This is a genomic window from Novosphingobium hassiacum, assembly GCF_014196055.1.
Classification (GTDB): domain Bacteria; phylum Pseudomonadota; class Alphaproteobacteria; order Sphingomonadales; family Sphingomonadaceae; genus Novosphingobium; species Novosphingobium hassiacum.
This window is the reverse complement of record NZ_JACICY010000004.1, coordinates 62,065-177,407: the sequence shown is the minus strand read 5'-3', so window position 1 is coordinate 177,407 and position 115,343 is coordinate 62,065. Positions and strand designations below refer to the sequence as shown.

General features: G+C 63.0%; 103 protein-coding genes and 1 tRNA gene (1 of these 104 running past the window's edge). 74 read left to right on the top strand and 30 right to left on the bottom strand.

Annotation, left to right across the window (positions count from 1 at the left end; genetic code table 11):
- From GGQ88_RS10260 to GGQ88_RS10245, 4 genes are all read left to right on the top strand, one after another.
- Window positions 1-303, top strand: the end of a protein-coding gene (locus GGQ88_RS10260; RefSeq protein ID WP_183613068.1) for a TonB-dependent receptor domain-containing protein. It extends 1,596 nt beyond the left edge of the window; the window shows 303 of its 1,899 coding nt (coding positions 1,597-1,899); its start codon lies off the left edge, out of view; its stop codon occupies window positions 301-303.
- 65 nt (window positions 304-368) lie between these two features.
- On the top strand, window positions 369-1,265 hold the full coding sequence (locus GGQ88_RS10255) for an ABC transporter substrate-binding protein (RefSeq protein WP_343057166.1): 897 nt from the start codon (window positions 369-371) through the stop codon (window positions 1,263-1,265).
- On the top strand, window positions 1,262-2,248 hold the full coding sequence (locus GGQ88_RS10250; protein WP_183613066.1) for a FecCD family ABC transporter permease: 987 nt from the start codon (window positions 1,262-1,264) through the stop codon (window positions 2,246-2,248). The genes GGQ88_RS10255 and GGQ88_RS10250 overlap by 4 nt, the downstream gene beginning before the upstream one ends.
- Window positions 2,248-2,979 carry an ABC transporter ATP-binding protein gene (locus GGQ88_RS10245; protein ID WP_183613065.1) on the top strand — a complete coding sequence of 244 codons (732 nt, stop codon included), beginning with the start codon at window positions 2,248-2,250 and terminating at the stop codon, window positions 2,977-2,979. The genes GGQ88_RS10250 and GGQ88_RS10245 overlap by 1 nt, the downstream gene beginning before the upstream one ends.
- A 21-nt stretch (window positions 2,980-3,000) precedes the next feature.
- Here GGQ88_RS10245 and GGQ88_RS10240 read toward each other — a convergent pair whose 3' ends face one another.
- Together GGQ88_RS10240 and GGQ88_RS10235 are read right to left on the bottom strand one after the other, a co-directional pair.
- Window positions 3,001-3,210, bottom strand: coding sequence for a hypothetical protein (locus tag GGQ88_RS10240; RefSeq protein WP_183613064.1), 210 nt, complete (start codon window positions 3,208-3,210; stop codon window positions 3,001-3,003).
- 145 nt (window positions 3,211-3,355) lie between these two features.
- The gene (locus GGQ88_RS10235) at window positions 3,356-4,891 is read right to left on the bottom strand and encodes a DHA2 family efflux MFS transporter permease subunit (protein ID WP_183613063.1); all 1,536 of its coding nucleotides are present in this window, start codon (window positions 4,889-4,891) and stop codon (window positions 3,356-3,358) included.
- 136 nt (window positions 4,892-5,027) lie between these two features.
- Here GGQ88_RS10235 and GGQ88_RS10230 point away from each other — a divergent pair, with 136 nt between their 5' ends.
- Entirely contained in the window at window positions 5,028-6,080 is a 1,053-nt protein-coding gene (locus tag GGQ88_RS10230; protein WP_183613062.1) for a type III polyketide synthase, read from the top strand.
- Window positions 6,077-6,586, top strand: coding sequence for an isoprenylcysteine carboxyl methyltransferase family protein (locus tag GGQ88_RS10225; RefSeq protein ID WP_183613061.1), 510 nt, complete (start codon window positions 6,077-6,079; stop codon window positions 6,584-6,586). The genes GGQ88_RS10230 and GGQ88_RS10225 overlap by 4 nt, the downstream gene beginning before the upstream one ends.
- Here GGQ88_RS10225 and GGQ88_RS10220 read toward each other — a convergent pair.
- A complete protein-coding gene (locus tag GGQ88_RS10220) occupies window positions 6,583-6,852 on the bottom strand; it encodes a hypothetical protein (RefSeq protein WP_343057165.1) in 270 nt (89 codons plus the stop codon). The two genes, GGQ88_RS10225 and GGQ88_RS10220, sit on opposite strands and share 4 nt — an antisense overlap.
- Window positions 6,853-7,050: 198 nt before the next feature.
- Between GGQ88_RS10220 and GGQ88_RS10215 the strand changes: the two genes are divergently transcribed.
- The 8 genes from GGQ88_RS10215 (at window position 7,051) to GGQ88_RS10180 (ending at window position 16,896) form a co-directional block, all read left to right on the top strand.
- Window positions 7,051-7,368, top strand: a complete 318-nt coding sequence (locus GGQ88_RS10215; RefSeq protein ID WP_183613060.1) for an ArsR/SmtB family transcription factor — start codon at window positions 7,051-7,053, stop codon at window positions 7,366-7,368.
- Between the two features lie 4 nt (window positions 7,369-7,372).
- Window positions 7,373-7,879, top strand: a complete 507-nt coding sequence (locus tag GGQ88_RS10210; RefSeq protein WP_183613059.1) for an arsenate reductase ArsC — start codon at window positions 7,373-7,375, stop codon at window positions 7,877-7,879.
- Window positions 7,879-8,946 carry an ACR3 family arsenite efflux transporter gene (arsB, locus tag GGQ88_RS10205; protein WP_183613058.1) on the top strand — a complete coding sequence of 356 codons (1,068 nt, stop codon included), beginning with the start codon at window positions 7,879-7,881 and terminating at the stop codon, window positions 8,944-8,946. The genes GGQ88_RS10210 and arsB overlap by 1 nt, the downstream gene beginning before the upstream one ends.
- Before the next feature lie 117 nt (window positions 8,947-9,063).
- Complete coding sequence (gene uvrA, locus GGQ88_RS10200; RefSeq protein ID WP_183613057.1) at window positions 9,064-12,051, top strand: excinuclease ABC subunit UvrA; 2,988 nt, start codon at window positions 9,064-9,066, stop codon at window positions 12,049-12,051.
- An 871-nt stretch (window positions 12,052-12,922) separates the two neighbouring features.
- On the top strand, window positions 12,923-13,702 hold the full coding sequence (locus GGQ88_RS10195; RefSeq protein WP_183613056.1) for a hypothetical protein: 780 nt from the start codon (window positions 12,923-12,925) through the stop codon (window positions 13,700-13,702).
- Window positions 13,703-13,728: 26 nt separating this feature from the next.
- Window positions 13,729-14,841, top strand: coding sequence for a hypothetical protein (locus GGQ88_RS10190; protein WP_183613055.1), 1,113 nt, complete (start codon window positions 13,729-13,731; stop codon window positions 14,839-14,841).
- A gap of 1,155 nt (window positions 14,842-15,996) precedes the next feature.
- Window positions 15,997-16,233 (top strand): DUF6894 family protein, encoded by a 237-nt coding sequence (locus GGQ88_RS10185; RefSeq protein ID WP_183613054.1) that lies wholly within the window; start codon window positions 15,997-15,999, stop codon window positions 16,231-16,233.
- A gap of 240 nt (window positions 16,234-16,473) precedes the next feature.
- On the top strand, window positions 16,474-16,896 hold the full coding sequence (locus GGQ88_RS10180; RefSeq protein ID WP_183613053.1) for a CHRD domain-containing protein: 423 nt from the start codon (window positions 16,474-16,476) through the stop codon (window positions 16,894-16,896).
- Window positions 16,897-17,683: 787 nt separating this feature from the next.
- Here the strand turns inward: GGQ88_RS10180 and GGQ88_RS10175 are convergent.
- A complete protein-coding gene (locus tag GGQ88_RS10175; RefSeq protein WP_183613052.1) occupies window positions 17,684-18,898 on the bottom strand; it encodes an argininosuccinate synthase in 1,215 nt (404 codons plus the stop codon).
- A 105-nt stretch (window positions 18,899-19,003) separates the two neighbouring features.
- Here GGQ88_RS10175 and GGQ88_RS10170 point away from each other — a divergent pair, with 105 nt between their 5' ends.
- Window positions 19,004-19,465 (top strand): hypothetical protein, encoded by a 462-nt coding sequence (locus GGQ88_RS10170; protein ID WP_183613051.1) that lies wholly within the window; start codon window positions 19,004-19,006, stop codon window positions 19,463-19,465.
- Window positions 19,466-19,512: 47 nt separating this feature from the next.
- On the opposite strand, the gene GGQ88_RS10165 is transcribed toward GGQ88_RS10170, so the two are convergent.
- Both GGQ88_RS10165 and GGQ88_RS10160 read right to left on the bottom strand, forming a co-directional pair.
- The gene (locus GGQ88_RS10165; protein ID WP_183613050.1) at window positions 19,513-20,814 is read right to left on the bottom strand and encodes an SAM-dependent methyltransferase; all 1,302 of its coding nucleotides are present in this window, start codon (window positions 20,812-20,814) and stop codon (window positions 19,513-19,515) included.
- 109 nt (window positions 20,815-20,923) lie between these two features.
- On the bottom strand, window positions 20,924-21,298 hold the full coding sequence (locus GGQ88_RS10160; RefSeq protein ID WP_183613049.1) for a glycine zipper 2TM domain-containing protein: 375 nt from the start codon (window positions 21,296-21,298) through the stop codon (window positions 20,924-20,926).
- Between the two features lie 246 nt (window positions 21,299-21,544).
- Between GGQ88_RS10160 and GGQ88_RS10155 the strand changes: the two genes are divergently transcribed.
- Window positions 21,545-22,561 (top strand): hypothetical protein, encoded by a 1,017-nt coding sequence (locus tag GGQ88_RS10155; protein WP_183613048.1) that lies wholly within the window; start codon window positions 21,545-21,547, stop codon window positions 22,559-22,561.
- Window positions 22,562-22,571: 10 nt separating this feature from the next.
- On the opposite strand, the gene GGQ88_RS10150 is transcribed toward GGQ88_RS10155, so the two are convergent.
- Window positions 22,572-24,014, bottom strand: coding sequence for a porin (locus GGQ88_RS10150; RefSeq protein ID WP_183613047.1), 1,443 nt, complete (start codon window positions 24,012-24,014; stop codon window positions 22,572-22,574).
- A 271-nt stretch (window positions 24,015-24,285) separates the two neighbouring features.
- Between GGQ88_RS10150 and lepA the strand changes: the two genes are divergently transcribed.
- Window positions 24,286-26,103 (top strand): translation elongation factor 4, encoded by a 1,818-nt coding sequence (lepA, locus tag GGQ88_RS10145; RefSeq protein WP_183613046.1) that lies wholly within the window; start codon window positions 24,286-24,288, stop codon window positions 26,101-26,103.
- Window positions 26,104-26,119: 16 nt separating this feature from the next.
- Here the strand turns inward: lepA and GGQ88_RS10140 are convergent, their stop codons facing one another.
- Both GGQ88_RS10140 and GGQ88_RS21075 read right to left on the bottom strand, forming a co-directional pair.
- A complete protein-coding gene (locus GGQ88_RS10140) occupies window positions 26,120-30,469 on the bottom strand; it encodes an SIR2 family protein (protein WP_183613045.1) in 4,350 nt (1,449 codons plus the stop codon).
- A 145-nt stretch (window positions 30,470-30,614) separates the two neighbouring features.
- Window positions 30,615-30,959 carry a hypothetical protein gene (locus tag GGQ88_RS21075; RefSeq protein WP_221214611.1) on the bottom strand — a complete coding sequence of 115 codons (345 nt, stop codon included), beginning with the start codon at window positions 30,957-30,959 and terminating at the stop codon, window positions 30,615-30,617.
- 37 nt (window positions 30,960-30,996) lie between these two features.
- Here GGQ88_RS21075 and infA point away from each other — a divergent pair, with 37 nt between their 5' ends.
- Window positions 30,997-31,257, top strand: coding sequence for a translation initiation factor IF-1 (infA, locus tag GGQ88_RS10135; RefSeq protein WP_183613044.1), 261 nt, complete (start codon window positions 30,997-30,999; stop codon window positions 31,255-31,257).
- 243 nt (window positions 31,258-31,500) lie between these two features.
- Here the strand turns inward: infA and GGQ88_RS10130 are convergent, their stop codons facing one another.
- The gene (locus GGQ88_RS10130; protein ID WP_183613224.1) at window positions 31,501-33,267 is read right to left on the bottom strand and encodes a DEAD/DEAH box helicase; all 1,767 of its coding nucleotides are present in this window, start codon (window positions 33,265-33,267) and stop codon (window positions 31,501-31,503) included.
- Window positions 33,268-33,593: 326 nt separating this feature from the next.
- On the opposite strand from GGQ88_RS10130, the gene GGQ88_RS10125 reads away from it, so the two are divergent.
- Window positions 33,594-34,082, top strand: coding sequence for a flavin reductase family protein (locus GGQ88_RS10125; RefSeq protein WP_183613043.1), 489 nt, complete (start codon window positions 33,594-33,596; stop codon window positions 34,080-34,082).
- A 268-nt stretch (window positions 34,083-34,350) separates the two neighbouring features.
- Window positions 34,351-35,046: a Crp/Fnr family transcriptional regulator gene (locus GGQ88_RS10120; RefSeq protein ID WP_183613042.1), complete on the top strand. Its 696-nt coding sequence runs from the start codon at window positions 34,351-34,353 to the stop codon at window positions 35,044-35,046.
- Window positions 35,047-35,185: 139 nt separating this feature from the next.
- Here GGQ88_RS10120 and GGQ88_RS10115 read toward each other — a convergent pair whose 3' ends face one another.
- Entirely contained in the window at window positions 35,186-35,869 is a 684-nt protein-coding gene (locus GGQ88_RS10115) for an OmpW/AlkL family protein (RefSeq protein ID WP_183613041.1), read from the bottom strand.
- 237 nt (window positions 35,870-36,106) lie between these two features.
- On the opposite strand from GGQ88_RS10115, the gene ccoN reads away from it, so the two are divergent.
- From ccoN to GGQ88_RS10055, 12 genes are all read left to right on the top strand, one after another.
- Window positions 36,107-37,747 (top strand): cytochrome-c oxidase, cbb3-type subunit I, encoded by a 1,641-nt coding sequence (ccoN, locus tag GGQ88_RS10110; protein WP_183613040.1) that lies wholly within the window; start codon window positions 36,107-36,109, stop codon window positions 37,745-37,747.
- A 24-nt stretch (window positions 37,748-37,771) separates the two neighbouring features.
- Window positions 37,772-38,521 (top strand): cytochrome-c oxidase, cbb3-type subunit II, encoded by a 750-nt coding sequence (ccoO, locus tag GGQ88_RS10105; protein ID WP_183613039.1) that lies wholly within the window; start codon window positions 37,772-37,774, stop codon window positions 38,519-38,521.
- Window positions 38,518-38,688, top strand: coding sequence for a cbb3-type cytochrome c oxidase subunit 3 (locus tag GGQ88_RS10100; RefSeq protein WP_183613038.1), 171 nt, complete (start codon window positions 38,518-38,520; stop codon window positions 38,686-38,688). Before ccoO ends, GGQ88_RS10100 begins: the two co-directional genes overlap by 4 nt.
- Complete coding sequence (gene ccoP, locus GGQ88_RS10095; RefSeq protein WP_183613037.1) at window positions 38,681-39,592, top strand: cytochrome-c oxidase, cbb3-type subunit III; 912 nt, start codon at window positions 38,681-38,683, stop codon at window positions 39,590-39,592. The genes GGQ88_RS10100 and ccoP overlap by 8 nt, the downstream gene beginning before the upstream one ends.
- Before the next feature lie 14 nt (window positions 39,593-39,606).
- On the top strand, window positions 39,607-41,076 hold the full coding sequence (gene ccoG, locus GGQ88_RS10090; protein WP_183613036.1) for a cytochrome c oxidase accessory protein CcoG: 1,470 nt from the start codon (window positions 39,607-39,609) through the stop codon (window positions 41,074-41,076).
- A complete protein-coding gene (locus GGQ88_RS10085; RefSeq protein ID WP_343057162.1) occupies window positions 41,073-41,555 on the top strand; it encodes a FixH family protein in 483 nt (160 codons plus the stop codon). Before ccoG ends, GGQ88_RS10085 begins: the two co-directional genes overlap by 4 nt.
- Window positions 41,552-43,675 carry a heavy metal translocating P-type ATPase gene (locus tag GGQ88_RS10080; RefSeq protein ID WP_343057161.1) on the top strand — a complete coding sequence of 708 codons (2,124 nt, stop codon included), beginning with the start codon at window positions 41,552-41,554 and terminating at the stop codon, window positions 43,673-43,675. Before GGQ88_RS10085 ends, GGQ88_RS10080 begins: the two co-directional genes overlap by 4 nt.
- On the top strand, window positions 43,672-43,821 hold the full coding sequence (gene ccoS, locus GGQ88_RS10075; protein WP_183613034.1) for a cbb3-type cytochrome oxidase assembly protein CcoS: 150 nt from the start codon (window positions 43,672-43,674) through the stop codon (window positions 43,819-43,821). Before GGQ88_RS10080 ends, ccoS begins: the two co-directional genes overlap by 4 nt.
- The gene (locus GGQ88_RS10070) at window positions 43,818-44,066 is read left to right on the top strand and encodes a hypothetical protein (RefSeq protein ID WP_183613033.1); all 249 of its coding nucleotides are present in this window, start codon (window positions 43,818-43,820) and stop codon (window positions 44,064-44,066) included. The genes ccoS and GGQ88_RS10070 overlap by 4 nt, the downstream gene beginning before the upstream one ends.
- On the top strand, window positions 44,056-45,405 hold the full coding sequence (hemN, locus tag GGQ88_RS10065) for an oxygen-independent coproporphyrinogen III oxidase (protein WP_183613032.1): 1,350 nt from the start codon (window positions 44,056-44,058) through the stop codon (window positions 45,403-45,405). The genes GGQ88_RS10070 and hemN overlap by 11 nt, the downstream gene beginning before the upstream one ends.
- Before the next feature lie 96 nt (window positions 45,406-45,501).
- On the top strand, window positions 45,502-46,116 hold the full coding sequence (gene eda, locus GGQ88_RS10060; RefSeq protein ID WP_183613031.1) for a bifunctional 4-hydroxy-2-oxoglutarate aldolase/2-dehydro-3-deoxy-phosphogluconate aldolase: 615 nt from the start codon (window positions 45,502-45,504) through the stop codon (window positions 46,114-46,116).
- Window positions 46,117-46,138: 22 nt separating this feature from the next.
- Window positions 46,139-48,922, top strand: a complete 2,784-nt coding sequence (locus tag GGQ88_RS10055; RefSeq protein WP_183613030.1) for a phosphoenolpyruvate carboxylase — start codon at window positions 46,139-46,141, stop codon at window positions 48,920-48,922.
- On the opposite strand, the gene GGQ88_RS10050 is transcribed toward GGQ88_RS10055, so the two are convergent.
- The 11 genes from GGQ88_RS10050 to pdeM all read right to left on the bottom strand — a co-directional run bounded on the left by GGQ88_RS10050 (window position 48,919) and on the right by pdeM (window position 58,489).
- Complete coding sequence (locus tag GGQ88_RS10050; protein WP_183613029.1) at window positions 48,919-49,179, bottom strand: hypothetical protein; 261 nt, start codon at window positions 49,177-49,179, stop codon at window positions 48,919-48,921. The two genes, GGQ88_RS10055 and GGQ88_RS10050, sit on opposite strands and share 4 nt — an antisense overlap.
- A gap of 34 nt (window positions 49,180-49,213) precedes the next feature.
- The gene (locus GGQ88_RS10045) at window positions 49,214-50,323 is read right to left on the bottom strand and encodes a potassium channel family protein (RefSeq protein ID WP_183613028.1); all 1,110 of its coding nucleotides are present in this window, start codon (window positions 50,321-50,323) and stop codon (window positions 49,214-49,216) included.
- Window positions 50,324-50,378: 55 nt separating this feature from the next.
- On the bottom strand, window positions 50,379-51,485 hold the full coding sequence (locus GGQ88_RS10040) for a HupE/UreJ family protein (RefSeq protein ID WP_183613027.1): 1,107 nt from the start codon (window positions 51,483-51,485) through the stop codon (window positions 50,379-50,381).
- 4 nt (window positions 51,486-51,489) lie between these two features.
- Entirely contained in the window at window positions 51,490-52,842 is a 1,353-nt protein-coding gene (locus GGQ88_RS10035; protein WP_183613026.1) for a tetratricopeptide repeat protein, read from the bottom strand.
- 20 nt (window positions 52,843-52,862) lie between these two features.
- Window positions 52,863-53,597: a KH domain-containing protein gene (locus tag GGQ88_RS10030; RefSeq protein ID WP_183613025.1), complete on the bottom strand. Its 735-nt coding sequence runs from the start codon at window positions 53,595-53,597 to the stop codon at window positions 52,863-52,865.
- The gene (locus tag GGQ88_RS10025; protein ID WP_183613024.1) at window positions 53,597-54,268 is read right to left on the bottom strand and encodes a hypothetical protein; all 672 of its coding nucleotides are present in this window, start codon (window positions 54,266-54,268) and stop codon (window positions 53,597-53,599) included. Before GGQ88_RS10025 ends, GGQ88_RS10030 begins: the two co-directional genes overlap by 1 nt.
- Window positions 54,269-54,428: 160 nt before the next feature.
- Entirely contained in the window at window positions 54,429-55,832 is a 1,404-nt protein-coding gene (locus GGQ88_RS10020; protein WP_183613222.1) for a DASS family sodium-coupled anion symporter, read from the bottom strand.
- Between the two features lie 76 nt (window positions 55,833-55,908).
- Window positions 55,909-56,574, bottom strand: a complete 666-nt coding sequence (locus GGQ88_RS10015; RefSeq protein WP_183613023.1) for a hypothetical protein — start codon at window positions 56,572-56,574, stop codon at window positions 55,909-55,911.
- An 88-nt stretch (window positions 56,575-56,662) separates the two neighbouring features.
- Window positions 56,663-56,962: a hypothetical protein gene (locus GGQ88_RS10010; RefSeq protein WP_183613022.1), complete on the bottom strand. Its 300-nt coding sequence runs from the start codon at window positions 56,960-56,962 to the stop codon at window positions 56,663-56,665.
- Between the two features lie 206 nt (window positions 56,963-57,168).
- Window positions 57,169-57,687 carry a translation initiation factor IF-3 gene (gene infC, locus GGQ88_RS10005; RefSeq protein ID WP_183613021.1) on the bottom strand — a complete coding sequence of 173 codons (519 nt, stop codon included), beginning with the start codon at window positions 57,685-57,687 and terminating at the stop codon, window positions 57,169-57,171.
- 127 nt (window positions 57,688-57,814) lie between these two features.
- Entirely contained in the window at window positions 57,815-58,489 is a 675-nt protein-coding gene (gene pdeM / locus GGQ88_RS10000) for a ligase-associated DNA damage response endonuclease PdeM (RefSeq protein WP_183613020.1), read from the bottom strand.
- A 59-nt stretch (window positions 58,490-58,548) separates the two neighbouring features.
- Here pdeM and hemF point away from each other — a divergent pair, with 59 nt between their 5' ends.
- From hemF to GGQ88_RS09985, 3 genes are all read left to right on the top strand, one after another.
- On the top strand, window positions 58,549-59,412 hold the full coding sequence (gene hemF, locus GGQ88_RS09995) for an oxygen-dependent coproporphyrinogen oxidase (RefSeq protein ID WP_183613221.1): 864 nt from the start codon (window positions 58,549-58,551) through the stop codon (window positions 59,410-59,412).
- An 88-nt stretch (window positions 59,413-59,500) separates the two neighbouring features.
- Window positions 59,501-60,040, top strand: coding sequence for a GNAT family N-acetyltransferase (locus GGQ88_RS09990; RefSeq protein WP_183613220.1), 540 nt, complete (start codon window positions 59,501-59,503; stop codon window positions 60,038-60,040).
- 75 nt (window positions 60,041-60,115) lie between these two features.
- Complete coding sequence (locus GGQ88_RS09985; RefSeq protein ID WP_183613019.1) at window positions 60,116-62,203, top strand: RelA/SpoT family protein; 2,088 nt, start codon at window positions 60,116-60,118, stop codon at window positions 62,201-62,203.
- Here the strand turns inward: GGQ88_RS09985 and GGQ88_RS09980 are convergent.
- A complete protein-coding gene (locus GGQ88_RS09980; protein ID WP_183613018.1) occupies window positions 62,200-62,991 on the bottom strand; it encodes a transglutaminase-like domain-containing protein in 792 nt (263 codons plus the stop codon). The two genes, GGQ88_RS09985 and GGQ88_RS09980, sit on opposite strands and share 4 nt — an antisense overlap.
- A gap of 409 nt (window positions 62,992-63,400) precedes the next feature.
- Here GGQ88_RS09980 and rpsM point away from each other — a divergent pair, with 409 nt between their 5' ends.
- From rpsM to GGQ88_RS09905, 15 genes are all read left to right on the top strand, one after another.
- Window positions 63,401-63,769 carry a 30S ribosomal protein S13 gene (rpsM, locus tag GGQ88_RS09975; RefSeq protein WP_183613017.1) on the top strand — a complete coding sequence of 123 codons (369 nt, stop codon included), beginning with the start codon at window positions 63,401-63,403 and terminating at the stop codon, window positions 63,767-63,769.
- A 48-nt stretch (window positions 63,770-63,817) separates the two neighbouring features.
- Complete coding sequence (gene rpsK, locus GGQ88_RS09970; protein ID WP_183613016.1) at window positions 63,818-64,207, top strand: 30S ribosomal protein S11; 390 nt, start codon at window positions 63,818-63,820, stop codon at window positions 64,205-64,207.
- 118 nt (window positions 64,208-64,325) lie between these two features.
- Entirely contained in the window at window positions 64,326-65,387 is a 1,062-nt protein-coding gene (locus GGQ88_RS09965; RefSeq protein ID WP_183613015.1) for a DNA-directed RNA polymerase subunit alpha, read from the top strand.
- 197 nt (window positions 65,388-65,584) lie between these two features.
- Complete coding sequence (gene rplQ, locus GGQ88_RS09960; protein ID WP_183613014.1) at window positions 65,585-66,010, top strand: 50S ribosomal protein L17; 426 nt, start codon at window positions 65,585-65,587, stop codon at window positions 66,008-66,010.
- A gap of 333 nt (window positions 66,011-66,343) precedes the next feature.
- Window positions 66,344-68,482: a prolyl oligopeptidase family serine peptidase gene (locus tag GGQ88_RS09955; protein WP_183613013.1), complete on the top strand. Its 2,139-nt coding sequence runs from the start codon at window positions 66,344-66,346 to the stop codon at window positions 68,480-68,482.
- A 54-nt stretch (window positions 68,483-68,536) separates the two neighbouring features.
- Window positions 68,537-70,795: a prolyl oligopeptidase family serine peptidase gene (locus GGQ88_RS09950; protein WP_183613012.1), complete on the top strand. Its 2,259-nt coding sequence runs from the start codon at window positions 68,537-68,539 to the stop codon at window positions 70,793-70,795.
- 127 nt (window positions 70,796-70,922) lie between these two features.
- On the top strand, window positions 70,923-71,501 hold the full coding sequence (locus GGQ88_RS09945) for a hypothetical protein (protein ID WP_183613011.1): 579 nt from the start codon (window positions 70,923-70,925) through the stop codon (window positions 71,499-71,501).
- Between the two features lie 129 nt (window positions 71,502-71,630).
- Window positions 71,631-72,191 (top strand): hypothetical protein, encoded by a 561-nt coding sequence (locus GGQ88_RS09940; protein ID WP_183613236.1) that lies wholly within the window; start codon window positions 71,631-71,633, stop codon window positions 72,189-72,191.
- Window positions 72,192-72,298: 107 nt separating this feature from the next.
- Window positions 72,299-72,622: a DUF1476 domain-containing protein gene (locus GGQ88_RS09935; RefSeq protein ID WP_183613010.1), complete on the top strand. Its 324-nt coding sequence runs from the start codon at window positions 72,299-72,301 to the stop codon at window positions 72,620-72,622.
- The gene (locus GGQ88_RS09930) at window positions 72,622-72,855 is read left to right on the top strand and encodes a BolA/IbaG family iron-sulfur metabolism protein (protein ID WP_183613009.1); all 234 of its coding nucleotides are present in this window, start codon (window positions 72,622-72,624) and stop codon (window positions 72,853-72,855) included. Before GGQ88_RS09935 ends, GGQ88_RS09930 begins: the two co-directional genes overlap by 1 nt.
- A 28-nt stretch (window positions 72,856-72,883) precedes the next feature.
- Window positions 72,884-73,213, top strand: coding sequence for a Grx4 family monothiol glutaredoxin (gene grxD, locus GGQ88_RS09925; protein ID WP_183613008.1), 330 nt, complete (start codon window positions 72,884-72,886; stop codon window positions 73,211-73,213).
- 330 nt (window positions 73,214-73,543) lie between these two features.
- Entirely contained in the window at window positions 73,544-74,341 is a 798-nt protein-coding gene (locus GGQ88_RS09920) for an NUDIX hydrolase (protein WP_183613007.1), read from the top strand.
- Window positions 74,342-74,410: 69 nt separating this feature from the next.
- Window positions 74,411-74,707 (top strand): hypothetical protein, encoded by a 297-nt coding sequence (locus GGQ88_RS09915; protein ID WP_183613006.1) that lies wholly within the window; start codon window positions 74,411-74,413, stop codon window positions 74,705-74,707.
- Window positions 74,708-74,755: 48 nt separating this feature from the next.
- Complete coding sequence (locus GGQ88_RS09910; RefSeq protein ID WP_183613005.1) at window positions 74,756-75,238, top strand: hypothetical protein; 483 nt, start codon at window positions 74,756-74,758, stop codon at window positions 75,236-75,238.
- Window positions 75,239-75,301: 63 nt separating this feature from the next.
- Window positions 75,302-76,591, top strand: a complete 1,290-nt coding sequence (locus GGQ88_RS09905; RefSeq protein WP_183613004.1) for a metal-dependent hydrolase family protein — start codon at window positions 75,302-75,304, stop codon at window positions 76,589-76,591.
- Here the strand turns inward: GGQ88_RS09905 and GGQ88_RS09900 are convergent.
- Window positions 76,588-76,962 (bottom strand): winged helix-turn-helix domain-containing protein, encoded by a 375-nt coding sequence (locus GGQ88_RS09900; RefSeq protein ID WP_183613003.1) that lies wholly within the window; start codon window positions 76,960-76,962, stop codon window positions 76,588-76,590. The two genes, GGQ88_RS09905 and GGQ88_RS09900, sit on opposite strands and share 4 nt — an antisense overlap.
- A 65-nt stretch (window positions 76,963-77,027) precedes the next feature.
- Here GGQ88_RS09900 and GGQ88_RS09895 point away from each other — a divergent pair, with 65 nt between their 5' ends.
- From GGQ88_RS09895 to GGQ88_RS09880, 4 genes are all read left to right on the top strand, one after another.
- Window positions 77,028-78,173, top strand: a complete 1,146-nt coding sequence (locus GGQ88_RS09895; RefSeq protein WP_183613002.1) for an aminotransferase class I/II-fold pyridoxal phosphate-dependent enzyme — start codon at window positions 77,028-77,030, stop codon at window positions 78,171-78,173.
- A gap of 179 nt (window positions 78,174-78,352) precedes the next feature.
- Window positions 78,353-80,302, top strand: coding sequence for a pilus assembly protein TadG-related protein (locus tag GGQ88_RS09890; protein ID WP_183613001.1), 1,950 nt, complete (start codon window positions 78,353-78,355; stop codon window positions 80,300-80,302).
- The gene (locus GGQ88_RS09885; protein WP_343057158.1) at window positions 80,299-80,907 is read left to right on the top strand and encodes a TadE/TadG family type IV pilus assembly protein; all 609 of its coding nucleotides are present in this window, start codon (window positions 80,299-80,301) and stop codon (window positions 80,905-80,907) included. Before GGQ88_RS09890 ends, GGQ88_RS09885 begins: the two co-directional genes overlap by 4 nt.
- Complete coding sequence (locus tag GGQ88_RS09880; protein WP_183612999.1) at window positions 80,901-81,572, top strand: TadE/TadG family type IV pilus assembly protein; 672 nt, start codon at window positions 80,901-80,903, stop codon at window positions 81,570-81,572. The genes GGQ88_RS09885 and GGQ88_RS09880 overlap by 7 nt, the downstream gene beginning before the upstream one ends.
- Window positions 81,573-81,580: 8 nt before the next feature.
- Here GGQ88_RS09880 and GGQ88_RS09875 read toward each other — a convergent pair whose 3' ends face one another.
- Entirely contained in the window at window positions 81,581-82,039 is a 459-nt protein-coding gene (locus GGQ88_RS09875) for a GreA/GreB family elongation factor (protein ID WP_183612998.1), read from the bottom strand.
- Window positions 82,036-83,358, bottom strand: a complete 1,323-nt coding sequence (locus GGQ88_RS09870) for an Hsp70 family protein (RefSeq protein ID WP_183612997.1) — start codon at window positions 83,356-83,358, stop codon at window positions 82,036-82,038. The genes GGQ88_RS09875 and GGQ88_RS09870 overlap by 4 nt, the downstream gene beginning before the upstream one ends.
- A 254-nt stretch (window positions 83,359-83,612) precedes the next feature.
- Here GGQ88_RS09870 and GGQ88_RS09865 point away from each other — a divergent pair, with 254 nt between their 5' ends.
- The 4 genes from GGQ88_RS09865 to GGQ88_RS09850 are packed head-to-tail and all read left to right on the top strand — an operon-like array spanning window position 83,613 to window position 97,907.
- Window positions 83,613-85,379: a ShlB/FhaC/HecB family hemolysin secretion/activation protein gene (locus GGQ88_RS09865; RefSeq protein WP_183612996.1), complete on the top strand. Its 1,767-nt coding sequence runs from the start codon at window positions 83,613-83,615 to the stop codon at window positions 85,377-85,379.
- Window positions 85,379-93,760 carry a beta strand repeat-containing protein gene (locus tag GGQ88_RS09860; RefSeq protein ID WP_183612995.1) on the top strand — a complete coding sequence of 2,794 codons (8,382 nt, stop codon included), beginning with the start codon at window positions 85,379-85,381 and terminating at the stop codon, window positions 93,758-93,760. The genes GGQ88_RS09865 and GGQ88_RS09860 overlap by 1 nt, the downstream gene beginning before the upstream one ends.
- Window positions 93,757-96,846 carry a CHAT domain-containing protein gene (locus GGQ88_RS09855; RefSeq protein ID WP_183612994.1) on the top strand — a complete coding sequence of 1,030 codons (3,090 nt, stop codon included), beginning with the start codon at window positions 93,757-93,759 and terminating at the stop codon, window positions 96,844-96,846. Before GGQ88_RS09860 ends, GGQ88_RS09855 begins: the two co-directional genes overlap by 4 nt.
- 56 nt (window positions 96,847-96,902) lie before the next feature.
- Window positions 96,903-97,907 (top strand): LacI family DNA-binding transcriptional regulator, encoded by a 1,005-nt coding sequence (locus GGQ88_RS09850; protein ID WP_183612993.1) that lies wholly within the window; start codon window positions 96,903-96,905, stop codon window positions 97,905-97,907.
- A gap of 3 nt (window positions 97,908-97,910) precedes the next feature.
- Here the strand turns inward: GGQ88_RS09850 and GGQ88_RS09845 are convergent, their stop codons facing one another.
- The gene (locus GGQ88_RS09845; protein ID WP_246385820.1) at window positions 97,911-99,242 is read right to left on the bottom strand and encodes an MFS transporter; all 1,332 of its coding nucleotides are present in this window, start codon (window positions 99,240-99,242) and stop codon (window positions 97,911-97,913) included.
- A 149-nt stretch (window positions 99,243-99,391) separates the two neighbouring features.
- Between GGQ88_RS09845 and GGQ88_RS09840 the strand changes: the two genes are divergently transcribed.
- Genes GGQ88_RS09840 through GGQ88_RS09820 form a run of 5 tightly spaced genes read left to right on the top strand, consistent with a single transcriptional unit; the run spans window position 99,392 to window position 104,533 of the window.
- Complete coding sequence (locus GGQ88_RS09840) at window positions 99,392-101,833, top strand: TonB-dependent receptor domain-containing protein (protein ID WP_183612992.1); 2,442 nt, start codon at window positions 99,392-99,394, stop codon at window positions 101,831-101,833.
- Between the two features lie 56 nt (window positions 101,834-101,889).
- Complete coding sequence (locus GGQ88_RS09835; RefSeq protein ID WP_183612991.1) at window positions 101,890-103,002, top strand: glycoside hydrolase family 68 protein; 1,113 nt, start codon at window positions 101,890-101,892, stop codon at window positions 103,000-103,002.
- Window positions 102,999-103,901, top strand: a complete 903-nt coding sequence (locus GGQ88_RS09830; protein WP_183612990.1) for an ROK family protein — start codon at window positions 102,999-103,001, stop codon at window positions 103,899-103,901. Before GGQ88_RS09835 ends, GGQ88_RS09830 begins: the two co-directional genes overlap by 4 nt.
- The gene (locus tag GGQ88_RS09825) at window positions 103,898-104,260 is read left to right on the top strand and encodes a hypothetical protein (protein ID WP_183612989.1); all 363 of its coding nucleotides are present in this window, start codon (window positions 103,898-103,900) and stop codon (window positions 104,258-104,260) included. Before GGQ88_RS09830 ends, GGQ88_RS09825 begins: the two co-directional genes overlap by 4 nt.
- A gap of 45 nt (window positions 104,261-104,305) precedes the next feature.
- Entirely contained in the window at window positions 104,306-104,533 is a 228-nt protein-coding gene (locus tag GGQ88_RS09820) for a DUF3072 domain-containing protein (RefSeq protein ID WP_183612988.1), read from the top strand.
- 25 nt (window positions 104,534-104,558) lie between these two features.
- Here the strand turns inward: GGQ88_RS09820 and GGQ88_RS09815 are convergent.
- Window positions 104,559-104,635: transfer RNA gene (locus tag GGQ88_RS09815), tRNA-Arg, on the bottom strand.
- Between the two features lie 60 nt (window positions 104,636-104,695).
- On the opposite strand from GGQ88_RS09815, the gene GGQ88_RS09810 reads away from it, so the two are divergent.
- Window positions 104,696-105,415 carry a queuosine precursor transporter gene (locus tag GGQ88_RS09810; protein WP_183612987.1) on the top strand — a complete coding sequence of 240 codons (720 nt, stop codon included), beginning with the start codon at window positions 104,696-104,698 and terminating at the stop codon, window positions 105,413-105,415.
- Window positions 105,416-105,562: 147 nt separating this feature from the next.
- Here GGQ88_RS09810 and GGQ88_RS09805 read toward each other — a convergent pair whose 3' ends face one another.
- Complete coding sequence (locus GGQ88_RS09805; protein WP_183612986.1) at window positions 105,563-105,787, bottom strand: PspC domain-containing protein; 225 nt, start codon at window positions 105,785-105,787, stop codon at window positions 105,563-105,565.
- Entirely contained in the window at window positions 105,787-105,915 is a 129-nt protein-coding gene (locus GGQ88_RS21545; RefSeq protein ID WP_281372438.1) for a hypothetical protein, read from the bottom strand. The genes GGQ88_RS09805 and GGQ88_RS21545 overlap by 1 nt, the downstream gene beginning before the upstream one ends.
- A 331-nt stretch (window positions 105,916-106,246) precedes the next feature.
- Between GGQ88_RS21545 and rimP the strand changes: the two genes are divergently transcribed.
- From rimP to truB, 10 genes are all read left to right on the top strand, one after another.
- The gene (rimP, locus tag GGQ88_RS09800) at window positions 106,247-106,828 is read left to right on the top strand and encodes a ribosome maturation protein RimP (protein WP_183612985.1); all 582 of its coding nucleotides are present in this window, start codon (window positions 106,247-106,249) and stop codon (window positions 106,826-106,828) included.
- 2 nt (window positions 106,829-106,830) lie between these two features.
- The gene (nusA, locus tag GGQ88_RS09795) at window positions 106,831-108,465 is read left to right on the top strand and encodes a transcription termination factor NusA (RefSeq protein WP_183612984.1); all 1,635 of its coding nucleotides are present in this window, start codon (window positions 106,831-106,833) and stop codon (window positions 108,463-108,465) included.
- The gene (locus tag GGQ88_RS09790; protein WP_183612983.1) at window positions 108,446-109,183 is read left to right on the top strand and encodes a DUF448 domain-containing protein; all 738 of its coding nucleotides are present in this window, start codon (window positions 108,446-108,448) and stop codon (window positions 109,181-109,183) included. The genes nusA and GGQ88_RS09790 overlap by 20 nt, the downstream gene beginning before the upstream one ends.
- Before the next feature lie 5 nt (window positions 109,184-109,188).
- A complete protein-coding gene (gene infB / locus GGQ88_RS09785) occupies window positions 109,189-111,768 on the top strand; it encodes a translation initiation factor IF-2 (RefSeq protein WP_183612982.1) in 2,580 nt (859 codons plus the stop codon).
- Window positions 111,769-111,941: 173 nt separating this feature from the next.
- A complete protein-coding gene (locus tag GGQ88_RS09780) occupies window positions 111,942-112,478 on the top strand; it encodes a DUF1697 domain-containing protein (RefSeq protein WP_183612981.1) in 537 nt (178 codons plus the stop codon).
- Between the two features lie 2 nt (window positions 112,479-112,480).
- The gene (gene rbfA / locus GGQ88_RS09775; RefSeq protein WP_183612980.1) at window positions 112,481-112,888 is read left to right on the top strand and encodes a 30S ribosome-binding factor RbfA; all 408 of its coding nucleotides are present in this window, start codon (window positions 112,481-112,483) and stop codon (window positions 112,886-112,888) included.
- 12 nt (window positions 112,889-112,900) lie between these two features.
- A complete protein-coding gene (locus GGQ88_RS09770; RefSeq protein ID WP_183612979.1) occupies window positions 112,901-113,488 on the top strand; it encodes a thymidine kinase in 588 nt (195 codons plus the stop codon).
- A complete protein-coding gene (locus GGQ88_RS09765) occupies window positions 113,485-114,042 on the top strand; it encodes a GNAT family N-acetyltransferase (RefSeq protein ID WP_183612978.1) in 558 nt (185 codons plus the stop codon). The genes GGQ88_RS09770 and GGQ88_RS09765 overlap by 4 nt, the downstream gene beginning before the upstream one ends.
- 1 nt (window position 114,043) lies before the next feature.
- Window positions 114,044-114,751 (top strand): site-2 protease family protein, encoded by a 708-nt coding sequence (locus GGQ88_RS09760; protein ID WP_183612977.1) that lies wholly within the window; start codon window positions 114,044-114,046, stop codon window positions 114,749-114,751.
- A 3-nt stretch (window positions 114,752-114,754) separates the two neighbouring features.
- The coding region (gene truB / locus GGQ88_RS09755) for a tRNA pseudouridine(55) synthase TruB (protein ID WP_183613218.1) at window positions 114,755-115,343 on the top strand (589 nt) is incomplete at its 3' end.

Genomic DNA, 115,343 nt, shown 5'->3' with positions numbered 1-115,343 from the left:
GGCAGGGACCTCGCCCGCCGCCCGCGCCACGCACTGACCGTGTCGGGCGACTGGACAAGCCCGCTCGCTGGCCTCACCCTTGGTGCGGACTTGCGCATGGTCGGGGACAGCTATGACAATGCATCGAACACCCGCCGCCTCGACGGTTACCCGCTGACCACCGTGCGCGCCAGCTTCCCCGTCACCGAAAAGGTCGAACTGTTCGGTCGCGTCGAAAACGTGTTCGATCAGTCCTACCAGACCGTCGCCGACTACGGCACATGGGGCCGCTCGGCGTTCGTCGGCATCCGGGCACGCTATTGATCCAGCGCCGCGCCTGCAAAGCGCAACGCAAAAAGCCCCCCTCCCGCTTGCGGGAGGGGTTGGGGGTGGGCCTGTCGCTGGCGACGATCCTCCTCGCTGGCTGCATCCCCCAATCCAACGCCAGCCCCCAACCGCCCGCAATCGCCCGCCCGACCATCGTCAGCCTCAACCCGTGCACCGACGCGATCCTCGCCGAAGTTGCCGATCCCGCGCAGATCCTCGCCATCTCTCACTACAGCAAGGACCCACGCTCCTCGTCGATGGACGCGAGCGTCGCGCAAGGCTTGCCGTCCACGCGCGGCACGGTCGAGGAAGTGCTCGCGCTTCGCCCCGACATCGTGCTGGGCAGTACTTTCATCGATCCCGCCACCGCCAGCGCCTATCACCGCCTGGGGCTGCGCTTCGAAGCCATCGGCATGACCGCAACCATCGCCGACAGTCGCGCCCAGATCCGCCATGTCGCAGCGCTCACCGGCCATCCGGCACGCGGCGAAGCCCTCGTCGCGCGCATCGACTCCGCGCTCAAAGCCACCGCCCCGCGTGACACCCGGTCAATCCCCACCGTCGTCTGGCAATCGGGTGGCATGGTCCCGGGCGAGGGCACGCTGATCGCCGACCTCCTGCGCCACACCGGTTTCACCAACTTCGCCGCCGCGCGCGGCCTTGGCCAGGCCGACTTCCTGCCGCTCGAAAAGATGCTTGCCGATCCCCCCGCGCTGATCCTCGTTGCGGGCCAGACGGCAGAAACGGGCAGGGGCGACGACCGCGTCCTCGATCACCCTGCGCTGACATCGCTCACCGCAAAACGCGCCAAACTCGATCCCAAACTCCTCTACTGCGGCGGCCCCACCATCATCGCCGCCGCACAACGTCTGGCCCAAGTCCGCCGCCAACTTGCTCGCCTCCCGCCTGCGGGAGGGGCTGGGGGAGGGCCTGTTCGCCCCATCGGGCAAAACCCATGACCGGCCCAAAACCCCCGCTCACCCTGAGTCTGTCGAAGGGCCTCGCGCTGGCCCTCGCAATCACCCTCCCGCTCTCGCTCCTCGCAGGCCAGGTCTGGATCGACCCATTCGGCCCCCCGGTCCCCAACGCCACCGCAATCCTGATCGAACTGCGCCTCCCGCGCGCCATCCTCGCCCTGATCCTTGGTGCAGGCCTCGGCGCGGCTGGCGCAGCGATGCAAGGCTACTTGCGCAACCCGCTCGCCGATCCCGGCCTGTTCGGCATCGCACCCGCCGCCGCGCTGGGCGCGGTCCTGTCGTTCTACTCCGGCTATCAGGCGCAAGCGATCCTGCTCCCGCTGTTCGCGCTGATCGGCGCGGGCGGGGCGATGGCGCTGCTCGCCCTGATCGCCGGACGCAGCGGCGGCATCGCGCTGTTCACGCTGGCCGGCATGATGATCGCCAGTCTGGCAGGCGCGCTTACCAGCCTTGCCATCAGCCTTTCGCCCAACCCCTTCGCACTGTCCGAGATCGTGACCTGGCTGATGGGTGCACTGGCTGACCGCAGCTGGCACGAAGTCCGCCTCGTCGCCCCGCTCACCGCAATCGGCATGGTCGCGCTGTGGCGCGCCGCGCCCGGCCTCGACGCGCTGAGCCTGGGTGAGGACGCTGCCCGCTCACTCGGGTTCGAGCCATCGCGCCTGTTGTGGCTGATGATCGCAGGCGTCGGCCTGATCGTCGGCAGCGGCGTCGCGGTCGCAGGCATGATCGGCTTCGTCGGCCTGATGGTCCCGCATTTCGTCCGCCCGTTCACCGACCAGCGCCCCTCGGCCACGCTGCTGCCCTCGGCACTGGCCGGGGCGCTGCTGCTGCTGATCGCCGATTGCCTGTGCCGCATCCTGCCGCTGGCGGGAGGCGAGTTGCGCCTCGGCATCGCGCTCAGCCTTGCCGGAGCCCCGTTCTTCCTCCGCCTCCTGCTCAAAATGCGCAAGGAACTGGCGTGATGCTCGAAGCGCATGGCCTGACCATTCCTGCACGCCTGCATGATGTGACCGCGCAATTGGGGCGCGGACGGGTGACTGCGATCTGCGGACCGAACGGTGCGGGCAAGTCGACATTGCTCAGTGCACTCACGGGGTTGATCGCACCCGTGTCGGGCACGGTGACCCTGACCGCCCAGCCGCTTGACCAGATCCCTGCCGACGAGCGCGCCCGCCGGATCGGTTACCTGCCGCAGACGGCGCACGTTGCGTGGAACCTTTCTGTCCGCACGCTTGTCGGGCTGGGCCGCCTGCCGCACCGTACCTCGGCGCTGGAAGATGCCCGCGTGATCGACGAGGCCATGGCGACGATGCAGCTCGGAGACTTCGCTGACCGCCGGATCGCCACGCTGTCGGGCGGGGAACGAGCCCGCGCGCTGCTCGCCCGCGTTCTGGCAACCCAACCGCAGTGGATTTTGGCCGACGAACCGCTGGCCGCGCTCGACCTTGCCCACCAGCGGTCGCTCGTGATCAGCCTGCGCCAACTCGCGCAAGAAGGCGCGGGCGTCGTTCTCGTCGTCCATGACCTCGCGCTGGCGATGAACACCGCCGATCACGTCGTCGTGCTCGATAAGGGCCGCGTCGCTGCCTTGGGTGCGCCGCAAAAGGCGCTGTCAGAACAGGTGATCGCGAAAGTATGGGGCATGACTGCACGCTGGCTTGGTGAGCGCGGCCATCAGGCACTGGCGCTCTAGCGCCCGCTTGACACGAAACCCTCAGGCAGCGTTGGCGCTCTTCACGTCGTTTTCGTGCCGCCGTTCGGTCATCGCCGCACAGAAATCAGCTGCAAAATGCGCAGTGAAGCTTTCGCGCACTTCCATCGAAATCGCCGGCCGATCACCTGCGGGCACTTCCCACGTGCCGTCGCGACCGCAGAACAAGCTCTGCGCCGGGGGTTGGCGGTGGGAGGGCAAGGTAATAACCATGACGCTAGGAAGTGCTCCTGATCTTTCGATAGCCCCACCTAGCAAGTTTACGTAGCCTAAAATTGTATGGTTTCGACAAAGTTGAGAATTGTTCCAGCAAGACACAACAAAGGTGTTGCCGGTTAATCGCTCGAAATCGCGCTCGCTAAGCTGTCCGTGGCGCTCGCCTTACGAACAGCACCAGCAGCAGCGCGATTGCGGTAAGAATGCCGATTATCAACCACGCGTCATTGATCGCATGGACCAGCGCGGCCTTCTCGACCAGCGGGCGCACCATTTCCTGCGCGAACTCATCGGGCGGCTGGCCCACCTGCTCCAAAAACGAATCCCGCGGAATGCCGATTGCGACCGCCGTGGTCACATCGCCGTCCTGCAGCTTGGCGACGATATCGGTCGCATGTGTCGCGCTCCGGCTGAAGATCACCGTGTCGATCAGCGCCAGCCCGACCGCGCCGCCCAGATTGCGCATCAGGTTGAACAGCCCGCTGCCGTCCGCCACCAGCCGCTCCGACAACTGGCCGAGCGCAAGCCGGGTCGGCGGGAGCAGGCAGAACATGATCGCCGCTCCGCGCAGGATCTGCGGCACCATCATTTCAGCCGCATCCGTGTCGATCGTCTGGCGGCTGCTCAGGAGCAAGCCGCCTGCAAACAGCGCAAACCCAGCAATGCTCAGCCACCGCGCGTCCACCCGCCGCTCGAGCATGACCGCAAACGGCGCGGCGACCAGTTGCGCGATGCCCGTCGCCAGCATGATCTCGCCGATACGCAGCGCGCCGTGCTCGCGTACCAGCCCAAGGAAGAACGGCATCAGGTAAGTCGATCCGAACAGCCCGATGCCCAGCGCAAAGCTTAATCCGCACCCGATTGCGAAGTTGCGATCGGCAAAACACTTCAGCTCGACCAGCGGCCAGGCAGAGCGCAACGTCTTGACCACGAACAACGCGCCCGCCGCGGCGCTGACCGCCAGCAGGCCGGCAACGCGTGGCGCACCCCACCCAAGCGTCGGCGCATCCTTCAGCCCGATCTCGAACGCGGTCAGCGCCAGCGCCAACGCCACCAGCGCGATCACGTCGAAGGCGCGCGGGTTGCGCTGGTTGGCGGCCCCGCCCCGCAAGGTCAGCGTCGCTACCACCGCCGCCAGCACGCCGGGCACGATGTTGATGCGGAACAGCCAGTGCCACGACCAGCTTTCCGTGATCCACCCGCCGACGATCGGCCCAACCGTGGGTGCAAGCACCGCCGCCACACCGGCGATGGTCGTCGCGACCGCCTGGCTCCGCACCGGGAACAGCAGGAACACTGCCGAGAAGACCGCCGGAATCAGCGTCCCGCCCGCAAACCCCTGCACGATACGCCACGCGATCAGCGTCTCGAAATCCTGCGCTTGCGCGCAACCGGCCGATGCGGCGGTAAACAGGCACACCGCGACAACGAACAGCCAGCGCATCCCCAGCAGCCCGGTGAAGTACCCGGTCAGCGGGATCGCCACGATCTCGGCGGTCAGGTACGCGGTCTGCACCCACACCATCTGGTCGGTCTGGATGCCCAGCGCGGTCTGGATCGTCGGCAGCGATGTCGCCACGATCTGGATGTCGAGGATCGCCATGAACATGCCCAGGCACATGGCCACGAAACCGATCCATGTGCGCAGGCTGGCGGCCGGCATGACGTCGTTGTTCATTGCAGACCCAGTCAAATGGTGCAGCCACTCTTGATCAATGGCGATCGATGCGCGTACGCCGCCAAGGAACCCACATGGCGAAGGTTCGTTTCTGTCGCAACGAAGAATACCGGTCGCCCGGTCAGTCAGGAAACGCATGACGGTACCGGTTACGATGCTCTCGCTCGCCACGGCGACCCCGCCACACACGCTCACACAGGAGACCGCGCTCGAAACAGCGCGTGACCTGCTCGCGGGCAGCTTCCGCGATTTCGAGCGCATGACCTCGGTCTTCGCCAACGCCGGCATTGCCGAGCGCCAGTTGGCACGCCCGGTCGAATGGTATCTCTCCCCTCGCGATTTTACCGAGCGCACGGCTGTCTATCTCGAAGTCGCGCTCGACCTCTTCGTCACCGCCGCGACCGATGCCTTGACCAAGGCAGGCCTCGATGCTGCCGACGTCGACACCATCGTCACCGTTTCCTCCACCGGCATCGCCACCCCAAGCCTTGAGGCTCGCGCGATGGCCCGGATGGGCTTTCGAGCCGACGTCTCGCGCGTGCCCGTGTTCGGCCTCGGCTGCGCAGGCGGCGTCTCTGGCCTCGGCCTTGCCGCAAGGCTCGCCCGCGCCACGCCCGGATCGACCGTGCTGTTCGTCACCGTAGAACTGTGCAGCCTCGCCCTGCGCACCGATGGGGTGGGCAAGGCCGACGTCATCGCCACAGCCCTGTTCGGCGATGGCGCAGCGGCCTGCGTCGTCAGATCGGGCGACGAAGGCTTCGTCCAATTGACCGGCAGCGCCGAGAAGACCTGGCCCGACACGCTCGACATCATGGGCTGGGCGATGGAGACCAGCGGCCTCGGCGTCGTCCTCAACCGCGCCATCCCCGCGTTCGCGCGGCGTAACATGGGCGAGGCGATGGAGCAGATGCTCACCCCCCAGAACTTGCAAATAGGCGATGTCGACCGCTTCATCTGCCACCCCGGCGGCGCGAAAGTCGTCGATGCCATGGAAGTCGCGCTCGGCCTCAACCAGGGCTCGCTCGATCACGAACGCGAAGTCCTGCGCTGCCACGGCAATATGTCCGCGCCCACCGCGCTGTTCGTGCTCGACCGCGTGCGCGCAGAGGGCCTCCCGCCACTATCGGTGCTGACCGCGCTCGGCCCCGGCTTCACCGCCAGCACCGTCACCCTGCGGTGCGCGGCATGATCACGTTGCCCTATGCGATCATGGCATTCGTCACGCTGCAACGTCTGGCCGAACTGGTCATCGCCAAACGCAATACCGCCCATCTGCGCGCATTGGGCGCGATAGAGATCGGCGCGGGCCACTATCCCGCGATGGTGACGATGCACGCCGCATGGTTGATCGCGCTATGGCTCACCGTCGGCGGACGCCCGGTCAACATGGTGCTGCTAGCGATCTTCGCGGTGCTGCAGGCCATGCGCGTCTGGGTGCTTGCAACGCTCGGCAAGCGCTGGACCACCCGCGTGATCGTGCTACCCGGCGCGCCACTCGTCACCGGAGGCCCGTTCCGCTTCCTGCGCCACCCCAACTATTGCGTGGTCACCGCCGAAATCGCGGTCCTGCCGCTCACCTTCGGATTGCTATGGATCGCGGTGCTGTTCACGATCCTCAACGCCACATTGCTGTGGGTCCGCATCCGCAGCGAATCCGGCGCGCTCTACAACGGCGAAGCGCCGACCGCGCACTAACGCTTGTCGACGATCCCGCGCTCGGCCTTGATCCGCAGCATCGCGGAATGGCAGGTCGCAGAAGTCTGCTCGATCTTGGCAATCATGCACGCCTCCACCTTCTTGCGGCTGAATGATTTCATCTCCGCCGGACACAACTTGCGCGCCTCCTGCGCACAGGCCTTTTTACCAAGGTCAGGCTTGGCCGCCTGAGCCACCGCAGGCGCGCCGATCAGGGCGATCATCACCAGCGGCGCAGCAAACTTGCGAAACGAATTTGCGCTCACAACGATAGTCTCCAACAAATACACCCCTCGCCTGACGCACAACGCGTGAACACAAGCTTGCTCCCACCCAAAGCGCAACACTTCCCCCCTCCCGCCAGCGGGAGGGGTCGGGGGTGGGCCTATCGACAACCTGTCTCGCCTCTTGACCCCCTCTCACAATTTGATATTTCGATTAAAATCGAATCATGGGATTATGAGATGGAAGCAGATGCCATAATCCGCGCGCTCGGTGCCCTTGCGCAGGAACACAGGCTGTCTGCCTACCGCCTGCTGGTCCAGGCGGGGACTGATGGCATGCCGGCAGGGGTTCTGGCCGAAGCTGTGGGCGCTCCGGCGTCCTCGATGAGCTTTCACCTGGCCCAACTCGCCAACGCTGGTCTGGTTACGAGCCGCCGCGAAAGCCGCTCGATCATCTATTCGGCCAATTATGGCACCATGAATGCGCTGATGGGCTACCTTTCCGAAAACTGCTGCGGGGGCGTCCACTGTGCCGAACCCGTCCGTTGCGAGGCCTGATACGATGACCGACCGACCCTTCAGCGTGCTTGTCCTTTGCACCGGCAACAGCGCCCGCTCCATCCTCGCAGAAGCGATGTTTCTGACCTTGGGGAAGGGCAGGGTCGCCGCCTTCAGCGCCGGCAGCAAACCCAAGGGCCATCCCCATCCCGGCGCACTCCGCTTGCTGGCGCGCAAGGGCATTGAAACTTCGCGCTTCCGGTCGAAAAGCTGGGACGAGTTCACGGCACCGGGCGCACCCCCGATCGATCTGGCCATAACGGTTTGCGGAAACGCGGCAAACGAGGCCTGTCCGGTGTTTTTCGGTGCGCCGCTGAAGGCGCACTGGGGTCTGCCCGATCCCGCTGACGTCGAAGGCGCGGACAATATCGTCGATGCAGCGTTCGAACAGACCTGGACATGGCTGGAAATGCGCGTGCGCGCGTTCCTCGACCTTCCGTTCGAGACGATGGACCGCGCTGCGCTCACGCATGAACTCGCCCGGATCGGGCAAATGGAAGGAGCCGCCTGATGGCCACGCTTGCACTGGCACCGGAACGCCCGCGACTCTCGTTTCTCGACCGATACCTGACTGTGTGGATTTTCACGGCGATGGCCGTGGGGATTGCGCTTGGCTCATTCGTGCCGGGGGTGCCGCAAGCGCTCGGCGCGATGTCGGTCGGATCGACCAGCATCCCCATTGCCATCGGCTTGATCCTGATGATGTTCCCGCCGCTCGCCAAAGTGCGCTATGAAGAACTCGGCCAAGTCTTCCGCGACGGGCGAATCCTCGCGCTGTCATTCGTCCTGTGCTGGGTGGTCGCGCCTGCCTTCATGTTCGCGCTGGCTGCGCTGTTCCTGCCGGACAAGCCCGAATACATGACCGGGCTGGTCCTCATCGGCATTGCACCCTGCATCGCGATGGTGCTGGTGTGGAACCAGTTGGCAAAGGGCAGCCCGGAGTATGTGACGGGATTGGTCGCGTTCAACTCGCTGTTCCAGATCGTATTCTACGTGCCCTATGCGTGGTTTTACCTGACGGTCCTGCCGCCTCTGTTCGGGCTGGAGGCGCAAGTCGTCGCCATCGATTTCGGGCTGATCGCGCGGGCCGTGCTGACGTATCTCGGCGTGCCATTCCTCGCCGGCTTCCTCGCCCGCCGCATCCTGATAAAGTCGCGCGGGGCCGAATGGTATGAACACCGCTTCCTGCCTGCGATCAGCCCGATCACGCTGGTGGCGCTGCTGTTCACGATCGTAGCGATGTTCAGCCTCAAGGGCGGTGAAATCCTCGCCCTGCCGCTCGACGCATTGCGCGTAGCCCTGCCGCTGGTGCTGTTTTTCGTCGTCATGTTCGTGCTCGCCTTTGCGGGTGGTAAGGCGCTCGGCGCAGACTATCCGCGCACTGCGGCGCTGTCTTTCACCGCGGCGTCCAACAACTTCGAACTGGCGATTGCCGTGGCCATCGCCGCGTTCGGTCTGGCGTCGCCCGTCGCGTTCGCCGCCGTCATCGGCCCGCTGGTCGAAGTGCCCGTGCTGATCGCGCTGGTGAACCTCGCGCTCTGGTTCGAAAAGCACTGGTTCGTAGCTTCGCGGGCCTAGCAGGCACCCCCGACCATATTGCGTTGCGGCACCACACTCCCCACATGCGCCCATGATCGCCGGAGAGGGTAAGGCGACCCCTTGCTCAATCCGAACAAATATGGAACACCGCCGCGCATGTCTCTTAATATGATTTCCGTCCGCGGCGCTCGTGAACACAATCTCAAGGGGATCGATATCGATCTCCCGCGCGATAGCCTGATCGTCATCACGGGGCTTTCGGGCTCGGGCAAGTCGAGCCTGGCGTTCGATACGATCTACGCCGAAGGCCAGCGGCGCTACGTCGAATCGCTCTCGGCCTATGCGCGCCAATTCCTTGAAATGATGCAGAAGCCCGATGTCGAACACATCGACGGCCTGTCGCCCGCCATCTCGATCGAGCAGAAGACCACCAGCCGCAACCCGCGTTCGACCGTCGCCACCGTGACCGAGATCTACGATTACATGCGCCTGCTGTGGGCGCGCGTCGGCATCCCCTACAGCCCCGCCACCGGCCTGCCCATCGCCGCTCAGACCGTCAGCCAGATGGTCGACCGCGTGATGGCGCTGCCCGAAGGCACCCGCGCCTACCTGCTCGCGCCCGCCGTGCGCGGCCGCAAGGGCGAATACCGCCGCGAACTGCTCGAATGGCAGAAAGCCGGCTACACCCGCGTCCGCATCAATGGCGAGATGATGGCCATCGAAGACGCGCCCGCGCTCGACAAGAAGCTCAAGCACGACATCGAAGTGGTCGTCGACCGCATCGCCGTGCGCGACGGCATCCAGACGCGGCTGGCCGACAGCTTCGAACAGGCGCTGAAACTGGCCGATGGGCTGGCGTATATCGATCTGGCGGACACGACGGTTGAGGCGCTGGCCGAATCCCCCTCCCGCCTGCGGGAGGGGTTAGGGGTGGGCATGTCAACCGAGCCCACCGACAACACGCCCACCCCCGACCCCTCCCGCAAGCGGGAGGGGGGCGCAAAGTCCGGCATGAAGAAAACCGGCCTCCCGCCCAACCGCATCGTCTTCTCCGAAAAGTTCGCCTGCCCCGTCAGCGGCTTCACCATCGACGCGCTCGAACCGCGGCTGTTCTCGTTCAACGCCCCGCAAGGCGCGTGTCCCGCCTGCGATGGCCTGGGCGAGAAACTGCTGTTCGACCCGCAGCTCGTCGTCCCCAACGAAAACCTCTCGCTCAAACAGGGTGCGGTCGTGCCCTGGGCCAAGTCCAACCCGCCGTCGCCCTACTACATGCAGGTCCTCGCCAGCCTGGCCGCGCACTTCGGCTTCAAGCTCGATACGCCGTGGGACCAGCTCTCGGGCGAGGTCCAGCTGATCATCCTCTACGGCACCGGCGGCAAGCCCGTGCCCCTGACCTTTGTCGACGGCAAGAAGTCCTACACCGTCAACAAGGCGTTCGAAGGCGTGATCGGCAACCTCAACCGCCGCCTGCTGCAGACCGAATCTGCGTGGATGCGCGAGGAGCTGTCCAAGTACCAGAACCCGCAAGCGTGTGAGACCTGCCACGGCGCCCGCCTCAAACCCGAAGCGCTCAGCGTCAAGGTTGCCGGCACCGACATCTCCACCGTCACCCACCTCTCGGTCGCCGCCGCGGTCGAATGGTACGGCAATCTCGATGCCAAGCTCACCAGCCAGCAGTCGCAGATCGCCAAGGCCATTCTCAAGGAAATCAACGAACGCCTCGGCTTCCTCAACAACGTCGGCCTCGATTACCTCAACCTCGATCGCACCAGCGGCACGCTCTCGGGCGGCGAGAGCCAGCGCATCCGCCTCGCCAGCCAGATCGGCAGTGGCCTCTCGGGCGTGCTCTACGTGCTCGATGAACCCTCGATCGGCCTCCACCAGCGCGACAACGATCGCCTGCTCGTCACGCTCAAACGCCTGCGCGATCTCGGCAACACCGTCATCGTGGTCGAACATGACGAAGACGCCATCCGCACCGCCGACCACGTCGTCGATCTCGGCCCCGGCGCGGGCGTCCATGGCGGGGAAATCGTCGCGCAAGGCAAGCTGCAGGACATCCTCGACAACCCCAACAGCCTCACCGGCCAGTACCTGACCGGCGCCCGCCGGATCGAGGTTCCCAAAAAGCGCCGCAAGGGCAACGGGTTGTTCATCGGCGTCGAAGGCGCGCGCGCCAACAACCTCCAGAACGTCAGTGCGAAGATCCCGCTCGGCACCTTCACCTGCATCACCGGCGTCTCCGGCTCGGGCAAGTCGAGCTTCACCATCGACACGCTCCACGCCGTCGCCGCGCGCACGCTCAACGGCGCGCGCGTGATCGCGGGCGCGCACGATCGCGTCACCGGGCTCGAAAACTGCGACAAGGTGATCGAGATCGACCAGTCCCCCATCGGCCGCACCCCGCGCTCCAACCCCGCCACTTACACCGGCAGCTTCACCCTGATCCGTGACTGGTTCGCAGGCCTGCCCGAAAGCGCCGCGCGCGGCTACAAACCCGGCCGCTTCAGCTTCAACGTCAAGGGCGGCCGCTGCGAAAAGTGCACGGGCGATGGCCTGATCAAGATCGAGATGCACTTCCTCCCCGACGTCTACGTCACCTGCGAGGAATGCAACGGCAAACGCTACAACCGCGAAACGCTCGAGGTGAAGTTCAAGGGCCACTCCATCGCCGACGTGCTCGACATGACGATTGAGGACGCCGAGGAATTCTTCAAGGCCGTGCCCCCGATCCGCGACCGGATGCACATGCTCAACGAGGTCGGGCTGGGCTACGTCAAGGTCGGCCAGCAGGCCACCACGCTATCCGGCGGCGAGGCGCAACGCGTCAAACTCGCCAAGGAACTCGCCCGCCGCTCGACCGGCCAGACGCTCTACATCCTCGACGAGCCCACCACCGGCCTCCACTTCGAAGATGTCCGCAAGCTCCTCGAAGTGCTCCACCGCCTTGTCGAACAGGGCAACAGCGTCGTCGTGATCGAACACAACCTCGACGTGATCAAGACCGCCGACTGGATCATCGACCTCGGCCCCGAAGGCGGCGTCCGCGGCGGCGAGATCGTCGCGGCAGGCACGCCGGAAGTGGTCGCAAAGAACGCGCGGAGCTTCACGGGGCACTATCTGGCACCGTTGCTGGTGCGGTGAGGGGCGTGGGGGGATGCCGACTTCCCTCTCCTTTCCATCGTTCCACCCAATTCCCGTCTTCCCACCCACATTTCCGTCTTCCCGGGCTTGACCCGGGATGAGGCTTTTCTTCGGACGCACAATGCGGAGGCACCCCAAGCTGTAGAAAGCAAGAAGGGTTGTTTTGCGTGGAGGCGCAGAGGCGCGGAGAAGGTCTTAAGGGATTTTCGCGCAAAGGCGCAGAGACACGAAGGGGAAGGCGCGAAGGGAATGCGCCAAGCCATCGGTAAGGTGTTCAACCCAACGGCCCAATTGCGAGGGGGCCACCGAAGGTGGTGGAGGGACACTCACCCCAAAACGCAACCCCTATCAATCTTTGAAGCGACGCTTCCGGTCTAATGGCAATCGATAATCAGTCATTGGCAATCCGTTCCGATCCGGCCGCGAAGCCGGTGTCCACGGCGGCAAGATCGATGCGGGGGGCACGCCGGAAGTCGTGGCGAGGAACGCAAAGAGCTTCAAAGGACACAATATGGCGCCGCTGCTAGTTAGGTAGCCAGCGTCTAATCCGTGTTGCGTTCCTTCACACTCGTCACACCGGACCTTGCAAGGAATAAGGCTGGCAAATGATCTGCGAGCGTGAGGCGCTTCAGTCAAAGTCGCGTAGGTGCAAACCAATAGACTGTATCACTTCCGCCGTATTTACCGCTTTCTGTGTCGCTACATGCATGGCGCGAAAGTTATACGACCCAATTTCACAAATTCTGTGACCACAAGTTTAGTTTGCCATCTCCAACGCCATCGTCTCCCAAAATTCTAAAGATTTTCATTGCAATTTTTGCGTAATCGACCTTATCTTCGAATATAAAATGCGTAACTAGAGGCGAATCCTATGCCAAATGCACTCGAACGATTTCTTTCGCGAAATACTGTGGAGCAGGCGGCGGAAATGCCAGTTTTTCACACCACGAGAGCCTACTATGCGAAAAAGATACTGATAGAAGGCGCAATTAAGCCAAGAAGATGTGAAGTATTCAGAGGGGAAGATCTTACATATTTATTCTATGGCAGGCCTTCTTATAAAATGCCAGAAGATATGGCCATAGCTAAATATTGGCAACTTCCATCAGTATTTATATTTGAATCAGATGTCGTTGATTACAAAAGGATATTTCCATTCGATACTGGCGCTTTTAAGGGCGGGTTATACCCTCAATTTTTCGGAATGATGCCGCTGAGTGAATATGAATTAAATGGAAATCAAGATTATCCGAGAAAAATAGTCTCAGCCTTTTTTGCGACCACAGAGAAATTCTTTAAGCTTAAGCCGCGAAAATTGAACGAGTTCGAGGAGGAGTTTGAGGTCACCGCAACTGACGAAGAGATTAAGGCTTTGTATGATCTAATTGAGCATAATGATGGAAAGGTTGATGATCGACGATTTTCCATTGAACTGCAAACAGAGAATGAAGTTCTCATGTCGTCCGGAAAATGCAAAGCCATAATAATTCCAGAGGAGTATCTGGAAAATACAGAATTGATTGAAAAAGTGGAATCACAAGGGATCGAAGTGATGTCGTATCCTTCTCTTCCGCTCAAACAAGAAATGTACTACTATGCGATATATAACGTAGTATATGAACTGTATAAGGGATGGGGGTTGGCAAGATGATTTACAAATGCAATTCATTTTTGTCAGTGTCTAGTTCAGGAAACGGTGTATTGTATCCGATATATATGAAGTCTGGTGGAAATGTCCCATATGTACAGGAGATGGACAAATCCGGAAACATTACTGACTTCATAGAATTCTTAGATTTAGAGAACTTTAATATTTATTATTGCGAGGAGGTATACCAACGGTCCATCGCAAGCAACTGTTTGTTTGCAATAATGGTTGGTTCAGTTTTGCAAGTCTTCGACTTTAGTGAGGCTAATAAGCTAATTAGGTACGGAGAATTAAAAGACAAATTTGATGAATTGCCACCTTTGACAAGGTTGGGTTTGTCAAGAATTGCGGCGCTACCAAACTCCAGTCATCTTGAAATCCATCAGCAGTATTTAGACAGCTGCAAATTAAAATCTAACATTTCTGCGATGAGAAAAGCTGAGATCCGCCTCGTGAGTTCGCAAGGAAAGTGGTGGGAGGGAGTTTTTGAAAGAGAATTCGGTCACTCCGAAGATGTGTCTAGTTTGCATAAGGCGGATCGAGAAGAAATAATCAATTGGTTATTTGAAAACGATGTATCGTTAAGTTGGAAGATTGTTGTTGAAAAGCTCCTTCGAAGGGTTTTGTTCGACGAGAGAATATCGGATTTGTTGTTCAAATTTGTCTCCTCAATGGATGATATGGAGGAGTATGATAGCACTGCGAAACAAATCGTTGGGCGCGGCCTTGAGTTATATATTAGAAATCCGAAATACGGTGGTGATTTCGAAGATGTTATGATTGATAAAATATTTGACGGGACATTTTTTTACTTAGGAACATCGTTAAGTGCGGCAGTTATGGAGGAGTTCCTTTTTATTCTTATAAAAGGTAAGGAGGAAGTTGGCGAGCATTTTGCACTGATTGATTCTCTGATAGATTATTTAGATAGTGACGTAATTATCCCAAGAATAGTCAATGTTATTATGAATGTTCTATTTGAATTTGACCTAACAGAATATTACGGAGATAAATCGTTTTACGAGGGTCTCAATAGAATTGAGCGCCTCGTTGAGGCCTTTAAAGAAGCTCCGTCCGTCGGATTGTATCTTAGAGAGGGTGATGTTAGATCATATTTACAAGCGGCTGCCAACAATGGCTAGAGAGATCAGTGGAAGCGTGACTAATTACTTCAAAGATAGCCCAACGCCCTAAGTAGAGCTTTAGGTAGACCAGACCCGGAAAGACGAGTGGATAGGGCGCGAAAGGATTCAAGACCTTCAAGACCCGGCGTGAACCGGTCACCCTCGAAGACCTCGGCGCGCGCATTGCGCGGCGCGCGGCGGAGCTTGGCGGCGTAGACGTGCCCCGCCACCGGCACCCGCCGCACCGCCTCCAAGCGCGCGCTGCTCAAGGCTATCGAGGATCTCGGCGGGAAGTGGTGAGGGCGCCTGCTCCCGCGCGCCGCTAGCGCGCACTGCGCAGCGCCCAGCCACCCGGAACACCCCCTTCGCGGCTTCCCCTTTGCTTGCTTGCGCCTTCGCGCGAACATCCCTTGAAACCTTCTCCGCGCCCCCGCGTCTCCGCGCAAACCACGCCTCAAAACCGCCCAAAATCCCGAACCACCTTCGCCTCACCCGTCCCCCCAGCAAAGCCTCATCCCGGGTCAGGCCCGGGACGACGGAAAGGGAGGGGGTTAGCGAGCGCTACACCCTCCACCCCGTCACCCCGGCGCAGGCCAGGGCCTATCCCGCTCTCCCCGGTCGCCTGCCCATCGAAGGTGCGCGCGTCACGGCAGTCTGTGCGCAAGGGTGATCGCGATGGACCCCGGCCTGCGCCGGGCCGACGAGGGCAGGGGTCAGGATGCCGACGCGCGGGCGAGGACGCACGACGGAACGGGTGAGGGGAGCGCGCGCCCACAACCAACCCCACATAAGACCCCAGCCGCGCTCGAACACTCCAATAATGGTCCGCGCCCCCACGCGAATGCCATCCCGTCCCCGCAACAAGGGGACGGTGCCGGTGTTAGCCGAGATCGAACGCCGCCGCCGCTTGATCGCGCGGGGCTTGCGCCTTCGCCCGAGGTGGCCGAGGGGCTCCGCCACCTCGCCCTGCTCCACCGCATCCGCCTGCAGGTTCTGCGATGCACCGCAGACGAGGCTGCCTGCGACCGCGTCAGCCAACTCTGGCGCCGGCCGCCGCGATGCCAGCTTGCCCGCGACCGGGCTCAGGGACGGGAACGGGCCAAACCCGCAGTAGTTAGGTAACCTGCGGAAAAGCCTTCGGAATGATCCGGTTGACCTGACAGGAAAGCGCGCGTGCCGAGATATTTCTTCCACACCCGGGACGGGCGCGATCACCCCGATCACGAAGGCGTCGAACTTGCCAACGATGCCGCCGCCCGGCTCTATGCTGTCCGCTATGCCGGCGAAGTCCTGATATCGGAACCCGAGGCGCTGGCGAGGGGGCACAAGCTCGACGTGCAGGTCGTCGACGAGCGGGGTGAGGCGCTGTTTGCGATCCATTCGGTGGTGTCCGGCGGCCTCAGTTCCTGATCGGTCGGGCCGACGATCCGCTGCCGCTGCGCAGGCCCCTGCCATCGCGCGTGAAAACGGGCGTGTCTGGCGCTCTCCAGCCGGTACCTCCCCGGTATCTACCCCCTATCTACCCTGTTTCTCGATTGCGTGCGTTCGGGCGCTCAACAAGGCAATTCCCGTTGCCGGGCGCGGGGTGTAAACTCGTTGCCGCGCCGGGGAGTCGCGAGGGTTTCCGGTTGGCACAAGGGAGAGCAAGCCATGAAGAAATCAGCATATCTTGCCGCGTTGGTCGCCGCCGCCGCGCTCGCGTCACCCGCGCTGGCAAAGCCCGCGACGCTCACCGCAACGCTCACCGGCGCAGCGCAGACAGGGGGTGGCGACGCGGATGGCACGGGTGGTTTCAAGGTCGATGCGGACGACGAAACCGGCGACTTCTGCTTCACGCTTTGGGCAGAAAAGATAACGAAACCAACGATGTCGCACGTCCATGTCGGCGCGGCCGGTGCGGACGGCAAACCCATCGCCACTATTGAAGTCACCGGCAAGGAAAGCGACGATTGCATCGCGATGGAACCGTCTCTTATCAAAGAGATAGTCGCCAATCCTGCGGGCTATTATGTCAACGTCCACACCGCCGATTTCCCGAACGGCGCGGTGCGCGGCCAGCTCGAGAAAAAGTAACGCGCACCAGCACGCGTCCTTGCGCGCGCGGCGAAGTAACCCAGATATACGCCGTATTTTCAGTAACTTGGATCGGGCGGCAAATGGGGGCCAGCATCGCTGCCGGCCCCCACTCCACGTCCACGCTGCTGCCGGAAAGAACAACCGGCGCGCTGTCGTTGCGGCTATCAGGACGCCGTTCGGGGCGCGAAGCCCCTGGGCTGCTGCCGATCCGTGCGTCTGCCCGGGTCTGCCGCGCTCCATCCTGCCGCCCGCTCGGCACGCCAGCTAACGCATTGCGCCAGCTTGCTATTCTGTCACCGCTCCGGCCACTCGCGAGACCGTTGCGGCTGGCCAGCCGTGGGCGTTTCCTCCTCGTCGCAGCCCCGCTCCCGATCCGCTTTCACGGCGTCGGACGGCCTCCTGCGAAGAAGAGGTTGTGGAATGCGCGCACGTTTCCTCGCCATTTGTCCGCGCCGGATGGAGGTAAAAGCCCTCGCCGCGCGGCTTGATGGAGAGGGCCATCCGGCACCCCGTTTCCGATCAAAAACGGTTGCAGGTTCGCGCATTGGCAGGCGCTCGAAAACGCCGGCGAATGGTTACGCTGCATACTATCCTTGCTCGTATCGTAATGCAGTAAATCGTTTAAAATCAACAGCTTGCGCGGCTAACTTGCGACGGGTTCCTGCATCGGACAAGCAAAAGCTGCGCCTCGCAGACGAGTCGCGCAAGCGAAAAATGCGCGAGTTATCCACAACCCGCGCATTGTCCGGTGGATAGTTTTCGGAACGCGCCAAAGCGCGCCGGATCAGCGTCCCTGCTGCGCCAACAACCGCAAGCGCAAGGCATTGAGTTTTATGAAACCCGCCGCATCCTTCTGGTCGTAAGCACCGGCATCGTCCTCGAACGTGACGTGGCGTTCGGAGTAAAGGCTATCGGGTGACTTGCGCCCGACCACCGTAGCGCTGCCCTTGTAAAGCTTGAGGCGGACGGTGCCGTTGACGCGCGCCTGGCTGTGATCGATCGCGGCCTGCAGCATTTCCCGCTCGGGAGCGAACCAAAAACCGTTATAAATCAATTCGGCATACTTCGGCATGAGTTCGTCCTTGAGGTGCGCGGCACCCCGGTCGAGCGTGATGCTTTCGATGCCGCGATGGGCACGCGCGTAGATCTCGCCGCCGGGCGTCTCGTACATGCCGCGGCTCTTCATCCCGACGAAGCGGTTCTCGACCAGATCCAGTCGACCGATGCCGTGTTTGCGACCCAAGTCGTTGAGCGCGGCCAACAATGTGGCGGGCGACATCGCCTGACCATTGAGCGCGATGCCATCGCCGCGCTCGAAATCGACGGTGATGTATTCGGGCGTATCGGGCGCGTCCTCGGGATTGACGGTGCGCGAATAGACGTAATCCGGAACTTCGGCCCAGGGATCCTCAAGCACCTTGCCCTCGGACGAGGTGTGCAAGAGGTTGGCGTCGGTCGAGAACGGGCTCTCGCCACGCTTGTCCTTGGGGACGGGGATCTGGTGCGCTTCGGCCCAGGCGATCAGCGCAGTGCGGCTTGTCAGGTCCCATTCGCGCCACGGGGCGATGACCTTGATCCCGGGTTCGAGCGCATAGGCCGACAGCTCGAAGCGGACCTGGTCGTTGCCCTTGCCGGTGGCGCCGTGCGCGACCGCGTCCGCACCGGTTTCGCGAGCGATTTCAATGAGACGCTTGGAGATCAGCGGGCGAGCGATCGAGGTGCCGAGCAGGTAATCGCCTTCGTAGCGGGCGTTGGCACGCATCATCGGGAAGACGAAGTCGCGCACGAACTCCTCGCGCAGGTCGTCGATGTAGATGTTCTCGGGCTTCACGCCCATCAGCACAGCCTTGGCGCGCGCGGGCTCAAGCTCTTCGCCCTGTCCGAGGTCGGCAGTGAAGGTCACTACCTCGCAGCCATACGTGACCTGCAGCCACTTGAGGATGACGGAGGTGTCGAGGCCGCCGGAATAGGCGAGGACGACCTTCTTGATATCGGACATGGGCGTAACGACTCCCGAGAAACAGCGCGCCGCGCGCCTAACAGGCGGGGTCAAACATCGCAACCTTTGGCGGGGTTGCCGGTGCGATTGGCCTCTCTGCGGTCAATGGCTGACGACTACGTAAAACTACTATGTATGTCGCACAGTCAATATCAACCACAGTCGGTCACACATGCCGACATGCTCATCCGACGCGACACCACGCACACGTTGACCCAATGCTGGTATTCGCGAACTCATGTGCCAGCGAGCCGCAAGGAGTTGTGGGCGGACGGTTATCACCACTCGCAGTGCCGCTATTGCGAACGGCCGATCAAATCGCTTGGCAAGAAATCGTGGGTTCTGGCTGACGGCATCGACCTCGATGATCTTGCCGATCGCGCCGGAACCCGCTTCATCTGTGTTACAAGCGACGCGGACGGCATGATTGTTGCTCGGCATCTGCTTCCGAGCGACTGGGACGAGGCGACGGTACAGGCCCGGTTGGCGCAAGTCGTGGCAGATTGCGCCACGCTGGACCCGACCGGCGGTCTGAGCGTCCGGATGATCGGCGGACATCCGCACTAGAATCGCACGCCCGCGACAATAGGGCGCGCTTGCTCAACTCAAGAGAATTACCGCTGTTGTCCGAAGGCCACGCGGGGCACCTTGTCCTCGCTTGCCAGGTGCCAGCGTGGCGCTTCGTCCAGACCGGACAGGCGAGCAGCTTCGGTCTGGATATAGTCGCGCGTCATCGGCAAGGCGCTGCGTTGCTTTACGGTCTGAATGTGGAAGTTGACCATCTTGCCGTGGCGAAAACTCTGCTCGGCACCAGCAAGGTAGAACTGCCACATCCGGAACAGGCGCTCGTCGTAGAGCGCGACGATTTCGTCGCGGTGGATAGTCGTGCGGCGGTACCATTCCGCCAGAGTATAGGCGTAGTGATAGCGCAGGACCTCAACGTCGCCGACTTCCCAGCCGGTTTTTTCGAGCGCGGCGACCAGTTCGCTCATCGCCGGGATGTAGCCACCCGGGAAGATATACTTGCGCGTCCACTTGTCGGTCGTGCCCGGCGGGCCGGTGCGCCCGATGGTATGCGTCAACATGATACCTTCGGGCGCGAGCAGCTCGTTGGTCTTGGCGAAGTATTCGCGGAAGTGCAGCGCTCCGACATGCTCGATCATTCCGACGCTGGTGATGCGGTCGAAAGTCCCGGTAACATCGCGATAGTCGATCAGTTCGAAGCGCACCTTGTCGGCGACGCCTGCTGCCTGTGCGCGCTCGTTGGCGAATTTTACCTGATCCGGCGCGAGGCTGACGCCCAGTACCTCGCAGCCAAAGTGGCGATTGAGATAGAGAGCCAGTCCGCCCCAGCCGCAGCCGATGTCGAGCACACGCAGGTCCGATGCTGCACCGGGTTCCAGCCGCAGCTTGGCGGCGATCAACGCCTTTTTGTCGACTTGTGCGCGTTCCAGCGTGTTTGCCGGATCGCGGAAGTAAGCCATTGTATATTGTCGGTCCTCGTCGAGGAACATTTCGTAGAACTGGCGTGACAGGTCGTAGTGGTGCACGACGTTCTTTGAAGCCCGCGCACGTTCATTGATCTGATCGGCTTTGGCGATCAGGTTGCCAACGGCACGGCGCACCGCGCCCTTGCGATCAAGCCCGCCCGATGACTGGGCGTTGTCCATGATCAGCAAGATGAAATCGCGGATGTCGTGCGGCGGTTCGACGACCAGCCGACCGTCCATGTACGCTTCGCCCGCGCCGACGCGCGGGTCGCGGGCAATGTGCAGCGCGGCACCCCTGTCGGTCAGGCGGATGGTGAGAGGCGGGCTTGTTCCGGCACCGTACGTGTAGTGGCGCCCATCATGATCGATGACGATCAGAGGGCCCTTGCGAACGAGTCGCTTCAGAATCTTGTCGAGCAACCACATGGGATCAGATTATTCGCTGGCCACTTTGTCGCAAGGGGCATTCGGCAGAATGACTCGAAACAAGGCGGGGCATTGCTGCCCCGCCTTGCGTGATATCTGACTGGCTGGATTAGCGGCAGCGAGCACTGCTGCGATCGATCTCGCGACCCAGCAGACCACCGCCAACCGCGCCCAGCACGGTACCGAGCGTACGATCGCCGCGGGTGTCGACCGTGCGGCCTAGCAGGGCACCACCGGCTGCACCGATAATCAAACCGGTCGTGCCGTTGCTGCGCTTGCAATAGTAGCGACCGTCATTGCCACGCCACACGCGGTCGTTGCTGCTGAGGCGGCGAGGTTCGGCATAGCGTCCGCGGCTGTCATACATCGACCGCTCCTTGGCGCGCTTGCCATGGGCAGGTGCCCAGTGCGGGGGATCGGCGAAAGCCGGCGCCGAGGGCAAGACGATGGCGGCGAGGGCCGCTGCGATAATGGTCTTCTTCATGAGACGCTCCCTTGAGCTTGAATTCTTGCAAGTCCCGCCGATTGCGGGATCTGCCAGCACAACGGCAAGCATCGTCGAATGATCCACAACGCCAGATGAACGGTTAAAAATCATGTTAAAGTCGCGATGAAGCGAGCCGCCGACGCGCCGGAGTGATAAGTTGCGCAGGAAAGAATCCGTTTTCCTACACGAACCAACATGGTTATCTGATGCGGTCGATTGTTCCCAAACCGCATGGAGATATCGATGCCTAATCCTCCGATCAGCTTTCCCGCCCGGTTCACTCCGGTCAATGCCATCGCCTATGTCGATTCAACAGGCGGCACCGAGCCAGTCACTCCGGCCACGCCGCTGCCGGTGACGCTGGGAAGCGGCACCGATAATCTGGAGGCGGGCGGATTGCCTATCACCGGCACGGTCATGCCTTCGGGCGGCCTGGGCCTAACCGGCTGGCTTTCGGCGATTTACCGGTCCTGCATCAATGCCTTGCCTGCGGGGACGAACCATATCGGGAACGTCTTTGTGGATGATGTCCCTGATGCGCTGACGATCAGCGGAAGTGCTACGTCTGCCGCCACTGTCGTGTCGAGTTCGACTGCAGGCTTCAGTGGTGGCTCGTTCCAGGTGGTCTCGTCCGGCTCTGCCTGCACCATCACTTACGAGCAATCCAACGATGGAGTGACCTGGTCGAACCTCCCGGTGATCATCGCACAGACCCCCACTACCGTGCCTGCTGCAACGTCCACGTCTACGGGGATGTATGCGTTCATCACGTGCGCCGCGAACGTACGCGCGCGCGTCAGCACTTACGGCAGTGGGACCGTCAGCGTTGCCCTCACGCTGAAACGCCGGACGATCAATGCCTCGGCGGGATCACTTACGGCAAGCTCTGCGGCCATTGGCTCGGTAACCGTGTCGGGTGTCGTCAATACGAACTCCGCTTACACCGACAGCACGACCGCATTGGCAGCCGCTGGCACCTTCACGGGAACCGGCCGCCCGTCCACGCTTTCGCAGTATTCCTTCTTCACCGCGACCGCATTTGCCGACACGGCGGGCACGTTGTTCATCGATCAGTCGCTCGACACGGGGGCGACTTACCAGCCGATCGCATCTGTTGCTGTGCCCGCAAACACCGGCCAGCAGTTGACGGCTCGCGTTACCGGAAGTTACTCGTCAGCGACGCTATATCGGGTCCGTTACGTAAACGGTGCGACCGCTCAGGGGACCTTCCGGATATCGAGCGCGTCTTCGGCGCGCTGATCCGCCGTAATCAGTAGTTCCACTGCACTTGCGCGCGGACCAGGTCGCCTTTGGCACGACCGGTCCGCCGCTCGTCGGCCTCGGTGCGGCTGACGTTGGCGTAATTGAGGGTGACCTCCAACTCCTTGAGCGGAAGCCACTCCACGCCGATCTCATATTCTTCCGTCTCGAGCCGCGGCGCGTTCGTGGCGACCTTCCACCCGCCGCGATAGGTCTGGTAGCGCGCGAACGGGATGATCTGCCCGATCGGGGTCTTGGGCACGCGAACCATCGCCATGACATAGCCGCCGCTTGAATCCTTGGCTTTGATCGTGCCTGTGGCGCGGTCGAACTCGGGCGTCCGGCCCCAGGTCCATTCGGCCTGGATGCCGAACGGCTTGGGATAGATCATCGCGTGAGCGCCGACGTGGTTGTCGTCGTAGTCGACCGCCGAGACGCCGCCTGATCGGATTTCCGGGCGGAACTTGTTGAGGATCCCCGAGGCACCGAATTCGGCCACCTGACCTTCGAACATGCCGCCAAGCCCGTCGAGCCGGAATGGCATCGTCGCCATCGCCACCGTCATGTAGCTGCCGTTGCGTTCGATGCGGTTGGTGCCCTGGCCGTTATAGACGCCGACGCCCAATGCGCCGTAATTTCCGAACAACTTCTGGCCGTCATGCGTCAGTTCGTCCCAGATCGCCTGAATCTTGGACGGTGTGTAATAGGCAACGACACCGATATCGCGCTCGCCGGGGACCGGGGAGTTGATAGCGTCCGTCCGGTCGAGCGGCACGCGGTTCGAAGAGGACTGCAGGTTCTCCCAGCCGAAGGGGACCTTCGATTGGCCCAGCCGAAGCTTCAGCGTCTTGGCCTTGTCGAGGTAGACGTCGGCGTAGGCGTCGCGCCTCTGGAAGAAGTTCTGGCGCGGCTCGCTGCCCGACTGATTGCTGACCGCCGCCGAGAGATCCCCCTGAAGGTAGAGCGACACGCGGTTCGAAATGTCGCCCTGAACGACGAGGCGCGCGCGGCGGATCGAGAGGTTGCCGTTCTCGTTGATCCCCGAATCCTGCACCGAGCGCAGGCGCGAACGACCGGCGGGTGCAGTCTTGTCGCCCGAAATGATCTCGTTCATCCGCAACTGGGTATAGCCGCGAAGCTGCAGCTTTTCGTACCAAGCCTTCTTCTTCTCAGGCGCTGAGACCGGGGCGGGGGCCGCAACTGCTGCCATCTGCACCGGCTGGGGCGTTGTTGCGGCAGGCGCGCTGGTCGCAGGTGTTTGGGCGATCACAACGGGCGCTGCACCATGCGCGGCCTGCATCGCGCGAACCATCGCCTTGAGTTCATCGACTTGACGCTGGAGATCGGCGATCTTGGCATCCTGAGCCTGCGGAGCAGCCTGCGCCTGCGCCACACCAGCCGCGCTGATGAAGACCGTTGCTGCCAATGCGGCGCGGAATGCCTTGCCCGTCATGCCCGAAGAATCTCCAAACCCTGTGTCGAGCCCGCCGCTAATCGGTCAAAATGACGGCTGTGTGACAGTGGATTGACGCGTCAAAGCGCCGCGCGAAACGGATCTGCGTCATCAAGATCCTGAAAAGACGGCGAAACATGCTATGTTACAGTTTGACATCAAGCATCACAAAAATGTCGCGGAACTGAAAATATTGCGGTGCCAGTCAGATTCCACGCTGCAACGCTTGCCCATCGTGACTTGGGCTCGCGTACCTGCTAACGGCGCGGCCATGACCGACCTCGCGCTGATCCGCAATTTCTCCATCATTGCCCACATCGACCATGGCAAATCGACGCTGGCCGACCGCCTGATCCAGTTCACGGGCGGGTTGTCCGCGCGCGAAATGTCCGAGCAGGTGCTCGACAACATGGACATTGAGCGTGAGCGCGGGATCACGATCAAGGCGCAGACCGTGCGGCTGGAATATCCCGCCAAGGACGGCAAGACCTATCAGCTCAACCTGATGGACACGCCCGGCCACGTCGACTTCGCCTACGAAGTCAGCCGCAGCCTTGCCGCGTGCGAGGGCGCGCTGCTGGTGGTCGACGCGGCTCAGGGCGTCGAGGCGCAGACGCTCGCCAACGTCTATCAGTCGATCGAGCATGACCACGAGATCGTGCCCGTCATCAACAAGATTGATCTCCCCGCTGCCGAGCCCGAAAAGGTCAAGGCCGAGATCGAGGATGTGATCGGCATCGACGCCAGCAATGCGGTGCTGACAAGCGCCAAGTCGGGCATCGGCATCGAGGAAGTGCTCGACGCGATTGTCGAACGCATCCCCCCGCCGGGCGGCGATCGCGATGCGCCGCTGACCGCAATGCTGGTGGACAGCTGGTACGATCAGTACCTCGGCGTCGTCATCCTCGTACGCGTGATCAACGGCGTGATCCGCAAGGGGCTGCAGGTCAAGTTCATGGCTGGCGGCACCGAACATCTTATCGATCGCGTCGGCTGCATGCGCCCCAAGATCGAGACGCTCGATGAGCTTGGTCCGGGCGAGATCGGCTTCATCACCGCGCAGATCAAGGAAGTGGCGCAGGCTCGCGTCGGCGACACGATCACGACGGTCAAGAATGGCGCGACCAAGGCGCTGCCCGGCTTCAAGGAAGTACAGCCGGTCGTGTTCTGCGGTATCTTCCCGGTCGATGCCGCCGAGTTCGAGAAGCTGCGCGAGAGCATCAGCCGCCTGCGCCTGAACGACGCCAGCTTCAGCTTCGAGATGGAATCGAGCGCGGCGCTGGGCTTCGGCTTCCGTTGCGGGTTCCTTGGCCTGCTGCATCTGGAGATCATCCAGGAGCGCCTGACCCGCGAATACGATCTGGATCTGATCACGACCGCGCCTTCGGTCGTCTACCGCATCCAGCTCAACAAGAGCCGCACCGATGATGCGCGCGAGCTGATGCTGCACAACCCGGCGGATTATCCCGATCCCAGTCGCATCGCACAGATTGACGAACCTTGGATCAAGGGCACGATTTACACGCCCGACGAGTACCTCGGATCGATCTTGAAATTGTGCCAGGACCGGCGCGGCATTCAGACCGGACTGACCTATGTCGGCGGTCGTGCGCAAGTAACTTACGAACTGCCGCTCAACGAAGTGGTGTTCGATTTCTACGACCGCCTGAAGAGCATCAGCCGCGGCTACGCCAGCTTCGATTACGAACAGATCGGGCTGCGCGAGGGCGACCTCGTCAAGATGAGCATCATGGTGAATAACGAGCCGGTCGATGCGCTGTCGATGATCGTCCATCGCGGCGTCGCCGAAACGCGCGGTCGGCACATGTGCGAACGGCTGAAGGACCTGATCCCGCGCCACCTGTTCAAGATCCCGGTGCAGGCCGCGATCGGCGGCAAGGTCATCGCGCGCGAAACCATCGCCGCAATGCGCAAGGACGTCACCGCCAAATGCTATGGCGGCGACATCAGCCGCAAGAAAAAGCTTCTGGAAAAGCAGAAGAAGGGCAAGGCAAGGATGCGCGAATACGGCAACGTCAGCATTCCGCAGGAAGCGTTTATTGCGGCACTGCGGATGGGTGAGGAGTAGGGCAAGCGCGCCCTCGTCAGTAGTTGCGTCTCCCCGACCGATCAGATTCGGATATTGCTGACGACATTCGCGGTATGCTGAGCAACACCTGCTCGGCCACGTCGATCGCGGTCTGGTAGCGATGGCGCGTAGCCACCTTGATGCATGTTCGAGCAAGATGCTCAGCGGTGAGCGGATGGCCGCGATCGACCATGATGTGCGCAACCAGCGCACGCAGCCTGATCTTGCGCAGTTCCATGCCATAGCGCGTGGCGATCATCAGCGAATCCATCGCGTATCGCAGCGCCCCGTCGAAATCACCGCTATCCTGCCGCACCTTGGCAATCGTCATCGTCGCTTCGCAGCGCACCCGGTGGACATCAGTTTGCAGAGCATAAGCGATCGCCTCGTCGAGCAGTCGATTGGCTTTTTTGCGCTGTGCATCGCTGGCCGTTCCGCCGAAGATGATTTGATCTGCAAGCGCGATCTGCAGACGGTGGACCAGATCCATCTGGCGTGATGATTGGGCCAGGTCGAGTGCCGCCTCGATGTCAGGCCGCCGACCGGTCGCTGAATCGCGACGATCGAGGGCACCGATGCTGAGTCTCGCGAAGTAGGTCTGCGCGCGGACTTCGTTCAACTTGCGAAACGTCTCGATCGCAGCGGCATAGTCATCGCGGGCCCTGTCGAACCGCCCACGAAGATGCATGCACCACCCGCGATACCCGGTCGCGATCGCAGTCGCCAGTCGGTCCTCCCGCAAAGGTTTGGGTTTCTTGCTGACCGCGATCAGTTCCTCGATCCGCCGCTCGGCCACGCCGATTTCGCCCATCTCGATGTTGAGCGTGATCTGGTTGACACGGATTCGCCGCCAGTTATGGCCACGGTCGTTCCGCTCGACCCATTCACGGTTGACACGCATCGCGCGATCGAACGAGACATTCGCCTCATAAAGATCGCCCATGGCAAGGCGCACGACGCCGCGCTCGTTGTGTAGCCACACCAGTTCATCGGGGTAAAACGGTTCGGCTGCGCCGTAGACTTTCTTGAATTCGTGATTTCCCAGCTCATCCCGCATGAACTCGCGCGCAAGCGTCAGCTTGCCATAAGCGTCGATCAGATCATCAAGCCGTTCAGCATGTTCGAGCAGGATACCATCGCGGTCCTCGCGCACCAGCCGGTCGCCACTGTCCAACGTAAGAAGGCCGGTGGTGGAGTAGTAACTGCGGATCAGCGCCAACGAGGCACGCAGGCATTGGACGTACCGGGGGCTACACAATCGATGCATACGTTGCGCCGTCATCTGGTCGGTCCTGTCGTCCCGATCGGCGGTGTCACCACAACGATACGCTGCCTTTAGAAGCAGTTCTGTCTTTATGTTTTCAGCAACTTCTCCATGTCTGTAGGAGCCGATCAGGTCATCAATGATCCTCCCCAAATCGTCATGAATGTCGCTGTCAGGGATCTCGCCGTCGACAGGTTGTGCGACGTACAACGACATGTTGAACGCGGTAGAGAGCTTCGCTTCGTTCAGCGGAATGCCATAACGATAGCGCAGTTCATAAAGCAGTGCGCGATGGAGGACATACCGGTCAACGGGGTCAGGTTTTGCGCCGCAAGTGAAGCCGGTGACTTCAAGGATGAGGTTCGCTGCGCCTAACCATTCGCAGACGACCTTTGATCGCGCACGCGAAAATCCTGCCATTGTGTCGAGCACGTCTGGCTCAACCGGTGTTCCCGCAAACGCCAGCATGCGCAGGACCTTGTGTACATCAACTATGTCGTTCTGTTTGATTGGTGGCAGTAGCTCTATATTTTTTTTTCTAATCTTCTTCTTGTTCTTCTTCTCTCTGATTTCATTCCCATTTTTAATGGCACGGTCGAGTCCTTCGAAAAGCAACCTACTTTCCAGCAACGTATCGAAGAACGACTTGCGCAACGCGATGGAATCGCCGCTGGTCCGGCTAGTCGCATTATCGCGGTAGCTTCTCTGTCGATCAGTGAAACGGAAATTTCTGTCCAGATCTTCTTGCAAGCCCATAGTCGAGGCGACTGCCTGAAGATGATAGTTCGGCGGATCGGCTTTGACATAGCCGTCACCATCAATAAGAGACGCGAATTCGACGGTTCTTGCGCCGATTTCGTTCATGTATCTGCGCACTCGTTCCGTGCCGAAAAGGACCCAGCGAACACGCGGAATTCGTGTGTTGCTCCGCGGATTATTCGAACGCGCGACTAGGTGAAGCAGTTCGTCGAGTTCGGCACTGATCGGCGAGCCATCAAGGCTGAAGAACCGCTCCATGCCGTTCATAATGATCAACGCATCGGATTGAGTGCCAAGATACGGCACATCATCATCAAGCCGCATGTTTTCGAAAAGCGTCTGGCGGCTGTGCTCGGGTGCAATGTTCTTGTCGAGCTGTGACCACGCGTCCGCCCAGTCCTGCCCTTCGTAAACCTTGCACATGAAGCTGGCAAAACCATCGAGCAGGCTGTCGGTGTCGAAGCTGAAGCTGCCATTGATCAACAGGCATTTCCGTTTGTCCGGAAATGAGCGGGTGGCGGGATTATCGATCAGGTGCTGCCGTAAACCGCGTGCCGCTTCACCTTTGCCACAGCCTTGCGGGCCGATTACGCAGGTGATCCGATTTTGGAGGACTTCGTCGACGAGTTTTTGGCGATGTTCAAAACTACTGCCTTTGCTGTTGTTGTGCCAAAGAGAGGTCGGCTTTTTCAGGCGCCACTGGCAATTGATCTTGGGTTGCATCGAGCGCCAATGCGTACCGATGACGTTTTCGCGCACATAGTAGCTGGGCGGGGCTTTCTCTATCCATGTGGAAGCATCCGGTGGCGGACTGCCCGCCCCTTGTGCGGTTACCCACTCAGACAGATTTTTGACAAGAGAAGCCAGGTCCTTCAGGTCATCTCTTACGCCGGCATCATTCAGAGAATTGAAAGCGGCAGCGGAAATCTTTGGGGTTTCCAATGGTCCTGAAGTATCGAACCGAGAAGCCATCATCGCTTCCACTGCTTTTTTGGCAGGTGCCTTTGCATCCCGTCGTGCTGTGTCACACTTTATCGGCGTTAGGTCGGTGTCATATATCGTGAGCACGCCGAGGCGGCTGAGCAAGTCTAGCCGTTTTGCTGCGCGTTCGTTCTTGTTTAGGCCGCTTGCCGTCGCATTCCACAGCAGGAATGTGGGCGCAACGCGGCGATATGGATCATTGCTGATGAACTCTTCCATTTCGCGATTGAGTTCGGCTTCGGTCATGCCAAGCCCCACGAAGACGATCGGGTTGCCACCGATCATCATCCGCCGCGCAAGTTCGAACGGTGCGCGATTGAGATCGTTGCGGCGATAGAGGTTATCGTAGTCGCGCTGGCTGACGATCATCGAGCGCCAGTTGCACGCTCGCCCATGCATATGCATGATGTGCCCATCGACGTCATCGGTGCCGACAGCGAACTCGATCATCCGGTCGATCCGCTCACGATTAAGCATGTCACTTTCGATCGCCCAACCATCTGTCCAGACGCGACGAATGCGCCCGCTACCTAGATCCCAGAAGAAGGACCCGGTGGTCGCTTCGTCTCTCATTTCCCGCAGTTGCTCGAACGCGGATGTAAATTGGCCCTTTTGTGCAGCGGACTTGTCCGCCAACATCAGCACCCGCTCCAGTTCGAAATCGTAGCTGGCTGTTGCGAATCGGTTAATGCCGAGCATGTGCCACAAAGCTTTTGGTACGTTGAACTGCTCGGGGAGGCCTTCATTGCTTGGCTTTTCAACTTGCCATGAAGATTGCGGCTTCCGAAATGCAAGAGACATAGCCAACGCGTGCGCTTCAGCCGGAGTGGCGAACTGATCAAGTGGCCAAGGTTGTGGTTCGAGCTTGGGCCTTATGTCGCGCGCGCGCGTTGATCCACGTTTGAATAGTCTCGGCACATGCCAAGCGCTCATTGGAGCGTGCTTGGAGGTTTTCGGCGCAAGCCCCAGAAAAGTCGAATCGAACGGCCATTTGGCTGTCATCCGCAGCTTGGAAATTGCGGGTTGATCCAGAACCTCCTCGATCAAGCTCATCCCGACCACCGAGCCCAAGTTTGACGTCATCGACTGCAGAAGGAATTGAGCAACCTGTGACCGAGATTTTCCGACGTCAGGCTTTGGCTGTCCATTCGGTGGTACAACGTTGTCCAGCGCCTCCAGCGCCAGGCCCCCGAACAAATACTGCAGTTGGTCCCAGCTGCCGTAGCCGAAAGCTTGTGTGGCCATTGCACCGGTAAAGCCGATCATCCGTCCTGTTCGAAGCGATCGATTGAATTCGAGAAGCGCCCGCTGGGCAAGCTTGTTGTCATCAAGATAATACTTCTTGAGATAGCTTCCCGGCATTGCTGTCCCCCGGTCCGTCAACAAGGTTATGGTGCAGAACTACGTAGCTTTCGCAAGCTCCTTGTTAATGACATCATGATGAAAGTTATGATCTTGGCTATGGAGGGTCGTGGATACGCAGCTTGCGCGTCCTAAATCCTTTCCGTCATGGCATATGCGGGTTATGAATGTTCGGCGGTATCACCACGCGAGTCCGCGTCTCGTGGAACACCTTGGTCAGTTCGTTCAACACCGTTTCATTGATCGATCTCGGGAAGTTCTCAGTTGGGGCGAACAGTGCCTCTCGGACTTGGCCGACGCGTAACGGAAGCGTGTCCATTATTCGGCACTTTCCCTTGACTTTTGCGCTCTGCGTCGCCATCTGCGCACTGCTATCGTCGCCTGCGACGGAATTTGTGGCCGTCGGCTGTTGCTTCCTTTCACGCGCTACCAGCCCCGACTCGCAGATTGCGGCGGGTTTCTTCTGTTTTCGCGAAAGGAAAACATTCATGCCTTTTGGCACAACTACTTACCGGGTGGCCTGACAGATGGCCAAAGAGGATCTGCTGACCCTCGATGGAGAGATCGACGAGATTCTCCCTGATGGCCGTTTCGGCGTTATGCTGGAAAATGGCCATCGCATCATCGCCTACACCGCCGGCAAGATGCGCAAGTTCCGCATCCGCTCGATCGTGGGCGACCGTGTGAAGGTTGAAATGACCCCATACGATCTGACCAAGGGCCGTATCGTCTTCCGCGAAAAGATTGCGGGCGGTGGTGGTCCAGGCGGCGTCAGAAGGCGTCGCTGATACTTACACAATACAGGAATTGAATTGAATAATCAGTATTTTAACTCGATAAACGCGCATAAGTCGCCGCATTTTGCGGCCCCGGCTCAAAGACAGCCGCAGCGCACTTCACCCGTACTATCGCAGCGCGAATTACGGGAAATCGTTCTCCAGATGGTCGGCTGAAGGCCCCATCGGAAGCAAGACAGCGGCGGCAAGTCCTATCGGACCTGCCGCCATTTTCTTGTCAGCGGCGCTTGGGAATCACGAGCGCTTGGGCGGGGGACCCTTGCGGTGAGGCTTGCCTTCGGGGCGTGGACCGCGCGGGAACTGCGGGCGTGGGCCACCGGGATGGGCGCGGGGACCACCGGGAGCAGTGCGCGGGCCGTCGCTGCGACGATTGTCACGCGCAACTTCGCGCGGACCATCGGGGGCAGGTTCGATGTGAATGCCGTTCTCGTCCTCGCCCTTGGGATCGGCGGTGCGGCGCACGGCGTCGGCAAAGCGGTCGGCAATGGCGCGCGGCACCTGGAACCAGGTGTCGTTGGCTGAAATGCGGATCGCTCCGATTTCCTGACGCGAAACGTGACCGCGGCGGCACAGCGTCGGCAGAATCCAGCGCGGGTCGGCATTCTGGCTGCGGCCCACATCCATGCGGAACCACACGATATCGTCGAAGCCTTCGCGGTGCGCGGGCTGCGGACGGTCCTGGCTGTTGCCTGACGCGATCATTTCTTCCGGCTGGGGCAGGGCGGCGCGATGCGCGCGCACAAGCGCTGCGGCCAGTTCCTCGGGCGTGCGCTGTTCAAGCAACGAGCGCGCGATTTCGAGGTCCGACTCGTCCGGCTCGACCGGCGCGAGGATCGCTTCCATCAGGCGTTCGCGGTCCTGCGCGCGGATCGCCTCGAGTGTCGGCACATCAGCCCACTCGGCGTTGATGCGCGCGCCGCGCAGCATCATCTCGACTCGGCGACGGCGCGGGAACGGCACGATCAGGACAGCGGTGCCCTTTTTGCCCGCACGTCCGGTACGGCCCGAACGGTGCTGCAGGGTTTCGGCATCGCGCGGGATTTCCACGTGGACGACGAGGCTGAGCGAGGGCAGATCGATGCCGCGCGCAGCAACGTCTGTAGCGACGCAGACGCGGGCGCGACGGTCGCGCAAGGCCTGCAGGGCGTTGTTACGCTCGGACTGGCTGTGCTCGCCCGACAGCGCGACGGCGGTGAACCCGCGCTCGACCAGCGTGGCGTGGAGGCGGCGGACGTTGTCGCGCGTGGCGCAGAACAGCATCGCGGTTTCGGCTTCGTGGAAGCGCAGCAGGTTGACCACGGCGGCTTCGATGTCGGCTGGCGCTACTGCGACGGCGCGATAGGCGATGTCGCCATGGCCGCGATCCTCACCGACGGTCGAGATACGCAGCGAATTGCGTTGGTAGCGCTTGGCCAGTGCCTCGATCGGCTTGGGCATCGTCGCCGAAAACAGCAGGGTGCGGCGCGTTTCGGGCGTTGCGTCGAGCAGTTCCTCGAGGTCCTCACGGAAGCCCATGTCGAGCATCTCGTCGGCCTCGTCGAGCACGACCGTACGCAGGGCGGACAGATCGAGCGCGCCGCGTTCAAGGTGATCGCGCAGGCGACCCGGAGTGCCGACAACGATGTGCGCGCCATGTTGGAGGGCGCGGCGTTCGCGAGAGGCATCCATGCCGCCCACGCATGTGGCGATCCGCGCTTGAGTCGGCACAAACAGCCAGGTCAGTTCGCGGCTCACCTGCAGCGCCAATTCGCGTGTCGGCGCGATCACCAGCGCCAGTGGCGAGGTGGTGTAGGGCATCTTGTCTTGATCGGCGGGCAGCAATTCGTTGGCGATGGCGAGGCCGAATGCCACGGTTTTGCCCGATCCGGTCTGCGCCGAGACGATCATGTCGCGCCCGTTCGCTTCGGGCTGGCTTACCGAGGCCTGCACCGGGGTAAGCGCGGTATAGCCATGGTCTTCGAGCGCCTTGGCGAGAGGCTTGGGGAGGTTTTCAAAAATCATTGTCATCACTAATCCGGCCGCTTTTGCGGCGCTTGCTGGTATGGTCAGTCTGCCGGCTGTTCGCGCGCGGATTCACCGCACGCATCGCTCTGGCCCCGAAATGTCCCACAAGACTCTGGCGATGCAGTTTGCGCGGCCCTTACATCGTCGGACGGCGCTTGGCTTGTGTTTTCTTCAACAGCCTGAGCGTAGCACGATGCTTGCGTGGATTATACGGACGCGTGACACGCAGTTCCGCGCGCTTCGCGACGGCCTGGAAGCGCGTGGGATCGCCTATTTCAAGCAGCCCCGTTGACGTTTCGCGCCTTTCCCGACAGGCATGCGCGATGATCGAATCCTCTCTTTTCCGTAGCGTGCTTGGCGCGTGGCCGACCGGCGTCTGTGTCATCACTTCGCGCGATGCCGACGGACGCCGTCACGGCATGGTCGTCGGCTCGTTTTCGTCGATTTCGCTCGACCCGCCCCTGGTCGGATTTTTCCCGGACAAACGCTCGAGCACATGGCCCAAGATCGCACCCACCGGGCGGTTCTGCGTCAACGTATTGGGCGCCGACCAGCTTGAATTGTGCAAGCGGTTTGCTGGGCGAGCTGAGGACAAGTTCGCCGAACTGGCGCACGGACACACGCCATCTGGCCAACCATTGCTCGAAGACGCCATCGCGTGGATCGACTGCCGAATCGAGCGCGTGGAAGACATCGGCGACCACCTGCTGGTCGTCGGCGAGGTCGAGTCGCTTGATCGCCGTGAAGACGGCACACCGCTACTGTTCTTCCGCGGTCAGTATCACGACGTGGCGGGGTTGCCGGGCGTCTGAGCGGCTGTGAGAAAACTAAAATTTGTTGGTATTTTGACATCCGTCAACGCCGACTTTCCTGAAGACTCGTAGGTCTGATTTCGACGAAGCGGGGCACCTTTCACCCACAGGCGGTCGCGCCGCTTCGGCGATTCTCCCCAACTCGGGCGGCCCGGTAATCCGGCCGCCCGATTTTTTTGTGCCTTGTCAGTCGGCGTCTGTCGGCGCTGAAAATGAGCGGGGGTTTGCGCGATTGCCGGAAATCGTTCGCAATGCTAACGCCGTTGACATGTCCTCCTGCGATACATGCGTTGTCCGGAACCGGGCGATCTGCTCCGGCCTTAACGACGGGGAGATTGGTGCGCTCAACACCCTGGGCCGTCGCCGTAACGTGGTCGCGGGCGAACCGCTGATTTGGGAGGACGACGACTCCCTGCTCGTCGCCAACGTCATCGAGGGTGTGCTCAAGCTGACCACCAGCACCGAAGACGGCCGCGAACAGATCGTTGGCGTCGCCTATCCTTCAGACTTCATCGGCCGTCCGTTCGGCCAGACCAGCAGCGCCAGCGTCGTCGCCCTGACCGACGCGCGCGTCTGCGTGTTTTCGCGCAACGATTTTGACCGGTTTGCGCGTGAGCATCCCGGCCTCGAACACAAGTTGCTGGAACGCACCCTGGCGGAATTGGATCGTACGCGGTCGTGGATGATGCTGCTCGGGCGCAAGAATGCGTCGGAAAAGATCGCGACGTTCCTGCTGGAGATGTCCGAGCGGCTGGCCGAAAGCGGTTGCGCTCCGGTGCTTGGCCCGGCCAAGCGCTTTACCTTGCCGTTTTCGCGGCAACAGGTCGCCGATGTGCTCGGGCTGACGATCGAGACTGTCAGTCGGCAGTTCACCAAGCTGAAGAACGATGGCGTGGTCGAACTTCCTACGCGGCGCGATGTTGAGATCGTCGATCGCCCCGCGCTGGTCGCGATGGCAGGTTGATCCTGCAGTTACTTCAGGTCTTCCCCACAGATTGACGGGCAGGCCGGCGACGAGGTGATCCCAGTAACCTCGCTTCCAGCCTGCCCGCCGTCCCCGAACCCTGCGCAATTGTGGGGGGCGCAGGGCGAAGGGAATCAAGTCAGAACCTGTAGGCAAGGCCTGCGCTGACGACCCATGGGTCGAGCGAGTGCTTGGTAGTCAGCACTTCGGCATTGCCCGCGTAGAAGTGGGCGGTCGTATCCATGAAATACTTCTTGGCATCGAGGCTGATACCGAGCCCTTTGTCACCGACAGGGATGTCCACACCGGCCTGAAGCGCAAAGCCCACGTCGTTCGCGAACTTCACCTTGGTGACGCCGAGCGGGGTAATGCTCGACCCCGGCTTTTCGCCGAAATACAGGAACATTGACGGTCCTGCGCCAATGTAAGGCTTGATCCCGCCTTCAAGCGGCAGGTGATACTTGAGCGTCAGCGTCGCTGGCAGGACCAGCACGTGATCGACGATGTGCGTGGCAGGCGCAAGCGCGCCCGTGCCGCTGACATGGTGCTGGGTGAAGCAGCAGATCGTCTCGGCCGAAATGTTCGGCGTGACGAAATATTCGATGGCCAGCGTCGGCACGTAGTTGTCGTTGGCGGTCGTGTTGGCGCCGACGGTCAGGCCGAGCGGGTCCTTGCTGACTTTCACGATCTTGCCGTCGGGCAGAACGCCGGTGCCGAGAACCTTGACCTGCAGGTGGCCTTCGGTCGAGCCTGCCAGAGCCGGTGCGGGTGCGAGCGTCAGGGCTGCAAGCAGGGCGGGGAGGGCGGTCATCAACTTTTTCATTGCATTGGTCCTGCGCCACGAATGGCCTGCCCCTCGCAGACCGGATCATTGTCCGTGGCATGTCCATGCTGATGGACCGGAGCGAATCGCGGGACATTGACGGAGCGCAAAATTTGCCCGGGAGCGCATCTACGACCAAAGTATGAGGCTGATTTTCCGTGATTTGATGTCGGTCAATGTTCCGGCCGCGGTTGCGGTCCAGCGCAAGCCCAACATCACTCATGGAAGGAAGGCTCCATGGAATCTGCTCTCTCGCGCTCGGGCCTATGGCTTGTCGGGCTGCTCATCGCCATCCTCGCCTGCGCTGCTGCGGTCGACTCCGGTTTCGCCATTCACATGGGGATCGTCGGGCTCGCCTGCGTCATCGGGCTGATCGTGACATTGCGCGGGGTAGACCTGTCCAAGGCGATCCTCGCGCCCGATCAGGGGCGTTACGATGACGACCCGATCCGCTGGGGCGTGATCGCCACGGTGTTCTGGGGCATGGCCGGATTTACCGTCGGCCTGCTGATCGCAATGCAGCTTGCACTGCCGATGCTGAATCTGGGCCTCGAATGGACCTCGTTCGGCCGCCTGCGACCGCTCCACACGTCCGCGGTCATCTTCGCTTTTGGAGGCAACGCGCTGATCGCCACGTCGTTCTATGTCGTGCAGCGTACTTGCCGGGCGAGGCTGGCCTTCCCCGGCCTCGCCCGTTTCGTGTTCTGGGGCTACCAGCTGTTCATCGTGCTGGCGGCGACCGGCTACTTGCTGGGCATCACCCAGGGCAAAGAATATGCCGAGCCGGAATGGTATGTCGATCTGTGGCTGACGATCGTATGGGTCGCCTATCTCGCGGTCTTCGTCGGCACGATCGTGAAACGGACCGAGCCGCACATCTACGTGGCGAACTGGTTCTACCTGTCGTTCATCATCACCGTGGCGATGCTTCACATCGTGAACAACCTGAACTGGCCGGTCAGCTTCGTCGGCAGCCGCAGCTACCCTGTGTTTGCGGGTGTGCAGGGCGCGCTGGTGCAGTGGTGGTACGGCCATAACGCGGTCGGCTTCTTCCTGACCGCCGGCTTCCTGGCGATGATGTACTACTTCGTGCCCAAGCAGGCCGAACGTCCGATCTTCTCGTATCGCCTGTCGATCATCCACTTCTGGGCGCTGATCTTCCTCTATATCTGGGCGGGCCCGCACCACCTCCACTACACCGCGCTACCCGACTGGGCGCAGACGCTGGGTATGGTCTTCTCGGTCATGCTGTGGATGCCAAGCTGGGGCGGCATGATCAACGGGCTGATGACGCTCAACGGCGCATGGGACAAGGTTCGCACCGATCCGATTATCCGCATGATGGTCATGGCGCTCGCGTTCTACGGGATGAGCACCTTCGAAGGCCCGATGATGTCGATCAAGTCGGTCAACAGCCTGTCGCACTATACCGACTGGACTATCGGGCACGTCCATTCCGGCGCGCTCGGCTGGAACGGCATGATCACCTTTGCCAGTGTCTACTACCTCGTGCCGCGCCTGTGGGCCCGCCCACGTCTTTATTCGCTGCGCATGGTCAACTGGCACTTCTGGCTCGCGACCGTGGGCATCGTCTTCTACGCCTCGTCGATGTGGGTGGCGGGCATCACCCAGGGCCTGATGTGGCGCGAATATGGCGCTGACGGATACCTTGTGAACAGCTTCGTCGAGACCGTCGCCGCGCTCAAGCCGATGTTCTTCCTGCGTGCCTTTGGTGGCCTGCTCTACCTGACAGGTGCGGTCGTGATGACCGTCAACGTGTGGCGCACCATCCTTGGTCACCAGCGCACCGAAGCGCCGATGCGCGACGCCACCTTCGATCCCGCCAAGGATCGCCCGATCGTCGCGGCTGCGGCCTGACCCAGAGCTTTCGGAGAACACCCCATGACCACCATCGTGGAACGTCACAAGACGCTCGAACGCAACGTCACATACCTCGGTCTCGCCGCCTTTGCGGCCGTGATCGTGGGCGGCATCGTCGAAATCGCGCCGCTGTTCTGGATCGACAATACGATCGAGAAGGTGGACGGCATGCGTCCGTACACCCCGCTCGAACAGGCTGGGCGCGACATCTATATCCGTGAGGGCTGTTACAACTGCCACAGCCAGATGATCCGTCCGTTCCGCGACGAGGTCGAACGCTACGGGCACTACAGTCTCGCTGCGGAATCGATGTACGACCATCCGTTCCAGTGGGGATCGAAGCGCACGGGGCCGGACCTCGCCCGCGTCGGCAACCGCTATTCCGACGAATGGCACGTCCAGCACCTGAAAGACCCGCGCGCGGTCGTGCCGGAATCGATCATGCCGACATATGCGCATCTGGCCGAGCATGATCTCAACCAGGGCGACATGGTGGCCGAGCTGCGCACGCTCTACCAGATCGGCGTGCCCTATTCGCAGGCAGACATTGCCAAGGCCAATGACGATCTGAAGACGCAGGCCGATCCGGCAGCAGACGCCACCGACCTGATCAAGCGCTATCCCAAGGCGCAAGCGCGCGACTTTGACGGCGATCCCGCCCGCCTGACCGAGATGGATGCGCTGGTTGCCTACCTGCAGATGCTCGGCACGCTGGTCGATGTGAACGCCCCTGCCGCACAGGAAACCCTCGCCAAGGAGAAGGGCCGATGAGCGCGCATTCGACGTACGACATGCTGCGGCATCTGGCCGACAGCTGGGGGCTGGTGGTGATGACCGGGATATTCCTCGGCCTCGCGCTCTGGCCGTTCCGCCCCGGCGCCAAGGATCTCAACCAGGAAGTCGCAAACTCGATCTTCAAGGACGAAAGCGATGTCTAAGCCAAGATTGGATGACGCAACCGGCGTCGAAACCGTCGGCCACGAATGGGACGGCATCGAGGAGTTGAACAACCCGTTGCCGCGCTGGTGGCTGTGGTCGTTCTACGCCTGCATCGTGTTCGCGATCGGCTACTGCGTGGCCTACCCTGCCATACCGCTGCTGAACACGAGCACCAAAGGTATGCTCGGCTGGAGCAGCCGCGGCGACCTTGCCAAGGAAATGACGGCGGAAGGACTGCGCACAGCGAGCCTGAGGGCCGAACTCGATAAGGCGTCGATCGAGCAGATCGCTGCCGACCCTCGCCTGCGCCGTGCCGCGATCGATGGCGGACACGCAGCATTCAAGGTCAACTGCGTGCAGTGCCATGGCAATGGTGCAGCGGGCAGCGCGGGCTACCCGAACCTCAATGACGACGACTGGCTGTGGGGTGGCGACGTCGCCACGATCCACCAGACGCTAGTCGATGGCGTGCGCCAGCCCGGCGACGATGCCACGCGGATGAGCCAGATGCCGGCTTTCGGGCGCGACGGCATCCTGACGGCGGCACAAGTGCAGGATGTGGTCAGCCATGTTCGAGTCATCGCGGGCGAGGAGAAGCCCAGCGCTTCGGCGCAGCGCGGCGCGGCGATCTTCGAGGCCAACTGCGCGGTCTGCCACGGTGCGGGCGGCGAAGGCAGCCGTGCGGTCGGCGCACCCAAGCTCGCCGATGCGATCTGGCTCTATGGCGGTGATCGCAAGACGCTGACCCAGACGATCACCAACGCGCGCTATGGCGTGATGCCGGCCTGGGGCAGCCGCCTCGACCCAGTCACGGTCAAGATGCTGGCGACGTACGTCCACTCGCTGGGCGGTGGCGAAGAAGCTCCCGCTCCCGTCCCCGATATCGCTGCGGCAGCCAAGTAGCAGGACACCGACCCATGCACGCGCACGATCCCAAACTGAGCGCGGACCACTCGAACGAGATCGGCCTCTACGCCAAGCGCAAGTCGGTCTTCCCCAAGGCCATCGATGGACCGTTCCGCCGGTTCAAGTGGCTGGTCATGGCCGTATGCCTGGCCGTTTACTGGGGCACGCCCTGGATCCGTTGGGATCGCGGGCCTTACGCGCCTGATCAGGCAGTGCTGATCGACATGGGCAACCGCCGGTTCTTCATGTTCGACATCGAGATCTGGCCGCACGAATTCTACTTCGTGGCTGGCCTGCTGATCATGGCGGGCGTAGGCCTGTTCCTGCTGACCAGTGCGGTCGGGCGCGCGTGGTGCGGTTACGCCTGTCCGCAAACGGTATGGACTGATCTGTTCCAGCACGTCGACCGGTTTGTCGATGGCGATCGCAACGCCCAGATGCGCCTTCAGAAAGCGCCGTGGGGGCCTGCCAAAATCGCGCGGCGGGCGCTGAAGTGGAGCATCTACCTCCTCATCAGCTTCGGCACTGGCGGCGCATGGATCTTCTACTTCGCCGATGCTCCCACGCTCCAGCACGAATTCTGGACGGGCACCGCCGCGCCGGTCGCTTATGCGACGACGTTCGTGCTGACCATGACGACGTTCGTGCTCGGTGGCTTCATGCGCGAACAGGTGTGCATCTATATGTGCCCCTGGCCGCGCATCCAGACGGCGATGCTCGACGAGAAAAGCCTGATCGTCACTTACAAGGACTGGCGCGGCGAACCGCGCGGTTCGGTCAAGGCCGCGCTCAAGGCCGCAACTCCGCTCGGCGACTGCATCGACTGCATGCAATGCGTCGCGGTGTGCCCGACCGGTATCGACATCCGCGAGGGGCCGCAGATCGGCTGCATCACCTGCGCGCTGTGCATTGATGCCTGCGACAAGGCGATGGCCGATGTCGGGCGACCACGCGGGTTGATCGATTACTGCACGCTTGAGAATGCAGAGCGTGAGAAGCGGGGGCAGCCCGTGACCCCCGTGCTCAGGTCGATTTTTCACCCACGCACTCTGGTCTATCTCGGCGTGTGGTCCGCGATCGGCCTGGCACTGCTGTTCGCGCTGGGTCAGCGCGCCCGGCTGGATCTGTCGGTCGCCAAGGATCGCAACCCCGAATACGTGACGCTGTCGGACGGCGCGGTGCGCAATGCCTACACACTCAAGCTGCGCAACATGGAGGAGCGTCCGCGCACGTACCGCATTGCGCTGCAAGGGCTTGAGGCCGGCGCGATCTTCACCGACGAGATGGACGCAGCCACCGCAGCGCGTGTGCTGACTGTGGACGTCGCCCCCGACACGACGCGCCAGCTGCGTGTTTACGCGCTTGCCCCGCGCGGCAGCAAGCCTGCCGATTTCGCGTTCGTCCTTGCCGCCACCGACAAGGAAGGCGGCAGCGATCTCGCCGCAACCACGTTCACCACCGCACAAGGAAACGGCCAGTGACCCAGCTCAGCCCCGTTCCAACACGCCCGATCCGCCCGCTGACAGGCAAGCACATGGCGCTGATCTTCGTGGCGTTTTTCGCCGTGGTGATTGCCGTCAACGTGACGATGGCGCGCCTTGCCATTGCGACGTTCGGCGGCGTCGTGGTCGAGAATTCCTACGTTGCCAGCCAGCAATTCAACGGCTGGTTGAAGGAAGCCAGCGCCGAAAAATCGCTGGGCTGGAAGGGTATCGTGACCCGTGACTACGCAGGCCGAGCAACACTCGCCCTCTCTGATCATGCCGGCGAGCCGATCGCTTCTGCTCGTGTCACGGCAGTGGCTGAACATCCGCTCGGTCAGCGGCCTCCGGTCGCACTGGTGCTGCACGAGACCGCGCCGGGCCATTACGCCGCTCCTCTAATGGCGGGGCGGTGGCGCCTGAAGGTGCAGGTCCAAGCCAATGGCAAGACATGGCGCATGATCGGGGACGTACAGTGAACGCCCCCGCCAGGCAGTTGCCCGATGATGCCGCGCCGGTCCACACGATCCTCGCCGTGCCCACGATGCATTGCGCAGGTTGCATGGGCAAGGTCGAGCGTGCGTTCGCTGCGGTCGCGGGCGTTCAGTCGGCCCGTACCAACCTGACCGCGCGTACGGTCGAGGTGGTTCACGCATCCGATGTCACACTGCCTACGCTCGTCGCCGCGCTCGCAGCTACCGGCTTCGAAGGACAGGTGCGAGAGCCTGAAGCTGAGACGATCTCGGCAGTAAAGCCGCTGCTCGCCCCGCTCGGCGTTGCCGCGTTTGCCTGCATGAACGTCATGCTGATGTCGGTCAGCGTATGGTCGGGCGCGGATGGCACCACGCGGTCGCTGTTCCATTGGGTCTCGGCGATGATCGGCATTCCGGCGATCGTCTATTCGGGCCGCCCGTTCTTCTCCTCGGCACTCAAGGTCCTGCGTCACGGCAAGACCAACATGGACGTGCCGATCTCGATCGGCGTGACTATCGCCACCGGCCTGTCGTTTTACGAGACGCTGACCGGAGGGGCTGAAGCGTGGTTCGACGGCGTGCTGATGCTGCTGATGTTCCTCTTGGCGGGCCGCGTGCTCGACGCAATGATGCGCGACCGGGCGCGTTCGGGCGTCGATGCGCTGCTGCGGCAGGCGGCGAGCGGCGCGATGGTCATCGCAGAGGACGGCGCGGCGCGCTGGGTCGACGCCAAGGCTCTACAGCCGGGGATGCTGATGCGGGTCGCTGCGGGTGAACGCCTTGCCGCCGATGGAGAGGTGCTACACGGAAGCAGCCGGTTCGACCAGTCGCTGCTCACCGGCGAAAGCGCTCCGGTTGCCGCTGTGCCCGGGACCGTGGTCCACGCTGGAACGCTCAACCTCGAAGCGCCGGTCGATGTCCGCGTCACCGCCACCGGGCAGGACACAACGCTGTCCGAAATCGCACGGCTGATGGACGTCGCGGGGCAATCGCGCGGCAGGTTCGTGCGCATCGCCGACCGTGCCTCGCGGCTCTATGCGCCTGCCGTGCATACGCTGGCGGCGCTGACTTTCGCAGGATGGATGCTGGCAGGCGCTGGGGTCTACCAGTCGCTGGTCATCGCCATTGCGGTGCTGATCATCACCTGCCCCTGCGCGCTCGGCCTAGCCGTGCCGGTGGCGCAAGTGGTGGCGTCGGGCGCGCTGATGAAGCGCGGTATCCTCGTCAAGGACGGCTCTGCATTGGAACGGATGTCCGAAGTCGATCGGCTGCTGCTCGACAAGACCGGGACGCTCACATTGGGGCGGCCCGTGCCCGATGAAGCTGCGCTTGCGGGGATGTCGCATGCCGAAGCATCGGTGGCGCTGGCGCTTGCCAGCCACAGCCGCCACCCCCTGTCACTGGGGCTTGTGCAGGCGTTGGCTGCTCGCGGGGTGACAGCCGCAGACCTTGAGGACGTGCAGGAGGTGGCGGGGCAGGGCGTGACTGCCCGCTGGAACGGTATCGCCGTGGCACTCGGGCGCCCATCCGCGTCGCAGGGCATGGCCGCAGCATTGCGCATCGAAGGCGGACCGGTCCGCGTGATCGCCTTTGCCGACCGTTTGCGCCTAGACGTCGCTGCCGCCCTGGCACAACTGGCGGCGCTGAAGGTGGAAACCTCGATCCTATCGGGCGATTCGGTTGCTGCGGTTGCCCCCGTTGCGCGCGTCACCGGGCTGACCGCACAAGCCGCCGCATCGCCTGCAGACAAGCAGGCGGCCATCGAGCGCCTGCAGGGAGCCGGACGCAACGTGCTCATGGCCGGCGACGGACTGAACGACGGTCCGGCACTCGCCACGGCCAATGCCTCGATCGCGCCCGGCACTGCCAGCGACGTCGGGCGGCAGGCTGCGGACATCGTGTTCACCGGCGAATCCTTGCTCGCGATCCCCCGCGCGGTACGCGTCGCCCGCGCCACGATGCGCGTGGTGCGGCAGAACTTCGCGCTTGCCATCGGTTATAACGCGCTTGCCGTGCCGCTGGCCATCGCCGGGTTCGTGTCGCCTTTGGTCGCGGCCGTCGCCATGTCGACAAGTTCATTGATCGTCGTCGCCAATTCGCTGCGCCTTGCGAGGGAAGCACGATGAACGGCATCGCCTTCATGCTGCCGATTGCATTGGGCATGGGCCTGTTCGGGCTGGCGGCGTTCTTCTGGGCGCTGAGGCGCGGTCAGTTCAGCGATCTCGACGGTGCGGCGGCGCGCATCCTTATTGACGAGGACGATGAGCCGTGAGCCGCGCGCTCAAATTTCTCGCGCCGCTTGCGGTGATCCAGCTGGCGATGCCCGCCCCCGCACAATCTGCGCTGATCATGGTCCCGTCATGCGGCGGAACCGGCGGGATGGTGCCCCTTCGCCTGCCCACCAAGGACGATGGCGGCAAAAATCAGCCCTGCTGCAAAGTTTGCCATATCTCAATGCGCAAGCGGTCCGCCGCCGATAGCTGTTGCGGGGAAGAGGAAGACCCCGATGCAGCCTGACGTCCTTGCCCGGCCCGAAATCCAAGCGGGCTGGCAATATTACCCCGAACTGCTTGAACGCCCGGTGCCTCGCTACACCAGCTATCCGACTGCCGCCGAGTTCGTCGAGGAAAGCTTCGAGGACCGCCAGCGCGACGCTCTGCAAGCGCTACGCGGGCCGGTTTCGCTCTACCTCCACATTCCATACTGCGAACAGATCTGCTGGTACTGTGGCTGCAACACCGGCGCGGCCAACAAGGTCCAGCGGCTGGCGTCCTATCTCGAAGCGTTGCATCACGAGATCGAGGTGGTTGCGCGCAACCTCGATCCCTCGGTGCGCATCACGCGCATCGCGTTCGGTGGCGGCAGTCCCAACGCGATCAAGCCGACCGATTTCGTGCGGCTGGTCGACCGGCTGACCGTCAACTTCCGTCTTGCCGCGCCCGTGGTCTCGATCGAACTCGACCCGCGCGGGCTTGAACCGGACTGGCTGCTCGCCATTCGCGGTATCGGCGTGATCAAGGCGAGCCTCGGCGTCCAGACGCTCGACCCGCGCGTGCAATCGGCCATCGGCCGCGTACAGCCGCGGGACCAGATCGAGCGCGCGGTCGAGGGGTTGCGCAAGGCCGGGGTCGGTTCGATCAACTTCGACCTGATGTACGGCTTGCCGTTTCAGGACGAAGCCGTGCTCGCAGAAACGCTCGACGGCGCAATCGCTATGGGTGCGGACCGCATCGCGTTGTTCGGCTATGCCCATGTCCCACACATGATCCCGCGCCAGCAGCGCATCGACGCCAGCGAACTGCCCGACCAGCGCGCGCGGTTTGCGATGGCGGCGCAAGGGTACGCACGGTTGGTCGGGGCAGGCTACGATGCGGTCGGCTTCGATCACTTCGCGCTTCCCGGCGACGATCTTGCGCTCGCCAACTGCAACGGCACGCTGCGCCGCAATTTTCAAGGGTTCACCGAGGATCAGTCACCGGCACTGATCGGGCTTGGCGCATCGTCGATCAGCGCTTTTCCGGCGCTGTTCGTGCAGAACGAAAAGAACGCCGGGCGCTATCGCATGCTGTTGGGGGCGGATAAGTTGACCGGGCGCAAGGGCGTCGCGCGCACCGCCGACGACCTGCGGCGCGGCGCGATCATCGACGGCCTGCTTTGCCGCAACCGCGCAACCGTCGATGCCGATCTGCTTGCCGCCAATGGCGACCGTCTCGAACCGTTCCTCTGCCGCGGCCTTGCCAAACTCGACGGCCAAACTCTGGTCCTGCTTGCGGGGAGCGAACCCTACGCCCGCTCGATCGCGGCCGTCTTCGATGCGTACCGGGCAGGCCCCAAGCAGTTCAGCTCGGCAATCTGACGCAAGAATAGCTATGCGCCTTGCGTTAGCAGGTGCACAATACGGCTGAGTCGCGTTAAGCCCTCGCATCCATTCAGGTTGCGCAACGGAGACGCCATGAAGCCGATCGAATCCATCATGCGCACCGCGCCGGTCATACCCGTGCTGGTGATCGAGGATGTGGACCACGCGCTGCCAATCGCGCGTGCGCTGGTCAAAGGTGGATTGCGCGTCCTCGAAGTAACCCTGCGCACGCCTGCCGCGCTCGACGTGATCCACGCAATGAAGGCGATCGAAGGCGCGATCGTCGGTGCAGGCACCGTGACCAACCCCGAAGAGTTCAAGGCAGCAGTCGATGCCGGCGCCGAATTCGTCGTCTCGCCCGGCCTGACCGAGAACCTTGGTAAGACCGCAGTAGCCTCCGGCATCCCATTCCTTCCTGGAATCGCGTCTGCCGCAGACATCATGCGCGGGATGGACCTCGGCCTCACGCACTTCAAGTTCTTCCCGGCCTCGACATCGGGCGGGCTTCCCGCGCTCAAGGCGCTCGCCGCCCCGTTCTACCAATGCCGCTTCTGCCCGACCGGCGGGATCACGCCAGCCACTGCGCCGGAATGGCTCAGCTTCGATCCGGTGCTTTGCGTCGGCGGAAGCTGGGTCGTCGGCAAGGGCATTCCGGATGAAGCCGCAATCGAAGCGGCCGCACGCGAAGCGGTAGCGCTGGGGCGTTGAAAAGACAGGGGAATACGTGCGGATGAAGACGGTCGCCAAGCTCAGGACCAGGTTGCAATCACTCCATGAGCGCACGGCGGAAACGCCCCTTTTCAACCCTGTATTCCAGTTGAGCCACGACCTGTCGCGCCAGCTCGAAGGCGGGACGCTCGACCTCAATGACATCGACGGGCTGGTCGCAGAACTCGAATGCGAAGCGTTGCAAAGCCGCGCTGCGCGCCTGCGCCGCCTGATCGCGCCGACCGACACGGTCGAAAACCTGTCGCGCATCGCCGCGATCAACCCCGAAGAGGCTGGTTTTTCGGAATTCCGCGCGCGCTGGGAAAAGCCCCTGCTCCATTCCGTGTTCACCGCGCATCCGACGTTCCTGCTCAGCCCCGCGCAGTCCGACGCTGTCGCAACCGCGGCCTTGCAGGAAGATCCCAAGGCATCGACCGTGTGCACCGTGCCCTCGGCCGGCCCCAAGATCACCCTGGAATTCGAACACACAGAGGTGACCGGCGCGATCGAACGCGCCGCCGCAGCGCGCGACAAGATCAATGCGACGCTGCTTGCCCACGCGCGCCAGCGCTGGCCGGGCCGTTGGCTCGATTTCCGGCCGCTGCCGTTCCGCTTCGCCACGTGGGTCGGCTACGACATGGACGGCCGCACCGATATCGGCTGGACCACCTCAATCGCCTTCCGCCTGCGCGAAAAGGCGAAGCGTCTGGCGAGCTACGCGGCCGCCTTGCGGGCGATCGACGACACCCATGAGCTGCTCGCCACGCTCGACGCGGCCCAGACCCACTCCGCCGAGATGGCCGAGCTGTTCTCGTCCGATCTCGAAGCCGCCGACGCGCTCAGCGCCGCCGCCAACCGCCTTTCAGCCGACGATCCCGCCAAGCTGCTCAGCCTGACGCCACTGATCGAGGCATTGCAGGCCGAGGCGAAAACTGCGGGCGAAGACAAAGCGATCCCGCTGGCAACGCTCGCCGCTGCGATGCGCGCAGATGGGCTGGGGCTTGGCTGGATCCACTTCCGCGTGAACGCCTCGCAGCTTCACAACGCGCTGCGCCGACGGATCGACCCGGATGGTACGCTCGACCTCGGCAGCAAGAGCGCGCTGTCGAAGCTGCGCGAAATTCTGGCCGAGGTGAAGCCCCTACGCGTGAACTTCGGCGCCTTGGCAATCGAGACCAGCACGGCGATGCGCCAGTTCCTGGTCATGGCCAAGATCCTTCAGCATATCGACGCCGATGCGCCGATCCGCATGCTGATCGCCGAATGCGAACAGCCGCAGACCGTGCTCGCCGCGCTCTATTTTGCGCGCCTGTTCGGCATCGAAGGCAAGGTTGACGTATCGCCGCTGTTCGAGACCGAGACTGCGCTGGAACACGGCGGCCGCTTTCTCGAGGCGCTGTTGGCCGAGGATGCGTATCGCGCCTATGCGCGAGTCCGGGGTCGTGTGTCGATCCAGACCGGATTTTCCGACGCGGGCCGCTTCATGGGCCAATTGCCCGCCGCGCTCGCCATCGAGCGCCTGCAGGGCCGCCTTGCCGAGGCGATGAAGGCCAATAGATTGACCGATGTCGCCGCGCTGATCTTCGATACGCACGGTGAATCGATGGGCCGTGGCGCGCATCCTTCGGGCTTTGCCGACCGCCTGACCTGGCCACTGTCACGCTGGGCGCGCGGACGTTTCGCCAAGGCCGGCATCGTGCTCGAACCCGAAGTCAGCTTCCAGGGCGGCGATGGCTACTTGTTCTTCCGCAACGATGAACTCGCACTGGCAACGCTCACGCGCATCGCCGAAGCCGAAGCGGAGATACCTGCGAACGGTGAGAACGACCCGTTCTATGACCGCACCGACCTCAGCCTCGACTTCTATCGCTCGATCCGGCGGGTTCAGCGCGAACATCTTGAGAGCGCTACTTATTCGCGCGCGCTGACCGCGTTCGGGCTGGGTTTGCTCAAGGCCACCGGCAGCCGCGTCTCGCGCCGCCAGTCCGATGTCGGCGCGGACCGCACGATGAGCCTGCGCCAGATCCGCGCGATCCCGCACAACGCGATCCTCCAGCAGATCGGCTACCCGGTCAACGTGATCGCGGGCGCGGGCACGGCGGCGGGCGAGGAGATGGAGTCGGTCGCCGAACTGCTCGGCAACTCCCAGCGCGGCAACCAGCTTGTCCGCCTGTTGCGCGCCGCCAACGGCATCGCCTCGATCAAGACCGTGGCCGCGCATGGCGAGCTGTTCAATTCGGCCTATTGGGCCAGCCGACCCTATCGCGGCACCGAAACCGCGCTCGAAGGATCGTGTCTTGCGCTGGCGGAATACCTGACCAAGGACGACCGCGCGGGCGTGTTCCGCCGCCTGACCTCGCGCTTGCGGGTCGATTGGATGAAGCTGCATCGTCTGCTCTCGCTGGTGCCCGGGCACAAGCAGGGCCGCGACGCCGCGCAGGATGCCGACCGCCGCAATATCGGACTGCTGCAATCGGTGCGCCTTGCGCTGCTGATGCACATGTTCATCCGCGCGGTGCAGGTCCCGCCCTTCGCCCGCTCAAACGACGTCAGCCGCGAGGACGTGCTGGAGATGGTGCTGTCACTGCGGGTGGACGATGCGTTGGCTCAACTCCGCCGCGCATATCCGGTAATCGAACCCGAGATCACCGACTTCGCGGTGGACGAGGCGACCGACTACCCGGACCATCGCGGCGAAAGTTATGGCGCCGTCCGCGCGCGTTTCATCGATCCGATCGAACGGGCGCATGCGCTGAACATTCGGATTGCGGTGGCGATCGCCAACTACTTCGGCGCGCATGGCTAGGCAGGTTCTTCGGACAGCTCGGCGATTTCGAAAATGAAACTCGTCCAACCTCTGCTGCGCGCGGCCTCATCTGCTGGTGCGCGCTTGCGCCTGGCTTCGGCAAGTGAGCGCGTGTGTCCCCAGAATACCTCGGTCTTGCCGTTTTCGAGCGTAGCGACGATCCGCCAGTAGTGGGTGAAGGTGTCAGCGGTCGGGCCAATCCGCTTGACGTAGCCGTCGGGCATCGTTGCGGTAAGGTAGCGACGCTTTTTGCTCATCGCTCCATGCTATCGGTGGGCCTTGCGACACCCGTCAAGATACAAACGTGCGACCGTGCCTGACCGGTGCTTTGGCCGCGCTGAACACCGCGCCTGCTGACAGGCGGCTGCCGCGCACGACCAGCATGATCCGGTCGCCCGCCTCGATCGTTACGTCTTCGCCGGGATGTTCGATCGACTGGCCGCTGCTGCGATCGACCTGCACGACGAAGAATGCACCGTTGCCGCGGCGTTCGGCCTCGCCGACGGTCTCTCCGGTCAGCGCGCCGCCGGGCAGGGCTTCGACCACTTCGAGGTCCAGCCCCAAATCGTGGAGGTTGCGGCGGACCGATGCCATCTCGCCGTCTTCGCCCAGCAAGCTTCCGGTGACGGGGTACAAGATCATCTCGACGATCCGTTCGGCCCCGATGTGCGTCGGCATGACCACCTTGTCAGCGCCTGCGTGGAACAGCTTGTTCTCGGTCGTCGGCGCCTCGCCACGTGCGATGATCTCGATCTTCGGGTTGAGGTTGCGGGCGGAGAGCGTGATGAACACGTTCGCCGCGTCGTCGGGCAGGACGCTGGCTAGCACCGTGGCGCGAGCGATGCCTGCAACCTTCAAGGTTTCCTCGTGCGTCGCTTCGCCGACCATGCACAGGAACCCTTGCGCCTTGGCATCCTCAGCCTTGGCGACGTCGCGTTCGAGGATCATGAACGGGCGTTTGGCTTCGGTCAGCGCCTTGGCCAGTTGGACGCCGATGCGGCCGTAGCCGCAGATTATCACGTGACCTTCAAGCTTGTCGATTTCAGTCATCATACGGTCCAGCCCCAACAGGCGACGAAATTGAAAGAGAGTGAAGACCTGCACGAGCGCACCGGTCATCACGATCATACCGGTGCATCCCAGAATGATCGTGCCACTGGTCCACAGCCGCAGGAACGTGGTATCGACCGGCCGGATCTCGCCGTAACCGACCGAGAAGATCGTCAGCAGCACCATGTAGCTGGCATCGCCCATCGGCCAGCCTGCAAACAGAAAACCGCAGGTGGAGACGATGAACACCGCCAATTCGTAGATCAGCGTGCCGGTCAGCATGCGCAACGGCGAGCCGAGCACGGAATTCGCACCCTGCGTCAGCGCCGAGAGTTCGCCGTCCGATTTCATCGCCACCCCTTCACCCTGTCGTAACGGCGCGGAGGGCGGCTTGTCCAGTTGGGGATCACCCCAGGCGCTGCGTCAACCACACAAGGGCGGCAATTCCGGTAAGCATTGCCAGCACGACGCGGACTTTGGCCCCATGCCGCCACCGCGCCAGCATCACCAGCCCAGGCAGGGCGACCAGTACCACGCCAAGCTGCACCGCCTCGATGCCAAGGTTGAACCCCAGGATCGCGGTCGCGCGGGTCGTCACCCCCAGCCCGAAATTGCTGATCAGCGTGGCGAAGGCGAGGCCATGGACCAGACCGAAAAGGCCAGCCACCACCGGCTCGCGGCCCGGAAAGAGCGGCCGCGCCGCGTGTATCGCCGAGACCAGCACCGAAAGCGCAATGCCAGCCTCGACTGGCTGCGCTGGCAGATGGACGCCGAAGAAAGCGGCAAGGATCAACGTGGTCGAATGGCCCAGCGTAAACGCGCTGACGATCCAGGCGAGATGCTTTGCCGTTTGGCGCGGCCCGCGCGGGACCGTCCAGCGGCCTCTCGCGGCCAGTAACGGAGCAGGCAGCAGCAGCGCCAGCAGGAACAGGAGGTGATCGTAACCCTCCGCAATGTGGTGCGCGCCCAGCCGGAAGGCATTGGCGAACAACCCACCAAGGCTGGCATGACCGCGCTCGACCGCGAGTTCGGGCCGGGTCGCAGTCAGTGCGCCGACCAATTCACGGTCACCGCGCAGGCCGCCGGCCAGATCGCCATCGACCAGCAGCAGTGCGAAATGCGACGGTGCCTCACGCGTCACTACGTGCCAGCGCCACCGCAACGTCCGGTCGGAAGCGCCGGTCGGCGGGGTCAGGGTCAGCGAGACGTGCAGGTCGGGCGGCCCTGCGATCTGTTCAAAGGCGATGCGGTCGATCGCGATGCGCCATGGCTGGCCATCGCGTGCGAGCACAGCCATGTCGGTCAGAATGCGCGCCTTTGCGCGGTCGAGGCTCTCGGGGCGGTTGTCGGTGGCAAGGCCGGTGGCATAGCCGAACTCGGCTTGCGGCACGACCACGTCGGCCTTCACCGCGCCGGGTGCGAAGTCCAGCCGAATCTCGGAGTTGGGGGTGAGATGGGCTAGCGCAGGCGTTGCCATCAGCGCGAGCAGGAGGATCAGTACCGCACGCAGCATCGGCTCAGTCGTGGCCGAACCAGATGAAGCGGCTCGCCGGGTCGGTCGCCCTGGGGTTGAGGTCGAGCGCCTCGGCGCGCGCATCCTTGGCGGCATCGTCATCGCCCAGAGCGGCGTGAGCGTCGGCCAGCGCCAGGTACAGGCCAGCGCTGCGCCAGCCGGTTTTTTCGGCGCGCTGCAACGTGGCAAGTGCGCCCTTGGCGTCCCCGGTCAGCAGTTGCGCGCGGGCAAGTAGCGTCAGGCTCGCCCCATGGGGCCGTCGCAGCGCATCGGCCTTGGCGATGGGCAGCGCCAGGCGGGGATCACCCAGCGCAAGTTCGTGCTCGACCAGGTGCGCGGCTGCTGCCTCAGGCAAAAGCCGATAGCGTTCGGCCCAGATCACCCCGGCCTTTGCGGCCCATGCGCGGCTCTCTGGCCCACGCCCCTGCAGGCGCAAAGTGAACGCCAGCGCGTCCATGATCTCGGGCAAGGGGGCCTTGGCGACGATAGCTTCATAGCGTTTGACCGCGCCATTCACGTCGCCATCCAGCGCCTGCGTCTGCGCGACGTAGGCCTGCGCCAGCGGGTTACCGGGAAAGAACCCGTCGGCAAAGCGCGCCCATGTTCCGGCAGCCTGCCAATCGCCGGTGGCATAGGCGATCGTGGTGCGTTGCAGTGCGACCTGCGACTTTACCCAGCGGTTGAGTTTCGGCGCGCGCAGGATCGCGTTCACCCGCCGCCGTGCCATGTCGGCGTCGCCGCTGCGCAAGGCCAGCATCGACTGGCGCAGGGCGACGGCGGCGTTGTTGTCGTATTCCTCGGCACGGGCGTAGGCGAGGCGCGCGGCCTTCATGTCGCCGCGCTGGAAAGCGATGTCGCCGCGAATGCTCCAAGCGCCGGCGGATTCGCCCGAGTCGGGTTCGCCGACTTGCGCGAAAAAGCGTTCCAGGCCCTTGTTCGCGGCATCGAGCCGGTGAACCAGCAGCGAGGTTTCTGCGCGGCTAAGGCTGGGACCTGCGGGAAACGGGGAGCCAGCAATGCCGGCATCGAGCAGGCGGTCAGCCTCGGCAAGGTCGGCGTAGTTGCCGGTTGCGCGGAAATGGCGGACGAGCGCGCGGGCGAGCGTTTCCTGCCGCAGCCACTGCTCCGGGCCGAGCGCAAGGCGGGTGCGTGCACCATCGACACCGACAACCGCAGCTTGTTCCAGTTCGAGCTGATTGCGCGGGCCGAATGCGGGCTGGATCTGCGAAGGCAGAGGGTCGGGCGGACCCTGACGTGCCTTCCACTTGTCGAATCCGATCGCGGCCGCGCTGATCAGCAGCACGGCCGCGAGCAGCAACCATGGCCAGCGGGCGCGCCGCTCGGTTGCTTGCGTCATTCTGGTGTTTCCCGCAGTGTTCAGGTCTTGTCGGAGCAGATTTTGAGGCCCAGCCCTTCGACATCGTCGCCGATCAGCCCGAACAACTTGTTCAACTCGCTGATGTATTCGGCATAGTACTTGTCGCCGACATCATCGCTTGCGGGTGTGTCGTCGTTGAAGGAGTTCTTCTTGGACGAGCCGACCAGCGCCGTGGCGATGGCCGGATTGCCCATGCGATCGACGCTGACGTAAGCGGAATCGGGATCGGTGCGGAAGTTGAAACCAGAGCCAGTGCCGCTGGCGACCTGCGCACTACCGTTCGGCGTGGGCAGGAAGGGGAACGTCAGCAGGAAGAACTTGTCGTTGCTCGGTGGGTCTAACGGTACGTTTGCAAGCGTGTTCGGGCCTTGGCCGGTGACGTTCATGTCCAGCAGCAGGGTGGCGAGCAGGATGTCGACCACCGGGTCGGACGGATGGCGTCCATTGGGGAAGCGAGTCGATCGCGTCAGGTCCAGCTTGAGCGTATCTGGAATAATGATCGACTTGAGGTTAGCGCCGTTCTGTCCCTGGATCACCTGGGTGAAGCAGCGTGTGGAGTTGTAGGCGACCGCCGTGGCGGTGGCAGTAGGCGTTGCGGTAGCGGTCGAACTCGGCAGTGGAGCCGGAACGACAACCTGGCTGCCTGAACCATTCTCACCACATGCGGCAAGAGAAAGCGCGAGGGTAAGCGGCGTAGCGAGTGCGACGAAGCGCTTCAGCGAACGGGCAATCATCAGATGTTCCCTCCGAAGCGGGCGGTCTGGCCCCAGACCCCAAGATTGGTAACCCCTGCGCCCAGGTTCGCGTCAGGGATCTCTAGCACGATAGCAGTATCGTTCTGTCCATCGAAGAAGTTGCGATCGTTGCGGATGCGCAAGGTTCCGGTCGAGCGGGTCTCACGGAAACCGATCAGATCGAAGAAGAACGGTTCATCGAACAGCCCGACTCGAACCTTCACGCCGTCCTTTTCGAGGTTTGTTTCCACCGGGCCTTCAACCACGCCGGTGACACCGGGAATGCCTTCGATACGAACGCCCCAGTCCTTTTCGCCCGCGCCCTTGCCGAAGCGGTACTTGATCGTGAATTCGGGCGTGCTGGCCGGCGCTTGGGTTGAGATGTTGACCTTGTAGAGCACGTCGCGATCGTAATAGAGCGGTGTGGTCGCTGAAGCCGAGACCGGCCCTGCGAAAGTCATCGCGATCTTGGTCGTACCGTTGGAATGCCAGGCGAACACGTCGGCGATGTCGGCCGGAATATCGGGATTGGCGTCCACCCCGCCGTCGGTACGGCCAGGCGGGTCGAGATGGTCGGCGCTTGTAGCGACGCCTGTCGGCACCAGCAGCAGCGCAGCGAGGGCCGCCGCGCCCGCGCTACCCGCCAGCAATGTCTTGATCATGCCACGCACGATGAAACTCCCCAGAAAAACAGACGAAAGACCGTGCGACCAGCTTTCGCCTCATTCTGTCCGAACCGGTGTGAGATGTTGCACACATCCCGAAATAAACGATTCAGCGGAGGCAGTTACTTCCTTAGCGCAGAATCTCGGAAATGGAGTAGTCAAAATATTAAATTATCGCTGAAACCGCCCAGACGACGCCGACGAGCAGGAACACACCCGCAACGTCCATCGCAACGCCAGCCTTGATCATCGAGCGCATCGAGCAGTGACCGGTGGCCCACGCGAGCGCGTTGGGGCCGGTGCCTGCAGGAAGCATGAAGCCCCAGGTCGCAGCGAAGGCGGCCGGGAGGGCAAGCAGGATCGGATCGGCACCCAAGGCAGCGACCAGTGCTGCGACCACCGGCAAGATGCCGCTGGCCGCCGCGATGTTGCTGGCAAATTCAGTGACGAGGATGACGAACGCCACCAGCACCAGCGCTACGATCGGCAGGGGAACGTGTGCGAGGGGCAAGAGCATCTTGCCCATCCACGCGGTGAGGCCCGATTCGGTCATGCCCATCGCCATCGCCAGGCCGCCGCCGAACATCAGCACGACGTCCCAGGGCGCTCTGTTGGCCTCGGGCCAGGTCAGCATCTTGCGCCCGGTCCCGTCGGGCAGGACGAACAGCGCAAGGCCCGCTATCGCGGCGATAGTTCCGTCAGTCAGGCCGCCCTTGGGGAACAGTCCCTCAAGCCAGGGCTGACCGACCCATGCGACGAAGGCGAGCAGCACGACCGGCACCAGCCGTCGTTCCTGAACCGACCAGCCGACGACCGGACCGATGGCCTCACGTGCCGATACCGGGTCGAAGCTGTCGCTTTCAAGCTTCTGGACACGGGCGATAATCCACGCCGCCAGCGGAACGGCGACGATCACGATAGGAACGCCGTACATCGCCCATTGCAGGAAGGAGATCTTCACGCCGAGCGCCTTTTCGATCAGTCCCGCAGCGATGGCATTGGTCGGCGTGCCGATCATCGTGGCGAGGCCGCCGATCGAGGCGGCAAATGCGATGCCGATCGGCAGGGCTCCGGCCATGCCCGATGTTTCGCCTTCGCGCACGCCGCCCGCCGCCAGCATCGCCAGCGCCATCGGCATCATGATCAGCGCGGTCGATGTGTTTGAGATGAAGCTCGACAACACCGCCGTGGCCGTCATCACCGCGAGCAGCAATTGGCCGGGGCGCACTCCGGCAAAGCCCATGATGAACAGCGCCAGCCGCTTATGAAGACCGGTTCGCTCGATGGCCAGCGCAAGGAAAGCCCCGCCGACGAACAGGAACATGATCGGGGAGTAGTAAGAACTGGCCGTCTTGTTGGCGTCGGCCACGCCGGTCAGCGGCAGGACGATGAATGGCAGTAACGCGGTCGCCGACAGCGGCATCGCCTCGGTCATCCACCACGCGGCCATCCACCATACGAGCCCGGTTGCGCTCCACGCCGGATCGGGCATGCCCGCAGGCGGTGACAGCACGATTGTGGCGATGAAACCCAGTGGTCCCGCCAGCAGTCCGATCTTACGCCCGTCGATCACCCGGCACTACCCCCTGTATCCCTTGCGGCTCGCCTAGCAGAGGCGGTGCGTCAAGCGATAGGGGGGCCGGAATTCAACGCGTCAGATAAGGCTGTGCGTAAAGGGGCGGGAAGGCGTCTTCGACCGGCTTGAGGTCTGGGAGGATATAGACGTAACCGCCCTTCTTGCCGAACAGCTTGCTGACTTTGGCGTAAGTGACCTTGGTCACGTTGATGCAACCGTAAGTGATCCGGTTATCGTCGATTGTCGGCGACAGCATGCGGTCCTTGCGGTGATCCTTCTTGTTGGCCTTGGTCACGGGTGGGATCGGGTGCAAGGCGACCGAAGTCGCGTAATCGACCCAAAGCACCCTTTGCTTGCCCGCAGCCACCCCGAACTTGGCAAGGAACCGGCCGGCAGGCGTCGTCTTTTCGGCGGGGCCGATTTCTGAAAGGTTTTTGGAGCCGATCCCGGGCGTCGCATCGTCGCCGAGTGCGATGCCGAGCAGGACGGGAGAGGTCGCCACCTGTCTCCCCTTGGCGTCGAACAGATACAGCGTTGCCGAGGGTTTATCGATCACGACATAGGGCAGGGCCGCATTGTCCTTGGCCGAAGCGACCCAATTGACGACGCGGGTCGCAGCTTCCGATCGTTCAGTTTCGCCTTGCGATGCTTCGGGCGCAACGGGAGTGGCTGCCGCCTGCACGGTGGCAGGGACAGTCAGCGCAAGCCCGGCAAGCGCCAAAATACGGTGGTTCATCGATTATCGCACTCGGCAAGACCCCGCGCCGACAACAATTGCCGACGCAGGGAATGGTGAAGATCGGAAGCTGCGGTCACAGCAGGTCTTAGTTGCGCGGCTTCTTGGTCTGGGCCTGGATCATACGCTGTTCGACGCCGTCGACACGGCCGGTCAGCTGGTCAAGACGCTGGGTGTTGGTCTGGGCCTGGGCGTTGGCGGCTTGAGCTTCGCCGCGTGCAGCGCGAGCGATGCCGTCGGTTTCGGCAACACGGCCCTCGAGCGTCGAAACGCGCTGATCGACGACGGCGACCTGCTCACGCACGTAGCCCTTGGTGGCGCAACCGCCGAGGCCAAGCGATCCTGCGAGGATGGCCACGGCCGGGATAATCTTGATCATGGATGACATGCACTTCTCCTGAGTTTTTTGGCGAACCGCGCTGCAAACGCGCCATATCGCAACTCGGGCATGGCGAGTCCGCTGGATGGTGCATGTGGCGGGACGAGGCGCGTTTTCAGGCGGGAACGGCGGTAGCGGTGTTCGGCCCGCGCCCAACAGAAAAGGGCGCACCTTGCGGCGCGCCCCTTCAAAACCATCGTCGATGTGCCTTGCGCTTACTTCGGCGCGAGGACCATCAGCATCTGGCGGCCTTCCATGCGGGGGAAGGCTTCGATCTTGGCAATTTCGGCAACATCTTCCTGCACCTTGCGAAGCAGATTCATGCCGATCTGCTGGTGCGAAAGCTCGCGCCCGCGGAACCGCAGCGTGATCTTGACCTTGTCGCCATCTTCGAGAAACCGGACGACGTTACGCATCTTCGTATCGTAGTCATGGTCGTCGATCGCCGGACGCATCTTGATCTCTTTGATCTCCTGCGTCTTCTGGCTCTTGCGGGCAAGGTTCGCCTTCTTCTGCGCCTCGTAGCGGAACTTGCCGACATCGAGGAACTTGCAGACCGGCGGATCGGCTGTGGGCGACACTTCGACAAGGTCGAGGCCGACTTCGGCCGCCTGGTCGATTGCTTCGCGGGTGTACATGACACCCAGGTTCTCGCCATTCTCGTCGATCACGCGCACTTTGGGCACGTTGATCATCTGGTTGAAGCGAGGCCCGCTCTTGACGGGGGGCGCCATACTGCGCCGCGGTGGGGGGGCTATTGTGCTTTCTCCTGCAGTTTTACCAAATATACGATTGGCGCGCTCATATCACAATGCGCGCACAGTTAAAGGGCGCATTGCATCCGCTTCATTTCCGTAACGATCAGGCGGCTTCGCGCCACAGGGCAAACCGCGCCAACCGATCACCGGCAGGCACGATCGCATCGATCATGCGGGCCGGCTGCAACGCCGCAAGAATCGCTGGCGCGCCTGCGTCGAGCCCACCGGTCAGCGCGCCGAAGGCCGGCAGGATCAGCCGGGATTCGCTGACAACCCCGCAGGGCCGGGCGATCGTGCGCCCACGCACGGCGACGCGCAGCTTGGGGTGGAAGTGTCCGGAAACTTCCGCGCCATCGGTTCCGCAACGGGCGATGTGGCGCAGGGTTACCCCGCGCACGACCATTTCATCCGCCAAAGTGCCACCGGGCGAGCGGGCATCCTCATCGTGGTTGCCAGTGATCCAGACCCAGTCGGTGACCCGTGTCAGCACGTCAAGCATGCCTGCCGCATGGGGGTCGAGGCGATCGACGCCGCCCGAGTCGTGAAACGAATCTCCCAGGCAATAGACCCGGCGCGCGCCTGTCAGCTTCAGCGCGTCGGCCAGCCGCTCCAGCGTGGCGCGGCTGTCATAAGGCGGGAGCATCTGGCCGTGGCGCGCAAAGAAACTGGCTTTTTCCAGATGAAGGTCGGCCACCAGCAGGGCGTTTTCCTCTGCCCAGTAAAGCGCGCGCGATGCGCCGAGCCGAAATTCCTGATCTGCGAACGAAAAGGGAACCATGACTTCCCCTTGCCGGATGGCGTTTCCCTTGGCAAGTGCCGCCCATGAACGAAAACGCCATGGACAATTGGACCGATCACACCGCCCGCGCCCGCAGCTGGTTCGAAAGCCTGCGCGACCGGATATGCGCCGAATTCGAGGCCATTGAACGTGAGGCCGGGTCGGATGCATCGTTTGCCTTCACCCCTTGGAACCGCGAGGTCGAAGGCGAGGAAGTTCCCCACGGCGGTGGTGGCGTACAGGGCCTGATGAAGGGCAAGGTCTTCGAAAAGGTCGGCGTCAACGTTTCGACCGTGCAGGGCGAATTCTCGAAGGAATTTGCCGGCACGATCAATGGGGCCAGCGCCGAAGTGCCGGGGTTCACCGCAACGGGCATCAGCCTTGTCGCGCACATGGCCAATCCGCACGTGCCTGCGGTCCATATGAACACACGTTTCCTGACGACCAGCAAGGCGTGGTTCGGCGGCGGCGGCGATCTCAACCCGCCGATCCCCTATGCTGAGGACACCGCCGACTTCCACGCAGAGTACAAGGCCGCCTGCGACCGCCACGATCCGGATTACTACCCGAAGTTCAAGAAGTGGGCGGACGACTACTTCTGGATCCCCCACCGCAAGGTTCATCGCGGCGTCGGCGGGATATTTTACGATCACCTCGAATGCCCCAACGACGCCGCGTTCGAAGCCAACTTCGCCTTCACCCGCGACGTGGGCGATGCCTTCCTCGGCGTGTTTCCCAAGCTGGTGCGCCGCCGGATGGGTATGGCGTTCAACGATGCCGAAAAGCTTCAGCAGCTTCAGTACCGGGGCCGCTACGCCGAATTCAATCTCGTCTGGGACCGAGGCACGCTGTTCGGCCTCAAGACCGGTGGCAACATCGACGCCATCCTGATGAGCCTTCCTCCCGAAGCCGTGTGGAGCTGATCCGGTGAAGGTCGCGGGCGAACCGATCGGGCGCGGCTTTCACAACGTCGCCCCGGGCGATCTGGCCTGCATCGTCACCGCGCTCGAAATGCTCGTGCCGCCCGAAGGCTTGCGCCGCCTGACGCCCGAGGGCGACGTGCCGGTGCAACTCGTCCGCTGGAAGGACTGCACCCCCGAAAAGTACCGGACGCTCTACAAGCGCGTCGGCCGACCGTGGCTGTGGTGGTCGCGATTGCCGTTGAACGACGCGCAACTGGCCGAAGTGATCGGCGACCCGCGCGTGCACCTCTTCGCCGTGGTCGATCGCACGCGCGTCGAAGTCGGCATCCTCGAACTCGACTTCCGCGTCGCGGGCGAATGCGAGATCGCCTTCTTCGGTCTGATTCCGGGCGCTACCGGTAAAGGTCTTGGCCAATGGTTGATGCGCAAGGCGCTGCAGATGGCGTGGGCGCCGGGCATTTCGCGCGTCTGGCTGCATTCGTGCACCACCGACGATCCGCGCGCCGTGCCGTTCTACATGGCCCGAGGTTTCGTACCCTTCGCGCGCTTCGTCGAAGTCTATCACGACCCGCGTTTGTGTGACCTTTACCCTGAGGATTCCGCGCCACAGATTGCGCTGATCCGCTAAACACGGCAAATCATTCGAATTCACGTAGGGTTCGCACTTGCCCTACCCGTGCTTCTACCTCCATCTAGGGGCGAGATGCTCCGCCAGTACGAACTTGTCGAACGCGTGCTTGCCTACGATCCCGATGCGGACGAGGCGATGCTCAACCGTGCCTATGTTTTTACCGTGCAGAAACACGGCACCCAGAAACGCGCCAGCGGTGACCCCTACTTCTCGCACCCCGTCGAGGTTGCGGGCCTGATGACCGAGCTCAAGCTCGATCAGGACACGATCATCACCGCGCTACTGCACGATACGGTCGAGGACACGCTGACCACGGTCGAGGACATCGAGCGCCTGTTCGGTCCCGATGTTGCCAAGCTGGTCGACGGCGTGACCAAGCTCTCGAAGATCGAGACGATGAGCGAGAGCGAGCGCGCGGCGGAGAACCTGCGCAAGTTCTTGCTGGCGATGAGCGAGGACCTGCGCGTTCTGTTGGTCAAGCTGGCCGACCGGTTGCACAACATGCGGACGCTGCATTTCATCCGCAGCGAGGAAAAGCGCCGCCGCATCTCGCGAGAGACGATGGAGATCTACGCGCCTCTCGCGGAGCGTGTGGGCATGTACGAATACATGCGCGAGATGCAGTTGCTAGCGTTCGAACAGATCGAGCCCGAGGCCTATGCCACGATCACTGGCCGTCTGGCGGCGATCCGCAACGAGGCCGGCGCACAGGTCGACAGCATCGCTCTGCAGATCAAGCAGGCACTGGCGGGATCGGGCCTGCGCGTCGAAGTATCGGGCCGCGAAAAGCACCCGTACTCGATCTGGCGCAAGATGGCCGAGCGCCATGTCTCGTTCGAGCAGATCACCGACATCATGGCATTCCGGGTGCTGACCGACAGCGAGGACGACTGCTACAAGGCACTCGGTATCCTCCACCGTGAGTGGCAGATGATCCCCGGACGGTTCAAGGATTACATCTCGACGCCGAAGATGAACGGCTATCGTTCGCTCCATACCGCGCTGATCTATTCCAACGCGATGCGCGTCGAAGTGCAGATCAAGACGCAGGACATGCACGAGCGCAACGAGTTCGGCCTTGCGGCGCACTGGGCCTATAAGCAGGGCGGCAAGTCCGATGGACAAGTCGGCTGGCTGCGCGACCTGATCGAAATCCTCGATTCCAGCCACGATGCCGAGGAACTGCTCGAAAACACCAAGATGGCGATCTATCAGGATCGCATCTTCGCGTTCACGCCCAAGGGGGCGCTGTTTCAGCTGCCCAAGGGCGCGACCCCGATCGATTTCGCCTTTGCGGTGCATACAAACCTGGGCGCGCAGGCGGTTGGTGCCAAGATCAACGGGCGTCACGTGCCGTTGCGCACCGCGCTCGGCAATGGCGACGTGGTCGAGATCATCAAAAGCCGCAATTCGGAGCCGCAGCTTTCGTGGCTGGGGTTTGTCGTGACCGGCAAGGCCCGTGCCGCGATCAGGCGGTTCGTGCGTCAGAAGGAGCGCGCGGAGGTCGCCGCGATCGGGCGCAAGCTCTACGAGGAAATCGTCGAGCGCCTGCCGAGCAAAATTGGCAAGAAGGCTCTGGCCGATGCGGTCAAGCGGCTGAAGATGGCGACCGAAGAGGACTTCATGTTCGCCGTCGGCTCGGCCAAGATCGATGACCGGCAGGTGATGGAGGCGCTGGTACCCGGCAGCGCAGCCAATGTGCCCGAGGAAAACTGGCCGCGTCAGCAGCGCGCCATCGCAGTTCGCGGACTGACCCCTGGCATGGCGTTCAAGCTGGCCGAATGCTGCCATCCCGTCCCGGGCGACCGCATCGTTGGCCTGCGCCGTCCGGAAAAGGGCGTCGAGGTCCACGCGATCGACTGCATGAAGCTGGCCGACGGGGTCGACGCCGATTGGATCGACCTGTCATGGGACGCGCGCACCGATGGCGCTATCGGGCGGTTGCGCGCCGAGCTCTACAATCGCCCCGGCACGCTCGCCGAGATGGCCGGGATCTTCGCGCAGAACCATGCCAACGTGGTCAACCTCGAGATGACCATGCGCGAAAACCCGTTCCACACGTATGAGGTCGATCTGGAGGTGCGCGATCTCGCCCATCTCACGCGCATCGTCAGCGCCCTGCGCGCCAGCGACGCGGTTGCGCAGGCTGACCGTATCTAAAGCAGTACCACGCTTACTGCCTGCGCGTTCAGTTCAGCGCTTCCGAAGATCGTCAGGAACGAAATATCGGCGGCATCGCGCCCGATCCCCACGATTGCGGTCTGGGCGGGGTCTGCCATCCCGGTCGCATCGACAAGGTGCCAATCACCTGCCAGCCACACTTGCGCGAGCGCATGGAAATCGGGCGGGTTTACACCGGGCGCATAGGCGCTGACGACGCGGGCCGGAATGCCGATCGCGCGGACCAGCGTTACCAGCAGGTGCGCATAATCGCGGCACACGCCCTCACGGCTGTGAAACGTGTCGATCGCGGTCGTCCCGCCGTGGCTCGCGCCTGGCACATAGCATAAATGGCTGCCGATCCAGTCGCACGCCGCTTCTACCGCCGCGCCGCCTGCAAGATTGCCGAACATTTCCATCGATGCTGCATGCAGCGTATCGACCGGGCAATAGCGCGAGGGCAGCAGGTATTCGATGGCGTCGGCCGGCAGCACCGTCAGCGCATCGGCAAACAGGTTGGCCAGCGGCACGACTTCGCGTGTGATCTCGACTTCTGCTTGGTAGAAGACTTGCAACGCACTTTGCGGTGTCAGCCAGGATCGTTCGCCAATGCCGCCATGCGCTGCCACATGGATGGCGGGCGGCAACCCGCCAATGTCCAGCGTTTCCATGGTCACCTGCTGGTCGGGCAGGCGGGCTGCGGCAATCTGCATCAGCACCGAAGCAGGGCAGGGGAGCGTGTAATCGAGGGTGACGGTGATCGCGAGGCGCTGGGGATTTGCGGGCATGGGGCCTAAACTGGTTGCGCGCCGATAGGCTCCGGCGCGTCGGAATTATTTCGGCTCTTGGCAAAGCGGGACGAATGACAGCTGGCAGACGGCAGGTAGCCTGGGCAAGTTCAGACCCGCTTTGACCTCATGCCGCAGACAGGGTATACGTTCTGCACGACACAGCAAGGCCGCGCCGGAACATCATGTTCTGGCCGCCTTTTGTTGGCGCATGATAGTGTCGCAACGGTTGACGTTGCAGACGAAACCGCTTAAGCGCGCCTTTCACTCTCAACCGGTAGGGTTTTTGCAGCCAAGGGTAATTCCTTGTCCTGTCAAGGTTTTCCGGGACTTTGAGGGTGTTTTTTAGCGATGAGATAGGGCGTACGGCGTGAGTCGCTTCGCCCTGTGGAGCAAAACGGAGAAGCTAGTGGCTCGTATTGCCGGGGTAAATATCCCCACCAACAAGCGCGTTATCATCGCGCTCACCTACATTCACGGTATCGGGGCTCACAAGGCCAAGCAGATTGCTGACAAGATCGGCATCGATCATTCGCGTCGCGTTCAGGACCTGTCGGACGCCGAAGTCCTCCAGATCCGCGAAGCGATCGACGGCGATCACACCGTGGAAGGCGATCTTCGTCGTGAAGTCGCGATGAACATCAAGCGTCTGATGGACCTTGCATGCTATCGTGGCCTGCGTCACCGCAAGGGCCTGCCGGTCCGCGGTCAGCGCACGCACACCAACGCTCGCACCCGCAAGGGTAAGGCCAAGCCGATCGCCGGCAAGAAGAAGTAAGACCCTTAAGGGCCTTCTTCCGTAGCAGTTTCTCGAGGATAGAAATCAATGGCACGCGAACCTCAGCGCATTAAGCGCCGCGAGCGCAAGAACATCACCAGTGGTGTCGCGCACGTAAACGCCAGCTTCAACAACACGATGGTCACCATCACCGATGCTCAGGGCAACGCCATTTCATGGTCGTCAGCCGGCATGATGGGCTTCAAGGGCAGCCGCAAGTCGACGCCGTACGCCGCACAGGTTGCAGCAGACGATGCCGGCAAGAAGGCTGCCGAGCACGGCGTCCGCACCCTCGAAGTCGAGGTCAAGGGCCCCGGTTCGGGTCGTGAAAGCGCCCTGCGCGCGCTTCAGGCGGTCGGCTTCACCATCACGGCGATCCGTGATGTGACCCCGATCCCGCACAACGGCGTTCGCCCGTCGAAGCGCCGTCGCGTCTGATCAAGTCTTTGGCGGATGACTGGCGCAGGTACCGGCGCCGTCATCCGCCCAATATTTCGACCGGGTGAGGACAACCGTCCGACATCCGGCAAGCCCGCACAAACCCCAGGGGAATTCCATGTCTGTCAACATCAAGAACTGGCAGGAACTGAAGAAGCCCAACAATCTCGAGATCAAGCCGGGCAACGACCCCAAGCGCCGCGTCACTTTCGTCGCGGAACCGCTGGAGCGTGGCTTTGGTCTCACCCTCGGCAACGCGCTGCGTCGCGTGCTGTTGTCCTCGCTGCAGGGCGCGGCTGTTACCTCGATCAAGATCGAGAACGTGCTTCACGAATTCTCGTCGCTTGCCGGCGTGCGTGAAGACGTGACCGACATCGTCCTGAACGTGAAGCAGATTGCACTGAAGATGCAGGGCGAAGGCCCCAAGCGTCTCCAGCTTTCGGCGACCGGCCCGGGCGAAGTCAAGGCAGGCGACATTGCCGTCACCGGCGATATCGAAGTCCTCAACAAGGACCTCGTGATCTGCAATCTCGATGAAGGCGCGACCTTCAACATGGAACTGACGGTCGATACCGGCAAGGGATACGTCCCCGCCGTGTCGAACCGCCCGATCGATGCGCCGATCGGCCTGATCCCGGTCGATTCGCTGTATTCGCCGGTTCGTCAGGTTTCATACAAGGTCGACAACGCTCGCATCGGTCAGGAGCTTGACTATGACAAGCTCAACCTGACGGTCGAAACCGATGGCACCGTGACCCCTGAAGATGCCGTGGCCTATGCCGCGCGCATCCTCCAGGACCAGCTTTCGCTGTTCGTGCACTTCGACGATCAGGTTCCGGTCGGCCACGTTCCTTCAGTTGCAGGCGTTGCCTCGCATGCTCCGGAAGAAAGCGATGCCAACCAGCTCAACCGTTACCTTCTCAAGAAGGTCGACGAATTGGAGCTGTCGGTACGCTCGGCCAACTGCCTCAAGAACGACAACATCATCTACATCGGCGATCTGGTCCAGAAGACCGAAGCCGAGATGCTGCGCACGCCGAACTTCGGCCGCAAGTCGCTCAACGAGATCAAGGAAGTTCTCTCCTCGATGGGTCTGCGCCTCGGCATGGACATCCCCGGCTGGCCGCCGGAAAACATCGAGGAAATGGCCAAGAAGCTCGAGCAAGAACTTCTGGGTTAAGCAAATTCGTCCTTCTGGCGCCCCCGCGAAGGCGGGGGCCTCGGGAGGCGGAGTGCTATTCGGCCTGAGGCCCCCGCCTTCGCGGGGGAGCAGGTTTTGCCTTTTCGGAGGCAAGAGGGCGATTTGGCGGCAGCCCGTAACAGCCGCCTGGATCGGGGTACCTCGTACGGCCCCCATACGAACAGAAGGAATTACCCATGCGTCATAAAATGGGCCAGCGTAAGCTTGGTCGTACCTCCGCTCACCGCCTCGCGATGCTCCGCAATATGGCAGCCGCGTTGATCAAGCACGAGCAGATCACCACGACCACGCCGAAGGCGCGCGAACTGCGCCCCTACCTCGAAAAGCTGATCACGCTGGGCAAGAAGGGCGGTCTTTCGAACCGTCGTCTCGCGCACGCCCGCCTGCTCGACGATGCGCAGCTGACCAAGCTGTTCTCGGTGCTGGCTGAGCGTTATGCCGACCGCAACGGTGGCTACACCCGCATCATCAAGGCCGGTTACCGTGCCTCGGACGCTGCTCCGATCGCCGTGATCGAACTGGTTGACCGCGACGTCTCGGCCAAGGGTCAGGACTCGGGTCCGGTGATGACCGCCGACGAGGACGAATACGAAGCCGCATAATCCGCGCTTCGGGTTCATCCGATAGAACAACGGGCGGGGCCTTCAGGCCGCCGCCCGTTTTCTGTTTGAGGTGTGGAGGGTTCTCCGCCAACCACCGTCACCCCGGCGCAGGCCGGGGCCCATCACGCCATCGTGAGCCGGAGATGTGTTTGCGCGCATCAACGTAGTCGGTTGGTAGGGCGAGCGTGATGGACCCCGGCCTGCGCCGGGGCGACGGGGACGGAGGCGGTGGGGCGGCTATGCGGGCAGTGTGGCCTCGGCTCCTCTTGCATGTTCGGGGTACATTGCTAGTTACGTTGGCAACCAGAATGAACCGTTCGGAAACCCCCACCCATGCCCTTGATCCGTTTGCTCCTCGCCCACTCGGCGGCGCTCCTGATCGCCACGCCGCTTGCGGCGCAAACCGTGGATGACGCGATGAAATACCCATCAACCGAACGCGGCACGGTCGTCGAGACCGCATTCGGCCAGCAGATCGCAGACCCCTACCGCTGGCTCGAGGCCGATGTTCGCGTCGATCCGAAGGTTGCCGCATGGGTCGAGGCGCAGAGCGGGTTTACCGCCGCCTATCTCGCCAAGCTGCCCGAACGTGCCGCTTTCGAAAAGCGACTCAATGCACTGTTCGATTTCGAACGCTTCGGACTGCCGGTAAAGGCGGGCCAGAACCTCTTCTTCCGCCACAATTCCGGCCTGCAGAACCAGTCGGTGCTCTACGTTCGCAAGGCCGATGGCAGCGACGCGCGCCGCGTGCTGATCGATCCCAACCTGTGGGCCAAGGATGGCTCGACCGCGCTCGACGGCTGGGAGGCATCGCATGATGGCACGCGGGTGGCGTATAGCGTGCAGGATGGCGGGTCGGACTGGCGCACGCTGAGGGTAATCGACGTCGCGAGTGGCACGGTGCTGCCTGACTTGATCGAGAACGTGAAGTTCTCGCATATCGCGTGGGCAGGCAACGACGGCATTGTCTATTCGCGCTTCCCCGCGCCGAAGGCTGGCGAAGCGTTTCAGGCGGTCAGTTCGAACCAGTCGGTGTGGTATCACAAGCTGGGAACGCCGCAGTCGGCCGACCGGCAGGTCTATGCGACGCCCGACAACCCGCGCCTCTATCACTCTGCCGAGGTCACGCATGACGGTCGTTGGCTGGTGATTGCCACGAGCACGGGTAGCGAGAAGGGCAACGCGATCGGCATCGCATCCTTCGGCAAGGGCGATTGGAAGGTCCGGCCGATCGTTGCCGGGCTGGCCGACGAGTGGACGCTGATCGACGGCGTTGGCGACACGCTGTGGTTCGTCACCAGTAAGGATGCGGCGCGCAAGCAGGTGATGCGGGTTGATCTGTCCGGTGCTGAGCCTAAGTTTACCGTCGTCGTGCCGCAGGACGATGCCGTGCTTGATGGCGCGAAGATCGTCGGCGACCGGCTGGTGCCGACGTATCTGCGCGACGTGAAGGCCGAGTTGCGGCTGGCCACGCTTGAGGGCAAGGCGCTCGGACCGATGGCGTTGCCGGGCATCGGGAGTGTCAGCGGTGTGATCGGCGAGCCGGGCGAACCGGTCGGCCACTATGCGTTCAGCGGCTTCACCCAACCGGCCACGATTTACAGTTTCGATGCTGGTAACCCCGCTTCGGGCAAGGTCTGGGAAGCACCCAAGCTGACGTTCGATCCGGCGCGGTTCGAGACGCGCCAAGTGTTTTATCCCTCGGAAGACGGCACCAAAATCCCGATGTTCCTCGTACGACGCAAGGACCTTACAGGTCCGCTGCCGACGATCCTCTACGGCTACGGCGGGTTCAACATCTCGGTCCTGCCAGGCTTTTCGCCAGCGCGGATGGCTTGGCTCGAGGCGGGCGGGGCCTATGCTGTGGCGAACATTCGCGGTGGCGGTGAATACGGTGAAGAGTGGCATCTGGCGGGCAAGGGGCCGACCAAGCAGAACGTGTTCGATGATTTTATCGCTGCAGGTAAATGGCTGAAGGCCAACGGAGTGACATCGGAGCAGGGGCTGGCGGTCGAAGGCGGTTCGAACGGTGGCCTGCTGGTCGGCGCGGTCGTCAACCAGCGTCCGGATCTGTTCGCTGCTGCTCACCCTGCTGTAGGGGTCATGGACATGCTGCGGTTCGACAAGTTCACCGCCGGGCGCGAATGGGTGTTCGACTATGGCTATCCCGAAAAGAAAGCCGACTGGGGCTATCTGCGCGCCTATTCGCCCTATCACAACATCACGCTGGGCAAGAATTATCCGGCGATCCTGGTGACGACTGCCGACACTGACGACCGCGTCGTGCCGGGGCACAGCTTCAAGTATGCGGCGGCGCTTCAGGCCGCGCCGATCGGGCCGAAGCCGCACCTGATCCGGATCGAGACGCGGGCGGGGCATGGCGCGGGTACGCCGGTGGCCAAGGTGATTGCCGAAAGCGCCGACGTCTACGCGTTTCTCGCGCATTGGACGGGTCTCAAACCGCAGGAATGACGCACTAATTGTCTCCCGCTGCGCTTGGGAAAGTGCTATGCGGGGGACAATAATATGACGTGGGAGCTGGAACTGACGGGACGACGCGCTGCTGGCGCGATCGTGGCGCTGGCGTTGCTGCTGGCAGGCGGTCCCTTGCGTGCGGGCGGCGAGAGCGCCGAGGCATCTGCGGCTGGTGCGACGGTCGCGGGATCAACCGCAGTGGCCTGGCCGCCAGCGCGCCTGATCTTCCCCCGCAGCGCCTACCCTGCAACGCGCGACGACGGGCTGGTCGAGCTGGCGTTCGGCGAGCGGGTGCCCGATCCGTTTCGCTGGCTCGAGGCCGATCAGCGCAGTGATCCGGCGGTTGCTGGCTGGATCAAGCGGCAGAATGCGCTGTCGGCGGACTATCTCGCCAGACTTCCGGGACGCGACCAGTTTGCGCAACGCATCCGCAAGCTCTTCGACTTCGAACGCTATGGCCTGCCGCGCAAGGCGGGGCGCAACTACTTTTATACGCGCAATGCGGGGCTGCAGAACCTTTCCGCGCTATGGATGCGCAAGGGTGTGGACGGTGCGCAGCGGTTGTTGCTGGACCCCAATACCTGGAGCGCGGACGGGTCGGTGGCGCTGGCACAATGGGAGCCCTCGCCAAGCGGGCGCTTCGTGGCCTTTGCCGAGCAGGAGGCGGGCAGCGACTGGCGGCGGTTGCGCGTGATCGAGGTGGCGAGCGGACGCCTGCTCGACGACCGGCTCGATTGGGCCAACGACACCGACATCGCGTGGGTCGGCGATGAGGGGTTTTTGTACTCGCGCTTTCCGACACCGAGCGCGGGCGATGATCCGCGCAAGCCCCGGTTCGACAAGGCGGTGTGGTTTCACAAGGTAGGGACCGCGCAAGTCGTGGACGAACGGGTCTACGCCACGCCGGACCATCCCGAATGGAGCCACAAGGCGCAAGTGACCAGCGACGGGCGCTGGGCGGTAATTGTCAGCGAGGTCAGCACCGACAAGCGCAATGCGATCCATCTGATCAGGCTGGCCGGGCGCAAGCGGGGCAGGTGGGATACGCAGACGCTTGTACCCGACATTGCAGACCACTGGCGGCTGGTGGCAGGACTTGGCGACAGGGTGTGGTTCATCACCGACCGTGGCGCGCCGGCGTTCCATCTGGTGAGTCTCGATCTTGGCGCGCCCGAGCGCGGCTGGCGCGAAGTGGTGGCGCAGCGGGCGGACAGGCTGGAGGGGGCGCGGATGATCGGCGACCGCTTTCTGCTCTCCTACAACAAGGGTGGGCAGAACGTGGCGATGATGACCGACCGGCAGGGGCGTCCGGGCAAGGCGATCACGCTCAATGCCATCGGGACCGCGAGCGGCTTTGGCGGGCAGCCGGGCGATCCGGAGACGTTCTACCAGTTCAGCAGCTTCACGACGCCGCAGGCGATCTATCGGATGAACTTGCGCACGGGCGAGGTTGTGCCCTTCGCATTGCCGACGATGGCGTTCGATCCTGCTGACTATCTGGTGGAGCATCGCGAGTTCAACTCGAAGGACGGCACCAAAGTCCCGATGTACGTAGTGCGCAAGCGGACGCTGGTGAAGGCGGGCAAGCCGTTGCCGACGCTGCTCTATGGCTATGGCGGGTTCGAGATTTCGCTGACGCCTGCGTTCAGCCCGGTGCGGATGGCATGGCTAGAGGCCGGCGGAGCGTTCGCGATGGCCAGCGTGCGCGGGGGCGGAGAGTTCGGGCGCAGCTGGTACGAGGCGGGGCGGCGCGGGAACAAGCAGAACAGCTTCGACGATTTCATTGCGGCGGGCGAATATCTGATCCGCGAGGGCATTGCCGCGCCCGGCACGCTGGCGGTGCAGGGCGCATCGAACGGCGGGTTGCTGGTCGGTGCCGTGGTCAACCAGCGTCCCGACCTGTTCGCCGCGGCCAATCCGGACGTCGGCGTGATGGACATGCTGCGCTACGACCGGTTTACATCGGGCAGGTTCTGGGTGGACGACTACGGGCGGCCCGATCGCGAGGCCGACTGGCGCACGCTGCGCGCCTATTCGCCCTACCACAACGTGGCGGGCGGCAAGGCCTATCCGGCAATATTGGTGACGACGGCGGATAACGACGACCGCGTGGTGCCCGCGCATAGCTACAAATATGTTGCCGCGCTGCAGGCGGCCGACATCGGCGAGAAGCCGCATCTGTTGCGGGTCGAGGCCCGGGCGGGGCACGGTGGGGGCAAGCCGGTGGACAAGACCATCGGGGCCGGGGCCGATGTCCTGGCGTTCATCGCCTATTGGACTGGTCTGCAGCCCGAAGCCATACACGACTGATCTGTTCATAAATGTCGCGGGTTTTGTGAACAAATGCTGTCGGTCCGGTTCAGCGTGATCTCAGTGCGAATCATGCAATCCTTCATGCGTGGCGAGATTGGCTCGCCGAGAAGTGAAGGATCGGACCATGAAGACTTTGTCCAAGGCCCTGGTCGGAACCGTTGCCGCAGCAGCCGTTGCGGTGTCGTCGGCCACTCCGGCTGTTGCTCGCGATCGCTATGAACACGGACGCGGTGGCATCGATGGCGGCGACATCGTCGCAGGCGCGCTGGTGATCGGAGGCATCGCTGCGATTGCGGCTGCAGCCAGCAACAACAACGACCGCTACGACGGTCGCTACGACAACCGTTATGGTGATCGCTATGGCGCCGGATACGGCCGCGGCGGCAACCCGCGCGGCGCTATCGAGCAGTGCGTTCGCACTGCAGAACGCAACGCCAGCCGCTACAGCTATGGCCGCGCCGATGTGACCGACGTGCGCGATGTCAGGCAGACACGCTGGGGCTACGAAGTGAAAGGCCGTATCGCGGTGAATACCAACGGTCGTGACTGGCGCCGGGGCGACGGCAACTACGGTCGCGGCTGGAACAACGACTATCGTGGCTGGGACAGCTCGCTGCGCGGCTACGACAGCGGCAACTTCAAGTGCCGGGTCGAGCGTGGTCGGGTCGTCGATATCGACTACAGCGGCATTCGCGGGCTGTAATGGCCGGATAAGCCGATGAGCGGGCGGTTCAGGCATCGGAAAGCCTGAGCCGCCTAGCTCCATTATTGATGTGGTTCGGCTGCTGCCCAGGATTGGGCAGGCAGGGCGAACCGGGCAGGGGTTTCGATCATGACGGGCAAGTTTGCACGCACCGCACTCGCAGTAGCCGCGATGGCGTCTGCCGTACTTCCGCTGGCAAGCCAGGCGCAGGCGCGTCCCGGCTGGAATGGTGGCGGCTGGGGCGGCGGACGTGGATGGCACCGCGATCGCGGGATCGACGGCGGCGACGTGCTCGCAGGTATTCTGATCATCGGCGGCATTGCGGCGATTGCCAGCGCGGCGAGCAACGCCCAGCGCAACCGTGACGTCGTGCGCAACAACGATTATCGCTATCGCCCGGATGATGGCCCCCGCGACTATTACCGCCGCGACAACTGGCCGACGGGAAATGCGGACGGCAACGGCCAGCGCGGTGACTACGCGCGCGGGGCGACGCGCAGCATCGACGATGCCGTCAACCGCTGCGTGGATGAAGCGTCCAGCAAGGGCGATGTCGATGAAGTGTACGACGCTTCGCGTAGCGCCAATGGCTATCGCGTTTCGGGCACCTTGCGCAATGGCGACAGGTTCTCTTGCGATATCAACGGCGAGGGCGGTGTGCTGCTCGATCTGCGGCGCGGCCCGATGTGAACGAACTTTGCCAAGGCGGACCGGCAATTCTTTCGCTGGTCCCTTGCGGCGAGCGCGCGGCCTGACTATCCCCGGGAAAAGCCATATATTCGAGGACGACCAGGCCCATGACAACTTTCGACGATCGCGAGAAGGCCTTCGAAGGCATGTTCGCACGTGACGAGGAAATGATGTTCCGCGTTCATGCGCGCCGTAACCGCCTTCTGGGCGTGTGGGCGGCCGAGCGCATGGGCCTCGATGCGGCCGAGACCGAGGCTTACGCCAAGGCCGTCGTACAGGCCGATTTTGAAGAAGCGGGCGACGAAGACGTGGTTCGCAAGCTGCTGGGCGATCTGACTTCGGCGGGCGTCGAAACCGACGAGGCTGAGATTCGCACCGCGCTCGAGGCGAAGTCGGTTGAATCTCGCCGTCAGTTGATGGGCGAATCCTGATGGCGATGCCAGCAGCCGAGATCGAGAGCCTGATCCGCGCCGCGTTGCCCGATGCAGACATCAAGATCACCGACCTTGCAGGCGATGGCGATCACTACGCGGCTCACGTGGTGTCCACCACCTTTGTCGGGCTGAACCGCGTCAAACAGCACAAGCTGGTCTACGAAGCGCTTGGTGGGCGCATGGGCGGCGTGCTCCATGCCTTGCAACTGACCACCGCCGTTCCCAACTGAGAACGGCGCGAAAGGAATACGAACTCCCATGGCAAGCACTACCGAAGCCCGCATCTCCGAAATCGTCAATGGTAACGATGTCGTCCTGTTCATGAAGGGCACGCCGCTGTTTCCGCAGTGCGGTTTTTCGAGCAAGGCGATCGCCATCCTTGAGCATCTTGGCGTCGAATATTCGAGCGTCGATGTGCTTCAGGACATGGAAATCCGCGGCGGTATCAAGGCGTTTTCCGACTGGCCGACCATCCCGCAGCTTTACGTGAAGGGCGAATTCGTCGGCGGGTCGGACATCATGACCGAAATGTTCCAGGCCGGTGAACTCGAGCAGCTTATGGAAGAAGCAGGCGTGAAGGCGGCCTGACGGCCAGATCTTGCCGGACCAATCAGCAGGCGCGGTCGGCAATTGCCGGTCGCGCCTTTTTCATGGGCATCGCGGTATGCATCTGATCTGGGGAAGTCCCGGGAGAGGCGGAGCCGTGGAAGACCGGGGGGGGGACACTGGCTCCGCCTCGAGAAGAAGCAACTCTTCGGGACGACCTATCTAAAGCATACTCCGTGCCAAATGCCGAAATCCACGGTTTTCAGAGATTTCTCGGAATTATCGTCGTGAGGGTCCGGCCGGAATTGTAAAAACTTCCGACACCACGTGACGACTTGGCAAGCGCCGCCGGGGCGCACATGATGGATGGCAATGGAAACACACGACATCGAGTTGGAACACTGGCAGGCGCGAACGATCGCAGCCGCGACGGTCGTCATCTTCAGGCGCGATCCTGCCGGGGGCCCGGCACAACTGCTGATGGTCGAGCGTAACGCCAGCTTGGCATTTGCGGGCGGAGCTACGGTGTTCCCCGGTGGCAAGATCGATCCGGCGGACCGCGAACTGGCGCAGAAGCTGGCCGGGCACGATGCCGATGCCGCCGAAACGATGGCCGCGCGCATCGCGGGGATTCGGGAAACGCTCGAAGAGACCGGTCTGGTCATCGGGCTCGATGGCAGCGTTGACGGTGCAATCGCAGCACAGGCGCGGCGAATGCTGATTTCGGGTGGCGATCTTTCGCCGGTGCTCGACGCGTTCGGCTGGTCGGTCGTGCCCGAAGCGCTGGTTCCGTTTGCCCGCTGGTGGCCACGGCACCGAACCGAAAGAATTTTCGACACCCGCTTCTTCCTGGCCGATCTGGGCACGGGCGACGTGGACATCGAAGTCGATGCCACCGAGAACCGGCACCTGTTCTGGGCGAGCGCTGCGCAGGCGCTCGATCTGGCACAGCAGGGCAAGATCAAGGTGATCTTCCCGACGCGCCGCAATCTTGAGCGGCTGGCGCTCTTCGAAACCTTTGACGCCGCGCGCGCCCATGCCGAGGCGACCCCGGTCGGGACGATCAGCCCGTACATCGAACAGCGCGATGGTTTGGACTGGCTGATGATCCCGGAGAACCTGGGATATCCCGTCAGGGGCGAGCCGTTGGAGTCTGCGCAGCGCGGATAGGGTTTTATCCCTAGGTTGCGTTGAGAGCGGGTTGAAACCTTTGCGGCAGGGTAGTCGCGAGGTGTCATCATGAGCGGTCTGTCTGCGTTGTCTATCAAGCGCCCTGCGGCCGATGCGGCAGACAATCCGCCGCGCGGGCCGCGCGTTGCCGACACGATCGACGCCCCGGTCACGTCGCCCGTCCACGAATTGCAGGACCAGCTACAGCGGCTGAACGCGGCGGAGCCTTATTCACCCGGCGCACAAGTCGCTACGAAAGCGCCCGGATGGCTTCGGGTGAGCCTGCCGCTGGGCATGTCCATCATTCTTTGGGCCGGTATCCTCTGGGCGACGGGGGCCTTGCGCATGATCGGTCTGATGGATTGATCCGTCACGTAACTATTTATTGACCACCGAGAGGATATCGAAGTGCTCATGCGTAGTCCTCTCGATCAGCTGACCCCCGGTCAGATCAGCCGCTCCGCCATAGTAGTTGCGATCGCAACCGCGATCGCCCTGGGTTGTGGATATGTGTCCAACGCGCTTACTCCGACAACGGCGGCCTTGGGGGCCTTCGTGCTCGCCAGTTCGCTCCTGCTTGCTGCGCCTACGCAACGTGCCTCGGAAATGTTGGGTGCGGTGACGGTGTGGATGTGTTTTGCCGAATTCCTCTCGACCACGCAGAGCGGGCAGTTCGCGATGTGGCGACTGGCTGTGACCGTGGCGACGCTCGGGGGCGTGATCGGGGTGATCCGGATCCAGCACTTGCGCAACCTGGCACGCCATACACCCGACACGTCGCTGGCGGATCTTGATCGGCGTACGCTCGGCGGGATCGGCGTCGTTCCGCGCTCGACAGCCAAGCTGGCCGCGATGCGCCACGAGACCGCGCCGGACGCACTGCCTGAAAAAGGCTGAAACGCTCCATTGGAGCATGGTCCTTGGGGGCCTATGCTGCTGGCCATGCCGAAAGGATGGTCGATGCGCCTGTTTCCCCGAATACTTGCACCGCTACTCGCTGGAGTGATCGCCGCAACTCCGACGCTTGCCGAAGAACGGCAGGAAGCGGTTACGCTGCTGCGCCCTGATGCCGTGTTCGACGGCGAAAGCGCGGTGCTGCACAAGGGCTGGGCGGTGCTGCTGCGGGGCAAGCGGATCGCGGCGGCGGGGCCCGGTCTTGCGGCGCCGGATGGTGCCTCGGTAATCGAATTGCCCGGACTGACGCTGATGCCGGGCATGATCGAGGGGCATTCGCACCTGTTCCTCCACCCTTACAACGAAACGTCGTGGGACAATCAGGTGCTGCACGAATCGATCGCGCTGCGCACGGCGCGGGCCACGGTGAACGCGCGCGTAACACTTATGGCCGGGTTCACCACGGTGCGCGATCTCGGCACCGAGGGCGCGGGCTATGCCGATGTCGGGCTTAAGCAGGCGATCGAGCAGGGCATCGTGCCGGGACCACGGATGCTGGTGGCCACGCGCGCGATTGTCGCGCCGGGGGCTTATGGGCCGCGCGGGTTCGAGCCGGGGGTCGTAACGCCGCTGGGTGCCGAGGAAGCAGGCGGACCGGAACTGGTCAATGCGGTGCGGCGGCAGATCGCAGCGGGCGCGGATCTGATCAAGGTCTATGCCGACTACCGCTGGGGGCCTGGCGAGACGAGCCGTCCGACGTTTACCGAAGGCGAACTCAAGGCTGCGGTCGAAGCCGCGCACAGCGCCGGGCGCCCGGTCGTCGCCCATGCCAGCACCGCCGAGGGCATGCGGCGCGCGGTCGCGGCGGGCGTCGATACGATCGAGCACGGCGACGAGGGCACGGCGGAAGTCTTTGCGGCGATGAAAATCAAAGGCATCGGCTTTTGTCCGACGCTGGCGGCAGGCGATGCGATCGCGCGCTATCGCGGCTGGAATGGTGCCGCGCCGGCCCCTGCGAGCGTGCAGGAGGGCTTTGACGCGCTCGCCAGGGCGCGCAAGGCGGGCGTGGCGATCTGCATGGGCGGCGATGTCGGCGTGTTCGCGCACGGCGACAACGCGCGCGAGGCCGAGCTGATGGTCAAGGGCGGAATGACTCCTGCGGAAGTCGTCATCGCCGCCACATCGGGCAACGCCAGGATGTTCGGCATCGGCGACCGGGTGGGCACGGTGAGGGCCGGGATGCTCGCAGATCTGGTTGCGGTCGAGGGCAACCCGCTGGTGGATATCGCGGCGATCAGGAAAGTGTCGCTGGTGGTGAAGGACGGCGTGCTGTGGAAGGGGCCGGTGCGGCCCTAGACCTTCTGGCTGACCTGCGGCGCATCAAGCAACGCCTCGGCCAACGCGGTATAGTCGGCGCAGTCCGAGGTGCCTTGGAGGCGGGACTGGAGAGCGCGGTAGTGGTGCAGGATGGTGTCGCCGAAGGGCGTGACTTTCGCGCCGCCGCCCTTGGCGCTGCCCGGAGCGGTTTCCACCAGCGGCTCGGCCCAGCAGCGGTTCATCGTATCGACCAGCAACCACGCGCGGCGGTAGCTCATATCCATGGTCCGGGCGGCGGCGGAGATCGAGCCTTCACGGGCGATGGCAGCGAGCAGGTCGGCCTTGCCCGGGCCCATGGCGATTTCGGCGCCGCAATAAAGCTGGATCTTGAGTTTCAGCCGTTGTGCCATCGGTGCGGTTTATGCAGTCGCGGCGCGGCCTTGCAACTTGTTTCGCCTGCAACTAGCACGGAGCGATGATCGCTCAGGTAGAACCGTTCCACGCCATCGCCGTCAGCCGCCTTGCCCACGACATGGAGGCGGCCGGCACCAATGTGATCCACATGGAATTCGGGCAGCCATCAACGGGCGCGCCCGTACGCGCCATCGCGTTGGCGCATCAGGTGCTCGACAACGAGGCAATGGGCTACTGGGAGAGCGTGCCGCTCAAGGACCGCATCGCGCAAAGCTATGCCGAGAACTACGGCCTGGACGTCGAACGCGAGCAGGTGATCCTCACGTGCGGTGCCTCGCCCGCATTCGTGATGGCGCTGTCATGCCTGTTCCGGCCCGGCGCGCGCGTTGCGCTCGCACGACCGGGCTATGTCGCCTACCGCAATTCGCTCAAGGCGATGTACCTTGAGCCGGTCGAGATGGAATGCGGCCCGGACGAACGATTTCAGGTAACTGCGGCGGCGCTCGATGCGCTCGATCCCGTGCCCGACGGGCTGATCCTGGCGAGCCCTGCCAACCCCACCGGTACGATCATCCTGCCGCAGGAACTGGCTGCAATTGCCGAGGTCTGTCGGCGCAAGAGCATACGCGTCATCTCGGACGAGATCTATCACGGGCTGAGCTATGGCGTGCCTGCAACGTCGATGCTCGAACATCTGCCCGATGCGATCGTGGTCAATTCGTTCTCGAAGTACTTCAGCATGGCGGGCTGGCGGCTGGGCTGGCTGGTGGTGCCGCCCGACCTGATCGACGCGGCGCGCGCGCGAATGGGCAGCCTGTTCCTGACCCCGCCGGTGCTGGCGCAGAAGGCGGGGCTGGTGGCATTCGAATGCCGCGAGGAACTGGAGGGCCATCTCGAAACCTACGCCCGCAATCGCGCGATCCTGCTCGACGCGCTGCCGAAGATGGGGCTGGGCCGCATCGCGCCGCCCGATGGCGCGTTCTACATCTATGCCGATGCCAGCGACTTCACCGATGACAGCCTGAGCTTTTGCACGCAGTTGCTGCGCGATACCGGGGTGTGCATCGCACCGGGCATCGACTTCGACCCGGTCGACGGGCGGCGTTTCATCCGCTTCAGCTTTGCTGTGTCGACGCCGTTGATCGAAGAGGCGGTGCGCCGGATCGAGCCGTGGTTTGCGGCGCGGCGGGTGACGGCACCGGCCTGAGGTTGGCCAGGAACCGACGCACAATGGACGCTCGATTATGAATGAAGATTATGGAAAAGTCACCTTATATTCATAAATAAATTCTATATTTCAATGCGTTGAATTACCTATCAGGGTAAGACTTCCGCAACCCATTCGGTCGCTAGTGGCAGCATTGTCATAGGGCGGAATGGTAAACAGTGCGGGGGTTTCTTAGCAATCTTCACCGGAATACGTCAGGCAGCATCCTGCCTCTCGTGGCCGCGACCGTGCCGGTCATCCTCGCGCTGATCGGGAGCGGGCTCGACATGAGCCGCGTTTACAAGGCGCGCAATCGCCTGCAGTCGGCGTGTGATGCTGGGACATTGGCCGGCCGACGCGCGGTCAGCACGAACGGTTACGACAACGCTGCGAAGGCTCAAGCCACGACGTTTTTCAATACCAATTTCAACGACGGTGATCTTGGGGCAAAGGACACGACCTTCGATTCGACTTCGAGCGATAGCGGCAACCTGGTGTCCGGCACCGCTTCGACCTCGGTCAATACCGCGATCATGGGCATCCTGGGTTTTGACACGATTGATGTGTCGGTAAGCTGCAGCGCGACGATGGGCGTGGGCAACAGCGATATCACGATGGTGCTCGACACCACCGGTTCTATGGATTCGACGTTATCGGGAACATCGACCAAGCGCATCGAAGCGCTGCGCACGGCGATGAAAAACTTTTACACGACGATCGCTGCAGCCACGCAAGGGTCGAACGCGCGGGTGCGCTACTCGTTCGTGCCGTACAGTTCGTCGGTCAATGTCGGACGCCTTATCTATAATCTCGATCCCGATTATCTCGCTGATCAATGGCCGATCCAGTCGCGCGCACCGGTCTACAACACGATTACCGAGAAGGTTTTCGTGGGATGGGGCAATCCCGTCAACAGCAGTCAGGAAAATTACAGCACTGCAAAAAACAGCGCGGACGTGCTGCACAGCACCACGGAATACAAGAAGAAGTCCGATTGTGAAAATGCCATGCCTGCAATCGGTGCATGGGCGAATAATGGAGATCCTTTCGCAAACGATCCGTCCACGACGACCAATGGCAATGGCCAGCAGGTTGTTACCGTGCGGACCGATTATCCTCAAAAACGACCGACATACGTTTGTCTCAAGGATAGCGGAAAATACTACATATATAGGCGAGATCAGACCCGGATATACTACGTCTATACTTATGCAACGTCCGATCCTGTTTATGAGACGCGCACCCGGCAGGAGTTCAGCCACTTTGTTTACAAGGAAGTGACCTACAATACTGCCACCTACAAGACATTCGCAGCGGCGACGGTTCCCAACGGAACGAACGGCGCGGACGCTTCTTACACCTGGAACGGTTGCATCGAGGAGCGTGAAACCGAATCTGATGCCAGTTTCAGCTATTCCACTCTGACCGGAATGTCGCCATCGACCGCGCTCGACCTTAACATCGACGATGCGCCGGAGGATGACGACGAGGCGACCAAATGGGGCCCGATGTGGGACGAGGTCGCGTATTATCGCACGTATACCTCGTACGGGAACACGTACCTGTCGAGCAGTGCGGAGACGACCCAGGGTCGCAAGGCATCGTCGTATTGCCCCAAACAGGCGCAATTGTTGTCGACGATGAGCAAGACCGCGTTCGACGCCTATGCCGACGCGTTGAATCCCGAAGGCTCGACCTATCACGATCTCGGGATGATCTGGGGCTTGCGCCTAAGCTCGCCGACCGGGCCATGGCAGGATACGGTCAACGTCGCTCCGGCGAATGGCGGCAAGGTTTCGCGCCATATCATCTTTATGACCGACGGTATCATGGAACCGAGTATTTCCATCCAGTCGACTTACGGAATCGAGTGGCACGACCGGCGGGTCACAGATGATGGCACGTCGAACCAGGCTGCCCGACATACCGCACGTTTTCGTGCCTTGTGCGACGCGGCCAAGGGCAAGGGCTTCCGCGTGTGGGTAATCGCGTTCGGATCTAGCTTGACGACCGACCTCAAATACTGCTCGTCGGAAAACAGCTCGTATACTGCTTCAAATGCGACGCAGCTAAATGCGGCGTTCCAGGAAATCGCCAAGAACGTCGGCGAGTTGCGGGTTTACCAGTGACGCGTGAGCAGCCTCGATCTTTCAGACTGCCTGCCCGTGCGACGCTTGCGGATCGCGAGGGCTCTACGATTGTCGAGTTCGCGTTCGTCATGCCGATTTTCATGCTGGTCATCATCGGCTGCCTCGATGTGGGGCAAATGGTTTACGGCATCGGCGTGCTCGATGGCGCGGTAGAGAAGGCGGCACGCGATTCCACGCTGGAAACAGGCGATACGTCGATCGCCGACGGCAAGGTCAGGGACGTGATCGGAGAAGTCTTGCCGGGCGCAATCGTAAGCTCGACGCGCGAAAGCTACTATGCGTTTTCCGACGTCGGTCGCCCTGAACGCTGGAACGACGCCAACAATGACGGAAACTGCTCCACCGGAGAAACTTATGTCGATGAAAACGGCAATGGTTCGTGGGACAGCGAAATCGGCGAATCCGGCAACGGCGGCGCGAACGACGTCGTCGTCTACAAGGTGACGGTCCGGTACGATCCGGTTTTCGCAATTCCGCTGGTCCCGCTCAACTGGAACACGCGCGAGATTTCATCGACCACCGTCCATCGCAACCAACCTTTCGCGCTGCAGGAAGGGCGCGGATCAGCGAGTGGAACATGTTGAGAAAAGCGGCACTCAGGGGCTACAACCTGTGCAGTGCGATTGCTCGCTCCACATCGGGCGTGACGCTCGTCGAATTTGCAGTGGCGATGCCGGTGATCCTTTCGATGAGCCTTTACGGGATCGAGCTTGCCTATCTCAACACCGTGGACATGAAATTGAGCGAGATTGCGCTCTCGCTGGCAGACAATGCCTCGCGGCTTGGCCAGACCGATAACAGTGCGGTTACGCCGACGGTCACCCGCAATGACATCGCCGAGATCATGATGGGCGCGCAAGAGCAGGGCGATCCGATCGACCTTGGGACCAAGGGACGCGTGATCCTCTCCAGCCTCGAGCGTGATGCGACCACGGGCAAGCAGTACATTCACTGGCAGCGGTGCTATGGCTCACTCGCCCGCCAATCCGCTTATGGCAACGACAGCACGCGCAACGGCCTGAACGGGGCGGTGATTACCGGTATGGGCAGCGGAGCGACCAAGGTGACCGCGACCAGTACGAGCGGTGCGGTGATGTTCGTCGAGGTCTATTACTCATACACCGGGTTGCTCGGCGACTTGTTCGTGTCCAATCGCGTGCTCCGCAAGGAAGGCGCGTTCCTTGTGCGTGACGAGCGCAACCTGACGCCGGGAATCACCGGAACGACAGGCCCAACTTACACCTGTTGATCGGCCAATTAGCCGACGATAGCGATGACCTCGATTGCATCGGATTTTCCACCGAAATCGACCTTCTCGCCCACTTCGGCATCCATCAGCGCGCGGGCGAGCGGGGCGGTGAATGATAGCAGACCGGCAGCCGGATCGGCCTCGTCATCGCCGACAATCGTGATGGAGCGGGTGGTGCCATTGAGGATGAAAGTCACCGTGCAGCCGAACGCGACGGTATCGGCATCGGGCGCGTCCATCAGCCGCGCGGTGGACTGGCGCGTGCTCCAGTAACGCAGTTCGCGACGTGTCTTCTTGATCTGCTCTTCATCGGTCAGCGCGGCGATTTGTTCATTGATCTCCGCGACCCTGGCTTCGATCAGCGCGAGTCCGCGGGGCGTGACCAGGTTCGGGCCGGGCGGGATCGGCAGTTCAAACTTGGGTTCGAGATGTTCGTCGTCACCTTCGCGACGGAATGCAACGCTCATGCCGTCATCTCCACAGGCGCGGTCCACGCCTCAATATCGGGGGCCTGCCCGATCAGGGCGAGGCCGTGCGCAATCGACGTCAGTTCGCCGCCGTCGGCGATCCGTTCGTTGCCGAAGCGCTGTTCGAACATGCGGCGAACCGCCGGGATCAGCGATGAACCACCGGTAAGAAAAACGTGGTCGATCTGTGCAGGTTCCAGCCCCGCGCTGTGCAGCGCGCTGTCGACCGTAGCGGCGATGCTTGCAAGGTCGGGCGCAATCCAGCGTTCGAACTGCGCACGCGAAACATCCGCCGAGATCGTCAGGTCTTCACTGGCGAACTGCAGCGTGCCGTGTTCGGCTTGCGAAAGCGTGCGTTTCAGCGCCCCGACCGCCTCATATAGCGCATAGCCCAGCTCGCGCTCGACCACCGCGATCATCCGGCCGATCGCATCAGGGTCGCTGGCTGAGCGCTTGAGCTTGGCCAGCTCTTCCAGTGTCCGCCGGTTGCGCATCATCGCGAGGCGCGACCAATCGCCGAAATCGCTGAAGTGCCCTGCCGGGATTTCGAGGACCTTGTCGAACGAGCGGTAGGTCCCGCCCTTGCCGAGCAGCGGGAGCACGAGATTGTCCATGATGCGGAAATCGAAGCGGTCGCCAGCGATCCCGATACCGGCGGACCCGAGCGGTATGCAACGCTGTGGAGCGCCCGGCGCTTCGATCCGCACGACGGAGAAGTCGCTGGTCCCGCCGCCGAAGTCTGCCACCAGCAGCGTTGCAGGCTCGCTGACCCGCGAGGCGAAGCTGTAGGCTGCGCCGAGTGGTTCGTAGACATAATGGACCGGGCGGCCGAGCAAGCCGAACATCGCGTCGTAGCGGGCCCTCGCCAGCGCCGGATCGGGCCGCGCGCCGACATAGCGCACAGGTCGGCCGACGACGATGCGATCGGGCAGGTTGGCAAGGCTCGATCCGCCATGCGTAACGAGATGCTGCAGGAACACTCGCCCAAGCTCCTCGAAGCGCAGCCGCTTGTCGAACAGACTTGCATGCTCGAACAGAGAGTTGGCCGCCATCGACTTGAACGACTGGAGAAATCGCGAACCTTCGGGGAAATCGAGGAATTCGGCGATGGCCCACGGTCCGGCCTCGTGCGCGAGCCCGCCGCGTATCGCGTCATCCTGCCAGAAGCACAGCGCCGATCGGAAGATGCTGGTCATCCCCGCAGGCCCGGCGAATTCCAAGAGGTCTGCGCTATCGACCGCAAGCGCTTGTGCGACAACCGAATTGGTCGTGCCGAAATCTATCCCGGTCGATCGCGGCAACGCCGCATTTGCCGACATCGGCACAACTCCTTGTTCAGCCAGCGGCGGCCAGCGCAAATGGCAGCGCGGTTGCATTTCTGCAACCGCGCATCGACCGCATTACAGAACTTTGTGCACCCACCGGCATTCGCGCATGAAACGCCAACCAACGATAAAAAGTTAGTCATCTTTTTGGTGTGGAAAGTTTGCGCAATCAATTCGCCCCGGCTAACGGTGATGTAACAATAAAGAAAACGGGCCGCGACTTAGCTTTACCGGGCAGGGGCGGACGCATGAATTTTGGGGCTTTTCAAAGATTTACCTTGCTGCGTCCTGCTGCTTGGCTTGTTGGTGCGTCGCTTTCGGTTTTTTCCCAGCACGCCGTCGCGCAGACCACTCCCCCGATAGCAAATCCGTCTGTTCCGACCCGCGATGACATTCGCGGTGTAACCAGTCCCAGCACGGCGGCAAACCCGCGACTGTCTGTCGATGGCGGGATTGAGCGTTCACCTTGCCCGCTGGCCGACCCCCAATATGCCGATATCAAGGTCACGCTCGGCAAGGTCACGTTTGCGGGCCTCAAAGAGGTCGACGCTGCTGAACTTGCGGGCACATGGCAGCCGTTTGCCGGCATTCCGCAGCCCATAGCGGTGCTGTGCGAAATTCGCGACGCGGCCGGCACGATGCTTCGCAACAAAGGCAATCTTGCTGCAGTACAGGTGCCGACCCAGCAGATCGAGAACGGCGAAGTGCGCATGGAGGTGATCTATGCGCGGATCACGGCGGTGCGCGCGCGGGGTGAGACTCGTGGCGCAGAACGCAAGCTCGAACAGTATCTTGGCGCGCTTTCGGGTGACGAGGTGTTCAACGTCAATCGCGCCGAACGCTACCTGCTGCTGGCGCGCGATCTTCCGGGCTACAATGTCCAGTTGACGTTGCGTCCCGCCGGCACCGGCCCCGGCGACCTGATCGGCGAAGTCAGCGTCCTGCGCGAGGCTTATGCGGTCGACCTGACCCTGCAGAACCTTTCGTCGGAGGCGACCGGGCGTTTCGGCGGTCAGATCCGTGCACAGGCGTTTGGACTGACCGGCATGGGCGACGTGACCACGCTGGCTTATTACGCAACGTCCGATTTCAGCGAACAGCATCTGGTCCAAGGTGCGCACGAATTCCGGCCCGGTGGCAACGGGCTGATCGTTGGCGGACAATTGACGTATGCGTGGACCAAACCGGATGTAGCTGGGCTGCCCGCGGGCGTCAGCATCGATGCGCGCACGCTTTATGCCAGCCTCAGCGCGCGCTATCCAATCAAACGTGCGCAGGCACAGAACGTCTGGCTTGCTGGCGGGTTCGATCTCGTTAATCAGGACGTCGATCTGATCGGTCCGTTGACGCGCGACAAGGTGCGCGTGGCGTGGGCGCGGCTGGATATGGACGGTGTCGACGTTTCGCGCGCGCGTCCGGCGTGGCGCTACGCCAGTTCGCTCGAATTGCGGCAGGGTCTGGCGATCCTCGATGCGACCCGTGGCTGCACCGGTCCCGGGTGTGCGGCACTCGTGCCGACGAGCCGTTTCGACGGATCGCCGACCGCGACCGTGGTGCGGTGGCAGGGCGAGTACGAGCGCTCGCTCGGCAAGGTCTCCTTCCTGCTCGCGCCGCGCGCTCAGTATGCGTTCAAGCCGCTGCTGAGCTTCGAGGAATTTTCGGCCGGCAACTTCACCGTCGGGCGCGGCTACGATCCCGGTGACCTGATCGGCGACAGCGCGGTCGGCACGATGGCCGAACTGCGCGGACCACGGCTTCCCGTGGCGCAAAGCCGCGACATCCGCGTGCAGCCTTTCGTCTATTTCGATGCCGCCTGGGTGTGGAACAAGGGAGTGCCCGGATCGCAGCGGCTGACATCGGCTGGCGGCGGCTTCCGCGGCGAAGTTGGTGCGCGGTTCCGGCTCGAGGCTACTCTTGCCGTGCCGCTTGAAAAGGTCGGGCTGCAAACGCGCCGTTCCGATCCCCGTTTTCTGGTGACCCTGACCACGCGTCTCCTGCCGTGGAGGACTTTCTGATGCGCCCTATCCCATCGATGACCCGCAAGCTGTTCTCTGCATCGGGCCTTGCCTTGGCAACCGCGATGGCCGCGCATGCGCCGGTTGCGCGGGCGCAGTCGTTCAACGGCTCGGTCGCGGCGACGTTCGGCTCGGTCACAGTCGGCACGGGCACCGGCACGACGACGGTCACGGTTTCGTCGCCAAGCGCGGTGATCAACTGGACGCCGAACGATACGGCCGCGACTGGTGGCCCGATCGACTTTCAGAGCGCGGGTACGACCGCGACGTTTACCAACAATCCTGCGGTCAACACCAACTTCGTGGTGCTCAATCGGATCGTGCCGAGTGGCTCGACCCGGCCGATCCAGTTCAACGGCACTGTCATATCGCAGATACAGAATGCTGCGGGTGGCTCGACTCCGGGTGGGACGGTGTTCTTCTACAGCCCCGGCGGCATTCTGGTCGGGTCGAACGCGGTGTTCAACGTCGGCAATCTGGTGCTGACTACATCGGACCTGGCGTTCACCGCGGGCGGCACGTTCAACAGCGGCGCGTCCTATGTCTTCCAGCAGGCTTCGGTCGCGGGCGCGCAGATTGCGATCCAGCCCGGCGCGCAGATCACCGCCTCGGTGGACGGCTCTTATATCGCGATGATCGCGCCGAGCGTGGTCAACGGTGGCACGGTCTCGGTGAATGGCTCGGCAGCCCTCGTAGCCGCCGACGCCGCGACGATCCGGTTCGCGACCGGGGGATTGTTCGACATCGCGGTGGATTCCGGCACGAGCGCGACCGGCACGGTCCTGTCCAACTCCGGGGCGATCACCGGCCCGGCGGCGAATGCTGCGCTCGGCAACAGCCATCGCATATATATGGTCGCCGTGCCCAAGAACGACGCGATCACCATGGCGATCGGCAGTGGCAGCACGCTCGGATTCGACATTGCCGGTGCGGCAAACGTGGTAGGCAACAAGATCGTCCTGTCCGCAGGCCAGAATGTCACCGGGGGTGACGCAGACGTCGCTCCATCGGCTGGCGGGGGCAGCGGGATTGTTTCCGTTGTCGGCACAGATGCAAACATCACTTCGAATTTCGAGGCGCGGGCGACGGGCGGAGTCAACCTGGGCTCGGTCTCGGCGACGGGGCTGCAATTTGCATCCGACGTTTCGATTTCGGGCAATGGCGCGGCGTCCAGTCTGTTCGCCAATGCCGGCGGTGCGGTGTCCATCGCGGGTAGCGTCGACATCGCAAACACCTTCACCGGCGCGGTCGAAGGCGCCAATGTCACGGGTCAGAGCGCCACGATCACCGCCAATGCGGGCGGAACGATTACGATCGGCGGCAACGCAAGTCTGGTTTCGATCATATCGGGCGCCAATGCCATTACACCCGGAGCGACGGCGGGCAGCGCAACTGGCGGCGACTTGCGGATCGACGCGATCAATGGCGGTCAAGTCTCGATTGCTGGCAACGTCAACCTGACATCTGTGGGTTTTGGCGGTTCGATTGCGACAACAGATGCTACGGGCGGTTCTGCCAAGGGCGGAAATGGCAGCATTACAGCATCGGGCACGTCGGGTTCGTCGGTCGCGGTTGCGGGCACTGCCTCCTTTTCGCTCAACGGTCTGGGCGCGTTAGGGAGTGGCTGCTCGACCTGTACTCCGGCAAGTGGTGCGGGCACGGGTGGTATCGCCACGATCAGTGCGGCTGGTGCCAACACAGTAAGCATCGGGGGCGCAACGACGATAAATGCAAATGGCGAGTCTGGCCAGGCGCTGACCGGGTCGGCAGCCTCGGCAACTGGCGGCACGATCAACATCAACAGCAGCGCGGGCGGTAGCGTATCGCTTGCTGCGGTAACCGCATTTGCCAGCGGGACCACCGGCTTCGGTCAGACTGGCACCGGAACTGCGCTGGGCGGGACAATCAACGTATCGTCGTTCGCGACCGGCGGCGGAGGAATCACGCTATCCGGGCTCGTCCGCCTGATTGCCAATGGTAGCGGGAGCAGTGCGTCAGCGGGCAGCGGCGCGGGAGCCACATCGACCGGAGGACGGGTCTATGTCGGCGCGAGCGACGGCACGACCGTTCAGTTCGGCAACGGGCTGCAGGCACAGGCTATCGGGGCGGGCGGCGTCACGGCATCCGGATCGGTAGCGGGTATCGGAGGCGAAACGACGCTTGAGGCCAGGACGGGCGGAACGCTCAGCGTGGCGCTGGGAACGACGCTGTCGGCCAATGGCATTGGCGGCGTGAACCTGGCACCAAATGACGGCAGCGCAGGCACGGGTGGTCTGGCGCAAGTGACGTCGTCTGCTGGTGGTGTCATCCAGTTGTCCTCGAATCTTCTGGTCAGTGCGAACGGAACCGGCAGCAATGTCAGCGGCGACGCGCTTGCGGGCAGCGGCATCGGCGGGACGGCGCGGATCAGCGGGACGAGCGGCAGCAGCCTGACGGTGAGTGGCACCGCCAACGTTTCGGCGACTGGCACCGGCGGTACAGGGTCATCGGGCACCTTGTACGAGGGTGGCAGCGGTACGGGCGGCCAGGCATCTGTCGAGCTTGGCGGCGCAACGGCCGGGTTCAGTTCGACGCTCACGGTGGATGCTTCGGGCATCGGCGGGGTCGGTCGTACCACAAGCGGTGTCGGCACAGGTGGTAACGCCACGATCAACCTGTTCGACTCCACGCTGAACGCGACCGGTGCGGTCTATCTCGGTGCGATCGGCGCAGGCGGGAACACCGCGCTGACTGGCACAGGCGGAAATGGCCAAGGTGGCACGGCACGGGTCGCACTGGCGAACAGTTCGGCGAACCTGCTGAACACCCTCACGCTTGAAGCGACCGGCAATGGCGGCTTTGGCGCAGGGGCGTTGACGTCGGCAGCCTCGGGCAAAGGCGGGCTGGCAACTGCAACAGTCAATGCCGGCATGCTGGCGGTCAGTAATGCGATCCAGTTGCTTGCCGACGGGACGGGTGGACGTGGTGTCGTCTTCGGCGATGGCGGCGTGGGAACCGGTGGAACGATCAACCTCTTCGCGAATGGCGATTCACGCGGCAACAGCCTGATTTCGGCTCCGAATTACCTGCTGAGCGCCAATGGTCTGGGCGGCGGGGGTTTTGGCTCCGGGCAGCAGACGCAGCTGACATCGAGCGCGCCGGGCAGCGCCGGCGGTAACGCACAAGGCGGGGTTGTCTCGGTCAGCGCGGCCGCTGACGGCGGCACCATCTCGGGGAGCGCGCTCAACGTCCGTGCTAGCGCGCTCGGCGGGCTCGGGGGGAATGGTTTCTCCGACACGAGCCAGCTCAACCGGGGTGGCAACGGCGGCATTGGCGGGTCTGCGCAAGGCGGTCAGGTCAATTTCGACAGCTTCAAGGGTAACGGAACGGGAAGCGGCGCGGTCAATATCGGCGATGTCACGGTCGACGTATCGGGCACGGGCGAACGAGGCGGAGATGCCGGCTTCGGCCCGACGCGCGGAGACAGCGGCAGCGGCGGTTCGGGCACCGGCGGGTCGGTCAACATAGCGCTCGATCGCGGCGGGAGCAGGATCACCGCAAACAATATCAGTCTTCTGGCGCAAGGTACGGGCGGCATAACGGGCGACTGTACGTTCGGTTGTGCGGCGACCGGCGGCACGGCTGTCGGCGGGTCGATCAACATCGGATCAGGCGGTACGACCACGGGCAATCAGCTGACCGCGATCACCCAACTGCGGTTGAACGCCGGTGCGAATGGCGGAATTTCGGTCGGCCAGGCAGGCGGCTCCGCCACGGGCGGCAGTGCGACGCTGATGACCAATACGGGCCTCGCCGTGCAGGCCGGGTTTGTCGCACTCGAAGCGGGCGCGGTTGGTGGCGGTGCCTATGGCGCAAGCCCCGCGGGTTCAGGTCAGGGCGGCTTTGCCCAACTGATTGCCTCGGGCAACGGCACCGTTAACATTACGGATCGCCTGTTTCTCGGGACGAGCGGAACGGGTGCGGATGCCTATGGCACCGTCAATACCGGGGGTACGGGCATCGGCGGTCTCAGCCTGGTGCTCAGCAACGGCGGGGCGATCACTGTCGCCAGTGACGTTGTTGTCGATTCGGGCGGCTTCGGTGGCTTTGGCGATCAGGACGCACCGTCCGGCACAGGCGGCGACGGGATCGGTGGTGAATCTTCGTTCCGCGTGGGTGGCAACGTCCAACCTGGCAACGGCGGTTCGATCACGGTCGGCGGCACAACCTTTGTCTTTTCCGATGGAACCGGTGGCGACGGTTTCGTGGCGGGTGCAGGCACCGGCGGCGTGGCCGATATCTATGCGCGGCAGGGCACGATCACGCTGGGGCAGGTCAACGCATTTGCTTCGGGTTCCGGGGGCTTTGGCACCTTGGGCGGATCTGGCGGCGCGGCAACGGGAGGCGGCGTCGGCATCCAGACCGCGAATGCCGTTCAGGGTCCAAGCCAGATATCGTTCACCCAGGCGATTACAGATGCCTCCGCATTTGGCGGCGATGGCAGCGACGGGAGGGCAGCGGGCGCTCCGGGCGGCCTTGGCGGCGCGGCGCAAGGCGGCTCGGTCGTAGTGGCAGGCAGTGCAGGCAACGGGAACCTGCAGGCCGGATCAGTCACTGCGTTCGCAGATGCCAGGGGCGGCGACGGTGGCTTTGCGTCGGGCGCTTCGGGCGGAGACGGGGGCCTTGGGTCTGCTGGTTCGATACAGATCGGAACGATCAGCAGCAGCGATACCGGCACCGTCAACACCGGGTCGGCTACCTATGGCAGCATTCTTGCCAGCGCCAGCGCCTTTGGCGGCGCAGGCGGGAATACCGACACGGTCAACCCCAACGCAACCGGCGGCAACGGTGGCCTCGCCTCGGGCGGGGGCACCAGCCTGCTGGTGCGCGGCGCTCCGGTCACGATTACCGGAGCCGCATCTTTCCAGGCAAGCGCAACCGGCGGTGCGGGCGGGAGTGGCCCCGTTGCGGGGCTGGGCGGCAACGCGTCGATCGGCAGCAGCGATCCGCTGCAGGTCGCGGGCGCCTACGCGCTGGTCACCAACCGCTTCAACCAGCCGACGCAGCGTGGCACGCTGATCGCGACAGACCTTCAGTTCGCTTCCGTAGCGACGGGCGGAGCCGGGTCGACCGCAGGCACAAGTACGACCCTGGGCAACGCAGGCGGATTGCGTGCTATCAGCAGCAACATATCGGCCGGTAATGTCACCTTCGTCGTTCAGGCTGATGCACAGGCCACCGGAGCCTTGCCCAACGCCATCGCGTTGACGGATTCGACCGCGACGTTTGGCGGGGCATTCTCATTCGTATCCACATCCGATCTGTCTTTGACGCTGGATCAGTCGAACCTTACCGCTGCGCAAATCGGGATCACCGCGTCGAACTGGGTGCTTGATCCGGTCGCGCCGACTACGGTCGGGACGCTGCAGGGCACGAATACGCTATCGCTCTCGTCGGGACTCGATCTGGTCGCCTATGCCAGCATCGTCTCGAATGGCAGCCTGTCGTTGGCCGCCTTCGGCAAGATCGATCTGGGATCGTTGACTGCCGCAAGTTTCGTGGATGTAATGGCGGGCAGTTCGCTCACCCTCGACGATATCACGGCGGGCGACTCGATCGATCTTTCCGCACTTGGCCTGATCACCACCGGCAATCTCAATTCGGCAACCTCGATCACCATCGAGACGACGGGTGGGATCGGCACCGGCAATCTCACGGCCGGTTCGGGCACGCCTTCCGCAAGCGGAAGCGGTGTGATCGGCCTCCGCTCGGGCGGCAATGTTACGACCGGCACGATCACCGCGTCGTCCGATCTGGGCATCGCTGCGGACGGAACGATCACCATCGGACAAGCAACCAGTTACGACATGCTGCTGCTTGGTGGCGGCAACATCGCCTCGGGCGGGCTTTCTGCGTTCACCCGTCTGCTGATCGCCGATGCGTCGATGGCAGCGCTCGGGCAGACACCGAGCGGCTTCGACAAAGAACTCGTGTTCGCCGCAACGCCGGTAACCAGCACAGCCGGGTCGATCGCTCTTTCCGGTCCGGTATCGGCAACGTCCTTCCGTGCGGCAACGCAATCTACGTTCACAAGCGGGGCGATCACTGTTTCACCGTCGTCGACTGGGTCGGGCATGCTCGGCATCGACGCGAGTGGCGCTATCGTCAGCGGTAATTTGTTTGCGGCAAAGGATATCACGCTCAACAGTCTGGCATCGCTCCAGTCTGGCAGCGTGACGTCGCAAACCGGTGCGGCAACGCTCACCGCACCTTCGATCAATGTCGGCGCGGTGCAAGCTGGGACAAGCGTCGCAATCAGTGGCCAGAATCTGACAAGCGGGGCTGTGAACGCTCAGAACGCTATCTCGATCACAGCCTCCAACCAGATGACGATCCAGTCGGCCACCTCTGCAAACGGCGCGATACAGATTGCGTCCGGCGACATCCTCAACATCGGCACGGTCACCGGCACACGCACGGTTTCGCTTATCGCAGGCAGCACGGCAGCCAGCGGCGGTCTGGTCGCCGGACAGGGCCGGATCGCTGCGGGATCGGTCCAGGGCGCAGGCCTTGTCCAGATCGCCGCAGGGGGCCAGGTTGGCACGAGCAACGTGCGCTCGACGGGCGACAATGTGAAGATCGCCTCGTTCGGTTCGACCGTCACGACCGGCGCGATCACCGCTGCCCGCGATGTGCTGGTCAGCGGGGCGCAAGGGCTGACAGTCGGCGCGAACATCAACGCGCGCGACGTGATCCTGTTATCGGGCGGCAACGTGAGTACGGCTGGCATCCTGTCGGGTCTCGTGTTGTCGCAATCGCCAACATCGCCGACGGGCTTTGCGGTAACGAATGCGATCGGGCGGGTGCTCATCGCAAATTCGTCACTCGCCAGCGGGACGCTACTCCTGTCGACGGCAAGCGACTTCTCCGCGCTGTTCGTGGCGCCAGTCAGCCTTTTGGGTTCGGTCAATGTGACAGGTCAGGTCGTCGCCGGGCAGTTCCGATCCTATTCGCAGGGCAACATGACCGGGGCGGCGATTGCAGCGTTCAACTCCATCGAAGTGGAGTCGGGCGGGCTGATCACGGCCGGACAACGCTGGGGATCGCCGACAATCGAACTCGTATCGGCCGACATCCAGATCGTTGACAATGGCGCGCTGACAAATCCCAACGGACAGCAAATCCTGTCAGGCCTGCGCACGTCAGCCACGGGCGAGATCGACCTGATCTCGATTTCAGGCAGACCTGCGCTGATCGGTGACGGGCTGAACGGCACCGGCTATTCGCTGAGCGCGGCCGAAATCGGTCTGATCAGTACGCACGAGCTGTTCATCGGCGCGGTCGACGTTGCGACCAATCCAATAGACATGTTTATCGGCAACCTCGCTCTTACGGCGGGCGGCACCAATGGCAGCACGACGATCGGTGATGCTACGGGCGCGATCCACTTCGTCACGGGCAATCGGGAAACCGAGCTTCCTGGCGGTGCGATCCGCGTGGTCGGGAATGTTGCGGGAAGCGGTCTTGCTCAATCGAATGTGGTTGAGTTCAATACCGGCCGGTTCGAAATCGATGCAGCAACCGGCTCGGTTGCGCTGACGCAGAGCGGGACAACGCTGGGCGGTACGGTCGAAATTCACGCAAGCAACATCCACGTCGCCAACGCTGGCATCCTCGACAAGCTTGCTGCCGATCCCTTCTATGCGGGACATATCGCCGAATTGAACGCGCCTGCCGCCGTGCAGAGACCCGATGGTGTATTGCGCGCGCTTGGGCTCGATCTGTACCCCACCGGCACGCTCTACGTCCAGAACACCGGGACGATCCTCGATCCTGCCGGCTTCTTCGCGGACATCGATCTGGCGACCATTAACACGACCGCGAACACGGCCCCTGCCAGCATCTCGATTATCGTAAACGGCAAGTGGCAGACGCCGACCGGCGTGGTCAGCGGTTTTGCCGCGCGCGATCTTGTGGTCAGCGCCAGCGATGTTCTGTCGTTCTTTACGCCGGACAGCACGATCAATGGCTGCGCGATCAGCGCCAGCACTTGCGTACCGGAAATGACCGTCGATCCAGTGCCAGCCATCTCGAGCCAGATCCAGATCATCTCGAACGACGCCCTGGGCAACACGCCGACCTTCACCGCCGAGCCGGAATCGTCGGCCAGCCCGGCGGCGAGTGAGCAGCAGGACAAGCCTGCCGAGGAAGCGCAGACGCCCGAGGAGGCGGCGAGCGAGGCCGACGATGCCGCCAGCCCGATCGCACCCCCGCCGCAGATTATCGACAGCACCCCGCTCGAACCGCAGCAGCAGGTCGAACAGCCCGTTGCGGGCAGCGGCAATCCGTCGCTGATCGGTTCGGTCGTCAACGAAAACAGCGCAGAGGGAGACGCGCAGTGAGCACCCGTCACATCACCCTGTCGGGTCCATTCGCGCTGGCGCTGGCACTTGCAGCGGTCGCCACTCCGGTGCTTGCGGCCGAGAAGGGCGAGCAGCCGCTGTCGGTGCGCAATTCGTTCCGCATCGGCACAAGCGGGGTGACCTGCACCGCACAGAACGCGCCGCTCGATGCGCGGCTTGGCGGCATATTCGATCGCGGCTACCGGCTTAGCTGCCGGGACGCGGCGGGCTCGATCGGCACTCTGATCGCGGTACGCCGCGATGTCGCTATGGGTACCGAGCCGACCGGTCTGGCGGGCATCACGCTCGATTGTGGCGGGCCCGGTGCGGTCGAAATCGCTGAAGTCGGGCGGGTCGCTGCGGTCAACTGCCGCGACCAGAAAGCCAACGTCGACTACAAACGCTACGCGGCAAAGCGCGGGGCGGTGACCTACTTCGTCGAGGGTCTGGCCGGTTACGATCCGGCACTGCGCCTTGCGCTGGCCAGCGCGTTGAGCGATGCGCCGGTTCCGGGCGAGATCCGCGTGGCGACGACCGAGGTCAGCGATCCTGCGGCGTTTGCCCGCGTTCAGGCCGGCCAGCTCGACCGGCTGGGCGCGCGAGACGAGGGCTATTTGCGCAACAACGGCGGCCGCTTTGCTGAATCCGCCGAGTTTTTCGAGACGCTCGCTGCGCGCGACCGGTCGTCAGGCGCGGCTGGCCTCGCCGAGGCGCTGGCGAACCAGGGCTTGCAGCAATCGAACCTTGGGAACTTCACTGCCGCTGACCGTCTGTTTGCGCAGGCCAGCGCGAACTCGTCGCGCAGCGATGGCGTGACCCAGCGGCTGATCCGCAACTACCGCGCGATCAACCGGCTCAATCAGCGCCGCCCCGTGGCCGCGCTCAAGGAGCTTGGTGCCAGCACATCGTCGGTCGACGCGATATTCGATCCGGCCAGCCTCTCGTCTGGCCTGATCAACGTGCCGCTGGCCGAGCAGCTCAACCGCGAGAATGCGGCGCTGCGGCGGCTGGGTGCGGCCGATCCGGGTCTGACCGATACCGAGCGCGCTGAAATCCTCGACGCCCAGGCGGTTTCGCTCAAGGCGACGGCCGCGCGGATGCAGGGCAAGTTCGACGATGCGGTCGCCGGATTCAAGCAGGCGGGCGATCGGCTCGACGCGGTGCGCGGCGGGCGCGTGGCGTCGGCGGGCTGGCTGCGGTCGGAAATCCAGATCGAACTCGCGCTGCTGGCCGAGGCGCAGGGGCGCACCGGGGATGCAGGGGCGGCATTCGATCGCGCAATCCGGATCATCGCGACCGCGTTCCCGCAATCGCCCGCGCTGCTTTCGGCGCAGGCGCGCAAGGCAGGCTGGCTCGGCCGTTCGGGCGATGAGGCAGGCTCGCTGGCGCTTTACGCCAAGGTGGTCGAGGACAGCCAGTCGGTGCCCGATTCCAGCGCAACCTTGCGCGAGCTGCTCGGTCCCTATTTCGGCCTGCTCGCCAAGCGCGGTGACCAGATGGCGGCGCAGTCGGTATTTGCCGCCTCGCAGATCCTGCAACGCCCGGGTGTCGCGCAGACTCAGGCCGTGCTCGCGCGGCAATTGTCGGAAGGCAATGACGAGGCCGCCTCGCTATTCCGCCTGTCGGTCGCGCGCAGCCGCGATATTGCGCGGATCGAGGCGGCGATTTCGTCGCTCGGCGCACTCGCTGCGCCGAGCCCGCAGGATCTGGCCGCGCTGAAAGCGGCGCAGGAGAACCTGGCATCGTTGCAGCGCGACCAGACTGGATTGGTCAGCAAGCTGGCAGCCTATCCGCGGTATAACGTGCTGGCGCCCAAGGGCGTCGATCTGGCCGAACTGACAGGCGCGTTGAAGTCAGGCGAGGCCTATTACAAACTGATGATCGTCAGCGATCATGTCTATGCACTGTTCGCCACGGCATCGGCGGCGCAGGTCTTCGATACGGGGCTCTCGCCGAGCCAGATGGCGACTTCGGTGCAGGACATCCGCGACAGCATCGTCAAGGTCGAGAACAACCAGCAGGTCAACTACCCGTTCGATCTGGTCAAATCGCGCGCACTCTACAAGACGCTGTTCGGGCCGGTTGAGGACAAGCTGCCCGAAGTCCGCCACCTGATCTTCGAGCCCGATGGGGGGATGCTGCAACTGCCGCCGACCGTGCTGGTAACCGCCGACAAGGGCATCGCCGATTACCAGAAGCGGATCGAAAGCCCGGACGGCGACACGTTCGACTTCACCGGGATCGAATGGCTGGGCCGGGGGCGCGAGGTATCCATCGCAGTCAGCCCGCGCGGCTTCCTCGATATCCGCAAATTGAGCGCCTCGACCGCGCCGCGTAACTATCTCGGGCTGGGGCACAATGCGAAGCCGCTGACGCGCCCTCTTGCGGCAGTAGCGGACGAATGCGACTGGCCGCTGGCAACATGGCAGAACCCGATTTCGGCGGACGAATTGCTGTTTGCGCAAAAGCAGTTGAGCGTCGGCGGGTCTGCGGTGCTGACCGATGCTGCGTTCAGCGACAGCGCGTTGCTTACCGCCAATACGCTCGACCAATACCGCGTGCTGCACTTTGCCACGCACGGTCTGGTGACGGCGCCGCGCCCGGATTGCCCGGCACGTCCGGCGCTGGTCACCAGTTTCGGCGACAGCGGCTCGGACGGACTGCTCAGCTTCCGCGAGATCTTCGACTTGCGTCTGAACGCCGACCTGGTGATTCTGTCGGCGTGCGATACCGCAGGCATGGCGACCGTCGCGGCCAGCCGTGAGGCAGGCGTCACGACGGGAGGCAACTATGCTCTCGACGGTCTGGTCCGTGCCTTCGTCGGGGCAGGGGCGCGGTCTGTGATCGCCAGCCACTGGCCGGTGCCGGACGATTTCGACGCGACCAAGCGGCTGATCAGCGGCGTGATCGGATCGACGCCGGGTCAGCCTTTGTCCGATGCGCTTTCTAAGGCGCAGGAGGGCCTGATGGACGATCCCAACACCTCGCACCCATTCTACTGGGCGGCGTTCATCATCGTGGGCGATGGCGTAAAGCCGCTGGTGTCGGGCAACGCGGGAGCGCCAAAGACGAACGCGACCCGCTGAGATCGCCCGGGCGATCATCCGTTGGCGATGGCGGGCCGATCTGGCACAAGCAGGCGATGACAACGCGCACCGCCATCACGCTTGCCGACCTTGCGAAGATCGCGGGCGTTTCGGTCGCCACGGTGTCGCGCTCGCTCGCCGGAAATACGGTCATCGCCGAGGCGACGCGGACGCGCATCGTCGCGCTGGCGCAGGAGCACGGTTTTCAGGTCAATCAGGCCGCCCGCAACCTGCGGCTCAAGCGTACCGGCGCAATCGGCGTGGTCCTCCCGCTCGGGCACGAAGCCGAGCAACACCTGTCCGACCCGTTCTTCATGAGCCTGCTCGGCCCGCTGGCCGATGCAATCGCCGATCGCGGGCACGACCTGTTGCTGTCGCGGGTGATCCCCAACGATGATCGCTGGCTCGACGCGATCGTCGATGGCGGCCGCGTCGATGGCCTGATCGTGATCGGGCAGTCGAATCAGATCGAGGTGATCGAGCGCGTCGCGCGGCGCTATCGCCCGATGATCGTGTGGGGCGCGGGCACGCCCGGCAGGGCGCAATTGACCGTCGGCACCGACAACGTCGCGGGCGGCCGCATGGCGGCTGAGCACCTGCTGGCGCAAGGCCGCACCCGACTGGCGTTTTTCGGCAATACCGATGTGCCCGAATTCGCCGCGCGCTACGATGGGTTTGAACAGGCACTCCGGCAGGCGGGAAGCGGCAAGGCGACGCTGCTTCCGGTTCATCTGACCAGCGAATCGTCGTACAGCGCGATCGAGGATTATCTCGGTGGGCACCCGTCGCCTGATGGGATCGTGGCGGCGTCCGACGTCATCGCGATGAGCGCGCTGCGGGCGCTAGCGGTTCATGGCAAGCGCGTGCCGCAGGATGTCAGCGTGGTTGGCTATGATGACGTGCTGCTCGCGACGCACACCACGCCGCCATTGACCACGGTGCGACAGGACGTGGCGCGCGGCGCGAAGCTGATGGTCGACATGCTGTTCCGCCGGATGGAGGGCGGTGAGGTCCAATCGGTGGCGATGCAGCCAGAGCTGATCCTGCGCGGCTCTGCCTGACCTTCAGGCCTCAGCGCCGACAGGTTGTGGGCGCGATGTGCGTACCACCATCGTCGCGACTGCGGCCGCCAGCATCATCACTCCACCCAGCACGAGCACGTTGCGCGGGTCTCCGCCGAGAACGGGGCGATAGGCCAGCCACACGACCAGGATCTCGACCATCATCGGGATGACGATGAACATGTTGAAGATCCCCATGTAAACGCCTGTTTTTTCGGGCGGAATGGCATTGGCAAGCATCAGGTAGGGGTTGCCCATCAGGCTTCCCCAGCCGATGCCGATGCCGACCATCGCGATCACCAGCAGCGGGATCGATCCAGTCGCGGCGATGGTCAGCATGGCCAGGCCCGAGCCGACCATGGCGACGGCGTGGATCGGCTTTGCGCCCATGCGCTTGGCCAACGGCACCATGGCGAACGCCGAAATGCACGCGACGAAGTTGTAGAACGCACCGAGTTGGCCGTTCAGCAGGCTCGCGTCGCGAAAGCCGGTGCTCGCCGGATCGCTTGTGCCAAAGACGTTGCGGGCGAGCGCCAGCACCACGTATTGCCAATAGCAGAACATGCCGAACCACTGGAACAGCATGGCAAGGGCCAGTTGCCGCATGGTCGGCGGCATCTCGCGGATCGCATCGCGCAGGCCCGTTAGGGTCGAGCGCAGCGACAGCGGATCGGCGGTGATCGCGGCATCCTCTTCGGGCGTCAGCGGTAGTTCGGGGACGCGCCAGGCCGACCACACGGTCGTGGCTAGCGACAGGAAAGCGCCGATCAGGAAACTGATCCGGGTGATCTCGGGAATGCCGTTGGCATCGAGCATGTCTTTGTCGATGCCCCACCATACCAACATCGATGGTGCCAGGTAGGACAGCGTCTGAGCGAGCCCTGTAAACGCGCTCTGGCTGAGAAACCCGAGAGGCCGTTGGCTCTCGTCCAGCCGGTCGCTGACATAGGCGCGATAGGGCTCCATCGTTACGTTGTTCGCCGCATCGAGCACCCACAGCAGCGAAGCCGCCATCCACAGCGTGCGGCTATAGGGCATCGCGAACAGGCACAGGCTGCAAAGCACCGCGCCGATCAGGAAGTACGGCGTGCGGCGTCCGAATCGGCTACGCGTGCGGTCGCTCATCGATCCGATCAGCGGCTGGATGATCAGTCCGGTCATCGGGCCTGCCAACCACAGCAGCGGCATCGAGCCTTCGTCTGCACCGAGATAACTGTAGATCGGACCCATGTTGCTTTGCTGCAGCCCGAAACTGAACTGGAGCCCCAGAAACCCGAGGTTCATCTGCAAGATGCGCCCGAAGGACAGGTGGGGTTTTCCAGTCGAGTGGCTCATGATGTCGCTCTCCATGGGCGAACTTGCGCCGCCATGCCACACCGATAACTGTTTTCGCAAACGTTTGCAAATTGCTCTTGCAAACGTTTGCGCGATTCGCTTACAAGCAGCGCCAAGCCGCATAAACGGCGATTCATCAGGAGAGTGAGATGTTGACCAGGCGCACCCTTTTGCTGGCTTCCAGCGCGTTCATGTTTGCCGTTCCGGTTCACGCACAGGATTCCGCTGCCGACCAGGCCAGCGATCCAGCCGTGGCCAACGAAGAAATCATCGTCACCGCCGTTGCGCGCAGCGCCAACCGGCTCGACAGCTCGGTTTCGGTCAGCTCGCTCAATGCCGACGCGATCGCCACGGCATCGCCACGTTCGGCTGCCGAACTGTTCCGCAACCTGCCCGGCATCCGCTCTGAATCGTCGGGTGGTGAAGGCAACGCCAACATCCAGTCGCGCGGTATCCCGATCTCGACCGGTGGCGCGAAGTTCCTGCAATTGCAGGAAGACGGCCTGCCGATCCTCGAATACGGCGACATTGCCTTCGGCAACGCGGACATCTTCCTGCGCACCGACCTCAACATCGCCCGCGTGGAATCGGTTCGCGGCGGCTCGGCCTCGACTTTCGCGTCGAATTCGCCAGGCGGCGTTATCAACCTGATCTCGCGCACCGGCGACGTCGAAGGTGGCTCGATCCAGGCCAGCGGCGGGCTGGATTATGACGAGTACCGCATCGACGCCGTCTACGGCGGAGCCTTGAGCGATAGCGTCCGCTTCAACGTCGGCGGCTTCTACCGTGCCGGAGAAGGCCCGCGTCGCGCTGGCTACAAAGGCAACAAGGGCGGCCAGATCAAGGGCAACGTCACCAAGACCTTCGATGGCGGCTTCTTCCGACTGAACTTCAAGTATCTGGACGACCGCGCCATCGCTTACCTGCCAAGCCCGGTGCGCGTGACCGGCTCGAACGGTTCGCCCGAATATTCCGCACTGCCGGACCTCAGTCCCAACAACGACACGATCCACAGCGCCTATTTCAACCGCGTCGTCACGCTCGACGGGCAGAACAACCGCGCCACCGATGATGTCCGCGACGGCATGCATCCAATCGTCAAGTCTGTCGGCTTCGAGACCGAATTCGAAGTGGCAGATGGCTGGACGGTCAGCGACAAGTTCCGTTACGCCGATATCGGTGGCCGGTTCATCTCGCCGTTCCCGGCAACGGTCGATACGGCCCAGAACCTTGCCAACGGCATCGGTGGCGCAGGCTCGGTCGTGACGTATGCCAACGGCCCGCGTGCAGGCCAGCTTTATGCTAACCCGACGACGTCGAACGCGATCGGTATCGTCATGTTCAACACCGCGCTGAACAGCCTCGACAACATCACCAACGACTTGCGCATCAACCGCAAGTTCGAGACCGGCAGCGGTTCGGTCGACCTGTCGCTCGGCTTCTACAAGTCGCGCCAGACCATCGACATGGACTGGACCTGGACCTCGTACCTGCTCGATGCGCAGGGCGACAACGCGGCGCTGCTCAACGTGCGGTCGGCAAGCGGCGTGCTGCAGACCGACAACGGCCTGATTGCACAAAGCGCGTCGTTCTTCGGCAACTGCTGCCGTCGCAGCTACAACCTCGACTTTGACACGAATGCGCCGTTCATTTCGGCCAGCTACAACGCTGACAAGCTGACTATCGACGGCAGCGTGCGCTACGATGCCGGACAGGCGCGCGGCTTCGTCGTCGGTGATGGCCCCGTCACGAGCTTCGACGTCGATGGCAACGGCGTGATTTCCAAGCCCGAGACGCAGACCACGGTCGTGCCGCTAAACGCCACCCGGCCGGTCAATTACGACTTCAACTACTGGTCGTACTCGGCAGGCGTAAACTATCGCATCGCCAACAACCTCTCGGTCTTCGCCCGCTACAGTCGTGGCGGCCGTGCCAATGCCGATCGCTACGTCTTCGGCGGCAACACCAGCCCGACATCGGGTGGGTTGCTGCCCGGCGCCCGTCCGGTCGATTTCGTCCGCCAGGCCGAAGCCGGGGTCAAGTATCAGGATCGCGGCGTGAACCTCTACGCCACCGGTTTCTGGGCCAAGACCCAGGAACAGAACTACGAGGCGACGACCCAGCGCTCCACGTCGAACACCTACCGCGCGTATGGTCTCGAACTCGAAGGCAGCTACCGCATCGGTGACTTCACGCTCGCCGCCAGCGGGACCTACACCAACGCCAAGATCCTGCAGTCGAACGACCGCGCCGTCATCGGCAATCGTCCGCGTCGGCAAGCCGAGTTCATCTACCGCATCGCCCCGCAGTATTCGTCGGGGATGTTCACGATCGGTGCGGCTGCAGTGGGCACGACATCGAGCTTCACGCAGGACAGCAACCAGTTGAAGCTGCCCGGCTTCACGCAGGTCAACGCGTTCCTGTCCGTGCGTCCGCTTGATCGGGTGCAGGTTTCGGTCAACGCCAACAACCTGTTCGACACGACGGGCTACACCGAAGCCGAGGAAGGTTCGATCCCCGCCAACGGCATCGTCCGCGCGCGTTCGATCAACGGCCGGACCGTTTCCGCCGCGATCAAGTTCGACTTCTGAGCATGTCCTCCGGGTGCGCCATGTGCGCGCCCGGAGCTTTGGCCGAGCAAACTATCATGACAACCGTTTGGTCCCCGAGCGCGGTCGCGGCAATCGCCGACCGACCTGTCGTCTGCGCCGCGCCGATCGCTCCGGGTGCGGTCGCGCCGGTCCTACCCGGCTTCGATCTGTGGGATTACTGGCCGGTGCAGGAACTGGATGGGCGGACTGCGGTCATCGCGGGCGGCACGCTGCAGATCCTGCTCTCGGCCCCGGTCCTGCCCGATCCCGAACAGCGCCATGCGCTCGCACGGCTACGGCTGATGCACCAGACGGGCGAGGGGTGGCGCGATCTTGGCAACCTGTTGCCCGACGGCTTCAGCCCCGGCAGTCGCGAATGGTCGGGTTCAGCGATCGTCTCCCCCGAGCACGATCGCGTCACCTTGTTCTACACCGCCGCCGGACATCGCGGCGAAGCAACCGTCAGCGTCGACCAGCGCCTGTTCGAGACCAGTGCGCCGCTCGACCTGTCGGGCGAAGTGCCGCGATTTGGCGCGTGGTCGCCACCCGTCGAATCGGTGCAGGCCGATGGCGTGATCTATGCGCACGAAATGTCTGGCGGCGGCGGCATCGGCACGATCAAGGCGTTTCGCGATCCAGCATGGTTCCGCGACCCAGCCGATGGAGCGGAGTACCTCGTGTTCGCAGCGTCACTGGCGCAGTCGCGATCCGATTGGAACGGCGCGGTCGGCGTGGCGAAACGTGAGGAAGGCGCGTGGACCCTGCTCCCGCCGCTGATCACCGCCGACGAGCTGAACAACGAACTAGAGCGTCCGCATGTCGTCCATCACGCAGGGCTTTACTATTGTTTCTGGTCGACCCAGCGCAAGGTGTTCGCAGGCGGTGGGCCATCAGGGCCGACCGGGCTTTACGGCATGGTCGCGCACTCGCTTGAGGGTCCGTGGCAGCCGCTGAACGGCACCGGCCTCGTCTTCGCCAATCCGTCCGACGCACCCCTGCAGGCGTATAGCTGGCTGGTGCTTGACGACCTCAGCGTAATCAGCTTCGTGGACCGCCCCGGACTTATGCAAGAACCAACCGACCCTTCCATCGCCCGACGCCACTTCGGCGGCACGCCAGCCGTGCCGGAAAAGCTCGTGCTCGACGCTGCGAGCGCGACACTGGCATGAGCGCCGCGGCGCCCGTCGTTGCCGGCGTTGAGCTGGGCGGGACCAAATGCATCGCGGTCATGGCGCGCGGCAGACAGATCCTCGATCGGAAGCAGTGGCAGACCGGCGATGATCCGGACGAGACGCTCGGAGCGATTGCCGACTGGCTTTCCGTCGCAGCGCAAGCGGAACCGTTCCGCGCACTCGGCATCGGCAGCTTCGGGCCTTTGCGGCTCGATCCCGCCGCGCCCGATTATGGCGCGATTGTCAACACGCCCAAGCCGGGCTGGTCGGGCGCGAACCTGATAGCAGGGATCGCCAACCGCTTCGACGTGCCGGTGGGACTCGATACCGATGTCGCAGGGGCTGCGCTTGCCGAAGGTCGCTGGGGCGCTGCCAAGGATTGCGCGGTCCACGTCTACCTCACGATTGGCACGGGCATCGGCGGCGGCATCGTCATCGACGGCAAGCCCCTCCACGGCGCGTTCCATCCCGAACTCGGCCATGTCCGTGTGCGTCGCGCGAAAGGTGATGACTTCGGCGGCATCTGCCCGATCCATGGCGATTGCCTGGAAGGGCTGGCTTCCGGTCCTGCCATCGCGGCGCGCGCAGGTGTCCGGGCCGAGATGCTGACGCCCGACAATCCCGTCTGGCAACTGGTTGCGCGCGACATCGCCGAACTGATGGGGTCGCTGATCCTGACGCTGTCGCCGCAGCGTATCGTTATCGGAGGTGGCGTAGGGCAGGGCCAGCCTCGCTTGCTCGCTGACATTCGCAATGCGACGGTCGATTTTCTCGGCGGCTATATGCCCGGTCAAGGTTCGGCTGAGATCGACAAGCTTATCGTTCCGCCCGCACTTGGTGGGGATGCCGGGGTATATGGCGCAATCGCGCTGGGTTTGGCGGCTCTCAAGGTTTGAGCGACTCGGCTTCGCAACGGGGCAAGTCATCCAAGCCGGCGCTACTCACGACGCCCGATGGTCGGTATATTGTCGTGCGCGGACGGCTTTGGCGCACGTCCGATCCAGGACTTGACGACGCCAGGCGACAGCGACTGGTCGATGACCTGATGGACGCGCGCCGCAGCGTCGCGGCATCCCGGCGCGCAGGAGACGAGGAGGCCGAGCATAAGGCTCACGTTGCCGTCGACGTCGTCAAGCACGCTCTGGGCGAGCGCGGTCCAGTCTGGTGGAGCGATGGCGCACCCGATTTCAACCGTCACATGGCACGCAACACGCCTTATGCCGACTGGTTCGCAGGCCAGCGGGAACCCCTGTAGCATCGCGTCGTTGATGCGAACAATGCAGGAACAAGGTGCTGTACGATGGCTGACCAGATGCACAATCCCAAGCTCGACGAACATCCCGGCTCGAACACGGAAAAGTCGCCAGACAATTGGGTATCCGGCGACGACCCTATGACCGGAGCTCAGGCGTCCTATCTCGCGACGCTGTCCGAGGAAGCAGGCGAGGAGCTGCCGCCCGAGAACCTTAGCAAGGCCGATGCCTCGAAGCGGATCGATGCGCTGAGGGCCAAGCTCGACCTCGAGTAGCTATCGGAGCGGTAGAATAATAGATTGGCGCGCCCGGCAGGACTCGAACCTGCTGCCTCAAGATTAGAAGTCTCGCGCTCTATCCAGATGAGCTACGGGCGCGCGCCCGTGCCCCTTAAGCATGCTTTTCGTATCGTGCAAACCGGGTTAAGCCTGCGCGTCATGAACGATCCCCACGTATCCCGCATTGACGGCCAAACCAGCGCGCGCCGCCATTTCCGCTATTTCGATTACGTGATGGCGTCGTTCGTGGCGATCCTGCTGCTATCGAACCTGATCGGAGCCGCAAAGCTCGCGCAGATCGATGGCTATACGTTCGGCGCGGGCATCCTGTTCTTCCCCGTGTCGTACGTGATCGGCGATGTGCTGACCGAAGTCTACGGCTATGCCAATGCGCGGCGCTGCGTGTGGATGGGCTTCTTCGCGCTGATCTTCATGGCGTTCATGAGCTTCGTGGTCGTGGCGATGCCGCCTGCCGATGGCTGGGACGGACAAGCGGCCTATGAAAGCGTGTTCGGATCGACCTGGCGGATCGTGCTCGCCTCAGTCGTCGCGTTCTGGGCGGGCGAGTTCGTCAACTCGTTCGTGCTGGCCAAGATGAAGATCCTGACCGGCGGCAAGCACTTGTGGAGCCGAACGATCGGATCGACGGTGTTCGGGCAGGCCGTGGACAGCGCTATCTTCTATCCAGTGGCGTTCCTCGGCAACTGGACGACAAGCCAGGTTCTGACCGTGATGGTCAGCAATTGGCTGCTCAAGGTCGTGTGGGAAGCGGTGCTGACGCCGGTCACTTACGCGGTGGTCGGCTGGCTGAAAAAGCGCGAGGGCACCGAGGTGTTCGACACTGGCACCGACTTCTCGCCTTTTGCAAAGGCACAATAGTCCGGCGAAACCCTTATCGAACAACCCTCCTCGTCATCGCGAGGAGGCGTAGCCGACGAAGCAACCCAGATTTGGTGTGTGGCCGCTCTGGGTTGCTTCGCTACGCTCGCAATGACGAGGGTGAGGGGCCGGGGCGAGGCAGTTCGCTCAATCCGCGATCAGGCCGATCAGCAGATAGACGATGATCGCGGTGCCGAAGCCGAGAATCGTTGCCAAGCCGAACGCCACGCGAACCAGGGTCACGTCGACGTTGAAGTAGTTGGCGATGCCGGCGCAGACGCCCATCACCTTGCCGCGAACCTTGTCGAGGCGGAAGCCGCCGGACTTGGTCATCGGGCGAACGGGCGAATCATCGAAACGAAGATCGGACATCAGATCATCTCCTGCTGGCTAACGGGGGCACCCATCGGGGCGGGGGTCTGCACCGTGCCGGCAATCAGCGCGAGGCTGAGCGTGAAAGCGGTTGCTGCGGCGGTGATGCGCTGGGCGAAAGTGGTCATCGATTTGTCCTCATGGTCGGGTCGCTAAAGCCTGAATGGCTCATGCAACAAGCATTGCATGGGGCGTGCCAATTCCCGGAAATGGCTAAATTCAGCCATTCTTCACCAGAAGTGTCCGTTCATTTTCTAGCAACGTTGCCGAGAGTTGGCATTTTACACCATGAATTGGCGTCGTCTGTTTTGCGTAACTCCGACAACTTCGATTGCGCCTTGCAAATTTCCGGAATTGCGCTTATTTGCCGCTCATCCCGACATTGTGAAAGCAAGGTCAGGCTGGAACCAGACGGTCCCGGCTCGGCTCCGCTTTTGCTGATCGGCGAATGGAGAATGCATGGCGGATATCGCACGAATTACCGAGGTTGTTGAGCCAGAGGTCAAGGCCTTGGGCTTCGATCTCGTGCGCGTGCGGTATTTCAAGGGCAGTGAAATCGGCGACGAAGAGTTCACGCTCCAGATCATGGCCGAACGCCCCGAAACCGGCCAGCTGGTGATCGAGGATTGCGCCGCGCTGTCGCGCCGTGTCTCGGCCCGTTTCGACGAGCTCGAAGAAGCGGGCGAAAACCTGATCGTCGAGGCCTATCGCCTTGAAGTGTCGTCGCCCGGCATCGACCGTCCGCTGACGCGCCCCAAGGATTACGCCGCCTGGGCAGGTCACGAAGCGCGCTTCACGCTGTTCGAACCGGTCGATGGCAACCGCAAGTCGCTGACCGGCGATCTCGTCGGTCTTGAGGGCGATGTGGTTACGCTGGACGACCGCAAGTCCGGCCGCGTGACCTTTCCGCTTGCCAACGTGCAATATGCCAAGCTTGTCCTGACCGACAGGCTCATCGCTTCCACCAAGCCGATCGACACCTCCGGTGCTGATGAAGTGATCGACGGCGTTGATGAAATCCTCGAAGAACAGGAAGACTGACCATGGCGAGTGCGATTTCCGCCAACCGTGCAGAACTGCTTGCGATCGCCAACGCGGTCGCCACCGAGAAGATGATCGACAAGTCGATCGTCATCGAGGCGATGGAAGAAGCGATCCAGAAGTCGGCGCGTAACCGCTACGGCGCCGAGAACGACATCCGCGCCAAGCTCGATCCGCGCACCGGCGACTTGCGCCTGTGGCGCGTCGTCGAAGTGGTCGAGGTGGTCGAGGACTATTTCAAGCAGGTCGATCTCAAGGCCGCTGAAAAGCTGCAGCCCGGCGCGACCGTCGGCGATTTCATCGTCGATCCGCTGCCTCCGGTCGATCTCGGCCGTATCGATGCGCAGTCGGCCAAGCAGGTGATCTTCCAGAAGGTCCGCGACGCAGAACGTGACCGCCAGTACGACGAGTTCAAGGACCGTGCCGGCGAAGTCATCACCGGCGTGATCAAGTCGGTCGAATTCGGGCACGTGATCGTCAACCTCGGCCGGGCCGAGGGCGTGATCCGCCGCGACCAGCAGATTCCACGCGAAGTACCGCGCGTCGGCGAACGCGTCCGCGCGTTGATCATGAAGGTCGAGCGCCAGAACCGTGGTCCGCAGATTTTCCTGAGCCGCGCGCACCCCGATTTCATGAAGAAGCTGTTCGCGCAGGAAGTGCCCGAAATCTACGACGGCATCATCACGATCATGGCCGCCGCCCGCGATCCGGGCAGCCGCGCCAAGATCGGTGTGATCAGTCGCGACAGCAGCATCGATCCGGTCGGTGCCTGCGTCGGCATGAAGGGCAGCCGCGTTCAGGCCGTCGTGCAGGAACTGCAGGGCGAAAAGATCGACATCATCCCGTGGAGCGACGACACCGCGACATTCGTCGTCAACGCGCTCCAGCCTGCGACTGTCAGCCGCGTGGTGATCGACGAGGAAGAGAGCCGCATCGAAGTCGTCGTTCCTGACGATCAGTTGTCGCTCGCCATCGGTCGCCGTGGCCAGAACGTGCGCCTTGCCTCGTCGCTGACGGGTTCGGCCATCGACATCATGACCGAGGCCGAAGCTTCGGAGAAGCGCCAGAAGGAATTCGCTGAGCGTTCGAAGATGTTCGAGGAAGAACTCGACGTCGATGAGACCCTGTCGCAACTGCTGGTTGCCGAAGGCTTCAGCGAACTCGACGAAGTTGCCTACATCGATCTGGCGGAACTCGCTGCGATCGAAGGCTTCGACGAGGAACTGGGTCAGGAACTGCAGAGCCGCGCGACCGAAGCGATCGAGCGTCGCGAAGAAGCCCTGCGCGAACAGCGTCGCGGCCTTGGCGTCGAAGATGCGCTGGCCGACATTCCGCACCTGACCGAAGCGATGCTGGTCGTTCTCGGCAAGGCAGGGATCAAGACGCTCGACGATCTGGCCGATCTTGCCACCGACGAACTCATCGCCAAGAAGCGCGTCGAGCAGCGTCGCCGCAACGACAAGGCCCCGCGTGAACGCACCGAACGCTCGGAGCGTACCGAGGACAAGGGCGGCGTGCTCGGCGAATTCGGCCTGAACGAAGAGCAGGGCAACGAAATCATCATGGCCGCGCGCGCGCATTGGTTCGACGAAGAACCACAAGCCGAGGAGGCCGCCCATGCGGAACCCTCGCAATGAGCCGCTAAGCTCCGACAAAGCTGACCGCACGCCGACGGGTAAGACCCCGCCGGAGCGCAAGTGCGTGCTGACCGGGCGTCACGATGCGCGGGGCGATCTCATTCGCCTTGCCATCTCTCCCGACGGCGATGTGCTGCCCGATGTTTTGGCGCGTGCGCCGGGACGCGGCGCGTGGATCGGTGTTTCGCGCGCAGACCTTGAAAAAGCGCTCGGCAATGGCAAACTTAAGGGAGCCTTGGCGCGCGCGTTCAAGGGCACCTCGCTGCGCATTCCCGAAGACCTTGCCGAACGCACGCAAGCCGCGCTCACCCGCGCGCTGACCGACCGGCTCGGCATCGAATTGCGCGCCGGAAACGTGCTGCTCGGGACCGAACGCATCGCGCAAGGCGCGCGTTCGGGAGCGGTCACGTTCCTCGGGCATGCGTCTGATGCGGGGACCGATGGACCCAACAAGCTGGCGCAAGCATGGCGTGTGGGCGAGGGCGCGGAAGGTACGGGTCTCAAAGGCATTATCTTGCCGCTGGACCGGGCGGCGCTGTCTGTGGCATTGGGCCGCGACAACGTCGTACACTTAGGCCTAACCGACCCGATTGCGACCGAGCGAGTCGCTGGGCCGCTACAGCGCCTGATGCACTTTCTCGGGCACGAGACCGATGACGCTGCCGAGCCGGATGACGGCGCGGGCGCGAACGACGATATTGATACGAAGGGCGAATGAGTTCGATGAGCGATAGCGACAAGAAGCCTACCTTGGGCCGCAGGCCACTGGGTCTGAAGACCTCGGTAGAGGCAGGCGAGGTCAAGCAGACCTTCAGCCATGGCCGCACCAACAAGGTGGTGGTCGAGGTCAAGCGGCGCAAGCTGATGGGCCGTCCGGGCGAAGCTGCGCCTGTCGCAGCGCCCGTTGCTGCGCCCGAGCCTACGCCGGTCGCTCCTCCGCCGGCCCCGCCGCCGCCTCCGCCGCCTCCTGCTGCAAGTCGTGAGTCGCGTCAGGAGATGCAGACCCGCTTGCTGCGCGAAGCCGAGGAAGCCCGCCTCAATTCGCTCGAAGCGGCCAATCGGCGTGAGCAGGAAGAACGCCTGCGCGCTATCGAGGATGATCGTCGCCGCGCTGAGACCAAGGCGCGTGGCGATCAGCCGGAAGAGCCCGTCGCCGCCCCGACGCAAGCCGCTCCTGCTCCTGCTGCTGCTGCTCCCGAGCCCGAAGTCGCCGTTGCGCCGGAACCGGTTGCTCAGGCAGCTGCGCCCGCGCCTGCCGCTGCTGCCGAGCCCGAAGTCGAAGCTGCGCCCGCCATTCCGGCACCGCGCCGCTTCACGCCGGTTCCATCCGCCGCACCTGCCAAGCGTCCTGAACCGGCAGCCAAGAAGCCTTCGGGTGCCCCGCGCGATCGCAAGACCGAAGACCGTCGCGGAGGCAAGTTGACTGTCACCCGCGCGCTCAACGACGATGAGGGCGCTCGTGCCCGCAGCCTCGCCGCGCTCAAGCGTGCCCGCGAAAAGGAAAAGCGCGCGCACTTCGCCGGGCAGTCGCAGCCGCGTGACAAGCAGGTCCGCGACGTTGTCGTGCCTGATGCGATCACGGTGCAGGAACTCGCCAACCGCATGGCCGAAAAGGCTGCGGATCTGGTCAAGGCGTTGTTCAAGATGGGCATGATGGTCACCATCAACCAGACCATTGACCAGGATACCGCCGAACTGCTGGTCACCGAATTCGGCCACAATATCGAGCGCGTCAGCGACAGCGATGCCGACATCGACACGACGTACGACGTCGATGAAGAGGAAACCCTCAAGGTGCGGCCACCGGTCGTCGCCATTATGGGCCACGTCGATCACGGCAAGACCTCGCTGCTCGACGCTCTGCGTGGCACGGACGTGGTGCGCGGCGAAGCTGGCGGCATCACGCAGCATATCGGCGCGTATCAGATCAAGACCAAGGGCGGTGAACACATCACCTTCCTTGATACGCCGGGCCACGAAGCCTTCACCGAGATGCGTATGCGCGGTGCCAACGTCACCGACATCGTCATCCTCGTGGTGGCGGGCGACGACGGACTGATGCCGCAGACGATCGAGGCGATCAACCACACCAAGGCCGCTGGCGTGCCGATGATCGTGGCGATCACCAAGTCGGACAAGCCGGAATTCAACCCGCAGAAGATCCGCGAACGTTTGCTCGAGCATGAAATTCTCGTGGAAGCGATGTCGGGTGATGTGCAGGACGTCGAACTGTCGGCCAAGACCGGTGCCGGGCTTGACGAACTGATCGATAAGATCCTGCTTCAGGCAGAACTGCTCGAACTGCGCGCCAACCCGGATCGCGCCGCCGATGCGACCGTGATCGAAGCCAAGCTCGACAAGGGCAAGGGGCCGCTGGCCACCGTGCTGGTCAACCGTGGTACGCTGAAAGTCGGCGATATTCTCGTGGTCGGCACCCAGTCGGGCCGCGTCCGCGCGATGCTCGACGACAAGGGGCGCCAGATCAAGGAAGCCGGACCTTCGCTGCCGGTCGAGGTCTTGGGTCTCGGCGGTGTGCCGATGGCCGGGGATTCGCTGACCGTCGTGGAAACCGAAGCGCGTGCCCGTGAAGTTGCAGCATATCGTCAGGAAATGGCGACTGCGAAGCGCACCGTGCAGGCTCCGGTCAATCTGGAGAACATGTTCTCGGCGCTCGCCACGAAGAACGCGATCATCGAATATGCGCTGGTCGTTCGCGGCGACGTGCAGGGTTCGGTCGAGGCGATCGTCAACGCGCTCAACAAGATCTCCACCGACGAGATCAAGGTCCGCATCCTGTCCTCGGGCGTGGGTGCGATCACCGAGAGCGACGTCAACCTGGCGCAGGCCAGCGGCGCGCCGATCGTGGGCTTCAACGTCCGTCCCAACGCCAAGGCGCGCGAGCTGATCGAGCGCAACAAGGTGCGGATGAAGTACTTCGACGTGATCTATCAGCTCACCGACGATATCCGTTCGGAAATGGCGGGCGAGCTGGGTCCGGAGGCGATCGAAACGGTCGTCGGTCGTGCCGAGGTCAAGGAAGTCTTCCCGGCCGGCAAGAAGGACAAGGCGGCAGGTCTGCTCGTTGTCGAAGGCGTCATCCGCAAGGGGCTGCACGCACGCCTTACGCGCAACGACGTCATCGTCAGCCGCACGACCATCTCGTCGCTGCGTCGCTTCAAGGACGACGTTGCCGAAGTGCGCGGCGGTCTGGAATGCGGTGTGCTGCTGACCGACACGAACGACATCAAGGCGGGTGACCAGTTGGAAGTCTTCGAAGTCGAAATGCGCGACCGGACGTTGTAAAGAGCGTTCCGCAAAGCCGGAACACCGAAAATCCCCCTCCCGCCTGCGGGAGGGGTTAGGGGAGGGCCTGTTAGCAGACCTCTCTCAACATACCCTCCCCCGACCCCTCCCGCAGGCAGGAGGGGAGAAAATTGGCATCCTTTCCGGCAAGCCGGCCGGGTGGAGTGTTTGCTGTGACCCGCTACGTCGCCCTGTTCGGATCGATCAACGTCGGCGGCAATCGCCTGACGATGGCCGACTTGCGTCATGCGTTCGAGCGGGAAGGGCTGACCGGGCTTGAGACCGTCGTCGCCAGCGGCAATCTGCTGTTCGACTATGACGATCGCCCGCTGGACGGCCTCGAAGACATGTTCGCCCACGTCATGCTCGACCGGTTCGACTTCGACAGCTTCGTCGCCGTGCGTGATCGTGCGGCGATGGCAGAGGCCATCGAGGGCAACCCCTTTACCGGCATCGGCGCGGACAATCTGGTCCACACGATGTTCCTCGGCACCCAGCCCGATCAGACTGCTTTCGATAAGCTGGCGGCGGATCAGGCGATGCGCGGTATGGAAAAGTTGGCAATCGGCAACCGCTGTATCTATATCGATTTCGCGAACGGGGTGGCCGAAAGCAAGCTGACCGGCGCGTTTATCGAACGCCGCCTCGGCTGCCGGGGCACCGCGCGCAACGTGCGATCTATCGCCCGCATTCTTGCAAAGATGAGTTGAATTTGGCCCAGCAGAAGTCCTCGCCCGAAGCCCGTTCCGTCCGCCTGCTCAAGGTGGGTGAGCAGGTGCGCCACATCCTGTCCGAACTGCTCATGCGGCAGAGCGTGCACAACGATGTGCTCAGCGCGCATACGGTATCGGTCACGGAAGTGCGCATGTCGCCAGATCTTCAGCACGCCTCGGTATTCGTGAAGGCGCTGCTGGGTGAAGACGAGGCGCTGGTGCTCAAGGCTTTGCGCACCCACACCGCCTATTTCCAGCGCGAAGTGGCCCAGCGCCTGCGCCTGAAGTTCGCGCCCAAGTTGAAGTTCCTTGCGGACGAGAGCTTCGACGTCGCCAGCCGCATCGATGCTATCCTCAACGACCCCATGGTCAAGCGCGACCTCGGCCCGGCCGATCCGGAAAGCTGACGGCCAAGCAGCATGGCCAAGCTGTATTTCTACTACGCGAGCATGAACGCGGGCAAATCGACCAACCTGCTGCAGGCCGATTTCAACTATCGTGAGCGCGGCATGGAAACCATGTTGTGGACCGCAGCGCACGATGACCGGGGCGGTGATCATGCTATCGAGAGCCGTATCGGCCTTCACGCGCCCGCCAACCGCTTCGACGCGACGACCGACTTGTGGACCGCCGTCACTGCATCCCATGCGACGCACCCGCTGTCGTGCGTCCTCGTCGACGAAGCGCAGTTTTTGACCAAATCGCAGGTGTGGCAACTGGCGCGGCTCGCGGACAAGGCCGGCATCCCGGTCGTCTGCTATGGGCTGCGCACCGATTTTCAGGGCGAACTGTTCGAGGGCTCCGCAGCGTTGTTGGGCATCGCCGATGCGCTGGTGGAGCTGAAGGGCGTGTGCCACTGCGGGCGCAAGGCGACGATGAACCTGCGGATCGACCAAAGCGGTGAGGCCGTGCGCGCGGGCAAGCAGACCGAGATCGGCGGCAACGACCGCTATGTCGCGCTCTGCCGCAAGCATTTCACCGAAGCGATGGACGGGGCAGGGACATGACCAAGGACGATTCTCTCGGCCTGCTCGTCACGCTGCGGGACGGCGACCTGACGCTTGAGCCCTTGCGCGAGGAGCACCGCGCTGCGCTGAAAGCGGTGTGCGCTGAAGACCAGAACATCTGGGAAATGTACGCGCTCAGCTACGCTCCCGACGCTTTTGACGACTCGTTCTACAAGCTGCTGACAAACCCTGCACGTCTGCCTTTCGCGGCAGTCTCGGGCGGCGAAATAGCCGGCGTCACGGCTTGGATCGACGCTAACCCTCGCTGGCTCAGCGCCGAGATCGGCAACACCTACCTTTCGCCGCGCTTCCGTCAGAACAAGGTCAACGGGCGGATGAAGCGGCTGTTGATCGCGCACGGTTTTGCCTGCGGGCTCAAGCGGATTCAGCTGTGCGTCGATACGCGCAACGAACGTTCGCAAGCCGCCTGCCGCAAGATCGGTGCGACGCTGGAAGGCGTGCTTCGCAACCACATGATCACCTGGACCGGGTATCTGCGCGACAGCGCGGTCTTTTCGATTGTCGAGCGCGACCGCGAAAGACTGGGCTACTGACATGAACCTCGAAGGTATCGTCTGGCAAATTGCCACGATTGCAATCCCGATGATCATGGCGATCGTTTTCCATGAGATCGCGCATGGCTGGATGGCGCGGGCGCTGGGCGATCCGACCGCGGCCGAAGCCAAGCGGCTTAGCCTTAACCCGCTGCGCCATGTCGATCCGTTCGGCACGATCATCCTGCCGGGGTTGCTAAAGCTGACCGGTGCGCCGGTGTTCGGCTGGGCCAAGCCGGTGCCGGTGGACTTCCGCCGCTTGCGTAACCCGCGCTGGGGTATGGTCGCGGTGGCGGCGGCGGGACCGGGTATCAACTTCATCCTGGCGGCATTCGCGGCAATCGGGCTTGGCCTGCTGGTCCGCGCGACCGACACGATGGGTGATCCCGGTATGGCGACGCTTTTCGTATCGGACAACTTGCGCAACTTCCTGATCGTGAACCTGTTTCTGGGCACGTTCAATTTGCTGCCGATCCCGCCGTTCGATGGTTCGCGGATCGTCATGGGAATCCTTCCCGCACCGCTGGCCCGTGTTTACGGCAAGATCGAACCCTATGGTTTTATCGTGGTGTTCGCGGTTCTGGTGATCTTCCCTTATCTGTTTCCCGAACTGCGGCTGATCGAACGGGTGGTCATGCCGCCGGTCCAGTGGATGGGCAGCCAACTCGCTTGGCTCGCCACCGCAGTCGCCGGTCCGGAGCCGATGTAAGGCGTGGTCGACGGCTGGATCATCCTCGACAAGCCGCTGGGGCTGGGGTCGACCCAAGCCGTAGCGGCGGTGAAGCGCAACTTGCGGCAAGCGGGCTTCGGCAAGGTCAAGGTCGGGCACGGCGGCACGCTCGATCCGCTGGCGACCGGCGTGCTGCCGATCGGCGTCGGCGAGGCCACCAAGCTGTGCGGGCGGATGCTCGATGCGAGCAAGGTCTACGAATTCACGGTCCAGTTCGGGCGCGAGACCGATACGCTGGACCTTGAAGGAAAGGTCGTGGCGGAGAGCGATGTGCGACCGTCCTGGGCGCAGGTCGAGGACGTGCTTTCACGCTTCACCGGCCCAATCGAGCAGGTCCCGCCTGCCTACTCCGCGCTGATGGTCGATGGGCAGCGTGCGTACGATTTGGCGCGGGCGGGGGAAATGGTCGAGCTGAAATCGCGCGCAGTCACGGTTTACGCACTAACCCCCGTTCGTGGGGGGGGGGGGGGGGGGCCCCCCCCCCCGGGGGGGGGGGGGGGGGGGCCCCCCCCCCCCGGGTGGGGGGGGCCCCCGGCCCCCCCCCACGGACACCACACCAAAAAAACCCCCC

Excerpts from the sequence above, each read along its gene's own strand:
- GGQ88_RS10250 (WP_183613066.1), top strand. The coding sequence starts at position 1,262 with ATGACCGGCCCAAAACCCCCGCTCACCCTGAGTCTGTCGAAGGGCCTC.
- GGQ88_RS10245 (WP_183613065.1), top strand. The coding sequence starts at position 2,248 with ATGCTCGAAGCGCATGGCCTGACCATTCCTGCACGCCTGCATGATGTG.
- GGQ88_RS10240 (WP_183613064.1), bottom strand. The coding sequence starts at position 3,210 with ATGGTTATTACCTTGCCCTCCCACCGCCAACCCCCGGCGCAGAGCTTG.
- GGQ88_RS10235 (WP_183613063.1), bottom strand. The coding sequence starts at position 4,891 with ATGAACAACGACGTCATGCCGGCCGCCAGCCTGCGCACATGGATCGGT.
- GGQ88_RS10230 (WP_183613062.1), top strand. The coding sequence starts at position 5,028 with ATGACGGTACCGGTTACGATGCTCTCGCTCGCCACGGCGACCCCGCCA.
- GGQ88_RS10225 (WP_183613061.1), top strand. The coding sequence starts at position 6,077 with ATGATCACGTTGCCCTATGCGATCATGGCATTCGTCACGCTGCAACGT.
- GGQ88_RS10215 (WP_183613060.1), top strand. The coding sequence starts at position 7,051 with ATGGAAGCAGATGCCATAATCCGCGCGCTCGGTGCCCTTGCGCAGGAA.
- GGQ88_RS10210 (WP_183613059.1), top strand. The coding sequence starts at position 7,373 with ATGACCGACCGACCCTTCAGCGTGCTTGTCCTTTGCACCGGCAACAGC.
- arsB (WP_183613058.1), top strand. The coding sequence starts at position 7,879 with ATGGCCACGCTTGCACTGGCACCGGAACGCCCGCGACTCTCGTTTCTC.
- uvrA (WP_183613057.1), top strand. The coding sequence starts at position 9,064 with ATGTCTCTTAATATGATTTCCGTCCGCGGCGCTCGTGAACACAATCTC.
- GGQ88_RS10195 (WP_183613056.1), top strand. The coding sequence starts at position 12,923 with ATGCCAAATGCACTCGAACGATTTCTTTCGCGAAATACTGTGGAGCAG.
- GGQ88_RS10180 (WP_183613053.1), top strand. The coding sequence starts at position 16,474 with ATGAAGAAATCAGCATATCTTGCCGCGTTGGTCGCCGCCGCCGCGCTC.
- GGQ88_RS10175 (WP_183613052.1), bottom strand. The coding sequence starts at position 18,898 with ATGTCCGATATCAAGAAGGTCGTCCTCGCCTATTCCGGCGGCCTCGAC.
- GGQ88_RS10170 (WP_183613051.1), top strand. The coding sequence starts at position 19,004 with ATGGCTGACGACTACGTAAAACTACTATGTATGTCGCACAGTCAATAT.
- GGQ88_RS10165 (WP_183613050.1), bottom strand. The coding sequence starts at position 20,814 with ATGTGGTTGCTCGACAAGATTCTGAAGCGACTCGTTCGCAAGGGCCCT.
- GGQ88_RS10160 (WP_183613049.1), bottom strand. The coding sequence starts at position 21,298 with ATGAAGAAGACCATTATCGCAGCGGCCCTCGCCGCCATCGTCTTGCCC.
- GGQ88_RS10155 (WP_183613048.1), top strand. The coding sequence starts at position 21,545 with ATGCCTAATCCTCCGATCAGCTTTCCCGCCCGGTTCACTCCGGTCAAT.
- GGQ88_RS10150 (WP_183613047.1), bottom strand. The coding sequence starts at position 24,014 with ATGACGGGCAAGGCATTCCGCGCCGCATTGGCAGCAACGGTCTTCATC.
- lepA (WP_183613046.1), top strand. The coding sequence starts at position 24,286 with ATGACCGACCTCGCGCTGATCCGCAATTTCTCCATCATTGCCCACATC.
- GGQ88_RS10140 (WP_183613045.1), bottom strand. The coding sequence starts at position 30,469 with ATGCCGGGAAGCTATCTCAAGAAGTATTATCTTGATGACAACAAGCTT.
- GGQ88_RS21075 (WP_221214611.1), bottom strand. The coding sequence starts at position 30,959 with ATGAATGTTTTCCTTTCGCGAAAACAGAAGAAACCCGCCGCAATCTGC.
- infA (WP_183613044.1), top strand. The coding sequence starts at position 30,997 with ATGGCCAAAGAGGATCTGCTGACCCTCGATGGAGAGATCGACGAGATT.
- GGQ88_RS10130 (WP_183613224.1), bottom strand. The coding sequence starts at position 33,267 with ATGATTTTTGAAAACCTCCCCAAGCCTCTCGCCAAGGCGCTCGAAGAC.
- GGQ88_RS10125 (WP_183613043.1), top strand. The coding sequence starts at position 33,594 with ATGATCGAATCCTCTCTTTTCCGTAGCGTGCTTGGCGCGTGGCCGACC.
- GGQ88_RS10120 (WP_183613042.1), top strand. The coding sequence starts at position 34,351 with ATGTCCTCCTGCGATACATGCGTTGTCCGGAACCGGGCGATCTGCTCC.
- GGQ88_RS10115 (WP_183613041.1), bottom strand. The coding sequence starts at position 35,869 with ATGAAAAAGTTGATGACCGCCCTCCCCGCCCTGCTTGCAGCCCTGACG.
- ccoN (WP_183613040.1), top strand. The coding sequence starts at position 36,107 with ATGGAATCTGCTCTCTCGCGCTCGGGCCTATGGCTTGTCGGGCTGCTC.
- ccoO (WP_183613039.1), top strand. The coding sequence starts at position 37,772 with ATGACCACCATCGTGGAACGTCACAAGACGCTCGAACGCAACGTCACA.
- GGQ88_RS10100 (WP_183613038.1), top strand. The coding sequence starts at position 38,518 with ATGAGCGCGCATTCGACGTACGACATGCTGCGGCATCTGGCCGACAGC.
- ccoP (WP_183613037.1), top strand. The coding sequence starts at position 38,681 with ATGTCTAAGCCAAGATTGGATGACGCAACCGGCGTCGAAACCGTCGGC.
- ccoG (WP_183613036.1), top strand. The coding sequence starts at position 39,607 with ATGCACGCGCACGATCCCAAACTGAGCGCGGACCACTCGAACGAGATC.
- ccoS (WP_183613034.1), top strand. The coding sequence starts at position 43,672 with ATGAACGGCATCGCCTTCATGCTGCCGATTGCATTGGGCATGGGCCTG.
- hemN (WP_183613032.1), top strand. The coding sequence starts at position 44,056 with ATGCAGCCTGACGTCCTTGCCCGGCCCGAAATCCAAGCGGGCTGGCAA.
- eda (WP_183613031.1), top strand. The coding sequence starts at position 45,502 with ATGAAGCCGATCGAATCCATCATGCGCACCGCGCCGGTCATACCCGTG.
- GGQ88_RS10055 (WP_183613030.1), top strand. The coding sequence starts at position 46,139 with ATGAAGACGGTCGCCAAGCTCAGGACCAGGTTGCAATCACTCCATGAG.
- GGQ88_RS10050 (WP_183613029.1), bottom strand. The coding sequence starts at position 49,179 with ATGAGCAAAAAGCGTCGCTACCTTACCGCAACGATGCCCGACGGCTAC.
- GGQ88_RS10045 (WP_183613028.1), bottom strand. The coding sequence starts at position 50,323 with ATGAAATCGGACGGCGAACTCTCGGCGCTGACGCAGGGTGCGAATTCC.
- GGQ88_RS10040 (WP_183613027.1), bottom strand. The coding sequence starts at position 51,485 with ATGCTGCGTGCGGTACTGATCCTCCTGCTCGCGCTGATGGCAACGCCT.
- GGQ88_RS10035 (WP_183613026.1), bottom strand. The coding sequence starts at position 52,842 with ATGACGCAAGCAACCGAGCGGCGCGCCCGCTGGCCATGGTTGCTGCTC.
- GGQ88_RS10030 (WP_183613025.1), bottom strand. The coding sequence starts at position 53,597 with ATGATTGCCCGTTCGCTGAAGCGCTTCGTCGCACTCGCTACGCCGCTT.
- GGQ88_RS10015 (WP_183613023.1), bottom strand. The coding sequence starts at position 56,574 with ATGAACCACCGTATTTTGGCGCTTGCCGGGCTTGCGCTGACTGTCCCT.
- GGQ88_RS10010 (WP_183613022.1), bottom strand. The coding sequence starts at position 56,962 with ATGTCATCCATGATCAAGATTATCCCGGCCGTGGCCATCCTCGCAGGA.
- infC (WP_183613021.1), bottom strand. The coding sequence starts at position 57,687 with ATGGCGCCCCCCGTCAAGAGCGGGCCTCGCTTCAACCAGATGATCAAC.
- pdeM (WP_183613020.1), bottom strand. The coding sequence starts at position 58,489 with ATGGTTCCCTTTTCGTTCGCAGATCAGGAATTTCGGCTCGGCGCATCG.
- hemF (WP_183613221.1), top strand. The coding sequence starts at position 58,549 with ATGGACAATTGGACCGATCACACCGCCCGCGCCCGCAGCTGGTTCGAA.
- GGQ88_RS09990 (WP_183613220.1), top strand. The coding sequence starts at position 59,501 with ATGCTCGTGCCGCCCGAAGGCTTGCGCCGCCTGACGCCCGAGGGCGAC.
- GGQ88_RS09985 (WP_183613019.1), top strand. The coding sequence starts at position 60,116 with ATGCTCCGCCAGTACGAACTTGTCGAACGCGTGCTTGCCTACGATCCC.
- GGQ88_RS09980 (WP_183613018.1), bottom strand. The coding sequence starts at position 62,991 with ATGCCCGCAAATCCCCAGCGCCTCGCGATCACCGTCACCCTCGATTAC.
- rpsK (WP_183613016.1), top strand. The coding sequence starts at position 63,818 with ATGGCACGCGAACCTCAGCGCATTAAGCGCCGCGAGCGCAAGAACATC.
- GGQ88_RS09965 (WP_183613015.1), top strand. The coding sequence starts at position 64,326 with ATGTCTGTCAACATCAAGAACTGGCAGGAACTGAAGAAGCCCAACAAT.
- rplQ (WP_183613014.1), top strand. The coding sequence starts at position 65,585 with ATGCGTCATAAAATGGGCCAGCGTAAGCTTGGTCGTACCTCCGCTCAC.
- GGQ88_RS09955 (WP_183613013.1), top strand. The coding sequence starts at position 66,344 with ATGCCCTTGATCCGTTTGCTCCTCGCCCACTCGGCGGCGCTCCTGATC.
- GGQ88_RS09950 (WP_183613012.1), top strand. The coding sequence starts at position 68,537 with ATGACGTGGGAGCTGGAACTGACGGGACGACGCGCTGCTGGCGCGATC.
- GGQ88_RS09945 (WP_183613011.1), top strand. The coding sequence starts at position 70,923 with ATGAAGACTTTGTCCAAGGCCCTGGTCGGAACCGTTGCCGCAGCAGCC.
- GGQ88_RS09940 (WP_183613236.1), top strand. The coding sequence starts at position 71,631 with ATGACGGGCAAGTTTGCACGCACCGCACTCGCAGTAGCCGCGATGGCG.
- GGQ88_RS09935 (WP_183613010.1), top strand. The coding sequence starts at position 72,299 with ATGACAACTTTCGACGATCGCGAGAAGGCCTTCGAAGGCATGTTCGCA.
- GGQ88_RS09930 (WP_183613009.1), top strand. The coding sequence starts at position 72,622 with ATGGCGATGCCAGCAGCCGAGATCGAGAGCCTGATCCGCGCCGCGTTG.
- grxD (WP_183613008.1), top strand. The coding sequence starts at position 72,884 with ATGGCAAGCACTACCGAAGCCCGCATCTCCGAAATCGTCAATGGTAAC.
- GGQ88_RS09920 (WP_183613007.1), top strand. The coding sequence starts at position 73,544 with ATGGAAACACACGACATCGAGTTGGAACACTGGCAGGCGCGAACGATC.
- GGQ88_RS09915 (WP_183613006.1), top strand. The coding sequence starts at position 74,411 with ATGAGCGGTCTGTCTGCGTTGTCTATCAAGCGCCCTGCGGCCGATGCG.
- GGQ88_RS09910 (WP_183613005.1), top strand. The coding sequence starts at position 74,756 with ATGCGTAGTCCTCTCGATCAGCTGACCCCCGGTCAGATCAGCCGCTCC.
- GGQ88_RS09905 (WP_183613004.1), top strand. The coding sequence starts at position 75,302 with ATGCGCCTGTTTCCCCGAATACTTGCACCGCTACTCGCTGGAGTGATC.
- GGQ88_RS09900 (WP_183613003.1), bottom strand. The coding sequence starts at position 76,962 with ATGGCACAACGGCTGAAACTCAAGATCCAGCTTTATTGCGGCGCCGAA.
- GGQ88_RS09895 (WP_183613002.1), top strand. The coding sequence starts at position 77,028 with ATGATCGCTCAGGTAGAACCGTTCCACGCCATCGCCGTCAGCCGCCTT.
- GGQ88_RS09880 (WP_183612999.1), top strand. The coding sequence starts at position 80,901 with ATGTTGAGAAAAGCGGCACTCAGGGGCTACAACCTGTGCAGTGCGATT.
- GGQ88_RS09875 (WP_183612998.1), bottom strand. The coding sequence starts at position 82,039 with ATGAGCGTTGCATTCCGTCGCGAAGGTGACGACGAACATCTCGAACCC.
- GGQ88_RS09870 (WP_183612997.1), bottom strand. The coding sequence starts at position 83,358 with ATGTCGGCAAATGCGGCGTTGCCGCGATCGACCGGGATAGATTTCGGC.
- GGQ88_RS09865 (WP_183612996.1), top strand. The coding sequence starts at position 83,613 with ATGAATTTTGGGGCTTTTCAAAGATTTACCTTGCTGCGTCCTGCTGCT.
- GGQ88_RS09860 (WP_183612995.1), top strand. The coding sequence starts at position 85,379 with ATGCGCCCTATCCCATCGATGACCCGCAAGCTGTTCTCTGCATCGGGC.
- GGQ88_RS09850 (WP_183612993.1), top strand. The coding sequence starts at position 96,903 with ATGACAACGCGCACCGCCATCACGCTTGCCGACCTTGCGAAGATCGCG.
- GGQ88_RS09845 (WP_246385820.1), bottom strand. The coding sequence starts at position 99,242 with ATGAGCCACTCGACTGGAAAACCCCACCTGTCCTTCGGGCGCATCTTG.
- GGQ88_RS09840 (WP_183612992.1), top strand. The coding sequence starts at position 99,392 with ATGTTGACCAGGCGCACCCTTTTGCTGGCTTCCAGCGCGTTCATGTTT.
- GGQ88_RS09835 (WP_183612991.1), top strand. The coding sequence starts at position 101,890 with ATGACAACCGTTTGGTCCCCGAGCGCGGTCGCGGCAATCGCCGACCGA.
- GGQ88_RS09830 (WP_183612990.1), top strand. The coding sequence starts at position 102,999 with ATGAGCGCCGCGGCGCCCGTCGTTGCCGGCGTTGAGCTGGGCGGGACC.
- GGQ88_RS09820 (WP_183612988.1), top strand. The coding sequence starts at position 104,306 with ATGGCTGACCAGATGCACAATCCCAAGCTCGACGAACATCCCGGCTCG.
- GGQ88_RS09810 (WP_183612987.1), top strand. The coding sequence starts at position 104,696 with ATGAACGATCCCCACGTATCCCGCATTGACGGCCAAACCAGCGCGCGC.
- GGQ88_RS09805 (WP_183612986.1), bottom strand. The coding sequence starts at position 105,787 with ATGTCCGATCTTCGTTTCGATGATTCGCCCGTTCGCCCGATGACCAAG.
- GGQ88_RS21545 (WP_281372438.1), bottom strand. The coding sequence starts at position 105,915 with ATGACCACTTTCGCCCAGCGCATCACCGCCGCAGCAACCGCTTTCACG.
- rimP (WP_183612985.1), top strand. The coding sequence starts at position 106,247 with ATGGCGGATATCGCACGAATTACCGAGGTTGTTGAGCCAGAGGTCAAG.
- nusA (WP_183612984.1), top strand. The coding sequence starts at position 106,831 with ATGGCGAGTGCGATTTCCGCCAACCGTGCAGAACTGCTTGCGATCGCC.
- GGQ88_RS09790 (WP_183612983.1), top strand. The coding sequence starts at position 108,446 with ATGCGGAACCCTCGCAATGAGCCGCTAAGCTCCGACAAAGCTGACCGC.
- infB (WP_183612982.1), top strand. The coding sequence starts at position 109,189 with ATGAGCGATAGCGACAAGAAGCCTACCTTGGGCCGCAGGCCACTGGGT.
- GGQ88_RS09770 (WP_183612979.1), top strand. The coding sequence starts at position 112,901 with ATGGCCAAGCTGTATTTCTACTACGCGAGCATGAACGCGGGCAAATCG.
- GGQ88_RS09765 (WP_183612978.1), top strand. The coding sequence starts at position 113,485 with ATGACCAAGGACGATTCTCTCGGCCTGCTCGTCACGCTGCGGGACGGC.
- GGQ88_RS09760 (WP_183612977.1), top strand. The coding sequence starts at position 114,044 with ATGAACCTCGAAGGTATCGTCTGGCAAATTGCCACGATTGCAATCCCG.